The organism is Streptomyces sp. NPDC007945, from assembly GCF_042958885.1.
Lineage (GTDB): Bacteria > Actinomycetota > Actinomycetes > Streptomycetales > Streptomycetaceae > Streptomyces.
Genome location: NZ_JBIBJV010000013.1, coordinates 1 through 114,738, shown reverse-complemented (window position 1 = coordinate 114,738; position 114,738 = coordinate 1). Strand labels below are relative to the sequence as shown.

Here is a 114,738-nt window from a genome sequence, read left to right as displayed (position 1 = left end):
GCGAGCATGCTCGGCGCGCTGATCCGCGCCCGGCGTGCGAGCTCGCTGATGGACAGGCCGGGGGATGCGGAAAGGTGGCCCATCACCCCCAACAGCCGGACGGACAGCCCAGCCTCCTCCAGGCGGCTCTCGACCGTCTCCCGGACCATGCGCCCGATCCCCGCCAGCTGAAGCGACAGCGGCATTCCCGGGACTGGCCGCCCGGTCCCTGCGGGTACCGAATCGTCGCGGCTCCCATAGGCCTCCTCGGTCATCGCGCCCTCCCTCCTCTCGCAGTCTCGTCGACCGATGCTACTGTCCTCGCCGTAAGTTTTAGCCAACCTAAAACTAGGACCGTGTCGATGAGCAAGTTGTTCCTGACCCTCCATGTCCTGGTCGCCGTCTTGGCCGTGGGGCCCGTGACCGTCGCCGCCAGCCTCTTCCCGCGAAGCATGCGCAACAGCCTCAAGAACGGGTCGAACGAAGCATCCGAAGCCCGGCTGCTCCACAGGCTCACGCGGGTGTACGCCTCGGTCGGCGCGGCCGTGCCCCTTCTGGGAATCGCCACGGCCGCCGCGATGGGCGTCACGCGGGACCCCTGGGTCATCGCGTCCCTCACGTTGACCGCTATCGCGGCCGGACTGCTCATCACGCGCATCATCCCCGGGCAGCGGGAAGCCCTCGCCCTCCTGGACCGGCACGGCGGCCGCACGGCCGGCGCAGCGGATTCCGCCTCCGGACCCGGCACCGTTCAGAACTCCACCGCGCTCCTGAAGCAGCTGTCGATGACAACGGGAATCTTCTCGCTCCTCTGGGCCGTCGTCCTCGTCCTCATGGTCGTCCGGCCGGGCTCCTCGACAGGAGGCTGACCGATCCCCCCGTGAGGGCTCGCCGGGCGACTACCGAATTTCGTGCGATGGCGTAGGCGGTGCCCTTCGTCACCACCCTGGAGCAGCTCCAGCCGCACGGCCGCGATCGTCGTGTTTGGTCCGTGGGGTGGGGGTAGGCGGCGTCATGGAGCGACTGGATAACGCCCCTTGGCCGGTCGTACGCGGACATCCCCCGACGCGTACGGCCGGCTTTCTCGTGCGCTTGGTACTCGTCGTCCTCCTCGACCCGCTGGGGAAGGGGAAGCCCTCCAGGTCCCGCTCGCCGAGGCCCGGACTGGCCCCCTGCCCTGCCCGGCGATCACCGCCCGGTCTGTTCCCGTCCCGGGCCCGGGACGGGTGGCGAGCACGAGCCACGACGACCCCGCTGGGCGGGGGCCGCGTCCGGCACGATGTGCCCCTCGGTGTCGCCCTCTTCAGGTGCTACCCCCTCGCGGAGAGGTCCTCCTCCGGACGAAGACGAGTGCCGGGCGTGGAGTGGGCAACCGCGGCGCTCGGCCGCCCGGGTCGTCGCGCGTGCCCGGGCGGCCCGCGGTGGAGGTCAGACTCTCGCGGGTACCTTCGTGTCGCCGCCGGCTTTGCCCGCAGCGGATCCCGCGTCCGCTCCGGTCTTCGCGGACGCGGTGTACATCACGCTCCCCTGCTGCTTCGACCTCTCGGCGAGGCTCTTCGCCACGAGCGTCTCCAGGCTGTTGCGCACGGTCTGGATCGACGTCGCCCGGTCGGGATGGTCCTGTGCGAGCTGGTCATGGACTTCGCGCGCCACGCACGGCTGCCCGGGGGTCTTGAGGAGGATGGCCAGCGCGAGCCGCCACAGAGGCGGGCCCGACTTCTCCACGACCGTGACAGCGTCGGTCGCCGTCGAGGCGGCCGACGGTACCGGAGCCTTCTCGGGTCGCGGCTTCTTCGAGGCGGTCTTCTTCGCCGTCGCCTTTCTGGGCGCCTTCGCAGCGGCCGTCTTCCTGGCGGCCCGCTCGGGCCGCTCCGCCTTCACCGACCGCTCCTGCCGCGGCTGCGGAACGCTCTGCGGTGCTTCGGCCGCCGGCTCGACCGGCGCGAAGGTGTCGGCCTGCCCGGCCGTGGTCGCCGACGGCGCCTCGGCGCCCACGGCGGCCGGCTGGACCTCCGGTGCGCCGGGCAGACTGCCCTGCGCCCGGGTCAGCCAGCTCTCCTCGGCCTTGAGCTGCTCCAGACGCTCCTGGAGACCGGCGATCTGCGCGGTGACGTCGCCCTGTTCCTTGCGGTTGGCCGCGAGGTCGTCGGCGTACTGCTGCGCGTACCTGTGCTGGATAGGGGTCTGTGTGCGATCTTCGGCCATCAGCACTCCTTGTACCGGGTTGTTGCTGCCGGATGCTACTCACCGCGGGAGGAGTGCGGTTTCCCACCAGCCTTTCAGCGCCACCTGGACGGACCGGGCTCGCTTTCGGCCCGTGCCGGGATGGGGTGCGCGGCACAACCCCCGGTCCCCGTGACGGGACGCCGTACGGCCGGGGCCGCCCCCGTCTCCCACGATCCTTTTCGGGAACTGCGGCACGGCGTCAGCGGTCGGCTCGTGAGGGGTCCGGGGCTCGGGGCCGGCCACGGCTGACGGTTCGTCATACCACCCGGCCTGCTCGCGCACGGCCCCGTGTCCGCCACTGCGCCGGTGGACTACGGTCGTTGTCCACTCTCGCGCTTCAGGCCCGCCCGCAGTCCGTCACCGCCCCGGGGGACACCCTCGTTCCGTACAGGCCCGTGTGGTGCATGCAGGGAAGGCGTTGTCGGCCGGTGTCGTCACCATCCCCGGCTTCCTGACCTTCGAGCGCACCCACCGTGCCGCACGCACCGCTCGCACCCGCAGACCGGCGACCCGATCGACATCTAGGCCGGCTGCGGCGTGAAGGTCTCCGCGGGCTCGAGGCTCAAGGAAGCCGCCAAGGGCAAGTAACACCCCCACCCCTCACCGAGTCGAGTAGCACCCCACCCCTCGCCGCAGATGTCGCCCGCCCCGGCAGCGGAATGATCGATTAAGTGAGCGCGCGTGGGGTAGGACAGGTGCCGGACGCCTTCCCGCACGGGGAGGGGTCCCTTTTCCCACCCGGCCGGGCCTCCCCGGCTTGATCGAAGGACACGAGCATGGCCAGCGGTACCGTGAAGTGGTTCAACGCCGAAAAGGGCTTCGGCTTCATCCAGCAGGACGGCGGCGGTCCGGACGTCTTCGCGCACTACTCCAACATCTCCGGCAATGGATACCGCGAGCTTGTCGAGGGCGAGACGGTCACCTTCGACGTGACGCAGGGCCAGAAGGGTCCCCAGGCGGAGAACATCGTCCGCAACTGACATCCCCGGCTGACCCGCCGGACCACACGAAAGCGCTCGGCGTCCCGCGTCGGCCACCGCGTGCAGGTGGTGCAACCGACGCGGGACGAAGCAGCTCGGTGGTTCGCTGGGCTCATGACCCAGAGGCGGCAGGTTCGCATCCTGTCCCCGCTACGGCAGGAAGGGGCCCCGCAGGCGCCGGGCCCCTTCACGCTGCACAGCCGACCGGTTCAGGGATGACGTGGGTTCCGTGTCGTGGCCATGTCCGCTGATCTGCGCCAGTGTGAGGTTCCACCAGCTACCTCTTCGGACACGTCCGGATCAGACTCCGGGATCAGGCGCCGGGATCAGGGGGAAGGATGATCCGGGCCGCCACGGGGAGGTGGTCGCTGGCCGTCGCGGGGAGGGTCCACGTCGAAGCGGCCCGGACGCCGCCGAGGAGAATCTGGTCGATCCGGACGGCCGGCAGACGCGCCGGCCAGGTGAAGCCGAAACCCGCGCCCGCCTCGGCCTGCGCGGAGACGAGGCGGTCGGTGAGGGGCCGCAGCGCGCGGTCGTCGGTGGAGCCGTTGAGGTCACCCATGACGACGACGCGGCGCACCGGCTCGGCGCGCACCTCCGCCGTCAGCAGGCTCAGCGCCTCGTCGCGCGCCCGGGTGGTGAAGCCGGAGAGGCCCACGCGGACGGACGGCAGATGGGCGACGTATACGGCCAGCCGGCCGCCGGGCGCGTCCACCGTGGCCCGCATCGCCCGCGTCCACGGCATGATCGGCACGGCTCGCGCGTCCCGTAGCGGATGCACGCTCCACAGGCCCACCGTGCCCTGCTGGAAGTGGTACGGGTAGGCGTCCGCCAAGGCCCGCGCGTAGGCGGGCGCCGTGTCCGGGCTCAGCTCCTCCAGTGCCAGGACGTCCGCCCCGGCGGCCAGCAGGCTTCGCGCGGTCCCCACGGGGTCGGGGTTGGCCTGGTTGACGTTGTGGCTGACCACCGTGAGGTCACCGCCGGGGGCCGACTTGTCGACCAGGGCCCCGCCGAATACCGCAGCCCAGGCCGCCGTCGGCACCAGCAGGGCCACCGCCGCCGCCACCGCCGCCCGCCGCAGCAGGGCGGCGGCCACCAGGACGGGGACGGCCAGCGCGCTCCAGGGCAGCAGGGTCTCGGCCAGACTGGTCATCCGTCCGGGCAAACGGGGGAGCAGCCCGTGCCCCGCGATGCCCATCGCGAGGAGGACGGAGCAGCCAATGACCGCCGTCCCGCGCCGTCGCCACCACCGCCGACGCGCAGCGGCGTCCACCGCTCCGGGGCGCGGGTCCGGCTGCACCCCAGCCGGGCCCCCGGTCCCGGGTGCGCGGTCCTGGCGGACCGTCGTGCTGCCCGCCCCGGCGGTGGGAGGCGGCTGTGCCGTCCTGCCGTCCGGTGCCCCGGCGCAGGAATTTGGGCGCTGCGTCGCCGTCATCGCCCCCGGCCCTCCGTCCCGGCGGCCAGCCCGTCGCGGACGGCGGTGAGCAGGCCGCGGCCGGCGTCGACGGCGGCCCGGAGGCCCTCGGCCGGCGTCGTGTTCGCCCGCTGGTGCAGGACGGCGCCGACGAGCAGCCGGGGCGTGCCGCCGACGCGCACCTCGCAGGCCCACAGCAGGTTCCCGCCTGCTGGGGTGCTGGAACCGGTCTTCACGCCGACGACGCCCGGGGTGCCCAGCAGGGGATTGGTGTTGGCGATCGTGCCGAGGCCGGGGACGGTGATCTCGCGAGTGGCCACGATCGCCCGGAAGACCGGGTCTTTCATCGCGGCCCGCACCAGCCGGACCTGGTCGGCCGCGGTGCTCGTGGTCGTCGGCTCGATGCCGCTCGCCCCCGTGTAGACCGTGTCCCGCATGCCGAGCCGCTCGGCGGCGCGCCGCATCTTCGCCACGAACGCCTCCTGGCTGCCGGAGTCCCACCGGGCCAGCAGCCGGGCGATGTTGTTCCCGGAGGGGATCAGCAGGAGCTCCAGGAGCCGGCGCTGAGAGTGGCGCTCGCCCGCCCGCACGGGGACGGTCGACTCACCGCCGACCCCCACCTCGTGCGCGGCCCGTTGGTCCGCTTCGATCAGGGGGCCCTCCTCGTCCGGCCGCAACGGGTGCCCGTTGAGCACGACGTAGGCGGTCATCACCTTCGCCAGGCTGGCGATCGGCACGGGCCGCCGCCCGCCCCTCTCGCCCAGTGAACCGCTCCCCTCCAGCTCGACGGCGCTCTGGCCGTCCTGAGGCCACGGGAGGGGGCCGATGGCGGAGATCGGCCGCCCGCCGTCCGGCGGTGCGGGCGATCCGGAGGGGGAGACGACGGCGATGCCCAGGGCCGTCAGCAGAGCCAGGGCAAGCGCACCGCCGACGAGGCGGTGACGGTGTGGGCGGGGAAGGGCCACGGGCTGCCTCCAGGGGCTGCGGTACGGATGCGGTACGGCAGCCAGACTCCTGGCCAGAGGTCTCCGGTCCGCGGACACCGGAACGCGGCCCGTGCTCGGGAACCCATCGGTCGTGTATCAGCGGGGCGGCGAGTGGGACACGCGCCGGAGGGACGACCGGGGTCCAGCGGACGAGGAAGGGGTCACCCGTCGGGGGGGCCGGCCGGGGCCCGGCGGAGGAAGAGGGCTCACTTGTCGGCGGGTGCAGGGTCCGGGGGCAGGCTCAGGGTGGCCACCGCGCCGCCGTCCGCGGCGTTGGTGAAGGCCAGGGCCGCTCCGATCACCTTTGCCTGGCCGGACGCGATCGTCAGGCCCAGGCCGTGCCCGCGCCCGCGTTCGGCCGTGCCCGTGCGGAACCGCTGGGGACCGTGGGCCAGCAGGTCGGCCGGGAAGCCGGGGCCGTGGTCCCGTACGGTCACCGTCCGGCGGGCGACGGCGACCTCCACCGGGCCGGCGCCGTGCCGGTGGGCGTTGACGACGAGGTTGGAGACGATCCGGTCGAGGCGCCGGGGGTCCGTCTCGACCACCGCCGCGTCCTGCTCGGACACCCGCGCGGCGAGGCCCGTACGCTTGACCGCGTCCCGTACGAGGTCGGCCAGGTCGACCGGTCCAGGCCGGGACCGTTCGGCGCCCGCATCGAGCCGGGAGATCTCCAGGAGGTCCTCCACGAGATCGCGCAGCACCCGCACCCGGCCCTGGACCAGCTCGGTCACCTCGCCCTCGGGCAGCAGCTCCGCCGAGGTGACCAGGCCCATCAAGGGTGTGCGCAGCTCGTGCGCGACATCGGCGGTGAAGCGCTGCTCGGTGTCGATCCGCCGCTGGAGGCTGTCGGCCATCGAGTCGACCACGGCCGAGATCTCGGCGACCTCGTCACCCCCGCGCACCGGCCCGGTCCGGGCGTCGAGGTCACCCGCCGTGATGCGGCGGGCCGTGCGGGCCACCCGGCGCAGCCGCCGGGCGGGGAGCTCGCTCGCCAGAGCCATGGCCGGGACGACGACGCCCAGGGTGAGCAGCGAGTACTTCCACATGTGCCGGTCCAGGGCCTGCCGAGTCAGCAGATCGGCGGTCATGTCGACCTCGACCGCGTACAGTTTCCCGCCCTCCCGCCGGGCCGCCCAGAAGACGGGGGCGGGTGGCCCCTCCTCGTAGAACGTGGCCTCGCCGCCGTGCTCGACCTGCCGCAGCAGAGGGTCGGGCAGTTCCCCGGGAGAGACCAGCGGCCCCTCCTCGCCGGTGGCCGCGGCATCCCCCAGTGCCTTCTCCAGGGACGCGCCGGCCCTGATCGCGCCCTCGTTCAGGGACCGCCGCAGCACCGAGTCGTGCACCAGGACACCGACCGTCAGCGCCATCGAGGCACAGGCCAGAGCCACCAGGAAAACGATCTTCCAGCGCAGCGAGCGGGGGTGCGGCACCAGGCCGGAGACCGCTCCCCGGCGCCGGCCGCTCACCTCTTCCACTTGTAGCCGAAGCCCCGGACCGTCTCGACGCGCTCGGCGCCGATCTTCTTGCGCAGCCGCTGTACGCACAGGTCGACGACCCGGGTGTCGCCGTCCCAGCCGTAGTCCCAGACCTCGCGCAGCAGGGTCTGACGATCCAGCACGATCCCGGGATGGGCGACGAATTCGAGCAGCAGTCGCAGCTCGGTGGGGGCGAGGGCGATCCGCTCGCCGTCCCTGCGGACCTCCAGGGCGGCGGGATCGAGGGAGAGGTCGCCGAAGACCAGCGGGCCGTCCGCCTCCGGTGCGACGGCCGGTCCGCCCGCCGGTGGCGCGAAGGCGGCCCGGCGCAGCAGCGACCGGATCCGCGCCACCAGTACGGCGGTGTCGACGGGCTTCACCACGTAGTCGTCGGCTCCCGCCTCCAGGCCGGACACCACGTCGAGGGAGTCGCCGCGCGCGGACATCATCAGGATCGGATCGGTGGACGTCTCACGGACGCGCCGGCACAACCCGATGCCGTCCAGGCCCGGCAGCATCACGTCGAGCAGCAACAGGTCGTGCCGCCCCTCCCGGAAGAGTTCGAGCCCGGTCAGCCCGTCGGCCGCGACGACCACACGGTAGCCGTACCGTTCCAGGGCCATCGCGACGGACCGCCGGATCACCTCGTCGTCCTCGACGAGCAGGACCGTCACGGGCGCCGACACGGGAGCCGGCAGGGAATCAGACATGTGCGTTCCTCGGGCACGGGACCGGGCAGGTCCTCCATCATGCCTCACCCCCGCCGATCCTCCGGAGGCCCGGAGCACCACCGACACGCCCCCGACCTGGGACGATACGCGCCTGATACATCATCGCGCGGCGGCCGACACACGCCCGAGCCGGTACGGACAAACGATCAGGGCGCCGCGGCGTCGCGCACGGTGCAAGTCACGGAACGGTACAGAACGACGGGTGCGGAGGGGCGACCCCTTCGGCTCGCCCCCCACCCGGCGGCCAGCAGCGGGCGGTGGATCGTGTATGTGGCGTGGCCCCTCGCCGCAGCGGTCGTCGCCGCGGGCGCCGTCCGCCGGCACGGTCTGTGAGTTTCCAGGGCCTGGCCGCCACAGATGCACACCGGGCCGTCGCACCCCCGTCCCGCGACCCATCGGGTGTCACCAAGGGGCGGGCCGCCGCCCAGTACGGGGATGCGTGCCGGACAACAAGGGCCTCAGGCTTCGCGGGCGCCCACGTACATGGCCTCGACCAGATCGGCGTAGGCGCGCTCGACGACGGGACGCTTGACCTTCAGACTCGGGGTCAGCTCGCCGTGCTCGACGTCGAGGTCCCGGGGCAGGACGGCGAACTTCTTGATCGTCTGCCAGCGCTGAAGATCGGCGTTGAGGCGCTGGACGAAGCCGTCGATCAGGGTGTGGACCTCGGGTGAGGTGACGACCTCGGCGTAGCCGCGGCCGGCCAGACCGTTCGCGGCGGCCCAGGGCATGATCACGCTCTCGTCGAGCGCGACGAGAGCGGTGCAGTAGTTGCGGTCGTTGCCGATGACCAGGATGTTGCTGGCGAAGGGGCAGACGGCCTTGAACCGGCCTTCGATTTCGGTGGGCGCCACGTACTTGCCGCCCGACGTCTTGAACAGGTCCTTCTTGCGGTCGGTGATCCGGACGTAGCCGTCCTTGTCGACCTCGCCGATGTCTCCGGTGCGGAACCAGCCGTCGGGCTCCAGGACTTCGGCGGTCTTGTCGGGGAGGTTGTGGTAGCCGCGCATGATGCCGGGGCCGCGCAGGAGGATCTCCCCGTCCTCGGCGATACGGACCTCGGTGCCGGGCAGGGGCGTGCCGACGGTGCCGACCCGGCTGTCGTCGGTCGGGTTGACGGTGCAGGCGGCGCTGGTCTCCGTGAGGCCGTAGCCCTCCAGCACGGGGACGCCGGCTCCGGCGAAGAAGTAGCCGATGTCGGGGGCGAGCGCGGCGCTGCCCGAGGCGCTGCCGCGCAGCCGGCCGCCGAAGGCCGCGCGGATCTTGCCGTAGACGAGCTTGTCGGCGATGGCGTGCCGGACGGTCAGGGACAGGGGGACGGTGCGGCGGCCGGTGGCGACCATCTGCTCCTGGCCGGTCCTGGCGTAGTCGCGTGCGACCTTCGCCGCCCACTGGAAGATCTTGTACTTGGCGCCGCCCTCGGCGCGTGCCTTGGCGGCGATGCCGTTGTAGACCTTCTCGAAGACCCGGGGCGCGGACGCCATGATGGTGGGCCGGACGGTCGGCAGGTTCGTGATGATGCGGTCGATCCGGCCGTCCACGGCCATGACGTGCCCGGACTGCACCTGGCCCGCGATCAGGGCCTTGCCGAAGACGTGTGACAGGGGCAGCCACAGGAACTGCACGTCGTCGGGGAGCACGAGACCCGTCGACTCCTGGGCGAACCCCTGGTACGACCAGCAGTCGTGCACCAGGCGTACCCCCTTCGGGCGGCCTGTCGTGCCGGAGGTGTAGATCAGCGTGGCGAGCTGCTCCGGGCCGATGCCCTGGACCGTCGTCTCGACCGCGTCGGGGTGCTCGGCGAGGTGCTCCGTCCCACGCCGTTCCAGCTCGGCGAGGGTGAGAACCCGCAGTCCCTCGGCCCCGATCGCGTCCGCAGCCGGATCGAACAGGACCACGTACTCCAGGTCCGGCAGCTCGCTCTTGCGGGCGGCGACCTTGCTCAGCTGCTCGGCGTTCTCCACGAAGATCGCGCGACTGCCGGAGTCGGCCAGGATGTACGCCGTCTCCTCGCCGTTGGTGCTCGGGTAGACGGCCGTCGCCGCCGCGCCCGCACACATCACGCCCATGTCGGCGAGGATCCACTCGATCCGCGTCGACGAGGAGATCGCCACCCGCTCCTCGCTCCGCACCCCCAAGGTGAGCAGGCCGGCGGCGATCGCCTTCACCCGCTGCGCCGTCTGAGCCCAAGTCAGCGAACGCCACTCCTCCCCGCCGTCCAGCTCGGCCGGATACCGGTACGCCTCCCGGTCGGGGGTGGCCTCGACCCGTGACAGGAACAGGTGCGCCACGGAATGCGGGCGGTTCTCGAGAAGGTGCTGCGCGGAACTCATGTCGGCCTCCATGCCCGAGGGCGCCCCTCACACATCGGTTGACTGGCGAGTAACTTGGGGAGGATGCCGAGGCTAGGGCTTGAGCGCCGGGCTGTGTAGAGGGCTGGGACCGCGAATTCACTTTCCGGGCGTGCGGTACCGCAGGCACACCAGGTGTGGAATAGCCGGTGCGCAGACGCCGTTCAGCCCGGGCCGCATCTCCCGACCATGTCGCCGGGCTGTGCGGAAACCGGCGGCGCGCCTCATGGGGAGAACACACCGGCGAAGGCCGGTGGCCCGTAGCACCGCCATGGCACTCGGACCCACCGTGCCACGGCAGCCGCGGCAGCCGCGTTCGTCCTCCTCAACGCAGCCGGGACGGCGCTCCCTGCCCTGGGCTCCGTCGAACCTCTGCCGATCGCCGTGCTCACCGTCCTCCTCCTGGTCTCCTTCCGCGCCCGTCTGCGCGCGACCCGTTCGACCGACCGCACGGCGCCACTGCCCGCCTGAGCGAGCCCGACGCCGACACCCGAAGCAATGCGTGCTGCCGGCAGACCCGCACAAGGTCCCAGGCCTGGAACGATCCTCGGATGCCCCGGCCCGGCGGCCTGAAGCGGTCCAACGGCGCGGCCCGCGCTCGGACCGAGAAGTGGACCGCCTTCGTCACCCGGGCCGGCCTCTACGCCCCTGTGCCGGACGAGCAGTTCGCCCTGCTTGCGAGCCGCACTGCCGACGCCCTCGAAGCCGCCGCGGCAGGCGGCTCAGACGATCGGCGGCCGTCCGCGCGGGTGAGGTGGGTGACGGTGTGCCGGCTCAGGCGAGGTTGAAGGGCGAGCGGCGGTTCACGGAGGATGCGGCGGGCGACGGCGTCGGTGTCGGGCAGGACCGCGGCGTTGCCGAGAGGGAACAGCAGCTCGCCGCCGACCGCCTGGGCGCCGATGCTGCGGCCCTCGGGGATGCCGACGTTCTCCGCCGGCGCGATCGTCCTCCCGCCGGCCGGGATCTGGGTCGGGGTGCGGCCCTTGCCCACCACGACCACGAGCACGGCCAGCTCCACGCCCTCTGCGCGAGGGGGGTTCACGGCCTTGGGGAACTCGTCGGGCGGTCGTTCATCGTCGGAACGGCCGCCCGACGCGGGGCATGCACGTGCTCAAGGCCCGGTGCTTCTCCCGCTCCGGTCCGATCAGGTGGCCGGCTGCAGTCGGACGCAGCAACGTCCGGGGCCGGGGGCCAGGCGTGCCTCCAGCTCTGTCTCGTCGAGGCCGCTGAGGACGCCGCGCAGCAGGTGGAGGTTCATGCCGCACACCGTCTGGGTGTGCTCGCGGGCCAGCACGTGGAAGGGGCAGTTGGCCAGAACGATGGAGTTGTCCTCGTGTCGTGGTTCGAAGCCGTAGCGTTCCAGCAGGTCGAAGACGTCGGTCCGGTTCTGCTCGCCCAGCTGAGCTCCGAGTTCCTCGGCCTTGCGATGCAGCACCTGCCGCACCGGCTCGCCGCTGACGTCGGATTCCTCCACGGCCTGGGCGAGGAGCCTTCCGGCCAGCTCGTAGCGGCGGTCCGGCAGGCTGACGGCGACCTGCTTCGTCGAACGGCGGTAGAGCTTGGCCGGCCTTCCCGCGCCCGGCCCGGAGCGCCCGCTGCGACGCTCGTAGACGACGTCCAGCAGCGATTCCTCGGCCAGCCGGTCGAGGTGGAACGCCGCGGTCTTCCGGGCCAGGCCGAAGGCGGCGGCCGCCTCGTCCCGGCTGACCGGGCTCGACTGGCGCACCACGTGGTCGTACAGCCTCCTGCGGGTCGGCTCGTCGAGAGCGGCGATGGCGGAGACGTCGGGGTCGCGTACTTCCTTCGAGGTGTCCACGAACACCAGTGTAAAACCCACAGTCATTGACTAAAGAGTGAGACAGATCTTCTATAGGAAGTGAGACTTGCCGATAGAAGGAGAGGGCCATGACCTCCGTGAACACAAGCACCACCCCTGCCCCGCAGCGGACGATGCTCAGCGACCCCGGCTACCAGGCGTTCCTGATCCTGCGCATCGGCTTCACCGCGGCGCCGATCCTCTTCGGGCTGGACAAGTTCACCAACCTCCTCGTGGACTGGCCCACCTACCTCGCGCCGTGGATCGACGACATCGTTCCCGGCAGCGCCCAGGCCGCCATGTACGCGGTGGGCGCGATCGAGATCGTGGCCGGTGTCGCCGTGGCGCTGGCGCCGCGCTTCGGAGGTTGGCTGGTGGCCGGATGGCTGGCCGGCATCATCGTCAACCTGCTGACCATCCCCGGCCACTACGACGTCGCTCTGCGGGACTTCGGGCTCCTCCTCGGAGCCGTAGCCCTCGCCCGACTCGCCCAGCGCTACCCCGCGAAGCAGCAGCGGCCGTGAAGGAACGCCGAGCGCACTGAACCCCTCCGGCGGGTGGAGCCCGACGGCACCACCCGCCCTTGCGGCCGCGGCGTCCCACGTCTCGGCTGGCTTTGTACTGACGGTCGGGTCCCGGCTCGGCAAGGACGACAACGTCGTGGTCACCGACGCCGCCCGCCTCGATGTGGACCACGTCGTCCCACTCGCCGAGGCGTACGTCTCGGAGCAGGCTCCGATGACCGCCCTCGGCCTGACCGCACCTCCTCGGCCTGGCCACTCTGGGCCCGACCACTCCCGAACCCGCCCCGTCGCCCGCCCCAGGAACGGCGAAGGGAAAGCTGTCTGCGGTCTTCCCGCGGGGCGTCGAGAGGCGTCGAGACGCTCGCCCAGTTCACCGCCCACGAGGGCGCCAGCGCGGCCCCCCTGCGCGCCCACATCAAGCGCCTTCTCTGCAATGGGCAGGAGCCCGCGCACAAGCTCGGCATCTGCTACGCCGACGCCCGCCGGCGCCGCGCCGACCTCGACCCCGCCCAGCGCGCCGTCCTCCCGCCCCCGGCGACCCCTGGGCCGTACCCGCCCGTCCCTGCCCGACTCCGCACCCGAGGCCCTGGGGCAACCAACCGGTGCTCCGCCGCGCCCGCTCCCCGGCTCCTTCCCCTGGTCACCTCGGGTATGACACCGGCACGGCGGGGTAACGGACGCCCATGGCATCCGACGAATCCTCCGCCGCGAGCGGCTCCGTACGACCCGAGATCGACGCCGAGGCCCTGACGCGCCTCCTGGACGGGGAACACGCCCGGGTCCGCGACCTCGTCCGGACCAATCTGGTGGCCCATTCCTCCGTCCTGGACGACGCGGAGCGGCTCGACCGGGAGGCGTTCCGCGAGCGGGTGCGGGACGTCGCGGTCGCGATGGCCGGGACCGGGCAGACCGGGATGGGCTTTCCGGCTGCGTACGGCGGCGGGGACGACATCGGCGCCTCCGTCGCGGCCTTCGAGACCCTCGCCTTCGGCGATCTGTCGGTACTGGTCAAGGTCGGGGTGCAGTTCGGCCTGTTCGGCGGGGCGATCCTGCAGTTGGGCACCGCCCGCCACCATGACGCCTACCTCGCGGACCTGGTGGCCGGCCGGCTGCTGGGCTGCTTCGCGATGACCGAGTCCGGACACGGCTCCAACGTGCAGGCGCTCGGCACGGTCGCCCGTTACGACGCCGCCGCCGGGGAGTTCGTGATCACCACCGAGGGCGAGGCGGCCCGCAAGGACTACATCGGCAACGCCGCCCGCCACGCGGAGCTCGCGGTCGTCTTCGCCCAGTTGGAGGTGGGCGGCGAGGCCCGGGGCGTGCACGCGTTGGTCGTGCCGCTGCGGTCCGATGGCGAGGTCCTGGAGGGCGTCGAGATCGAGGACGACGGACTCAAGATGGGCCTCAACGGCGTCGACAACGGCCGCATCCGCTTCCACGGCGTCCGTGTCCCGCGCGAGGCGCTCCTCAACCGCTTCGCGGACGTCACGCCCGAGGGCGCGTACGTCAGTCCCATCGACAATCCCGACCGCCGTTTCTTCACCATGCTGGGCACGCTCGTCCAGGGCCGTGTCTGCGTCGGCGGCGCCGGGGTGAGCGTGGCGAAGGTCGCGCTCACCCTCGCCGTCAAGTACGCCGTGCGCAGGCGCCAGTTCGAGGCGTCCCCGGGCACCGGGGAGCAGCTGCTGCTGGACTACGGGCTGCACCAGCGGCGGTTGCTGCCGCTGCTCGCCCGCACCTACGCCCTGCACTTCGCCCAGGACGCCGTGCGCGGGCAGCTCCACGCCGTCTTCTCCGGCGACGACGACTCCCCGCAGGCGCGCCGGCGCCTGGAGTCGCGGGCCGCGGGCATGAAGGCGCTCGCTACCTGGCACGCCACGCGCACCGTGCAGGAGTGCCGTGAGGCGTGCGGCGGCGCCGGATACCTGGCGGTGAACCGCTTCGCCGCCCTCAAGGCGGACAGCGACGTCTTCACCACATTCGAGGGCGACAACCACGTCCTTCTCCAACTGGTGGCGAAGGGGCTGCTCACCGACCACGCCGGCGAGTTCGAGGACCTGGACCAGCTGGGGATGGTCCGTTACGTCACCGGCCTCGCGGTCGACACCGTCATCGAGAGGACCTCCGCCCACAAGCTCCTGGAACGGGTCCGCGACCTGCTGCCCGGGGGCGACGAGTGGGACCGGGAGGCCGGGCTGCTCGACTCGCGGTACCAGCTGGCCATGCTCCGCTTCCGCGAGGAACACATGCTCGGCGGCCTGGCCCGCCGCCTGAAGGCCGGCGTCGACGGGGGGCGCGATCCCGGAGCGGTGTTCTCCTCGGTGCAGGACCATGTGATCGCGCTCGCCCACGCGCACGTGGAACGGCTGGTGCTCGAATCGTTCGTCCACGCGGTGGAGGCCCTGCCCGAGAGCGGGAACAAGGTTGCCCTGAAGCTGCTGTGCGACCTCCACGCCCTGTCGACGATCGAGGCGGACCGGGCCTGGTTCATGGAGCACGGACGCCTCACCGTCCAGCGGTCCAAGGCCATCAGTCGCGAGGTGAACGACCTGTGCCGCAAGGTCCGCCCCCTGGCCGTCGATCTGGTCGACGCCTGGCGAGTGCCGCCGCAGCTGCTGCGCGCGCCCGACCTGCTGGGCTGACGAGGTCCGGCCTGCCGTCCTGGAGCGAGGCAGGGGAGCCGGGCCCTCCGCGCTACCGGTGCCTGCGGGAACGTGCCCTTGGCTTGCTTTCCTAGGATCCCTAGCTAATATCTAGGGGCACTAGGAAATGCTGAGGAGGGCGCATGGCGCGGGCCGGGGTGACGACGGAGCGGGTGACGATCGCAGGCGCCGAGCTGGCTGACGAGGTCGGGCTCGACCAGGTGACCATGGCGCAGGTGGCGCGGCGGCTGGGCGTGAAGGACGCGAGCCTCTACGCGCACGTCCGCAACCTGGAGGATCTGCGCGGACGGATCGCGCTGTTGGCGGCGGACGAGAAGACCATCCGCATCGCGGAGGCGACCGCCGGGCGGGCGGGCAAGGACGCGCTGGTCGCGTTCGCGAACGCCTGGCGGGAGTACGCCCACCAGCATCCGGGCCGCTACACGGCAACGCAGGCCCCGATCCGGATCGACCCTGAGCTTGCCGCGAAAGCGCCCGGACCACGGCGCGCGGTCGAACTGACCTACGGCATGCTGCGCGGCTACGGACTGGCCGAACCAGACCTGACCGACGCGGTCCGGCTGCTGCGCAGCACCTTCCACGGGTTCGTCGCCCTCGAGGCCGCGGGCGGCTTCGCGCGCGAGCGTTCGCCCGAACAGTCCTGGTTGCGCGCCCTCGAGGCCCTGCACGCCCTTCTGGAGCACTGGCCCTCTTCCCGAGAAGGAGACCCCGCATGACCGCCCCGACCACTGGCAGCCTGCGCGTGACCGAAGCGACCCTGCACTACGAAGTGCGAGGCCAGGGCCCGCTCCTGCTGCTGATTCCCGGAGGGGCGGGCGACGCGGCGTCCTTCGACGGCATAGCCGACGACCTGGCCGCCGAGCACACCGTCGCGACCTACGACCCGCGTGGCATGTCCCGCAGCCCGCTGGACGCCCCCGAGGCCGACCAGCGCGTGGCCGAGCACGCCGACGACGCGCTTCGGATGCTGGACCTGCTGTCGCCCGGCAAGCCCGCCAGGGTGTTCGGCGCCAGTTCGGGCGCGATCGCTGCCCTGCATCTGCTCGCCGCCCATCCCGAACGCCTCGAACGCGTCGTGGCGCACGAGCCGCCGGTGGTGGAGGTCCTGCCGGACGCGGCCGAACACCGCGCGCTCATCGCACGAGTACAGGAGGTGTTCCACACCCAGGGGCTGATGCCGGCGATGACCGAATTCGCCGCGGGCCTGAAGAAGGACGGCGACACCGTCGAACCGAAGGTCGAGATCACACTTCCGCCAGGGGCGGCGGCGCGAGCCGAACGGACGATGGCCAACCTGCCGTACTTCCTCGGGAGCATCGTGCCCCGCTTCATGGCCTACGCCCCCGATGTCCACCGACTGCAGGAGCTGTCGGACCGGCTCGTGCTGGTCGGCGGCCAGGACTCACAGGGCGAGCTGCCCTATCGCTCGGCCGCATTCCTGGCCGAGCGTCTCGGCACGGAACTCCGGCACTTCCCCGGCGGGCACACCGGCCTGACCACGCACCCCGCAGAGTTCAGCGAACTCCTTCGGAAGGCCTTCCGCGCCCCCATCTGAATCCCGCTCACCCCGGTCCGCTCCACCGTCCGCTCCACCGCAGGCGGTCAGCCGGGCAGCATGGCGGCGTGGCCGACCTGCTGTGGGATGACGTGAAGTGCTTCTTCGATCCGGACGTGATGGGGGCGCTGCCGGACGTGCGTGTCCCGGATGCCTCCGTGGCGGACTGGCAGACGGTGCTCGATCTTGTCGCGGGGAAGGGCTGGAAGTGCCAGTACTCCGAGGGAGAGACGGTACTTCCAATCCCCCGGGCGGAGGCCGTGCTGTCCCGTGCGGCGGATGCCGAGTGCCCGGGCCTTCGGGTCTGGCCGACTGCGGAGGTTTTGGCGATCTTCCGCTTCCATGCTGCCGATGAAGTCGACTTCGACGTCGACCTGCGGGAGGTGCAGGGCCAGGAGCGACTGGATGTGTTCTGCGACTTCCTCCGGGAGATCGGCCGGCGGCTGGGCAAGCCCGTGCTGATGGACCCGGAGGGTGATGGTGGCCATCCGGTTCTCGGCTTCGACGTCAAGGCCGATCGAGTAGTCCTCCTCGCAGACCCGCAGGTCAGGTGAGTGCGGCCGACGGCTGGGGTTCGTAGAAGGTTCCGCCGCGGAGCACGGCGACATGTCGTCAGGGCAGAAGGACCTGGCAGCCCTACACCTCCCGATCCAGGGTGGACGCCAGCCGCGCGGCCGCATGCTCGGACCGCTGAGTTGCCGGCCCGGACGGGCGCCTCGTCACCGTTGGGTTCCTCGGGCCACACTGCGGATCGGCCTTTCCAGTCACTTGGCGGGGGTGCGCCCGTCGATCGCCGGATGGCCGGTGGCTCGTCCGGGCCCCAGGTTGGGGGCATGGCCCGTCGTGCTCGGCGGGTCGATGCCGCCCCGCCGTTGATCCTGTGCGGGGCGGACCGCGGAGGAAAGGAATCTTGTGAACACCGCATCCGCCCCGGAGGCGACGGGTGCCCCGTCCCTGCGCGTCCGCGAGACGCTCAAGGCGCTGTACGGATATGTCCGCCCGCACCGGTGGACCGTCGTGCTGGGTCTGCTGCTGGCGCTGGTGGGCGCCGCCGGCGGGTTGCTGCAGCCGCTGGCCACGAAGGCGCTCGTCGACCGGCTCTCGTCCGGCGGCACGCTCGCCACCGTCCTGCTGGCGCTGACCGCGCTGGTGCTGCTGAGCACGGTGGCCGAGGCGTTCGGCGCCTACGTCCTGGAGCGGACGGCCGAGTCGGTCGTGCTGGCCGCTCGCCGCAGTCTGATCGGTCGGATGCTGCGGCTGCGGCTCTCGGCCGTGGACCGGATGCAGCCGGGCGATCTGATGTCGCGCGTCACCTCCGACACCACGCTGCTGCGGGCCGTCAGCACCCAGGCGGTGGTCAACGCCGCGACCGGGGCCCTCACGCTGATCGCGGCGGTCGTGGTGATGGCCTTCCTGGATGCCTTGCTGCTGGGTGTCACGCTCGGTGTGGTCGCGGTCGTCGGGGCGGGCGCCGCCCTGGTGATGCCGAGGATCGGGCAGGCCGCCGAGCGTGCCCAGGCCGCTGTCGGGGAGATGTCCACCGGCCTGGAGCGGGTCTTCGGCGCGTTCCGCACCGTGAAGGCGTCCGGCGCCGAGGAGCGGGAGACCGCCCGCGTCGAGGCGTCGGCCCGGCGGGCGTGGCGCCACGGCGTGCGCGGCGCGAAGTGGGAGGCCCTGCTCGGGACGGCGGACAACCTCGCCGTCGAGCTGGCGTTCCTCGCGGTGCTCGCCGTCGGCGGGGCGCGGGTGGCGTCCGGGAACATCCCCGTCTCCACGCTCATTGCCTTCCTGCTGTACCTGTTCTACCTGATGGAGCCGGTGTACAAGCTGGTCGAGGCCGCCTCCGCATACCAGGAGGGCGCCGCCGCGATCTCCCGGATCAAGGAAGTGGACCGCCTGACGGCGGAGCCACCGGCCCAGTACAAGCCGGTGCGGACCGAGGTGCGTCCGGCGTCGGTCCGCTTCGAGGACGTGCGCTTCCGCTACGGACCCGGGCTGCCCGACATCCACCGCCGGGTGGACTTCGAGGTGCCGGGCGCCGGGATGACCGCGTTCGTCGGGCCCTCGGGCGCGGGCAAGTCGACGGTCTTCTCGCTCATCGAGCGGTTCTACGAGACGACCGGCGGCAGGATCCTGATCGACGGCACGGACATCCGCCAGTGGCCGCTGTCCGAGCTGCGGTCCGTCATCGGGTACGTCGAGCAGGACGCTCCGGTCCTTGCCGGCACGCTCCGGGAGAACCTGGTCTTCAGCGCACCTGGCACGACGGACGACGACATCCGCGCCGTCCTCGCCCGGACCAGGCTCGACTCCCTCGTCGAGCGTCTCCCGCACGGCCTGGACACCCTGGTCGGGCACCGCGGCTCGAAGCTGTCCGGCGGCGAGCGCCAGCGCGTCGCGATCGCCCGCGCCCTGCTGCGCGGGCCCAGGCTGCTGCTCCTGGACGAGGCGACCTCGCAGCTCGACGCCGTCAACGAGCTGGCGCTGCGGGACGTCATCGCCGAGACGGCACGCGACACCACCGTCCTGGTCGTCGCGCACCGCCTGTCGACGGTGACGGACGCGGACCGCATCGTCGTCATGGACGCCGGCACGGTCCGCGCGATCGGCACTCACGAGGAGCTGGTGGCCGAGGACGAGCTGTACGCGCAACTGGCGGCCACCCAACTCCTACTTCCGGCCGAGCGACCCGCCGGGTGAGCTGAGCGACCCGAGCGCTGCCCCCGCCACACGGCGGAGGCAGCGCTGCTGGATGGCGGAGCGGCGCCGGACACTGCCCATCGGACGGCCGGTGAGGCTGAGGACGGCGCCGCACGTCACCCGGCGGTTCAGCTGCTGCATGCTCTGACCCGCCACCTCACCTGGAGCCCCCATGTCCACCCTCATGGCCAAGGGCCAGAAGATTCCCCTTCACACAGCCGAACACGATCGAGGCGGTGCCGCGTGGGCCGAGAGCTCCGATCATGCGCCGTTCACGTCGGGTGAAGTCCGAGCCGAGGAAGGCGGACAGGACCGGTGATCACGATCAGCACGAAGGACATGTGGTTTCCGGTTCCGGGGCGATGACACGTACGAAGCAGGAGGGGCCGGGCCCTGCCGCCCGAGGAGCGGGCTCCACAGGTCTTCGTGAACCCGGCCGGAGCGCCTCCGTGTCCGAGCCTAGGATCCACCGCCCGTGCACGGCGGCATCGAGGTGCCCGTCCGAGTCGCTCGGGTGTGTTTCAGCCGCTCGGCCGGGTGCCCAGGTGTAGGGGTGTCGGACCGCACGGTCGATGTGAGCGGGCCGCGAGGACCGCCGGGAGCCGGGCCGGGACCATCAAAGACCGCCCCGCCCCGGCTCGGCGCGGCGTCATCGGACGTACTTCGCCGGCTTGGTGGCGGCGTTGAGCAGCGCCTCCAGCGGGCCGCGGCGGAAGAAGCGGGACCAGACCGTGGCGAACACAGTCGCGCCGAGGAGGAACGCGAGCACGGGGATCCAGGACGACTGGCTGCTCTCACCGGCCGATCCGCCAAGGACGGACTGGGCGAGGAAATGCCCGACGTACGCCGTGAGGGACATGGTGCCCACGGCGATGACGGGCTTCGCCAGACGGCGCAGGCGCGGCAGGCGGTCCATGAGCACCGTCGCCCCCACGATCACGAGGATGGCGACGCCGACACTGCCGATGATGTCGAAGGTGGTGCCGCTGTGCGGGCCGGCGGACAGCAGTTCCGAGGCCGCCTGCCGGGGAGCCTCGACGGACCCGCTGCCGAAGGACGACGCCTTCTCGAACGCGTCGGAAGACTTCCCGTCCTCCGCCATGCTGCGCAGCGCGTTCGGGCCCGCCAGAAACAGCGACAGGCCGTACGCACCCACGGTCAGGGCGGCGCCGGACGCGGCCAGGCGCCGCTGGACGGAAACGGCCGACAGGTCGAGGCGGGCCAGCGCCATGCCGGCGACGACGAACGACATCCAGGTGATCGTCGGATAGAAGCCGGTGAGCAGCAGGTCGAGCACGCCGACCTCGCTGATCTTCTTGAGCGGGTCGTAGGTGTTGATGGTCTGCCGCGCGGACTCGCCGAGCCGCGAGTCGAGGATGAACGCCAGTTGCGGTGTGACGAGCGCGAGCCCGGCGGCGGTGATCGCCAGTGCCTTGGCGGACAGCCGCAGCAGGGGCAGGGCGAGGAGGAAGTAGACGCCGTAGAAGCCGAGGATGATCACGCCCCCGTACTCCATCGCCAGCACCGTTCCCAACGCCAGCAGGATCACGGCCCGGATCGCGATGCGGACCTTCGCTTGACGGCCCGCCAGGCCGGTTTTCGGCTCACGGCGGCCGGCGATCAGCGTCAGCGAGAACCCGGCGAGGGTGGCGAACAGGACCGACGAGTGCCCGTCGGCCAGGTACCGGACCCAGGTGCCGACGCCGTGCGTGGACGAAAGGGGCGGTCCGATGTGGACGATGTACATGCCGAACACCGCCAGCGCGCGGGCCAGGTCCACCCCGACCAGGCGCCCCGTCGAGGGCCCGCCCGAGGGTTTCCCGGCGGAGTCGGACGAGACCGCGGGCACGGGAGAGGCGTTCTCCCGTGGAGCCGACGCCGCCTGTGGGGGCTGTATCTGTGTCATACGAGGAATCTCCCGACGCGGCACGGACGCGGACCATCCGGCAGGCTTCGGTGGCACCCCCGCCGGCCGACCGGGACCACCCCTCCGACCGGCGGGTCGGGCGGACGGGTCAGAGGGCGGCGGTCGATGGCGGGCAGGAGGTCCTGGAAGGTGGCCCCGGAGGCGGGCTCGCCGATGGCGGTCAGCCCCGCACGCCCGCAGGCACGCGAAGGGGAGATCCATCCGAGGGCGGGCGGCCGTACTGGTGTCCTGGGGGCCAGAGGCTGACGCCGAGGCCTGGGCGATGCCGGCCAGCCCGGAGACCCCGTCCTGGGCCGACGAGCGGTGAACTGCCGCGGATCGCGCCGGCAGAAGGCCGCGTGGAGGGCCTCGTCACGACACCGGGCCTGGCCGCCCTTTTCGGACGGCGATCGCCCGCCGCCTGACGTGCGGCCCCCGCTCACGGTCCACCCTCACATCACCTCGTCTCACCTCGTCCCCGCGAGGATCCACCCGAGCGAGCCGCCCGGCCAGGCGGCACAGGCAACGGACGGACCGACGCAAATAGGAGCCCGGCAGGGCGGGACGGTCCTCGAGACGGAACGGACATGGCTGCGGCCATCGGACTCGGCGCAAGCCCACGGACTCATCCCACGATACGAGCGCGGCGGGTGCCATCCGCCGAGCCTCACCCGCCGCCCCACCGACCGGCCGGAGCGCACCCACCGAACGGCTGGAGCCGACCCGCCAGGTGTCCACAGCCGGTGGGTGGTCATGCCGGCGCGTACCTGCCCGGCGTACGGTCGACGTCAGGCGAACCCGTACGAGCACGCGAAGCCCCAGGCGTACGGGTCGCCGAGTAGCGGGACAGCGCAGACGAGAGTGTGAGGCGGAACGCCGGTGATCCGGGTAGTGGTGGTGGACGACGAAGCCCTCGTGCGGTCCGGTTTCCAGATGATTCTGAACGCGTCGGACGGCATCGAGGTCGTGGCGACCGCCGAGGGCGGCCAGGCGGCCGACGTGATCCGACGCGAGCGGCCGGACGTCGTCCTCCTCGACATCCGCATGCCGGACGTGGACGGCCTGACCGTCCTGCGGCAGCTCCAGGAACTGCCCGAACCACCGCACGTGGCCATGCTGACCACCTTCGACACCGACGAGTACATCCTGACCGCACTGCGTTCGGGAGCCGCCGGCTTCCTCCTCAAGGACACCGAGCCCGAACAGCTCGCCCAGCTGGTCCGCACCCTGGCGGCGGGCGGCGTCGTCATGTCGCCCAAGGCATCACGCGCGCTCCTGCGCAGCCACCCGGGGGCCGGAGCGCGCCAGGACGCGGACGTCGCGCGCGTCAGCCTGCTCAGCGACCGAGAGCGGGACGTCCTCGTCCTGGTCGCCGAAGGGCTCTCCAACGCCGACATCGGCACCCGCATCCATCTGAGCGCGGGCACCGTCAAGGACCACGTCAGCTCGATCCTGACCAAGCTGCGGGTCACCAGCCGCGTCCAGGCAGCACTCCTCGCCGAACGCGCCGGACTACTCACCCACGACGACGCCGACACGGAACGGGACAGCGGACGATGAGCACGGGCGGGTCACCGTGGCGACGGCTGCCGCCCTGGACCGTCGACACGGGGCTCGTGGCGCTGGCCGCGCTCGACGCTGCGATCAACCTCGCGGGCGAGGGCACCCCGTTGATGTGGGCCTGCGCCGCCGTGGGCTCCGTCGGCCTGTTCCTGCGCAGGCGCTTTCCGCTGTCCGCCTTCCTGCTGACCCTGCCCATGACCCTGTTCATGGATGTGGCGGTCGCCCCGATCGCCGCCCTGTACACCCTCGCCGCGTCCACCCGTAACCGCCGGCTGCTCGCCGGCTGCGCCCTGCTGAACGCGGCGGCGGGCACGCTCGCCTGGCCGCTGTCCGACGGGTTCACCGGCGAGGACCGGACCTGGACCCTCGTCCAGTTCGTCTACACGCTGGCCACGGCCTTCGCCCCCGTCCTGTGCGGCCAGCTCGTGCAGGCCCGGCGCGACGTGGCCCGCCAGCTCGTCGAGGTCGAGGAGGCCCGGGAACACGAACGCGCCCTCTACGCCCAGACCGTCCTCGCCCGCGAACGCGCCCAGCTGGCCCGAGAGATGCACGATGTCGTCTCCCACCAGGTCAGCCTCATCGCCGTCCAGGCCGGCGCCCTGCAGATGGCGGCCAAGGACCCCGACGTCCGCGAGGCGGCCCGCACCATCCGCACCCTCAGCGCCGGCACCCTCGACGAACTCCGCCACATGGTCACCCTGCTCCGTGCCTCAGGCGGCAAGGCCACCGAGCTCACCCCCAGCCCACCCTCGCCGACCTCCAGCAGCTCGTCGCCAACAGCGGCATCGAGACCACCCTGACCGGCGAGCTTCCCCCCGGCATCAGCACCACCGCCCAGCGCACCGTCTACCGCACGGTCCAGGAAGCCCTCACCAACGTGCGCAAACACGCACCCGGAGCCCGCGCCGACGTCCACCTGTGGCACGACGCGCACCACTTCGGCGTCACCGTCACCAACACCGCCCCCACCCGCCCGACCGTCGCCCTCCCCAGCGCCCGCCACGGCCTCATCGGCCTGAGAGAACGCGCCGACCTCCTCGACGGCACCCTCACCGCCGAACCCACCCCGCAAGGCGGCTACACCATCGAACTACGCGCCCCCGCGCGGTCCGACTGAAACATCACCCGGCGCGAGTTCTGGCAACGGGCCTCAAGACCGGGCACTTCGGCCGAGGCGCGGCCCATGATGCGAGAGCCTGCGGAACGGGTCCGCCCCGCAGCCGGGCCAGACCTTCACCACCCTGTCCGCCAGACGAAGAGCCGTACTCGGCTCGCCGAACCCGAGACACACCGCCTGGCAACTGTTCACCGACCACGTCCGCGCGGCCGACGAACCCTGCTGCCCCACCGGAGCCCTGCGCGCAGAACCCACCCTGCTCACCACCCTCGGCCACAGCCCCGACCGCATCGCCACCCTCACCGGCCTGCCCATAGGCCGAATCCGCTCCGCCACCCGCAGACGAATACCCCCAACAAGAGAGAGTTCACCCCCCCTGGGAGCCGACCGGCTTCACGGCGGGGCCGGCCCCTCGGAGGGGCGGAGAGGGACCGACGCCAACCAGCAAGGACGGCAGTCCCGTACGCCACCCCACCGCCACGGCAAGAACCCCTCCCGCACGGCGTAGTTCCTGATGCGCCGCCAGGACTACGCCCCCTTCCCCACGCGACAGCCGTGGGGAAGGGGCCTTGTCCGTCAGGGGCCGGCCGCGGAGCTCAGGCCGGCTGCTTCCGGAGTCCGGCGAGGGGAGGCGTGAGCGCCGGCCCCTGCCGACCATGCGCAGCTGCGCCCAGTCGACCTCGGGGTGGGCCCCGGGCAGGTCGTCGACGTGCCCGGCGGCGACATCGACCGGACCAGAAACGCCTCAACAGCTCCAGGCCCTCGTCCAGCCGCTCAGCCAGGAGGCGTGGCTCGGCGGTGTCGCCGAAACTGCGGTACTCGTCCTCGATCGGCCCGCCCAGACCAGCAGCGAAGATCACCGTGCCACCGCTGAGGTGGTCCAAGGTGGCCACTTGTCGGACGAGTTGCTGCGGACGGTAACGGGGGATTGGTGTCAGCAGGGTCCCCAGTCGGATCCGGGAGGTCGCCAGCGCGGCCGCTGTCAGCAGCATCCAGGGGCCTTCGAAGGGACGCCCTTGGTGTTAGCGGTGCAGTACATGGTCCCAGACGAAGAGCCCGTCCCAGCTGGCCTGTTCGGCGGCGGCTGCCACGGTTGCGACGTTACGGGGATCGGCGAAGTCACCGAGGTTGGGGACGTTGATGGAGAAGCGCATCCCAGCAGGATGTGCAGCCGGCCGCGAAGGGGCAATCACATTCCAGCCATGCGGCTTCACAGCAGGTTGCGACTGTCGGCGTCGGACGCCGCGAGGAGAGGCAGAGCTGATCGTGGATGACGAGGTCGGGGATCTTGGAGACTGCGAGGGGCGTGTAGGTTGACCTGCTAAAACTCGGAACCGTGAGGTGGGGCAAATGGTGGGATGGGCGAAGACGGACAGAGGAAGCGCTGGTTTCCTGGCGCGTGCCGGGGTCGTTGCCGCGGTTGCGGTGGGTACTGTGGCCTGCTCCGCCGGCACTCCGCCGGAGGAGTCACCCGCGTACCGGGACGGCCAGGAAACGGGCGTCGCGCTGTACGAGGAAGGCGCCTGGCCGGACGTCAGCCGGTCCAAGGCAGAGGACCTTTGCCGTTTCCCCGCCCAGCTCGAAGGCCTCCAGGACGCGGAAGCGAGCGACTTCATCGCCGGTTGCGTGGCCGGGCTCCGTGCACACTGACCTGGCGCCAGGTCTCGTGCGTCTCATCTACGTTGCCGAAGTCGCTCTGGTCTTCAGCGCCGCCTGCTGACCGTCCCCGCGCTGAAATCCCCCGGACCCTCGTGCAGGGGGTCGGCCGTCTCCGGGTCTGCCTCAGTTACTCTCCGCGGGGCGCCGTCCCGCCGGTCTCGCCACCGGCTGCGTCGCCGTCCTCCGCGCCCGCCCCGCTCCTACGGCCGAGGCCCGGAGAGCAGGTGGACGGTTAGCGGGGCCCGCCCGTCCGCCTGCGCGAAGCCGGCAGACCAGCCGAACAGCTCCTGCGCGCGAGTACGGGCCGCTCGTCGGCCCAGACCCGCGAGTGTGCGATCCCGTGAGTTGCTCTAAGGGTGCTGGCGGAGTTCGTGCTGGCACCGACCGAGCCGACCCGGAGGCTCAATACGCCCAATTGGGGAGCGTCACGGGCAGCTCGGAGTCAGCCGCCACCCGAGCCGGCTGAGGCTGAACCTCCAGAGTTCCACCTGGAGTTGGGCTGCGGCCGATCGCGTGTGCTGCGCTCGGCACGCAGCTCCACCACGACCCCAGCCGGGCCGAGCAGGGCCTTCAGCGCGTCGGCGAGCCGCTGCGGGTTGCCGTCGAACGGGAGCGTGAGCCGCTCCCGGACGCCCCGCAGGACGAGTTCCAGCACGAGCGTGGAGACGGCCGGCCTGTAGTCCCCCTGGTACGGCTCCACCACCTTGTGCGTCAGCCGCACCGCGCGCAGGTTCTTGATGGGCAGCCAGTCGTCCGGCCCGGCGGCCCGGACCAACCGCAGGGACTCGGGCACCCCGGCTGGCGCGAACTCCACCCGCAGGATGTCCCGGGCCCGGGAAAGGGCCAGCACCAGCCAGCCGATCAGGTATTCCAGCCCGGCGATCACCCCCACCACCACGAACACGGTCGACGCCCGCGCCCCGGCCAACACCATCCAGAAGGCGGCGAGCAGGGTTGGCGCGGCCAGAGCGAGCGGAGTGAACAGCGCCGGCCCCGCCGAAGTCAGCACGTTCCACGTCGGCCCGGCCGGGCCGACGCGCAGGACCAGATCCGTCGAGTCGGGACCTTGTCTCAGCAAGGGATCGGTGGCCATGCCTCCAGCGTAGGACCGGTCCGCAAGAGTGCCTCGACCATCTCCGGCCGATGGGGCACGGCTCCCGCCGGCCGTAACCCACAGCCGACGTCGCGGCGGTGCCCCAGGGCTCGAACCACGGATCGGGCCACTGCTCGGCGGCCGGTCGACCTCTGCCGCTCCGCGTACGGCCGCTGACCCGGGCTGCTGCGACATCCACGACGGCGTACAGACGTCCGGTGTGCCGCCCGGAGCGGGGAATCACCAAGCGACCCGTAACAACCGCCGACGGCCGGGGGCTGGCAGGCCATACGCACCATGGTCTTCACGGCGGCCGCGGCCGCCGCGCTCCTCGCCGGCACCGCGGCGGCCGCGACCGCCGCGTTACGGAGTCGGTCCGCGCTGGTGAACGTCACCTCCGCGATCTTGCGGGCCGAGCGGGCCCTGGAGTCCGCCGCCGCGGGCTTGCCCTGCGCGGACAGCAGCACCATCTGGGCCCGCCGCCAGGTCACCACCGACCCGCTGCCCCGGCGGATGATCCGCAGCAGGCGCTGCCCCTCGTCGTCGTCGATCTCGCGGACGCGTAACCGTTCTGCCACCCGCACCGCCTGGTGGCAACGCACCGCCTACGCCGGCACCGGGGCGGCGCCGTCGGCACGGTTCGTGCTGTTGTGACGTGGCGCGCCCGTGCCGTCCACCTACTCATCCGCGCCGGCTCGCAGTGGTCCAGGTCATCGTCCGACGTATTCAAAGACTCCGCCGTCCGGATGCCGCAGGACGGCCCGTCGTCCGTTCGGGGTCTCCGCAGGCGGGGCTATGACCTCGGCTCCCGCGGCCGCGCAGTCCGCCACCGCAGCGTCCAGGTCCGGGACGGACAAGGTGGCCGCCACTCCAGCGAATCGTCCTGCGATCTCGCTCGGGCCGCTGAACAGGAGAAACGGCCCGACACTAGCCAGCTCCAAGCCGGCGAACTGAAACCGCGTTCCGGGCTCTCCGGTCAACCGCTCGTAGAAGAGCACAGCCGAGTCGAGGTCGTCCACACGCCGCCGGAGAACCACAGAGGTGATCGCCATGGCTCCATCCTCGCAGCGAACGAATCACCGCGGCAAACCCCCGACAGCAGCTTCAGCAAGGGCAAGCAATCAAATGTGACGAGACAAACCTTGCCGGTCTCGGCACTAGTCTTCGCTGAGCTAAGGGGGTCGAATGTCGCGCTGCACAGCCGAAGCAGAGGCCAGGCTGAAGGGGATCACGTTCCCGGCCTGGCAGGGGAAGCACTACGTGACGCTGGCCGAGCTGCTGGTTCGCCTCGGCAGCTTCGGCCTCGACCTGACCTGGCGCGTTGAACTCGACGAGATCGGCGATCCTCGCTGCGTCGAGATCGAGAGGGGGTCCGCCGACTCCGGCATGGACACGTTGACACTTCTGTCGCTGACGACCCCCTTCCTCCAGTTGATCGACGCCGAGGCATGTGATTCGCAGGTGACGACCTGGTGGTGGTCCTGACCGAGTGCGACAGTTCCTCGTGGGACATCAGGGCTGTCGACGAGCGCGTACTCAGCGCACTTCGCCACCACTACCCGGGGGTTACGGACCTCTGAGCGAGGCGCTTCACTCCAGGTGAGGCCAGGGACGGACCGCCGCACCGATCACCCCCCGGCGATCCCGGCCTATGCGCTGGTCGAGAGGGGCACCTGCCGCCGGCGGCGGGGGAGCCTCGGAGTGTCAGGCGGTGGAGTCGCGTTCACCGGGGTACGGACGATGTCGCGGCGGTCGGCGCGGCAGCCGGGTGTACCAGCCGCCGACGCTGCGTCAGGTGCGGATCGGTCCGTGGCTCGAACCCCGCCCCGCCGTGGGCCGCCACCGCCGCCCGGGCACGCCCCCCCGGCGCGTGCTGCGGGGACCGTGGCGCCCACGCCCGGTCCTCTGTCCCTCCGCGCTCCGCGGCGGGCCTCGTCGTCGAGCCGTCACTGACGGGGCGAGAGTCGGAACGGCGAAACGGCGATCACCTGGTCCGGTCGAGTACGTGCGTGAACAGCATGTCCAAGTGCTGTACGGCGCTGGGTGTGAGGGACGCGTCGCGCAGCGCGCGGCGGGCGGTGTCCAGGTGCCGGCGCGCTTCGTCGCGGGTCGCGGTCCGCCCGCCCAGCTCCTCCACGAGTGCCGCTACCTGCGCGGCGGCCTCGTGGTCGAGCAGCCGGGGAGGGTCGAGCATCGCCGCCAGCTCGTGCGCGGCCCTGCCTCCACCGGCCAGTGCGGCGAGCACCGGGTAGGTCTTCTTGCCCCTGCGCAGGTCGGCGTAGACGGGTTTGCCGGTCACCGCGGGGTCGCCCCATATGCCGAGCATGTCGTCCACCGCCTGGAAGGCGAGGCCGAGATGGCGGCCCGCCCGTTCGAGCGCGTTCATGGTCCGGTCGGGGGCACCGCCGAGGACCGCGCCGAGCGCAAGGGCGCAGCCCAGCAGGGCGCCGGTCTTGTGTTCGGCCATGGACCGGTACTGGTCCAGTCCGACCGCGCCGGGCCCGCACCACGAATGGTGTTCAAAACGCAGGTCCTGCGCCTGGCCGGACACCAGTATGTTCAGGGTCCGGCCGAGGCAGCGGACCGCGGACGCCGCGTGCCGGCCCGGGGCTTCTGCCAGGGTGGTCACGGCCCGGGCGAGAAGCGCGTCCCCGGCGAGAACGGCCGGACCGGTCCCGTATGCCTTCCATACTGCAGGTCGCTGCCGACGCAGGGCGTCCCCGTCCATGATGTCGTCGTGGAGGAGCGAGAAGGTGTGCACGAGTTCGACGGCCACGGCACCGGGAACGGCCTCCGCGCCATCGGCCCCGACCGCCTCGGCCCCGAGCACGGCGAACGCCTGGCGCACCCCCTTGCCCTCGGATCCGCCGGGATCCGGCGTACCGGCCATGTCGGACCAGCCCAGCGCGTACGCCGCCATCTCACCGGTCCACGGATGGAGGCTGCCCACCGCCTCTACCAGCGCGGGTCGGACGAGTTGACGACAACGCTCCAGGACACGGGCCGACGCCGCGTCATGATCGACGTCGTGACGCACCTCGTCATCCGTCTCGCGATCAATGTCGTGATCACGAGACGAACGCACCGTGGCCACGGCTGCGGCGCCCCGTGAGGACGGTGTGGGGAGGGCGCTCACCGTAGGCCCTCCACATCGGCGGCCTGAAGCGCCTCGGCCCCGACCGGCGGCAGCATGGGACGCGCGGCGCCCCGCCCGTGGCCGCCGGGGTCCGGCAGCGGCGCGACCCCCAGTTCGGCCGCTGCCTTGTCCACCATGTCCCGGGCGTGCCGCAGCCCGATACGGTCCAGCGTCGAGCGCAGTTCGGCCAGGTCCACAGCCGTGTGCGCGGCGTCGCGCCCCAGACGGGCGGAGGCCTTGACCAGCCCCAGTCGCGACAGCGCCGTCCCACGCGGTTCGTCCATGTCCCGGAACTCCCCAAGGGCCAGCGCGTACATCTCACGGGCCTGCTCGTAGCGGCCCGCCCGGTACAGCACGTTGCCGCGCATCTTGTGGTTGTAGGCGAGCGCGCTGGAAAGCCGCATCTCCCGGCAGGCCTCCTCCGCCTGGGACAGCAGCGACAGGGCGCGTTCCACGTCGGCGTCGCGTACGGACACCACGTCCGCGATGCCACGCAGCGCCCATGCCCACCCGCGCCGGTCCTCGGCCCGGAATGCCGTGTCGGCCGCCTCCTCGAACAGGGCCAGGGCCTCGTCGTATTCGCCGGTGTTGCGGTGCATCTGCGCGATGCCCTCCAACGCCCACACCGTGTGACGGGCCTCGCCTCGGCGACGGGCCTCGGCGAGCAGCTGCTCGTGCAGCCTCCGCACCGCCGCGTAATCGCCCTGGATGCGCCCGGTCTCGGCGAGCCCCGCCAGTGAGTAGCCGCGCACGACGACGTCCCCGCCCCGCTCGCCCGTCTCGGCGGCCAAACGCAGCAACCGGTACGCCAGCCTGAACTCACCCCGCTGCCGAGCCAGCGTGCCGCCGCTCCACAGGGCCCACGCCATGGCCCCTTCGTGACCAGCCGCACGCGCCGCTCGGTAGCTCGCCTTCCACGCCCGGTCGGCCTCCTCGACGCGCCCGAGCCTGCGGCAGGCCTCCGCCACGGCCAGCCCGCAGCGCGCCTCCTCCCGCCGGTCCCCCGCTCGCTCGGCCGTCCGCAGCTCCTCCATGCCCCGGGCCAGCACCTCGGGCAGTGAGGCGTTCACCGACAACGATTCGAGAGCCCCCTGGTACTCCGGCGCCGACGCCTTCGCCGGCCTCGTCCTCCGCACCTGACCTGCCATCACACCCTCCTCGTGTGTCGACTCGACGATCAACTCGACACGAGAACCAAGACGGCGATCACCGTCCGAGGTTCCCTCTGGGTGGGGAAGTCCGCCTCCCTATGGACGCGGGATCGTCCTCAAGTGCTACGCGGTTGCCGACGACTCGTCAGCGGGATGTACGCCCAGCAGTGAGCCTTTCCCCCTCACGCCGAGGCGTGATGAAGGACGAGGAACGCCCGCACGATCGCGGTGACGCGCGTGGTGCCGCAGCGGAACCTCCGCACGAGGCGCCGGCCGTTCGACGTGGCCACGGTTCGTTCGCCGACGCAGCGGACCTCGGCACGTGTGCCGTGGTGCCGGTGCTGCCACCATGCGAGGCCCGGCATGCCGTAGCCGACGGCCTTGTGGCCGAGGGAGGGGGCCGCGGTCTGCTTGGCGAGGCGGCGGCCGGGCACCTGCGGCCGCGCTGCCGGTACTGCTTCCTGGAGATCGACAGCCGCCCCGAGGGCGCGCACGACCTGGTCGTCAAACCGCGCCGGTACGGGGAGCGGGGCCGAATGCTGCCGAAAGACGCGGACAAGCGCCCTGTGGACCTCGTCCGCTCCCGACCGGAACCGACCGAGCAGGTCGCGACCACGAGCAGCGGCTGTGGCGCCGGAGTCCACCACCGACCGGCCGCGAGGGCCTGGTCCCGGTGGCGTTCGTGTGCGCCGACACCATCGATGCCAAGGTCGCCCGCTGCTGCGCTACCGCGTCGCAGCGGCAGAACGGGCCGAGCCCCCGAGGCCCTTGGGCAGGCCCGAGGTCTCGTGTGCTCGGGGAGAGGTCCGTACCGCTCGGCGCCCCAGCTGCTGCAGTTCCCGCCGTCGTCCAGCTCCCGTCACACTTCACACTCCTTGTGGTGCTCCCAGAGGGCCCGCTGCCGGCTCGGTTGCTGGGCGCGCCACGAGTCGTGCGGGAACCGCCCGCACGGCGCGGATAGGGAAGTCGGGGTGGGAAGGGCATGATCGATGGCCCTCGAAAGGCCGGGCGGGACGAGACGATCCGATCGGTGGTGGAGCTCGCGCAGGATCTCGTGCGCCGGCCGAGCCGCGGCGGGATCGACGACTACGGCCCGGTCCTGGGTTTCTTGGAGGAGTGGCTGTCCGCCCGTGCGGTGCCGCACCGGCGGCTGCATGACGGTGAGGGGGCCCTGGTCGGGCTGCTGGCCGAGGTGGCCGGCGGCCGGCCGGGTCCGTGGTGGACGCTGGACGCGTGCGTCGACACGGCGCCGTACGGCGACCTCGCCCGCTGGTCCTTCCCTCCGGCCTCCGGCGAGGTCCGGGACGGTTGGCTGCTGGGCCGGGGTGCGGCCGACTCCAAACTCGCCGCGGCGATGTACTGCCACCTCGCCGCCGGTCTCGCGGCCGGCCCGCGGGACTTCGCCGGTGGCCTCGCCGTGCTCCTGGACGTCGACGAGCACACGGGCGGCTTCGGTGGCGCCCGCGCCTATCTCGCCGACCCTCATGCCGTCCGCCCGGCCGGGGTGATCATCGGCTACCCCGGCATGGACGAGGTCGTCGTCGGCGGGCGCGGCCTGTGGCGCGCCACCCTCACGGTGCACGCCCCGTCCGGACACTCCGGGTCCAGTCGCACGGTCACCAGCGCCATCACCCGCGCGGCGCGCCTGGTCGGCCTGCTCGACGCCGCCGACCTGCCCGGCGCGGACGGCGCCTCCGGGTTCCCGCTCGGGCCGAAGCTGACCGTCACTGCCTTTCACGGCGGCCGGGGGTTCTCCGTCACTCCCGATCGCGTCGACATCAACGTCGACACCCGCAATACCCCCCATTTCGATGCGCACGCCGCCGAGACCCTGGTCCGCAGGGCTGCCACCGAGGTCGACGCCGAGCTGCCGGGCCCCGTGCCCACTTCGCTGTCTAAGGTCGCTTCCTGGCCGCCTTTCCGGCTGGAGGCGGACGAGCAGCCGGCCGCCGCGCTGCTGTCCGCGGCCCGGCAGGCGGGGCTCGACGTGCGCGCGAAGACCGCGGGCCCGTCGAACATCGGCAACCTCCTTGCCGGCCAGGGCATCCCCGCCACGGCCGGCTTCGGTGTCCCCTACGAGGGCCTGCACGGCATCGATGAGCGCGCGTCGCTGGCCGAGCTCGCGGACGTCTACGCCATCCACCAGCAGGCCGTGGACGAGCTCCTGGGCAGGCCCTTCGAAAGCCCGTGAGCAACCCCAAAAAAGACCACACCCTGACTGGGGCTGCCGCACTGCGGACAGCCCCCGGGCTCGTCAGGGGTCGCCAGCTGTCCCGAAGCTGCTGCTCGTCGTCTTCGTCGAACGGGCGGGGGGGCTTGGCCACGCGCGTCACCTCCGGGCATGCGTAGGCCCGTCCACGGAACCATGCGGACGGGCCGGTCGATACGGGGAGTTCAGGTCAGAAGTCGGGGCAGAGGTGCTTGTGCGAGGCGGCCAGGATCTTCTTCGCGGTGGCGAGGCCGTGGCCGTCCGGGTGGGTGGGGCTGGACCAGCGCTTGTTGGTCTGGTCGACCTGCTTGGCCTCGTCGCCCGGGTACCGCTTGTAGGTGGAGCAGGTGTCTGCCCCGCGGCTGAGCGCCTTCTCTTCCTTGCCATGGACGATGTCCTTGTCGATGGCGTCGAGGGCGGCGATGAATGCGGCGGCCGTGGCGGCGTCGGGCTTGGGCGGGAGGCCGGCGGCGGCGCGGGCGGACGCCAGGGCGTCGGGGGAGAGGGCGGTGGGGGAGAGGGCGGTGGGCTTCGCCGTGGAGGCTTCGGCGCCCTGCTTGTCCGAAGGGGTGGCTGGAGGGTTGTCGGCGGCGCCGCATGCGGTGAGGGCGAGCGTGAGTATGGCGGTGGCGGTGAGGCTGATGGTCTTGGTACGCATCGGGCCAGCCTGCCGGAAGTGCGTGCGGCGGGAAGGGTGTTCACCGTGTCGTGATGTCCGCTCCGCTGTTCCCGGGCCGCCGGAAGTGCCTTCAGGGTGAGGCACGACCGCCCGTCTTACAACTGAAGCGTGTTACAGAAGGTCGCGTTTGGACAGGGCAGGACCGGTTTCGAGGCTGTACTGCCTACGCTGCCATGACGAGGTCGTGCAGGTGGGCGACGGCCTGGACTGCGTGGTGGAGGCCGTTACGGCGCCGGCGGCAGTCGCGGAGGATCTTGCAGGGCGATGATGATCCGCATGTTCGCCGAGAACCGGTAGTCGCGTGAGGACGCGCCGGTCTTACGGTCGCGGATCGGGATGAGCGTGCCGTCCACGATCTACAGCCGCCCGACCGCGTCGTCCGGACTAGCGGCCCAGGTCGCAACCCCATCCGGTATCGCCCAATTCCCTTCTCTGGTGCACGGCGCCTGGTGCCGCGCCGATGGGGCGAGTCCAGCCGGGCCCCCGTTCGGAGGGCAGGAGTCGGCACTCATCACGTTGCTTCCCGTACTCACCACTGGACTCACCATCGCAGGTCAGTGCAGTGTGGGAAGAGTCCGCAGGGCAGACTGTCGTTCATGACAGAAGCCGGGCTTGACGCTGCCGCTCGCTCCCTGCGGGCATGGCTCAATCGACAGCAGTTCAGTGACCTGTCCACCTCTGAGGTGACCGCCTTCTTCACCGACTCGGTGGCCGACTGGGCGACCGGCCAGGGTTATGAAGTCCAGCGGGAGGTGGAGCTGCCCACCGCGATGCGGCAGAACCGGACCGGGCGTCTCGACCTGCAACTGCGGCACCGTTCGGGCAGGGGACGGCTGATCAGCGTCGAGGTGGATCGGGGCACGAAGGAGTGGTCCCTCGAAAAGCTCGTCCAGGCCGCCGAGCTTGGCCACCTGGCGCTGTGGCTTCGGTGGAGCCGCACCCCCGTCACCCTGCCGATCCCGCCCACGGTCCGGCTCATCCGGGCCCAGGTGATCAGGCGCACCACGCTCACGCGAGCGAAGCTGCACTCGCTGCGGCCGGACAACTGCGGGTAGCAGGCCGGCTCGCTCCCGGCGGCGCCATGGGTGCGGGGGAGGACCGGCTGCGGGCTTCACCGGCCCCGCGTCAGGTCGCGGTCCCTCCGGCAGGCCTCGGTGCTGTCGGAAACCCGTGAACATCCCGGGCGGCCCACGACCGCTCACCACCTCCCGAACCGCTGCCTGTTTCCGGTGAGCAAAGCCATCCCCGCCGCTGCGGGTGTCGCATCCGCTGGAGGCCGGCTCCGGGGTGCGGGAACGGGGTGTCGGGGTGGGGGTGGGCTCCGGTGCCTGGAGCGCGCGTTCGGCGAGCGCGCCGGGTACTGCTTCCGGTGGTGTGCGACAGCCGGGCCTCCGACGCCATGGTGAGTGGCACTCACCACGGTGAGCCGGCTTTGGAACCTGATAGGTCGACCCCCTGTTTTCCCAGGTGAATGGGCCTGCTGATAGGCGAACCTGATGGGAGCCGGGAGGTACTCACCACGGGGTGAGAACAGGAGCGGCTGGCCTTGTGCGTGCCGCGGTTCAGGGCAGACCGGGCCCCGTCCGGCCGGATGCGGGCAGCGAGACGCCGACGACCCAGGTCCCGTTCTGGACCCCGGTGACCGTGGACGGCCGCATCGGCAAGGTGTGCCACTCCTGGGGCGCCTACCAGACCGTCGGCGAATCGCGCATGCAGCGGGTACGGGTGCACTCGGTCGAGTTCCTCGACGGCACCGAAGGCGCCCACACCGCGAGCGAGATGCCTCCCCTACGCGGCCCCCGCCGGGGCGAAAGACCGCCGAGCCGACCGTCACCTCCGAGGAGATGGAGGCGGCGGGGGAGGAGCGGTGCATGCCGGTCGACGGCGGCAGGGTCCACACCCTCACCCCGGGCGCGCCCGCCGAGGACCCCTTCCCTCAGCGCCGGACCGGCGGCAGTTCGAGCCGGGGGATCCGCTACCGCATCGTCACGGCGCCGCTTACCTGCCGCACCTGCCTCGCCCACGAGGCGCGCAGGAAGGCCCACCGGTGAGCGCCTGGTCACCCGCCTCCGGGAAGAGCTCCCCGAGCTCGGCATCCCGGAGGGAGCGACGCTGCACCGCACCTACGCCGAGGCCACTGCGGACGAGGCGTGCCTGCCCTGGTCCGCTCTCGGCCCGGATGGCGCCGACCTCAGGTTCGGCGGCCGGATCCCGGTGGGGCGCCTCCTGCGCGGGCCGGTCATCGTCGCCGGCCGCGAGCCCTGCAGCTCCGATTTCGACCCGCACGTCAAGGTCGGCATCCCCGCCGACCTCGGCCCCGGTTATCCGGTGCCCGCGCGCTCCGAGTGGCCCCGCTCGCGGCTCGCGCGCCCCCCTCGGTCTCGAACGAATTTAGCCTTTGAGCTTTCTGGGCTGGTCGTCTTCCTTCAATTCGACAAATTCAAGGTTAAGTTCGATATGGTTGTCGTGGAGGTGTGCCATGTCCGTGGACCCGAAGAGGGATCCGAGGGAAGTGGCCCTGTTCAGGGCCGTGCAGGAGCTGCTGGAAGGCGGCCCCGAGCTGCCGGCGCCTGCTGAGCGCTCCCGACTGCGTGAGGCGGCCGGCATCACCCAGGCCGCGCTCGCGCGTGCTCTGGAGACGTCGACGCAGACGGTGAAGAACTGGGAGGCGGGCCGCAGCGACCCGCGCCCGCCGCGCCGTGACCCCTACCTGGCGCTGCTGCAGGGCTGGGCGAAGAAGTACCCCGCCCCCGCCCCGGCGCCCGCCCCGGTGTCGCGTACGCAGTCGTCGGCGGCCGCCGACAGTCCCACTCCGGCGCCTGTCCCCGCTCCGGCGCCGGAGCCGGCGTCTGCGCCGTCCGTGGCCCGCCCCCGTCCGTCCAGGACGCGGCCGCCATCCGCGCCCAAGCGTCCGGCCGCCCGGAAGACCGCGGCCGCGGCGCGGGACGCGCGGTTCGTCAACGGACCGCTCGCCGTCATCGACGCCGACACCGACGGCGGCGGGCTACTGGCGTACTGTGTCGGCGGCCTCATCCTCGACGTCCCGGCCCGGACACTGCCTGGCCTGGTGGAGTGGACCCTGACCGAGGCCCGTCTCGGCGCGCCGCGGCTGGACCCCTGGGGCCGCGACGCCGACCCGCTCCTCGCCCTCACCCCGGCCGCGCTGGAGCTCTTCGGGCTGCCGGTGGAGCTGGACGAAGACGAGCAGGCCGCGGGCCGGCTGTCGGGTGACCACCCGGTACTGGAGGAACTGGCCGAGGCGCAGTGGCAACTGACCCGCCGTGGGTTCGGTCCGTGGGCGAGGATCTACCGTCCCGCCCAGGGCGGCCGGCGTGCGTGCGTGCAGCTGTGCATCCCGTCCTGGCGCGCCCTGGACACCCGCTCCTGGGGGAACGCCGCCGATCTGCCGCCGGCCGAACTCGCCCGGACGCTGGGCCTGTACGCGCAGCGGGTGATGACCCCCCGCGGGTCCACTGCCGTCACCGGCCTGGAACTGATGACCGCTCTGCACCCGCCGACCCGCGCCTCGGAGCCGGACACCGACGGCCGCCGGCACAGCGCCCACAACCCCGGCTCCCTCGGCAAGGATCTCATCGACCCGGCGCCGTGCGAGGCGATCGACGGCCACCCCGTCCTCGCCGACCTGCCCCGCTTCCACGTCCGCGGCCCCGCCGAGCGCCTCTTCGAAGAGGCCTACGACTGGGCACGCGAGCTCACCGACGAGGAATGCCTCAAGCCGCATCTGGTCGGCATCGACGTCAACATGGCCTTCGCCGCCGCCGCGAACGGTCTGCCGGTCGGCCTGGCCTCCGCACCCGTCCACATCCTCGACCCGGTCTTCGACCCGGCGGTGCCGGGTTCGTGGCTGGTCGACCTTTCCCACGTCGACCTCTCCCGCGTCCGTGTCGGCAAGCAGTGGTTGGACCTGCGAGGCGAGCTCCTCCCGAGCCCGTTCACCCCCACCGGCGAGGCTCCTACCGGCCCCGCCTGGTACGCCACCCCGACCGTCGCCTACGCAGTCGAACTCGGCTACGACGTCGCGCCGGTGGAGGCGTGGCTGCGGCCGGAGGCGGGCCGGTACCTGGACGGCTGGTACCAGCGGCTGCGGAACGCATACATCGCGACCATGGACGACCTCGGCGTCCCCGACAAACTGCCCCCCGACCAGTTCCTCACCGCGATGGACGACTACAAGGCCCGCGACCCGGAGGCGGCGATCGTGCTCGGCGCGATCAAGAACACCGTCAAGGGCGGCATCGGCAAGCTCCAGGAGAAGGCCCGCGGCGGCGGCTGGCGCCCGGGCCAGTCGTGGCCCGCGCTCGCCCGCCCGACCTGGCGCCCCGACATCCGCGCCGCGGTCATCTCCCGCGCCCGTACCGGCATGCACCGTAAGATGGTCGCCCTCGCCGCCGCCACCGGCGCCTACCCGATCGCGGTCCTGTCCGACTGCGCCGTCTACGCCGCCGACGGCCCCTCCCCCCTCGACGTCCTCCCCTACGGCCCCGACGGCAAGACGATCCCCGGTTCCTTCCGGATCGGGGTGTCCCCGGGGATGGTCAAGCACGAGGGCACCCAGACCCCGCTGTGGGCGGAGCAGCTGCGCGAGGACGCCCAGGCCCCGCTGCTGAACCTGGCCCGCTACATCAAGGCCGGCACCACCGCCGGCCCGGACACGGGGGAGTAGACCCATGGTCGTGAGATCGGTCGGTGACGCCCTCGACGGGCTGATGGAGAAGGCGTTCACCCGCAAGCCACCCAAGTCCGCGGGCGCCCAGATGCGGTTCCTCGTCAAGCAGCTCAAGGGCACCAAAGCCGTCGCCCAGGCCCTGGGCATCTCCCAGCGCACGGTCGAGCGGTACGTGAAGGATCAGATCAAGAAGCCCCGCCCGGACCTCGCGGGCCGGATGTCCGGCGAGGTCCGCAAACGGTGGCAGCCCAAGGTGCGCGAGCGGGCGAAGGAGGCGGCCGTGACCAGCCAGGGCGTGATGATCGACGTCCGCGCCCAGCTCGGCTACGCCGCCCCGGCCGGCACGACGGACGAGGCCCGCGAGCGCCACCTCACCCTCGCCCTGCCCCCGCACCTCGCCGGCCGTCTCTTCGACGCCCAGGAACGCGGCGGTGAGCGGCAGATGCGCCAGGCCGTCGCCGACGCGCTGAAGGAGGTGTACTTCCAGCAGCGCGGCACCCGGGCGGCGAGTCTGGAGGAAGTCCGGATGCTGAACGTCGAGCACATCGAGTTCGACCTGTGACCGGCGCACAGGGCGGCGGCGCCGGGTACCACTGGAAGGTTCGGTTGGCCTGTGGCCTGCAAGGCCGGTGTGGGTTGAGCCGGTGGCGTGAGTGGACTGCCCGGGTGCCCCGGAAACGGGGGTGCTTGCACCTGACCTGCGCAGGCAGGATCTCCTCATGTCGACCGATGTCAGCGGGATGATCGAATGCCGGCCCGGGGCCCGCTTGTGGGGCCCTGACGACGAGGACTCCGTGTGGGAGGCTGGCATCGATCTCTTCCTCCTCAACCGGAGCAACGCCTACGACGGTCTGGCCTGCCTCTTCGGGATCCGAAACACCTTCGGCTTCCGCCCCCTGGCCCCAGACCGCGGCTTCCCGGACGACGCGTCGGCCGGGCTGCGACGCGTGTTCACCGGCTATGGCGACCCCGACGATATGTACGGGACCACCTGGCTGTCCTGGGCTGAGCTGGAGACCGCGGACTGGGAGGAGAGCAACGCCTCCGGTACGCGAACCCGCGCGTCAGCCGCCGGGTTCGACACGGAATGGGGCCGGGTCTGGAACGTCATGCGCATCCTCAGCGAGGTCCACGGAGCCGAGAATGTACGCCTGGTCGTCTGGTTCTACTGACTCGTTCCTGGCCGGCCAGGAACTCAGCCACACCAACCACCACCCCGGAAGGAAGCAGGGGCTGTGAGCACGGTTCAGCTGCGTGAGCATCAGGTGGCCGGTCTGGCGGCGATCCGGTCCTGGCTCGGCTGGCCGCACACCAGGACCCCCGGGCCGGCGGGGGAGCGGGCGACGTACGTGTCGGCGACCGGGTCGGGCAAGACCTACACCGCGGCCGCCGCGGCCCGGGAGTTCTTCCCGCGCGGCCGGGTCCTGGTCATGGTGCCGACCCTCGACCTCCTCGCCCAGACCGCGCAGGCCTGGCGCCGCATCGGCCACACCGCCCCCATGCTCGCGGTCTGCTCCCTGTACGGCGACGAGGTCCTCGACGCCCTGGGCGTGCGGGTCACGACGAACCCGATCCAGCTGGCCCTGTGGGCCGGCTCCGGCTCGGTGGTGGTGTTCGCGACGTACGCCTCCCTTGTCGACCGCGACGACCCCCAGGACCCCCTCGGCACCGCGAAGGTCCGGGGTCCGCTGGAGACGGCGCTGGCGGGCGGGGAGCGGATGTACGGGCAGCGCCTGGACGGCTTCGACCTGGCGGTCGTCGACGAGGCCCACGGCACCGTCGGCGACGCCGCCCGCCCCTGGGCGGCGATCCACGACAACACCCGCATCCCGGCCGACTTCCGCCTCTACATGACTGCCACCCCCCGGATCCTGGCCGCACCCCGCCCCGGCGCCGGCGACGACGAGCCGCCGATCGTTTCGATGGCCAGCGACCCGGATTCCGTCTGCGGCGAGTGGATCCACGAGCTGGGCCTGTCGGAGGCGATCACCCGGGAGATCCTGGCCGGCTTCGAGATCGATGTCCTTGGGATCCGCGACCCCGACCCGGTGCTCGTCCTCTCCGAGGAGGCGCTGCGCGGTCGCCGGCTTGCCCTGTTGCAGACCGCGCTGCTGGAGCACGCCGCCCGTCACAACCTCAAGACCGTCATGACCTTCCACCACCGGGTCGAGGAGGCCGAGGCGTTCGCCGCCCGGCTGCCGGGGACCGCGGCCGAGCTGTACGCGGCCGAGCCGACCCTGGAGGCCCTGAAGAAGGCGGAGGAGGCACTGCGGGAGTCGTCTATCGAAGCCCGCTTCTACGACCTCGACCCGGGCCGTCATGTCCCGCCGGGGCGGGTGTGGTCGGCGTGGCTGTGCGGCGACCACAAGGTCACCGAGCGCCGACAGGTCATCGAGCAGTTCGCGAACGGCATCGATGCCACCGGCCACCGCGTCCACCGCGCGTTCCTCGCCTCCGTCCGCGTCCTGGGCGAAGGCGTCGACATCACCGGGGAGCGCGGCGTCGAGGCCGTGTGCTTCGCTGACACCCGCGGCTCCCAGGTCGAGATCGTCCAGAACATCGGCCGCGCCCTGCGCCCCAACCCCGACGGCACGGCGAAGACCGCCCGGATCATCGTCCCCGTCTTCCTCCAGCCCGGCGAGGACCCCGAGGACATGGTCGCCTCCGCCTCCTACGAACCCCTCGTCGCCGTCCTGAGCGGCCTCCGCGCCCACTCCGAACACCTCGTCTCCGACATCGCCTCCCCGGCACGCACCCACGGCACCCGCACACCCCACGTCCACCGCGACGAGGACGGCAACGTCGTCCCCGCCACCGGCGTCGGCCAAGACCAGGACGCCGACGAGGAGACCGCGGCCCACGCCGTAGAGTCCGCCCTGCTGCGCTTCGCCGGCCCCCGCGACCCGGCCACCATCGCCGCGTTCCTGCGCACCCGCGTCTACCGGCCCGAGTCCCTGGTTTGGCTGGAGGGCTACCAGGCCCTGCGTCGCTGGCGCGCCGAGAACGGCATCGAGGGCCTGTACGCCGTTCCCTACGACACCGTGACCACCCTTGCCGCCGGGACGAAGGAGTTCCCGCTGGGCCGGTGGGTGCACCAGCAGCGCAAGAGCCTGCGCGCCGGAACCCTGGAGCCCCACCGCAAGGACCGGCTCGACGCCGAGGGCATGGTCTGGGAACCCGGCGATGAAGCGTGGGAGACGAAGCTGGCCGCCCTGCGCTCCTACCACCTCGCCCACGGCCACCTCGCCCCCCGTCAGGACGCGGTGTGGGGCGAGACCGAGCAGGACACGATCGCGATCGGCCAGCTGATCGCCAACCTCCGCCGCCCCGGCGCCCTCGGCAAAGATCCCGACCGCGCCGCGACCCGCGCCGCGCAGCTGGCGGCGATCGACGAGGAGTGGAACTGCCCCTGGCCGCTGGACTGGCAGCGCCACCACCGCGCCCTCGTCCGCCTCGCCGCCGACGAGCCGGACGGAAAGCTGCCCGACATCGCGCCCGGTGTCGTCCTCGACGGCGACGACCTCGGCCGCTGGATCACCCGCCAGCGCCGCGCCTGGCCCGACCTCTCCGACGAGCAGCGCACCCGTCTGACCGCCCTCGGCATCATCCCGCCCGCCGAACCGGCACCCGCCACCCGGGAAGCGGCGGGGAAGGGGAAGATGCCGGCCGCCTTCCGCCGCGGCCTGGCCGCACTCGCCCAGTTCACCGCCCGCGAAGGCACCGGCACCGCCCCCTCCCGCGGCCACATCGAGCGCCTTCTCGACGACGGCGAGGAGCACGAGCACAAGCTCGGCATCTGGTACGCCAACACCCGCCAGCGCCGGGACAAGCTCAACCCGGCCCAGCGCGCCGCGCTCGCCGACCTCGGCGTCACCTGGGCCTGAACAGCCCCAGCCGGCCCGCCCCGCACACGAACGACCCGCACACGAACGACTGGCCACGACTGAGGGGCCCGCCACCCGGTCCTCCGCCTCTCCCGGCGGGGGACCGGCCTCGTTCCCGCTCCGACACTCCGGCCGCTTCGTCAGCCGGCCGCGCCAGCACGTGGAAGGTCCCCCACCTGCCTGTAGTGGGGGGACCTTCCACGTGCTGAGAGGCGTCCGCCGCCCCTCTCATGGGTGAACCTTCTTCTCGCGTACGGGCTGGTCACCACCCGTAGGCCACTCGATCCCGGCGCCGACATCTCTTTTGGAGACCAGGAGAGGCCACCCTCCCCCTCTCGCGGGGCCGGAGGCGGGGGCGAGCCGGCCCGTGCCGATACGCGGTGGGCGAGGGCGAGGCCCAGCGCCCCGGAGGACATCCAGGGAAGGCGTACCGTCGGGCCGCCCAAGCGCCTAGACAGCCCCTGGCCCGACCGCGTGAGGCGAGTGCCCGCAAAGCGCACGGACGCTCAGTGCCGTCTACCTTCTACCTCCCCCGCCAGGGTTGCCTTGCGAGACCGGCCGCCAGCAGACCCCTGAGCGACGGCACGACATCACGAGTTGGACCTCAGTAGGCGCGAGCGCCTGCCGAAATGCAGTCTTGCGAGTTGCGTCGCCTACTTTGCGGCGGGAGGCTTTGAGCATGAGCCAAATGATTCCGAAAGTGAATGCGAACGTGCAACGTCCAGATGTTGGTGGAACGTTCACCAAAGCTGCAGAGGAGCAGCTGGTTCGCCTTGTCGGGGAGCCTTGGGTGGTTGAAGCGGAGACGAATGAGCGGATTTTTGCGGCCGAGCGTCAGGCGAACGCTCCCTTGGTCCAGCTCCTAGAAGAGGATGCCGATGCCGTGGCTGCCTCGCAGGGGATTGGGAGGTTGCGGAGGAAGGCGCGCATCCAAAGCGATTCTGTGGGAGCTGCGGCTACTCACACCTTTGATGATCTGATGAGAGACGCCCTCAAGGGAGTCAAGAAAGGGTTGAATGTTTTTGTGCCGCCCTATGACTGGGTGATCGACGTAGAGCACAAGGCCGGTGAAGCTAACGGGGACAAAGCTGCCGGGACCTTCTCGTCCGTCATAGAGGGGTATTACGGTAGCGGTGCGAGCTGGGCAACTGCAGGGGTGGGCGTGGCGCTCAAGGCCACCGTGGACGGAGTGGCCAATATCCGGCCGCCCATGAGTGACAGTTGGAGGTGGTTCATCGACGCGACGCTCTTCTCGGCGAACACCTCTGGGTCGTGCCGCGTCGTAGTTCAGGATCCAGTTTCGGGAGCCGTGCTGGGTCCCGATGGGGACCGATCGGTTGGGCTTTGGAACCACACTTCGCAAACGGGAGCCAGTGGTTATGGATCCGGCTCGTTCTTCGCCTCCGATATTGCGCCTACCGCCACACTGTCGGCGGGTCAGGTATTTAACGTGAATTTCTTGGCGAATGTTTTTACTGACCAGTCTGGATCCCTTGTCTTCGGGCACTCCTATGCCGACGGTAGGCTGGAAGTCAGCCTTCCATTCTTTGTGGTGCAAATGTGATCTGTGGCGAGCGGGACGGCGCCTTCACCCCGTTGTCCCACGGCGCGTCACCCTCGCCTTGCCCACCACAGAGGGGTGCCTCACCGTACGACGGCGGTGGGCGCCGTTCCGCCGTCGTCCCGCACATTCCCGGCCCCAAGCCTCTGGCCCCAGGAAGCAGGGGTCAGACAATGCGGACTGGCACACGGCGCCCACCCAGCAGGTTCGCCAGGGCCTCGGTCTCTTCCTGTTCAGAGCGCATCGCGGTGGTGGTCATGGCTGTCGCGCGGTGACCAAGCAGCGGTCGTCAGATGTCCATCACAGGAGAGTCTGGCTGTCATGGGCTTGCCAGCTCACAGTGGTTGAGGCGCGCCTACGGGTATTTCCGCGGTTCAGCACCGTTGGTGTTCCGCATCGACGTCCTCCTGTCCGCTCGTGGATCCGACGTGGGCGGCAGGGGCCGCCCGCGCGCCGCGAGCCCGGCAAGGTCCGGAAGGCGGGCCCTAGGATCCCCTCGTGACCCCGTACTCCCTGGCCTTCTATCTGGACGCCGTCATGACCGGCACGGTTCTCGGCCTGCGCCCCGGCGACCGGCCCGACCGGGTGGCGGAGGTGCTGGGGACGGAGTACGGGGAGAACGGCGGCCGTGACACCTTGTGGCGCGACTACGGCCTGATCGAGTTCCACTGGCACCGGCCCGGCCCTGACGTCCCGTGGGCGGGCCATCACGTCAGTCTCCAGGTGCACCGTCTCGCACACCGTGACCGCGCCCTCGTCGGCGGCGCGCTGCGCGCGCGGTACGGCCGGTTTACGCCCCGGCTCCGCTTCGACAAGCTGCACCGCCTGCTGGAGCGCCGCGGCGCCGCCCTCGTGCCCGTCGCCGGGGCCCCGTCGAACGCGCCGTACTTCCGCACGTACGAGCACCCCGCCTCCCGGGCGACGGTCACGGTCGTCGCCATGTACGGCGAGCACAGCACCCCTCCGCAGCTGCGGCCCGGCGACGTGTACGCCATCCAGCTCCCGGCCGGCGCCGGGAACGCCAGCCGCGGGGGCGCCCCCCAATGGGGCGTCCCGTAAACGATCTCCGCTCAGGGGTGTCTGGGATGGTCAGGTGTCCCCGACCAGCTGCCGTCCGACCGGGTGGGCCCGTACGGCCGCCGGCCTCGCCGCTGGGGAGTGGACCGCCGCTCCCGACCGTCCCGCGTCCCCGGCGCTCGGGAGGTCATCGAGGGGGCAGTATCGCCGGGCCGCCCAAGCCCCCCCCGACGGCCCCTTGACCCGGCCCGTGAGGCGAGGGCCCGGGAAGCACCCGGATCGCCGCTCAGCGCCGTTCTCCTCCCTCACCCCGCCATCATGGTGTTCTCGCTGGTCAGAGCCCTCGCCGAGCCCGTCATGGGACCGTCACCAGGTCGTCATCCGGGGTGACGAGATGACGACCTCGCCGTCCCAATGGCACCCCCTGACGGCCCTGTGACGACCAATGACGACCGCCCGGCGTCCTCGCACTGCCTTCTGTGGGCGGCTCCCCGTGCACCGCAGCCCCTGCTGCGTCTCTCGGCGTCATAGGCCCTTGGGAGGCTCCGGGACGGCGTGGGACACGGATTTGACTCCGTGTCATGGGCGGTAAGCTGAGCTCACAGGATGCGGCGCCGTGGACGGCAGCCGCCCACACGGGTCGAGGGCCCTTCAAAAAAGCCCTTTACTTGCCCCTGGGTGGAGATGAGCCGTGGTACGTAGCTCGTTCGACTTCCCCCTGTGCTGGGTCTGGGCTTCCTCCCCGTTTGCGAAGCGGTAGCTCCCCGGCCCCTGTGAGTTGTGCGGTGACCTTCCAGATCGACGTGCTGAACGTCTGCGTCCTGGCCTTCGTGCTGCTCGTGGCGTGGGTGGTGTACCGGCGGACGAACTGCATCGAGTCCGCCGCGGTGTCCGGCGCCGCGGTCGTCGTCATCGTGCTCATGCTGTTCACCCCGATCGGCAACGGTACGACGACCGAGACCACCACGCCGGCCCCGACGTCCGGCGCCTCGGCCCCGCTCCCGACACCGGCTTCCCCGGCGCCGAAGGGCTGAGGGGCCGGAGCCTGCCCGGGCGCCTGGCTGCGTCCTGGAGTCCGGTTACCGGTTACAGGCCGCCCAGGACACCGGTTCTGGCTGCTCACGGCGGTGTCCGGGCGGCTGCGGGCCTGTAACCGGTAACCCGTAACCCCCCTCGCCCTGGACCTGGCCTCCTCGCCGGCCGGAGGTACGCCTTCTCGTCCGCCGCAGACCAGGATCTCGCCGTCGGCGGGCCTGCCGTGCCGTGGGGGGGAGGGAGTTCTTACGGGGCGTAGTCCGGACGTCGGCCGAGCACGGTCGGGCCCGCCGGGAGGCGGTGGATGAAGCTGCCGGTCGCGACGCTGGCGGCGGCCTCGGCCCCTACACCGCGCCTGACGAAGTGCCGCGCCAGGGCTTTGTACATGTACAGCAGTTGCGTTTGTCTGCCGGTTTGGGCGTTCAGTTGGTGATCACTGGACCTTGGAATGTTCACGAGAGATAGCGTCAGCGCACGGACCAGCGTGGCCGGGACCGCTGACCGAGTGCCACGGGGGACATGTTGGTGCCCCGGAAGGACGTTCGCCGCCTGCCGTCTAACCTCTCTCTCGAGGGGTGGGAGTATGGAAAAGACAATCTTGGTTGAGTCCATCAGGTACTCCGCCGTGTGCCAGGAATGCGGCGCCGAGGCGGAGTGGTGCGGTGTTCAGGCGCTGGTGGGCGAGGCACTGAGGTGGGATGTTGAGACGACGTGCCCGGCCTGCGGGTTTGCCCTGGCTGTCTGTGGCGGTGACCTGCCGGAGGAACTGCGCGGCCGCCTGCTCTCCGAGCACGGGCGGGCAAGGTTGCGGGTAGCCCCGCCGGCGAAGAACGCCGTCATCATGCGGGTTCTGCGGGCGGAACTTGGCATCGGCCTGGACGGCGTCCGGGCCGTTCTGGGGCAGGTCTTGACCGGGCAGTACTCAGGGACCCTGCCTGAAATGGAGCTCCTGGCGCGGAAGCTCCGGGCATCAGGCATCGAAGCCGCCGTTTCACGAACGGCGGATTGAGCGAACCCGCTGGGCGAATTCGATGCGCCTGGCCGGCCCGGCGGTCGCCTCGCCGCGCGCGAGTGGCCGATACCTGATCGGTATGCCGATGCGGCTGTGGGTCACCCCATCGCCCAGCTCGTTCGAGCCGGTGTCGGCGTCCGCGTCCGCCGGGGCCGTCACCCCCACCACCCGCGTCACCTCGGTCCGCTGGACGACGGGCGACGGGCCCACCGTCACCTGCAAGGGGCCCTGGCACCCCGTACGCGGCCCGGTACGGCGCGAAGGACTCCCCCAACCTGCGGCCACCGCTACACCCAGCCCGCCGAGTACGAGGGCGCCGCCACCTCGACTAGGACGAGCGGCCGAGGTCGACGCCAGGCTGCCCCGGAGCCGGGGGAACCGGCCACGACGGCGACTGCGGAATCGCCGGCCGCACCGGGGCGGGCATCAGTGCCTGCAGCGCCCGCTGAAGGTCACCGATGTGCTCCGCCCGGGCATCGAGCTGCGCCCGCAGATGGACCGCCTCGCTCTCGCAAGCGCCTGGCCGTGCCGGGCCTCGGCGAGCTCCAGGGCATGCTGATGCCGCAGCCGTTCGAGTTCTGCCCGCAACTCGGCGACCGTCCCAGCCGCCACCACTCCGGCATCGGCACCAGCCGGGGAGGTGGCGGCGTCAGGAGAAGAAGGAGCGTTCAGGGTGAACCCGGCGGCGAGGAGCGCCTCGACCGGGATCAGCCAGCCCCGCTCCGGGTCCTCCACCGATCCGGGCAGCAGACCAGCCTCACGGCGCCGGCGGATAGTGGAACGGCTGACCCCGCACGCGGCGGCGGCCTCACGCTGATTCAGCATCGGACGAGACGTGCTCATCCCCCATCATCGCCGTAACCCTGCATGCCCTGGACCCCGCCCCTCGCAGGCCGCAGATTCCCGCAACTCCCGGCGACCGACCGGACCCCCACCTTTGCCCCCTACGGAATCGCCCGATCGGGGGGTTCTTCGCTTTCGCAGGTCTGGAGCTGGCGCCGCACCGCAGGTTCACGGCAGAATCACGGGCGGCCCTCACCGGTGGGCCAGCATCCGTAGGGCGCTCTCCGACCAGACGCCCCGCCCCGCGCGTTGGCGGATGCCGAAGGAGCCAGGCCCCGACCGGCAGACACGCACCACACCACAAGACGTGCTCACACCTGTCTGTGCGCACCGGGGTCGGACGGTACGCAGATCAGGAACTCTGATGAGCCACGGAGACACCCTCACGCAGAGGGCCCGCTACCACTCCCGCTGCACCGGCATCGGGCACAAGGCCAGCCTCCAGCACCTCGAAACCGTTCACGGTCAAGACCCGGTGCCCGCCGCGAACCGGGACCAGGCCCGCCTGGAGGCCGCCGTGTTCGAGCGCCTGGGCGGCACCATCGACTACTGCGCCCACCCCGCCGGCATCGCCCACGTCCGGCCGACCGCAGACCACTTGATCGTGGAGGTAGACCGCAAACTCGGTCCCGAGCACTCGCTGCCCAGGCACTGCCTCGAGGCTCTTCTGCCCACCCAGTACACCGGGCCCGACGAGGACGAAGGGCTGACGCCCGGAGGGATCGCCGGTGTCCGGCTCCTCGAGGTCGACTCCAGCGGTCTCCATCTCGGCCTCGCCGGTACCGATGCCTGCGTCACCCTCACCGGACCTCCCCCTGAGTGGTGGCAGGCCACCCTTGCCCGCCACCGGTCCTTCTGCCGTGATCACAGCCTCGTCCCTCTGTGGGACGCGCCCGCGCTGACCCCCTTCGAAGCCACCTACCTCGCCGCAGACTCCACCTGGTGGGAGGAACAAGCAGACAGGGCCTGGATCGCCAGCGGACTGCTCCGCCGGATCGCCCTCTTCCACACGGTGACCAAGCCGTTCTGCATCAGGTACTGGCGTCACGGGCTGGGCTGGAAGTTCGAGCTGCGCTACGAACTCGGTGTCCCAGTGGACCACGACCGGCTCATCAAGCACCTGACCGATCCGAGGTACGGGCTGGCGATTCAAACCACCCGCGACCACTGCGAGTGCAAGAGATGCGACTGCGACGGCGGAGCAGAACGAACCTGCTGGTTCACCCTCGACACAGGTGGAGGCCGACGCGACCAGATCGTGCTCCACTTCAGGCGCACCCGCGCCGGCTACGACGTCACGCACGAGTACGGACGGCTGGTCGCAGCAGGCGCTGCGCCCGACTGGCTTGCACAGGCCCTGCCAGCTCATCACCGCGGCCCGGCCACCTAGTAGTGCTTCGTTACGTTGGGTGATCTTGGCTGGTGGTGGGCATCTTTCGGCTATGAGGCTGGGGGAGGTGGAACGGCTCCGGGGTGAGTTATCGGAGTTCGTTGCCGATGTGTTCGCCTCGTTGCCGCGCCGGGATCAGCGGCGGTGGGGCGGGTGTTATCTGCGGGGTCTGATGCTGGACGGGCGGCGGAAGTCGGTCCAGCCGATGGCTGAGCGGCTGCCGGACGGGAACATGCAGGCCCTGCAGCAGTTCGTGAACCAGTCGCCGTGGGATCCGCTGCCGGTGCGGCGGCGGATCGCCGAGCGGCTGAGCGAGGTGATCCGCCCGGAGGTGTGGGTGATCGACGATGTGTCGTTCCCCAAGTGCGGCACCGCTTCGGTCGGGGTGGCCCGGCAGTACTGCGGAGCGCTCGGGAAACGGTCGAACTGCCAGGTCGCGGTCAGTGTCCACGCTGCCACCGACACCGCGTCCTGCCCTCTGGACTGGCAGCTGTATCTGCCGCGGGAATGGACGGACGAGCCGGACCGCTGCCACCGGGCCGGAGTGCCGGACGAAGCCGTTTCCCACCAGGAGAAGTGGCGCCTGGCGCTCGGCATGCTCGACACGCTCGCCGGCTGGGAGGTGGAGGCGCCGGTGGTGGTCGCCGACGCGGGCTACAGCGTCAGCACCCCCTTCCGGACCGGCCTGGAAGAACGCGGACTGTCCTATGTCCTCGCACTGACCGGCAAGGAAGTCGCCCATGCCGAACAGGCCCGGCCGCACCGGCCCGCCTATGGCGGGCTCGGGCCGCCGACCCTGCCCCGCTACCGCACCCCGCCCCGAGCCGTCAGTGCCCTCGCGGAGGAAACCGGCCCGGGACAGTTCGCCGAGGTCACCTGGCGGCAGGGCAGCAAAGGCCCAATGGCCTCACGGTTCACGGTCCTGACCGTCCTGCCCGCCCGGCCCCTCCTGGTCGAATGGCCCCACGGTCAGGACGCCCCGACGGGCTACTGGATATCGAACCTGCCCGCCACCACCCCGATCACCGACCTGGTCCGCTGGGCGAAGATGCGCTGGCGCATCGAACACGACTACCGCGAACTCAAGCACGGCCTGGGACTGGACCACTTCGAAGGCCGCACCTGGCGCGGCTGGCACCACCACGTCACCCTCGTCACCGCCGCCCACGCCTTCCTCACCCTGCGGCGGCTCGACCCAAAAGCCCACACGCCGGCCTGACCCTCTACCAGGTCCTCGACACCCTCCAGGACCTGCTGCAGTGCTGGACCGGCACCTGCACCACCTGCAGCCAATCCCTGCCCCGCAACAGAACCAGACGAAAAACCTAACGAAGCACTACTAGCCCGACAAGAGGTGGCCCAGCCGTGATACGTGGCAGGGGCTGTTCTCCGGATTGGGGGAGGCGGTGCAGGGTGCCACCCCTTGGGCCTGTCGGGTGTCAGGCCTGCTTTCCCATCAGTCGCATCGCTTCCTCGTAGAACTCCGGAGTCACGAGACAGATGCGCCGCCGGCCGCGGACAGTGAGCGCGGTGACTACGTCGTTCTCCCGAGCATCCTCGATCAACTGCGTGAGCTGAGCGCGAGCGTAGGTGAGCGGGAGTTCCTGTACCCCGTCCTCGGCGAGTGCGGGCTTCTGGATGTCGGACATGACCAGAGTGTAAGCGCTCACCCATCTGACCGATTTGGCAATACTTGCAAATCTTTAAAGTTTCCGGGATGGTGAAGCTCATGAGGTCAAGCGCAAAGCGCTCGACCAGGTCCCCATGAACATGCCCCAGAGAGGCAGGGCTCGTGAGCCACCAGGCAGTGACGTGGGCGATGGACAACGCGCCCATGCTGCTCACGGAAAAGGGCAAGCCGGACACCACAGCCCGCACCATTCTTCAGGTGCTGGCCGAGTACGCGCACGCCGACGGCACGAACGCACGCCCGTCCGTAATGCGCATCCAGTACCGCACCGGATTCGACCGGCGGACCGTTCAGCGGGCGCTGCGGCGTCTGCAGGCAGCCGGTCTGATCGTGAAGGCCGGAACGGTCGGCGACTGCGTGAATTGGACGTTGCGTCTCAAATTACGGCGCCCGGCTTCCGACTGGGACGATCTGAAGGCGGCCGAAGAGGCGGAGCGAGCGGCAGCGGCCGAGCGCCAGCGGAAGTCCCGCGCGAGGCGCGTCACGGAGACTGCGTCGGTGACAGGCGAGAGTGTCACGAACTCAGCCTCCGCACGTCACGCGGTTGAAGAGCGTGACGTCACGCACTCCGCGTCTGCACGTCACGCACGCAACGCCGCCCGAACCTTCAGTGACCCGCCCGTTGAGTCCCCCGAGAACCTTGGTGACGGCCGTAGGCCCGGTTCAGGTGGTAAAGGCTCACCCGCCGGCAGATGCGCCGTGCCGGAAGGAGGCGGCCCCACCGAGGACGAGGTGACGGCAGCGGCGATCGGCTGCGTGATTGCGATGATGCCCCACCACCTCCGGGACCGACTGCCCTCCCCAGTGCCGTCCGCCCTCACTGACGAGATCCGCGCTGAGCTTTCCCGTGGCCTGACCATGCAGCAGCTCATCCACCGGATCGGCCGCCGTTGGGTCCAGCACGGCTACGAATCTGACGCCAGGTCCTCCGAGGGCCCCGGCATTCTGCGGCCCGTCGGCGTCGCCGTCGCCCTGATCAGGGCGGGCGACTGCCCGGCGCCCCGGTGTGACGACGGCCTCGACCTCGACTCCGGGGACCTGTGCCGTACCTGCGACCGCGAGTGGGAAGCCCGAGCCCTTGCCGCTAAGGAGAAGGCCCGGCAATTCGTACATGGCGCCCTCCTTGCCGTTGTGCCCGACGCGGAGCCGGCCAGCAAACCCACGTACACTCCGCCGCCCTACCGCGACCGCATCGCTCAGATCCGAGCCGCCGTTGATGCCGACCACGCGAAAGAACGGGCCGGAGGCATCACTTCGCCCACCCGCATGTTCGTCGAGAATCGATAGTTGCGTGAAAGCTCCGGCCGCGCGGTTGCGGAACGCAATGAGGGTGCCGTCCACGATCCGCAAGCGGCCCAACGGGTCGGCCGGACGTAACGCCGGTCGGGATGGCGCGCAGGGTGAAGGCGGCAAGGTTGACCGGGATCAGGGGGCGGCGGCCGTCCGGCCGCTGGGTCGCGGAGGTGGTGACGGCGAGGTTCGTCATGCCGGTTCCGCGAACCAGTAGGGTGCCGTGGGTGAATGCAGCATCCGCCGACGCTTTCCGCCTCATCGTCACTGGGGGAGGTACGGGGGGCCACACCTACCCCGCGCTCACCGCAGTCCACACCCTGCGGGACCGTCTTGTGACGGAGGGCAGAGCGCTGGACGTGCTGTGGATCGGGACCGCCGACGGCCTGGAGGCGCGAGTCGCCCCCGCCGAGGGCATCCGGTTCGCCACCGTGGCGACGGGGAAGATCCGCCGGTCGAGCAATCCGCTGAGGATGCTATCGGCGGCGAACATGAAGGACATGGCCCGAGTCCCGCTGGGCGTAGCGCAAGCGAGGAAGATCGTCGCCGATTTCCGCCCGGACGTGGTCCTCGCCACCGGCGGATACGTCGCGGTTCCCGCAGGTCTGGCGGCCCGGATGAACCGGCGCCCGCTCGTGCTGCATGAGCAGACGGTGCGCCTGGGCCTGGCCAACCGCCGACTGGCCGGCTCCGCTTCACGGATCGCGGTGTCCTCGGAATCCTCCGTGCCGCTGCTGCCGGAGACGGTCCGCCCTCTGGCGGTCGTGACCGGCAACCCGGTACGCCGCCAGGTGCTCGCCGGGCATGCGGACAAGGCGGTCGAAGTGCTCGGGTTGCACGGCTTCGACCGGCGGCTGCCCACCGTGTACGTGACCGGCGGCGCGCAGGGGGCTCAGCAGATCAACGGTGTCGTACGCGACGCGTTGGGATGGCTGCTGGAGCGGGCGAACGTGATCCACCAGTGCGGCCCGGACAACGTCGAGGACCTGCGGCGTTACGCCGCAGGCCTGTCCGGACCGCTGGCCGCGCGCTACTACCTGACCGGGTTCGTCGGTCCGGAGCTTCCCGACGTCCTGGCGCTCGCGGACGTCGTCGTATCCCGCGCCGGGGCGGGGACGCTCGCAGAGCTGACCGCGCTGGGCAAGCCGGCCGTGTTCGTCCCGCTCGCCACGTCCGCGGGCAACGAGCAGGCCCATAACGCCCGCCATCTGGAAGAGGCCGGCGCCGCCGTCGCGCTTCTTGGCGCGGTGAGCCCCGACCGGCTCAAGGACGCGGTCGGTCCGCTCCTGACGGATCCGGCGAGGCGCGAGGCGATGGCACGCCGGGCCCGGGAGCACGGCAGGCCGGACGCGGCGGACAGGCTCGTCGATGTGCTCCTGTCCGCCGCATCCGGCTGACCCAAGGGGCCCGCGCTCTACCGACGCGAACCGGTGTGCAGGATGGTCCCGGCCTCGATGAGGACGGCGTCGTCGTAGAACACCTGCCCGTCCTGTCCGATCGGGTCGGGGACGTCGCGGTCGCCGAGGTAGAGGGCGAGCTTGTGGGCGTTCGTCTCGCCGCAGACGGCCCGGGGGGTGTCGAGCACGGCGGTGTCCATGGCCAGGATGCTGTCCGCTGCCGCCGAGGCGGCCGGATTTCGGGGGCCGTTCCACCAGGAAGCCCGCTTGAACGGGTACGACCACATCGCCTTGCTCGGCCGGTACGCTCCGCTGGACAACAGGGAGCGGTCCGTCCAGAACCTGCTCGACCACTCCCTGACGGCGTGGATGAGGGATTCCGATCCCGTCGCGGGCGGAACGTGGACCGCGTTCGCGGAGGGCATCCGCGCCGCGCTCGTCGAGCTGTCCGCCGTGCTCGGCCGTGGACGCGACGCCGTCGTGTTCACCTCGGCCGTCTGCTCGCCGCGGTGTGCGGCGCGCTGCTGGGCCTGCCGCCCGAGGGGGTGGCCGCGCTCAACCGGGTGGTCGTCAATGCGTCCGTCAACCTCCTGGTGGTGGGCGGACCCGGAACCACGCTCCTGACCTTCAATGAGCACACCCACTTCACTGGCGATCGACGCCGGATGCTCACCTACCGGTGAGGCCGTCCTCCGGTGTCGACACCGGGATCCCCGGCCCTGCCCGTCAGCCTGCCGCCATGACCGCCTGGACGGCGGGCGAGGCGGTGAACAGGGCGAGGACGGAGGCGCGGACCTGCCGGTCGACGGCCTCGGGGGTCGAGCTGTCGAGCTTGCCGTCGAGGTGGAGGAAGGCCAGTCCGTGGACGAGCGCCCACACCGTGGTCGCCAGGGTCTCGGTGTCGTCGGTGCCGGGGAACGCGTCCCGGACGATGCCCCGGACGTACTCCGAGATGGCCGCCGTGGCGGCGACGCGCTCCTCGCTGGACGGGTCGCAGGGTTCGGCGAACATGGCACGGAACAGCGCGGGGTGTTCGAGGGCGAACCGGACGTAGGCGACGGCGACGGCCGCCAGGTCGGCCGGCGCCGCCGGGGCGGGATGGGCCGCGGACAGGTCCTCGGCGAGCTCCCGGTACCCCTCGGCCGCGACGGCGGAGACGAGCGCCTCGCGGTCCGCGTAGTGCCGGTAGGGAGCGGTGGCCGAGACGCCCGCACGACGTGCCACCGCACGCAGCGACAGGGCTGCGCTGCCGTCCTCCTCCAGCAGTTCCCGTGCCGCCCGCAGGCAGGCGGCACGCAGATCACCGTGATGGTATGTGCTGTTCTGCGACATGGGTCACTCTCACTCTCCCGATGCGTCGACTGCTTATGTCGCCATTCCTATGTGAACGGTGCATACATCCTAATCGATCGAAAGGGAAGAGGAAACCGGATCACCAGTGAGATGTTCTCGCTGCTGCTGCTGCTGCTGCTGTGCTGGGGCAGGTGCTGGAGAACCGGATCGCGAAGGCGGCGGTGGAGGGGGACATGGCCGGCGCCGGCCAACTCCCCGGTGAACAGATGCTCACTCTGTACCGCCGCTGGGCGGCCGGCAGGACCGGTCTGCTGATCACCGGCAACGTGATGGTCCGTGCCCAGGCGCTGACCGCCCCAGTCGGCCTCCTTCTCGACGACCGATCGCCCCTCAAGCTCTTCGCCGACTGGGTGAAGGCCGCGAAGTCCGGTGGCGGGGCGGTCTGGATGCAGATCAACCACCCCGGCCCGCCAGGTCGTCTCCGACATGCCGGGTGTCGTGCAGGTGATCGAGCTGCTCGGGCCCCTCGGCGTCGACCTGGGCGAGCTCTCCGGCGACAGCTACATGGTGCCGGTGATCTGGTCCGACAAGGCTCTCGCCTCCGCCGCCGGCATGGCCCGGGTCCGCCACCAGACGCGCCGCCTCGCCCGCGGGCGCGACACCAGGTTCACCATCAGCCCGGCGTTCGCCCTCCTGCCCGAACGGCACAAGCAGTCGCCGTGCCCCGCGTGGCTATCGCGCCTGGCTGAAGACGACGCGGCGGACGGAGCGCAGATGAGTCATGCGTCGGGCCGCCCGAGGCCTCGGACCTCACGCGAGGTTCCCGGTGAGGGCGGTCTGCGGAACGCGGCTTCGACCGGTCCGTCCGTGGCGGGTGCGGCGACGGCGTACCGGTCGAAGCTTGTGTGCCCGTGCGGCGGGCACGGACGGGGCGATCACGTTCAGCGCATGCCGACCATCTTCATGACCTTGAGCGCACCGGTCAGGAGGCCGGCCCAGGTCTCGGGGGTGATGCCCTTGGGCGGGTAGAAGCCCTGGAGACGCTGGTGGGCCACGGTCTGCGGCTCGGTGTACTTGAGGATGCCCTCGGCACCGTGGCGCCGGCCGAGTCCGGAGTCGCCCATGCCTCCCATGGGGGCGTCGACGCTGCCCCAGGCCGCGGCGAAGGCCTCGTTGACGTTGACGGTGCCGGCGTGCACGCGGGCGGCGACGGCCCTGCCGCGGGCGCCGTTGCGCGACCAGACGCTGGCGTTCAGGCCGTAGGCCGTGGTGTTGGCGCGCGCGACGGCCTCGTCGACGTCGCGGAAGGAGTAGACGGAGACGACGGGACCGAAGGTCTCGTGGTCGTACACCGTCATGTCGGGCGTGACGTCGGTGAGGACGGTCGGCTCGTGGAACAGAGGCCCGAGTTCGGGGCGTGCCTTGCCGCCGGCGAGGACGGTGGCGCCCTTGGCCACGGCATCGGCGACGTGCTCGGTGACGGTCTTCAGCTGCGACGGGGTGGTGAGGCTGCCGACGTCGACGCTGTAGTCGTAGGTGGCGCCGATCTTGAGCTTCTTGGTCCGCGCGACGAACGCGGCGACGAACTTGTCGCGGATGGACTCGGCCACGTAGAGGCGCTCGATGGACACGCACAACTGCCCGGCGGAGGGGAAGCAGGCGTTGACGGCGCCCTCGGCGGCCTTCTCGATGTCGGCGTCGTCCAGGACGATCATGGCGTTCTTGCCGCCGAGTTCGAGGGAGGCGCCGATGAGGCGCCGGCCGGCGTCGGCGGCGATCTGCCGTCCGGTGACGGTGGATCCGGTGAACATCATGTAGTCGGCGTTGTCCATCAGCGCGTCGCCGATGGAGCTGCCCCGGCCGATCACCATCTGCCACACGTCGGCCGGCAGTCCCGCCTCGTACATGAGGTTCATGGACCACAGGGCGGTGAGGGCGGTCTGGGTGTCGGGCTTCTGCACGACGGCGTTGCCGGCCATCAGCGCCGCGATGGTGTCGCTGGCGGCCATGCTCAGCGGGTAGTTCCACGGCGAGACGACGGTGACGACGCCCTTGGGGTGGCGCAGCTCTGTGGTGTGGGTGAGCAGCGGGATCGCGCCGCGGCGCCGCTTGGGACCGAGGTACTTGCCGGCGTTGCGGGCGTAGTAGCGCGAGACGATGCCGATGTCGACGACCTCCAGGAAGGCGTCGCGGCGGGTCTTGCCGTTCTCGGCCTGCATCAGGTCCAGCGCCTCGTCCTGCCGCGCCAGCACGAGGTCGTGGTAACGCAGCAGGATCCGCTTGCGCTCCGCGATCGGCGTGGCGGCCCAGGACTTCTGCGCGATGCGGGCCCGTCCGAAGGCGGCCTCGACGTCCTCGGGCGTGGAGACGGGGAAGTCGGCCAGGGGAACGCCGGTGTAGGGGGCGTTGGTGGTGACCCGTGCCGCGTCCGGCGCGGCGGAGACCCGCGCGGTCAGCTGCTTCAGCAGGGCCGGGGTGAGGGACGCGGGCAGACCCAGGCTGCGGGCGGCCGCAGGGCGGCTGGCGTGGTCGGTGACCATGACGGGGCTCCTTGCTGCTCGCTGTTACTTGTTCCGGCTCGGGACCGAGGTGGGGACCGGCATGTGGAGGGCGGCCTGGCCCTCGGTCATGACGTCGAACTGGAGGGTCCGCTTCGGCTTGAGCGAGCGCAGGTCGTCGGACATGCGGCCCTCGCCGAGCTGGAGGGTGACGCCGCTGGTGCTGCGCGTCGTGCCGGCGTTCAGCACGTTGGTCTGGTTCAGCGTGGAGTGCCAGGCGCCGCCGATCGTCGTGTACGAGGTGAGCGAACTGACGCGCTCCCCGCTCGGATAGGCCCGCTGGGTCGGGGTGTTCGCCCGGAGCGCCAGGTCGACTCCGCCGGCGTCGTTGGCCACGCGGGCGCTCGTCCGGAGGTCGTTGATGTCGACGTCGAGCTCGGTGGTCCACTTGGGGAAGCCGTAGCCATCGTGCCCCCGGACCTGTGCGATGTCCGAGTTCACGGGAAGGGACAGCACGTAGGAGTCGAGGTGCTCGTTCTTCAGGCCGGAGACGAGGTCGAAGAAGCCGAGCTTGCCGTGCCGCGCGGGCTTCACGGCGATGCCGACGGCCGCTTCGGTGTAGAAGTCGATGTCGCACACGTCGTAGCGGAAGAACATCACCGAGACCAGGCCGAGGCCGGGCACGATCTCCAGCGGCGCGAGCTCCTCGGGGAGCCGGGCGCGGATCGCCTTGGACGGCGCGACCATCGTGAGCCGGGCGGTGGAGATGGCGTAGTAGAAGTTCGGGGTGAGCGTCGGCCCGATCGGCGAGTCGACCTTGATCTTGGGCAGTCGGCGGAAGAAGTCAACGCTGCTCACGCGCGGGTCGCGGGCGATCTCGTCCAGGTCGGGGTTCATCCGGTAGCGGTCGTATAGGCCGCCCTTTGGGACCGTGACCTCGCGGCTGCCCAGGGTGACCTTGACGGTGTCCTTCTGCGTCGAAGACATGGAGGGGTTCCTTACTAGTGATGTGAGCGATGTATACATAACCGTAGGGGACGATGTAAGCACCGTCAACAATTGGAGGGGGAATCTCCCGGAAGGGCCCCGGAGGGGGCGTCGAAGCGCTGTGCGCTCTAACGTGTCCGACGCCCACCGCGGGGGCTGCCGGGCCGCGGCGCCATGGCGGCCTGGCTTTCGAGCTGTTCGGCGGTCGGCCGAGAACGGTGAAGGCCAGGCCCCTCCGGCAGTCGTCGGAAGAACCTGGCCTTCGAGGGGTGCTCTTGGATCTCAGGGGCGGCGGTCCGATCTCGCGCGGCCGTGGCCGCCAGGTCTCGCGCGAGCCGCCCGGATCGCCGCCCCCGCCGCGGTGGACCGGTTGCGCCGAGGTGGTCACGCGGGACGGTGAAGCCGGACGGGCGGGTCGTCCCCATTGCGCGTCGGGCGGTGATGGACCGGTGAACTCCCCCTGTACTTCCGGTGGTTCACGGTCATCGGTCGCGTCCCCGTGACCCCTCCGGCGCCGACCGGTCTTGCCTGAGCCGGTGGTACGCGGTGGACAGGATGCTGAACCAGACGGTCGTCACGGCACCCGGCTGCCGCTCCGTCTCCGGAACGGCGGGCGAGCATTCTTCCGGGGCACGGGAATCCTGTGCGGCCTCGCCCTCCGGCCAGTGCTCCGCCGCGCCTCGGCGGAGGCTGAAGGCCGGCGTCCGGGGCGTCGATCGCGAGGCGCGGGGGTCTGCGGAAGGTCGGTACGGCTGTCCTCGCCTCGTCCGGCGTCGCCCGGGCGCGGCCCACGGGCCTCTCTGGCATCGTCGCGTTCTCGTCTCCGGTTCGGTGGACGTCGAGTTTCACGGTCAGGCCCTGGGGGCGGACCTCTCGTAGCCCGGACTGCGCACCCTGGTGTGGGGGCTTCAGGGGGCGCCCTGGGCGCCGAACCGCGTCTCGTACGAGCGCGGGAGCGTCTTCTGCGGGGGCGCGGGAAGCGCCATGGCGTGGTGATCGCCGCGGTTCGGGAAGGGCTCGGCAGGGAAGCCGCCGACGCCGCCGCAGGGCGACAGGCGCGTCTCGCGGCGGCATCGGCGACCGTGTCAGGGCCTGGTGCCCCGGGGCTTGGCGAGCCAGGCGCGGTAGGAGCGCAGGGCGCGCTGCTGCTTGCGACGTTCGGAGAGGAGGGCGATCGCCGGGTGGGTTCCGGGCCTGGTCTTGCGTCCGCGGGCGAGGCGGCGCATCTGGTGGCGGACCTGGGCCATGCCGGCGGCGGAGGCGAGGGCCTTGTCGGACCAGGTCACCGGGCGCATGGTCCGGTCGGCCTCGCGGTCCTGGCGCCAGCGTTCGGGGAGGTCGGGGGTGACAGCGAGCGCCGTGCCCATGCCGACGACGGCGACGCCGCTGTCGAGGACGCGTTCGGCGGTGACGCGGCGGGTGATGCCGCCGGTGAGCATCAGGGGGAGGGGGCTGGTCTTGACGAGGTCCTTGGCGAGGTCGAGGAAGTAGGCCTCGCGGGCCTGGGTGCGGTCGTCGGCGGGGCGGCCGGTCATGGCGGGGCTCTCGTAGCTGCCGCCGGAGAGTTCGACCAGGTCGACGCCGAGGGGGGCGAGCATCTCGATCACCTGGCGGGCGTCGTCGGCGTCGAAGCCGCCGCGCTGGAAGTCGGCGGAGTTGAGCTTGACCGCGACCGCGAAGGCGGGGGAGACGGCATCGCGGACGGCGCGCACGATGTCGAGCAGCATGCGGGCGCGGTTCTCCAGGGAGCCGCCCCACTGGTCGGTGCGCTTGTTGACCAGGGGCGAGAGGAACTGCGACAGGAGATAGCCGTGCGCGGCGTGGATCTCGACCCCGTCGAAACCGGCTTCCTCGGCGCGTCGCGCGGTCGTCGCGTACCGCTCCACGGTCTCGTGGATCTGCTGGGCGGTCATGGCCGTCGGACGGCCGAAGCGGGCGCTGTGCTTGCCCAGGCTGACGCCGATGTCGGTGGGGCCCCACACGACGCCGGGCATGTCGGAGGCGACCTGGCGGCCGGGGTGGTTGATCTGCATCCAGAGCGCCCCACCACCGGACTTGGCGACCTTCGCCCATGCGGTGAACGGCTCCAGCGGGGCGTGCTCGTCGAGCACGACTCCGGCGGGCCCGGTCAGCGCCTCGGCGTGGACCATCACGTTGCCGGTGATCAGCAGACCGGTCCCGCCCGCGGCCCAGCGGCGGTAGAGCGACAGCAGCTGCCGGTCGGGGAGCTGGCCGGAGCCGGCCATGTTCTCCTCCATGGCCGCCTTGGCGATCCGGTTCTTCAGTACCTGCCCGGAGCGCAGGGTCAGCGGCGAGAACAGCTCGCTGGTCATCCCGTTTCCTCTTCTCGTGGTCACCTACGATGTACGCACCACTCACATTAGGGCATCAATGTAAGCATCGCAAACATCAAGGGGTGTGGAGTAGGTCGCCTGGGGTGCGAGGTGCTCCGGCACGGCCCGGAGGGCGGAAGGGCTGGACAGGGAGAAGGGTCCGCCCGCGCCGTGACGGCGCGGGCGGACCCTTCCGCGTTCGCGCGGCGGTGTGTGTCAGGTGTCGTGGAGTGCGGTGTGGAGGAAGTCGACGGCGAGTTTGCGGGCGACGTTGGCGGCGCGGGTGTCGCGGAGGCTGTCGAGCAGGAGGAAGTCGTGGACCATGCCGGCGACGCGGACGGAGGTGACGTCGACGCCGGCTTCGCGGAGCTTGTTGGCGTACTGCTCGCCCTCGTCGCGCAGGACGTCGGCCTCGTCGGTGATGACCAGGGTGGTGGGCAGGCCCTTGAGCTGGTCGAGGGTGGCCTGCAGGGGGGAGGCGTGGTGTTCGGCGCGCTGGGCGGGGTTGGTGGTGTAGGCGTCCCAGAACCACTTCATCCCGTCGCGGGTGAGGTAGTAGCCCTCGGCGAACTGCAGGTAGGAGGGGGTGTCGAAGTCGGCGTTGGCCACCGGGTAGAGCAGGCACTGGGCCTTGAGGTCGATGCCGCCACGTTCCTTGTTCATCAGCGCGAAGACCGCGGACATGCAGCCGCCGACCGATTCGCCGGTGACGGCGATGCGGGAGGTGTCCAGGCCGTGCTCGGCGCCGTGCTGCATGACCCACTGGCCCACGGCGTAGTTCTGCTCGACCTGGGTGGGGTACTTGGCTTCCGGAGCGCGGTCGTAGACGGGGAAGACGCCGGCGGCTTCCGCTCCGACGGTGAGTTCGCGGAAGAGGCGGTCATGGGTCTTGTCGTCGCCGAAGACCCAGCCGGCGCCGTGGATGTAGAACACCACGGGCAACGGGCTGGTCGCCCCTTTGGGGCGGATGACGCGGGTGCGGACGGTGCCCCACTCGCCCGCGTCCACCTCCACCCACTCCTCGTCGACCTCAGGCCGCGGCACGCTCTCGTCGCTCTGCAGGCCGAGGAGGATGTCGCGGCCCTTCTCCGGCGGGACCTCGTAGATCCGCGGGTGCGGATCGGTCGCCTCGCACAGCTCCTTCGCGGCCGGCTCCAGATATGGCGTGATCGGAGGAGGAAGCTCGGTCATGTCCACTCCAAGTCGCGAGCACGCGAGTGCCCTGTTCCTGCGGCCCTGCCGACCGCGGCTGATGATCCCCCGCCCGGGCTTTCGCGCCCGCTCTCATCGTTCGTGCCCTGTCCGCGCTCCGCAACCGGGTCGCGAGCCTTCCGGCGCGACGTTCTGGAGCGACGCCCGCAGTCGTCCGGCGGGCCCCGCCCACCGAACCCCGTGGACGCCGGGACCGGCATCCGTTCGGGTGTCCTTATCCTGCGCGCGCTCGTGTGCCCGGACCGTCGGGTCCACGAAGGAGAGCACCTCGTCCGAGGTGAAGGACGCGGTAACCCGACGGGCCGCGGTGCTGGTCATCGGGGTGATCGCCTTGCAACTGCTGTCGTCGCGTCTTTCGTGGGCGCGCTGCACGAGCCCCGTCTCGAAGACGTACCTTTCGGCGTCGCGGCGTCGCGGCGTCGCGGCGTCGCGGCGTCGCCGCAGCCCTGGCCGAGCGGACGGCGAACCGCTTGGTCGAGCTGCCCGGATCACCACTGGCCCCCCACGTGCTGCCCGATGAGGAGACGGCTCGCGAGCAGATCATGAACCGGGACATCGACGGAGCGCTCCTGGCGATCAGTGCCGGTGCGCGGCCCGCCAACCCGACGCGTGCGGCGACCCGCCTGGGCGCGATGACACTGGTCTGGCTCGTCGGCGGTCTGGGCGGTGCGCTCATCGTCGGGCCGATCCTGCCTGGGCGCTGTGCCGGGCGGTGTGTGGGCGCTGTGGGGACTCGGTGCGCTGACCGTCTTCGCGGTCGGCGCCACCACGCTCGCTCTTCAGGAGCTCTTCGGCATCATCGGCGTCGGTCTGGCGATCCTGCTGATCGTCATCGCGGGTAACCCGAGTGCCGGAGGCGCCCTGCCCCTGCCCATGCTGCCGCCGTTCTGGCAGGCTCGGCTCTGCCCTCCTGCCGGGGGCGGGCACCTGGGCGGCCCGGCCGATCTCCTACTTCGATGGCAACGACATGACGTCCTCGCTGCCGGTGCTGCCGGTGCTGTCGGCCTGGGCGGTCGTCGGCGTCCTCGTCACCCTGCTCGCGGCGATGCGGCGGCACCGCCGCGCCGCGGAACCGGACCCTGCCGCCGGGGGCTCGGGCGGCGCTGCCGGCCGAGCCGGATCCGGGCGCAGGGCCCCGGCGGGAGGATCCGGGTCCGTGTCAGGCGTCAGGGAAGCGGACGAATCCGAACACGTCGTCGACGAGTGTGGCGAGAGAGGGGCCCGGGTCGCCGTCGGACCAGCGCATCAGGGCGACGTCGAAGCAGCCCAGTGCGGTGTTGATCATCGTCTGGGTCATGAGCCGCGCCTCGGGGGCGTCCTGGCCGAGCCGGGACGCGATCGCGGGTACGAGGGCGTCGGTCCAGGCCAGGTGCTTCTCCAGGTAGCGCGCGCGGAGCCCGGGAGTGTGGCAGATGACCCGGGTGGCCCGCTTCCAGTGCCCCATGTCGTCGTCCATCTGGACGGCTGCCGCCCGGAAGGTGCGGCGCAGCGCCTCCCACGGGGGGTTCCCGTCGAGATGGCGGAGCAGTTCGTCGCGCACCTCCTCCGCTGAGGGGATGCGATCGCCGAAGACCACGTCCTCCTTGTTGCTGAAGTAGCGGAAGAAGCTGCGCTGGGAGATGCCCGCGGCGGCGACGATGTCGGCCACCGTGACCTGGTCGAAGCCGCTGGTGTCGAAGAGTTCGAGCGCCGTGTCGGTCAGGGCTCGGGTCACGGCTTGGCGGGTCTTCATGCGCAGGCCGGGTGCGCTGGTTTCCCTCATGCGAGAAGGCTATCAGTGCCAAATCTGGCAGTCTGTGTCAGTTATGGCATACGCTGTCATTGCGTGAGTGTGCTGCCCTCGGCCAAGGGCCGGTCGCCCGGTCCCCGCGCGGGGCAGATGATGATTCAGGGACGCTTGCGCCGTATTTAGCCGGATATGACAGTCGCCCTTCCCGTGAGCGGAAGGCGTCGTCCGGGCAGGAGGAGGTCGTTGTGACGAAGGTGTTGTTCGTGGTGTCCGCGGCGGACCGCTGGACCTTGCGGGGCGGAGAAGTGCATCCGTCGGGGTACTGGGGCGAGGAACTGGCGATGCCCCACAAGATCTTCTCGGCGGCGGGATGGGACATCACCATCGCGACGCCGGGCGGGAAGACCCCCACCCTGGACCGGCTGAGCATGGGAAGGACGGCCGGGTGGCCGTCGAAACTGCGCGAGGTGGCGGCGTATCTGAAGTCCATCCAGGGAGAGCTGAACAACCCCCGGGTCCTGGCGGACGTCGATCCGGACGACTTCGACGTGGTGTTCTACCCGGGCGGCCACGGACCGATGGAGGACCTGTCGGTGGACCCCGTCTCGGGCGCCCTGATCACACGGGTGCTGCGCTCGGGGAAGCCCCTCGCGTTGCTGTGCCATGCGCCGGCCGCGGCGTTCGCGGCGCAGAACGAGGACGGCTCGTGGCCTTTCACGGGATACCGGATGACAGGATTGTCGAACCTGGAGGAGAAGTTCAACAGCTTCGGCCGCAAGGCCGTGTGGCTGCTGGAGGACCGCCTGCGGGAGAGCGGGGCCGAGTACTCCAAGGCGCGACTGCCGCTGCGGGCGTACGTGGTGGTCGACCGCAACGTGTACACGGGGCAGAACCCGCCCTCCTCCGAGCACCTCGCCAACCGTCTCGTAGCCGACGTGAACGTTGCGGCGACGGCCCGCTGACCCGAGCCCGGCGTCCCATTACGCCCCGCCACCCCCTGGAAGGCACACGCCCATGACCGGCACCGCCGCCCCCGTCGCACAGCAGGACCAGGACATCCAGGAGTCCGTCCGGCGCCTTCGGGCCGCTTTCGGCACGGGCCTCACCCGTCCCGCCGCTTGGCGTCGGCGCCAGCTGCACGCCTTGCGACGCCTCCTCAGGGACAACACCACGGCCATCGAGGAGGCCCTCTACGACGACCTGCGCAAAGGCCGTACGGAGTCGCACCTCACCGAGATCGGCGGGGTCCTCGCCGAGGTCGAACACGCCCTGCGCCACCTCGACCGCTGGATGAAGCCCCGCAGGGTCGCCGTCCCCCTGAACATGAAACCGGCGACGGCCCGGATCCACCCCGAACCCCTCGGCGTCTGCCTGATCATCGCGCCCTGGAACTATCCGCTGACGCTCACGCTGAACCCGCTGGTCGGAGCGCTGGCCGCCGGCAACGCCGCCGTCGTGAAGCCGAGTGAACTCGCCCCCGCCACCAGCAGGCTCCTCGCCGCTCTCCTGCCCCGTTACCTGGAGGCCGTGGCCGTCGTCGAAGGAGCTGTCGAGGAGACCACGGCGCTGCTCGCGCAGCGCTTCGACCACATCTTCTACACCGGCAACGGCACGGTCGGCCGCATCGTGGCCGCCGCCGCGGCGAAGAACCTGACCCCCGTCACCCTCGAACTCGGCGGCAAGTCACCCGTCTTCATCGACGAGACCGCCGACATGGCCGTCACCGCGCGCCGACTGGCGTGGGGCAAGTTCACCAACGCCGGCCAGACCTGCGTCGCGCCCGACTACGTCCTCGTCACCCACGCCGCCCGCGCGCCCCTGCTGGCAGCGCTGCCGGAAGCCATCCACCGGATGTTCGGCGCCGACCCACGCACCAGCGCCGACTACGGCCGCATCGTCAACGACCGCCACTTCCAGCGCCTGACCGCACTCACCGCGGAGGGAGACCTCCTCACCGGCGGCATCTCCGACGCCGCCGAACGCTACATCGCCCCCACCGTGCTGACCGACGTGGCACCCGGCGCATCCGTCATGACCGAGGAGATCTTCGGCCCCATCCTCCCGATCCTGACGGTACGCGGCGTCGACGACGCCATCGACTTCATCAACGCCCGTGACAAGCCCCTCTCCCTGTACGCCTTCACCCGTGACAAGGCAGCCCGCCAGGCCCTCCTGGAGAAGACCTCCTCCGGCGGACTCGTCTACAACGCGCCGATGATCCACCTGGGCGTCCCCGACCTGCCGTTCGGAGGCGTCGGAGAATCCGGCATGGGCGCCTACCACGGCAAGGCGTCCTTCGACACCTTCAGCCACCGCAAGCCGGTCCTGACCAAGCCCACCCGGCCCGACACCCTGCGGCTGATCTACGCACCGCACAGCTCCCGGTCCTTTGCTTTCATCGCCAAGGCCGTCGCCCGCACCCACCCGCTCTGGGGAAGGAAGCGATGAACAGCCGCGTCATCCTGCTCGGCGCCACCGGCTACACCGGAGACCTCGTCCTCGAAGCCCTGATACGCAGAGGAGTCAGGCCCACCGTCGCCGGACGCAACCCCACCGCGCTGAAGGCTCTGGCCGAACGCTCCGGAGGCCTCGACCACCTGGTCGTCGACGCCGCGACCCCCGACGGCCTGAGGAAGCACCTGCAACGCGGCGACGTCCTGATCACCACCGTCGGCCCCTTCGAACGCTTCGGATTCCCCGTCGCACAGGCCGCCGCGGACGCGGGCGCCCACTACCTCGACTCCAGCGGAGAAGTCGGCTTCGTCCGAACCCTGCACGCCCGACACCATCACCGCGCCCGTGAGACCGGGGCGGTGATGCTGCCCGCCTTCGGCTACGACTACGTGCCGGGCATCCTTGCGGCGGCTCTGGCCCTCCGGACGGCAGGCACCGCCGCACGCGCCGTCGACATCGGCTACTTCGCCACCGGGCCCATCTGGCGCGGCATCAGCCAGGGCACCCGCACCACCATGCGCGACGGAATCACCCTGCCCTCGGCGCGCCGGCGACGGCACGTGCTCGTGGAGGAACGCACCGCCTCCCGTGTCCGCCGCTTCACCGTGCGAGGCCGCCCCAAGTCGGCGTTCCTCGTCTCCGGCACCGAAGTGCTCTTCCTACCGGACGAGTTCCCCTCACTCGACGACGTCACCGTCTACAACGGCTGGTTCCCCGGACTCAGCCGCTTCCTCTCCCTCTACTCGGCCCTCGCCCACGCCACCACACGCCTGCCGGCAGGCGACAGGATCACGGACGTCCTGACCCGCCCCCTGCTCATCGGCCCACCGGGCGGCCCCGACGCCGCCCTGCGCGCGAAGATCCCCTCGCACGTCGTCGCCGTCGCCTCGACGGGCACCGAGAACCAGCGTCCGCTCGCCGAGGTCCACCTCGAAGGCCCCAACCCGTACAGCCTCACCGGCGAACTCATCGCGTGGGCGGCCCACCACCTCGCCACCCGCTCCGACGTCACACCCGGCGTCGTCGGACCCGTCACGGCCTTCGGGCTCGACACGCTCCGACAAGGGTGTGCCGAGCTCGGACTCGTCACCGTCTGAGCCCGCCCACCGGCACGGCGGACGCCGGTGAGGGCCTCCAGGACCGCCTTCTCGCGATCGGACCCAGGAACACACCGGCCAGACTGCCTCTGCTGACCGCTCTCATCGGCGTCGCCATCGGCCTGCTCGGCACCATGTTCGTCTCCGGGTTCGTGAAGATGACGGGCACCGCGACGGTGCTGGCCCTGATGACGGCCTCGCCCTCGGCATCGACTACGCGCTGTTCGTCATCTCCCGCCACCGCGAGCAGCTCGCCGCCCCCGACGCCGACTGGGAGGAGTCGATCGCGCGCGCCACCGCCACGGCCGGCAGCGCCGTCGTCTTCGCCGGTGCCACGGTCGTCATCGCCCTCGCCGCCCTGGCCGTCACCGGTATCCCGTTCCTCACCGTCATGGGCCTGGCCGGAGCGGGGACCGTTCTGATAGCCGTCCTGGTCGCCATCAGTCTCCTCCCGGCCGTGCTCGGCGTCTTCGGTGAGCGGATGCGCCCGCGCTCCGCCAAGCGGAGGAGCGAGCACGCCGGCCGGGCCCCCGGTTCCTGGGGCCTGGCCTGGGCCCGGGGCGTCACCCGTACGCCCGCCGTCGTCCTGGTCGCCGGCGTCCTGGGCCTGCTGGCTCTCGCGCTGCCCGCCAAGGACCTGCGCCTGGGTCTGCCCAGCTATGCCGCCCAGCCCGAGTCGAGTACCCAGCACAAGAGCTACGACCTGCAGAGCGAGGGCTTCGGCCCCGGCTTCAACGCCACCCTCATCACCGTCGTCGACACCGGGAAGATCCCGCAGGACCAGCGGCAGGGCGCGGTGACCCGGCTGCGCGGCACGCTGGTCGCCGACAAGAACGTGGCCGCCGTGTCACCGCCCGTGCCCAGCCGCTTCGGCGACGTCGTGCTCATGGCCGTGATGCCGAAGTCGAGCCCCGACGCGGAGGCCACCACCGACCTGGTCCACCGCATGCGGGATCAGGCACCGAAGGTCGCCGAGGAGGGCGGAGCGCTCTACGTCACCGGGCAGACGGCCATGGCGATCGACGTCGCCGACAAGTGTTCCTCGTCAGCCGGATGCGCGAGCACTACGAGCACAGCAAGGACGCGGCCGAGGCCATCGCCCAGGGCGTCTCCAGCAGTGCGAGGGTCGTCGTGGCCGCAGCACTGATCATGGTCGCCGTATTCGGCGGCTTCATCTTCAATGGGGACCCCATCGTCAAGGCCATCGGATTCTCGCTCGCCTTCGGCGTGTTCATCGACGCCTTCGTCGTCCGCATGACGCTCGTCCCCACCGCCATGGCCCTGCTCGGACGCCGAGCCTGGAGCATGCCCCGCCGGCTCGACCGTCTCCTTCCGGACGTCGACATCGAAGGCGCGCGGCTGCCCGCCGCGGTTCCGGCCGCGACTCCGCACGTCGAGAAGAAGACTCTGCGCCGGAAGACGGCCGCCCGGGTATGAGCACACCCCTCTTGAACTCCGGGGCTGCCCACGGTCGTGGGGGTCGTGACGGCCCCGGATCCCGCCCTGCACCTCCTCCGGGACAAGAGTGCAGGGTTTCTTCGCGTTTCACGAGCCGCGCGACCGGCTGTCGAAGCCTCTCGCGCCGCCGACCGCCTGGAGCGCGGCGCCGACGTCCGCCGTCGCCCGCGGATCGGAGAGCAGTCGGCCCGTCAGCTCCTCGACGCGGCGTAGCCGGTAGCGCACGGTGTTGGGATGGACGAACAGGCTTGCCGCCGCGGTGTCGGCCGACCCGCCGGACGCGAACCACTGCTCCAGGGTCCGCAGGAGACGGGACCGCTCCGCGGTAGGCAGGTCGAGCACCGGCCGGAGGGTCATCTCCACCAGATGGGCGGCCTCGGCGGGAGCAGCGGCGACGACCATCGCCAGGGGGTTGTCGTCGAACCGTGCCACCCCGGGCCCTGCACCCGGCAGCCCGGACAGGGCGAGGCGCGCGAAGCGCAGCGCCTGCGGAGCGTCCCGCAGCGAGTTGAAACGCGGACTGAACCCCACGCGGGCACGACTGCGGCGCAGGATGCGCAGGCAGGCGTTCTCCGACTGTCCTGAGGGCAACGCGACCAGGGCGAGCTGCTGATCCGGCAGCAGCCTCCAGGCGGAGGGGACGTCCGCACTCCGCAGCGACGCCTCCACGCCCGCGAGCGGCTCCTCGCCCGGAGCCGTGGCCTCCGCGACGGCGACCGCGAACGGTCCCTGTTCCGGCAGGCCCAGCTCGCGAGCGGCCTCCCACAGCGTGCCCTCGGCGATGATGCCGGTGAACAGCGCCTCCACCAGGGCGGACCGTCTGGCCAGGCCCCGCGAGGTCAGTTCGGCCGCCGTCTCCCGGTAGGTCACGGCCACCGCCTCCGCGTACCGGCCGAACAACGCCCAGAACCTCGCGGACTCGGAGACCAGCAGATCGTCGGAGACGTCGGGGCGCGTCCGTGCCTCCGCGAGGATCTCGGTCCACAGCAGCTCCGATCCGATGTGGTACGCCCGCAGGGTGTCGGCCAGGGGGACGCCCTGCTCCGCCCGGGCCCGCCCTGTCTCCCGTGCCGCCTCGGCCTCGGGAGAGGCTTCCTGGTCGAGGTGCTTCAGTACGAGATCCGCGTTGGCGGCGCAGGATTCCCGCAGCGACTCCAGGGAGATCAGCGCCTCGTCCTGGTACGCCTCGACCTCCGAGCGAATGCGCGAGGCCATCTTCCCGGCCAGCTCGGGGAGCCTCATGTGAAGCGCCGCGGCCACCCCTGAAATGCTCATGGCCGCAGCGTATCCCCATGGTTTTGACCCCACGGACAATCCGCGGACCCGAGGGCTGTCCCGCCGGCCATAGGGTGAACCCCCTGAAGGACGGCAAGATGTCCGCGTTGTAAACATTCGGTGATTCCGTGTAACGGAGGCGGGTCGTGGCCAATCTGGCAGGGTTCCTCGTGGAGACGGCCGGGCGGCAGCCCGAGCATCCCGCGCTGCGGCTGGGGGAGCGGGTGATCACCTACGCGGAACTGGACGAGTCCAGCGCCCGAGCCGCCGCCCTCCTCAGGTCCGAGGGCGTGGAGCCGGGCGACCGGGTCGCCCTGATGCTGCCCAACGTGCCCGAGTTCGTCGTCCTGTACTACGCGGTCCTGCGGGCCGGAGCGGTCGTCGTCCCGATGAACCCGCTCCTGAAGACCCGGGAGACCGAGTTCCACCTCGCCGACTCCGGCGCCGTGCGGCTCTTCGAGTGGCACCAGGCGCCGGGCGAGGGCGCGCAGGGTGCGGCGGCCGCCGGGGTGCGGCACACGGCCGTCGAGCCCGGGCGGTTCGCCGCCGAACTGGCCGGACACGAGCCCCTCCCCGACGTCACCGAGGTGGACGGCGAGGACATGGCGGTCCTGCTGTACACCTCCGGAACCACTGGTCGTCCCAAGGGCGCCGTCCTCACCCACGCCGGCCTCCGTCACAACACCGAGGTGAACGGCATCCAGATCCAGCGGATGACGCCGGACGATGTCGTGGTGGGCTGCCTTCCCCTGTTCCACATCTTCGGGCAGATCTGCACGATGAGCGTGACCGTCCGCAGCGGCGCCTCGCTCGTCATGATCCCCCGGTTCGTCCCGGGAGATGTCCTGGACGCGATCGCCCGCGAGCGGGCCACCGTCTTCGAAGGCGTGCCGACCATGTACGCGGCACTGTTGCAGCACCCGTCGGAGGCGGACGTCTCGACCTTGCGGATGTGTATCTCCGGCGGTGCCTCGCTGCCGGTCGAGGTCCTCCACGGCTTCGAACGGCGCTTCGGCTGTAAGGTCCTGGAGGGCTTCGGCATGTCCGAGACCAGCCCGGTCGTCACCTTCAACCACCCTGACCGGCCCCGCAAGGCCGGCTCCATCGGCACCCCCATCCAGGACGTCGAAGTGCGCCTGCTCGACGACAAGGGGCACGACGTGACCCCCGGCGCGATCGGCGAACTGGCCGTGCGCGGCCCGAACGTGATGAAGGGTTACTGGAACCGGCCCGAGGACACCGCGGCCGCCATCCCGGACGGCTGGCTGCGCACCGGGGACCTGGCTCGCGCCGACGAGGACGGCTACCTCTACATCGTCGACCGCAAGAAGGACATGATCATCCGCGGCGGTTACAACGTCTACCCGCGCGAGATCGAGGAGGTCCTCCACGAGCACCCGGGCGTCGCCCTGGCCGCCGTGGTCGGCGTCCCGCACGCCGAGCTCGGCGAGGAGGTCGCGGCGGCGGTTGTTCTGCGCCCCTCCGCGCGGGCCACGCCCGAGGAGTTGCGGGAGTACGTGAAGGAGCGGGTGGCGGCGTACAAGTACCCCCGTCACGTGTGGCTCGTGGACCAGTTGCCGCTGGGCCCGAGCGGCAAGATCCTCAAGCGGGAGATCACCGTGCCGACGCCGTAGCGGCCGCCCCCGCCCCAAGCCGCCGCCCCCGGGCGCGCCGCCGCTCCCGCACGTCCGCCACCGCCCCGACCTGTGCGCGGGAAGCGGTCGGCGGGCACCCCGGGGCGGCCGCCATTTCCCGCGCCCCGCGCACGGCTCGGAGGCGAATCCGCCCGTGGCGATGGGGGCGGAGACGGAGATGCCCCTTGACGACCCGGCGGCCGACGCGTCCGTCCGCTCCCGGCGCAACCGTCAGGCGCGGGGCGAGCGCCGGATCCCCCGGATCGTGGGCGCGGCGGAGGACCTCATCGCGGAGGCGGCGAGCCGGTCGGTCGGCATGAACGCCGCGGCGCGCCGCGGCGGCATCCCCCCGGGAAGTACGCCGTCTCCGAGGAGGTGGCCCGGCGCCCCGTGACCTGCCTCCGGAGCGCGGTGGAGGAGATGACACTCTCTGGTTCCCGGTCCCGCCCGGCCCGCGCCCGAGACCACCGTCGACCGGCTCCTCGACGCGGCGGTGGCCGTCATGCGGGAGCGCCCGGCCCTTCCCGCCCTGCTCGCGGAGGCGGACCAGGCCGGATCGGGCACCCTGATCCAGACTGTCGGACAGAGCCCGCCCGGACTCGGGGTGACGTGCGACGAGGACGTGACCCGCGACCTGACCGCGCGCATCTTCCGCACGGGCCTCGGCCCGGCCGTCCGGCAAGCCGATTCCGCCGTACCGCTCCGACGCGCCCGCCGAACCGTGCTCGGCGCACGGGGTCCGACCAGGGGGCTGGCGCCCCTGGCCTGTCCTCGCCTGCGTACCGGGAACGCGACGGACACCCCGGCCGCGGTGGGCCCGCAGGCCCGCAGGGCCCGGATCTCGGCCGGGGCCGAACGGACGGGCACCGCCGCACCACATCCGAATGTTTGCGCTGCTTACTTCTCTCGGTTAATGTGAGTGGTGTACACATTGGGCTCCCGGTGATCCGGCTCCGAACGGACCACCGCTCCACGCTCCGGAGGCCGTACTTCAGGCCGGGACGGGGCGCCGCACCTTTCTCCGAGGCGGGACCGCCGTACCTTCCTCGAGGGTGGGAGCCCCCTCTTTTGGTTGTGGGAATGGAGTCGTCGTGAAGGCTGTGTCGATCACTGAGCATGGTGGTCCTGAGGTTCTGCGGTGGATCGAGGTCAAGGACCCGACGCCCACCGCGGGCGAGGTGGTGGTCGATGTGGTGGCCAGCGCCCTGAACCGCGCGGACGTCATGCAGCGATGGGGGCTGTACCCGCTGCAGCCGGGCTGGTCGCCGTACCCGGGGCTGGAGGTCTCCGGCCGTATCAGCGCCGTCGGTGAGGGCGTGACCGGCTGGCAGGTGGGCGACGAGGTCTGCGCCCTGCTGACGGGCGGCGGCTACGCGCAGAAGGTCGCCGTACCGGCGGGGCAGCTGCTCACGATCCCGAAGGGCATCGGCCTGACGGAGGCGGCGGGCCTGCCGGAGGTGACGGCTACGGTCTGGTCGAACCTCGTCATGACCGCCGGCCTCAAGGCGGGGGAGACCCTCCTGGTGCACGGTGGCGCCGGCGGGGTGGGGACGATGGCGATCCAGATCGCCAAGGCACTGGGCGCCCGCGTGGTGACGACGGTCGGCGGGCCGGAGAAGGCGGCCCGGGCGCGGGAGTTGGGCGCGGACGTGGCGATCGACTACCGGACCGAGGACTTCACCGAGTATGGCCCCTACGACGTGATCCTCGACGTCGTGGGCGGGGACTACCTGGAGCGCAACGTCCGCTCCCTGGCGGCCGACGGCCGGCTGGTGGTGATCGGCCTGCAGAAGGGCCTGGAGGCGCAGCTCAACCTGGCGGAGATCGTCTTCAAGCGGGCCTCGGTGCATGGCACGACGCTCCGGACGCGCTCGAAGGAGTACAAGGCCGAGGTCGTGGCCGAGGTGCAGAAGAACGTGTGGCCGATGATCGAGAACGGAATGGTGGAGCTGGTCATCGACCAGACCGTACCGATGGCGGACGCCGCGGAAGGACACCGTCTGATGGAGGCCGGCGGCCACCTCGGCAAGATCCTCCTCGTCAACAACACGTAACCCAAGGCCCCCGCAAGGCTCCGTCCGGTACGCGCGGCGACCAGCAGACGGACGATGCCACGCTCGACGTCACACCGACGGCAGCGGCTGGGCCGACTTCCCTCGGGGGCGGCTCGAGCGGACGGGTTGCGGGGGCGGCAGCGGCTGGACGACCGCAGGGTCCTGAACGGGATCGTGTGGAAGTTCCGCACTGATGTTGTTTGGCGGGATGTGCCCGAGCGCTATGGTCCGTGGGCCACGCTCCACACGCGTTTCCGCGGGTGGGCAATGGACGGAACGTTCGACCGGATGCTGCGGGCCGCCCAGGCGAAAGCGGACGCGGCGGGCGACATCGAGTGGCTGGTGGCTTTTCCTCGCGCCGGCCGCCTCCCCGCGGTCCGGTAGGGTCGGGGCCAGCCGTGCCGATATGGCGTGCGCGGGCCAGGCCCGGCGCCCAGGGGCTCACCCTCAGGGGGGCAGTACCGCCGGGCCGCCCCCTACGCCGTTCTGACGGCTCTTCCGCCGCGCCCGGGTGTTCCTGGGGCGGGGCGGAGCCCGTTCGGGCGCCCGGCGGCTGCTTACGGGTTACCGTTTACAGCCACGGCGGGGAGCGCCGGTTCACGCCCCTCAGAGCGACGTTCCGGAAGTTCCGGACCTGTAACCGGTAACCCGTAACCCCTCGCCCTGGCCTCCTCGTCGGCCTGGTTGTTTTAGACGGTGTGTTTTGGCCCCACTGGAACGGTTTCCACTGGCCCCACTTTGGGCCGTGCGGCTGATGAGTCAGGGCGGTGCCGGAGAGGAACGGTTTGGAGTGGCCCCACTCCTCGATCGGGTGACGTTTCGCCGGCGTCCTGGGGCGGAGGCGATCAGGTCCAGGTGCTCAGATTGCTTCCAGCGCTGTGCGCTCGGCTTGGCGCAGCCAGCCGAGGTACCACTGCGCGAAGGTCACCGGCTTTCCGTCGTGGCCAAGGAGCGGTGCGAGGTCGACGTCGTCAACCCGGCAGTCTGACCAGATCGTGCCGCGGTGGCTGCCGCTGATGATCAGCCACTCTCGCTGGGCGCACCCCAGGTGGGAGATCACGACCGCGCCGACGGTGCGATCGGGGGCGAACATGACGGCGTCCCATCGTTCGTCCCATGCCTCGATGGCGTCGTCGAAGTCCTCGATCTCGTCGAAGTCCTCTTCCTCGGGGCGTTCGGCGAGGAGCGCGTCGACGATCTCGGGGTTCGGGCCCTGCTCGGGAAACGGCTCGGCGAGCCGGGACAGGTCTGCCATGTCCGCGCCGTCGCCCTCCCACCGCCAGCGGCCCTGCACTCGCCTCACCGGAAACATGCCATGGGCGGGACCGGCACCACCCGCGCCGACAAGAAGGAGGAATGCCCGGAACTCCTCCGGCAGCGTCACCTTCACCTGCGCCTCGAGCTCTGCGAGCTCGGCATGGCTGAGCGGCTGCTCCAGAACCCATCGGTGCCCCCAAGCCCCGAACACGTCGTTGCTCGCGGGGGATGCCTTCAGAGCCTCGACCCGTTGACGGATACCTGCCCACTGCTGATCAGTCATGAGCAAAAGGTAGGTGCCGCCACCGACATTGAGCCCTTTTCAACCTGCTGGCAAGCCGTCAGGCGAGGCCTCCCGACGGTGCCAAATGATGAGGCCCCTGACGGTGCGATGTCGGCGCGTGCGCCGGCCCGTTACAGGTCTCGGAGCTCGGGTGTCTTGAGCAGGTCCTCCAGCCCGGCCCACTCGAAGAGGCAGGCGGCCAGCACGGCGTGATCCGTACTCCGTGTTCGGCCGCTGTGACCAGGAGCGCAGCACGTCGCGTCCACCAAGAACGGCCCAACACGGGGTGGCGTACACCGAAGTGCCGACGGCCCCAGACGGCGGTCGACCCCGAAAGCCCGGGAAGGTCCTTCGGGCCGTCGTGTCGGCCGGTCAGCGTGCCGTTTCCTTCGTGGCGGTGGCGACCTCTCGCGTGGCCGCCCAGGAAGCGAGCAGGCGCAGGCCCTCCTCGGACGGGGAGCCGGGCTCCGCGGTGTAGATGGTGAGGTTGAGGCCGGGTTCGGCGGCCATCTCCAGGCCCTCGTAGGCGAGGGTGAGCTCGCCGACGGCCTGGTGGTGGAAGCGCTTGGTGCCCGTGCCGTGGTGGCGGACGTCGTGGGCGCCCCAGCGGGTGCGGAAGGCGTCGCTGCGGGTGGACAGCTCACCGACGAGGTCGTGCAGGTCCTTGTCGTGCGGGTTGCGGCCGGCCTCGGTGCGCAGGATGGCCACGGCGATGTCCGCGGCCAGGCCCCAGTCCGGGTAGAAGCGGCGCGAGGCGGGGTCGAGGAACTGGAAGCGGGCGAGGTTTTCCTGGTTGTGCGGGTCGGCGTAGACGTCCACGTAGAAGGCGCGGGCGAGCTGGTTGGCGGCGAGAAGGTCCATGCGGCCGTTGCGGACGAAGGCGGGGCCGGTGGTGACGGCGTCCAGGGTCCACTGCAGGCTGCGGTGCGGTTTCCACTGCCGGGTGGCGCGGCGCCGGGGCCGGGCGAGGGCGTCGGAGCCGTCGGCGGCCTGGGCCAGATGGAGTAGGTGCGCACGCTCGGCGTCGTCGAGCTGCAGGGCGCGGGCGACGGCTTCCAGGACGGCCGGAGAGACGCCGGCGAGGTTGCCGCGCTCCAGCTTGGCGTAGTACTCGACGCTGACGTCGGCGAGGGCCGCCACCTCGCTCCTGCGCAGTCCGGGGACGCGTCGGCGGGTGCCCGTGGGCAGTCCTGCCCGCTCGGGGGTGATCTTGGCTCGCCGCGAGGTGAGGAACTCGCGGACCTCTTCACGGTTGTCCACACCTCGACGGTACGGCCTGGTGGGCGGCGGAGGGATGTACTGCCGGTACACCCCTTGGCAGTGACTCGCAGCGCCCGCGAAAGGCCGGTTACCTGGATGACGTGGCGTTTCCCCGGGCCGTTCCCGCGGCCAGGCGCGAGCGTCACGGACCCATGGTGTTCCCGTTTCCGGGAACGCCGGCACGCGGGCCGTCCCAGGCGGTCCGGCCCCTCGTTACGCGAAGGAACCCCTGATGCGCGGAGCAATGATCTACGCCCCCGGTGATGTGCGCTTCGAGACCGTGGACGACGCGAAGATCCTCAAGCCGACCGACGCGGTCATCCGGACGGCCGTCACCTGTGTCTGCGGCTCGGATCTGTGGCCCTACCGCGGTGCGGAGCCGATCGGCGACCCGCACCCGATGGGGCACGAGTACGTCGGCTTCGTGGAGGAGGCCGGCAGCGAGGTCACCGGCCTCACGCCGGGGCAGTTCGTCGTCGGCTCCTTCGCCACCTCCGACAACACCTGCGCCAACTGCAAGAACGGCTTCCAGGCGAACTGCCTGCACCGCGAGTTCATGTCCACCTGCCAGGCCGAGTACGTCCGCATCCCCAACGCCCAGGGCACCCTCGTGGCCCTCGACGAGACCCCGGACGAGTCGCTCTGGCCGGGCCTGCTGGCGCTGTCCGATGTCATGGGCACCGGATGGTGGGCCGCCGACGCCGCAGAAGTACGGCCCGGCTCAACGGCTGTGGTCGTCGGCGACGGCGCCGTCGGTCTGTCCGGCGTGATCGCGGCCAAGGAGATGGGCGCCGAACGGATCATCGCCATGTCCCGCCACGAGTCCCGGCAGAAGCTCGCGCTCGAGTTCGGCGCCACCGACATCGTCACCGAGCGTGGCGAGGAGGGCATCGCCCGGATCAAGGAGATGACCGGCGGCATCGGCGCCGACAGCGTGCTGGAATGCGTCGGCACCGCCCAGGCGATGCAGCAGGCGCTGCACTCCGCCCGGCCCGGCGGCAACGTCGGCTTCGTCGGCGTCCCCCACGACGTGTCCGTCGACGGCCAGGAGCTCTTCTTCTCCCACGTCGGCCTGCGCGGCGGCCCCGCCCCCGTACGCCGCTACCTGCCCGACCTCATCGACCGCGTCCTGACCGGCCGCATCGACCCGGGCAAGGTCTTCGACCTCACCCTGCCCCTGGAACAGGTCGCCGAGGGCTACAAGGCCATGGACGAGCGCCTCGCCATCAAGACCCTCCTCACCCCCTGACTCCCTCCACCGGACAAGGAGCAAACCGTGCAGATCACCCGCAGTTCCATCGACACCGTCAAGGGCCCGGCCGACTGGTTCACCGGAGACGTCTACATCGACCCCGTCGCCGCCGCACCGGCTCCCTCCCGGGTCACCGCGTCCCTGGTGCACTTCATGCCCGGCGCCCGCACCCACTGGCACCGCCACCCGCTGGGCCAGACCGTTTTCGTCACCGAGGGCATCGGCCTGTGCCAGCGCCGCGGCGGACCGGTCGAGGTCATCCGCCCCGGCGACCGCGTCCTGTTCGAAGCGGACGAGGAGCACTGGCACGGCGCCGCGCCGAACCGGCTCATGGTCCACCTGGCCATCAACGAGGGCGACGCCGACCACGACGTCGTGCACTGGCTGAACCCGGTGACCGAGGAGGAGTACACCACCACCCCGGCCACCTCCTGAACGGGAGAGGTCTTCCACCTCGTCTCGTCGCCGGCCCAGGTCGCCGGGACTGCAAGGCCATGGACGAGCGCCGCGCCTTCAAGCCCCACCCCCTTGAACCACCCCGCTCGCTTCCTTCCTCGGGCAGGGCCCGGAAACGGGCCCGCCCCCGTCGTCCGCGAGGAGAACCACCGTGACCACCTTCGCTCTCGTCGGCGCCGGCCCCGGCCTGGGCGTCGCGGCCGCCCGCCGCTTCGGCGCCGCCGGCCACCGGATCGCCCTCCTTTCGCGCAGCATCCAGCACCAGGACAACCTGGTGGCCGAACTGGCCCGGGAGGACATCCACGCCCGGGGCTTCACCGCCGACGTGCTCGACCCCGCCTCCCTCACCTCCGCCCTGCACGAAGCTGCCGACGAACTGGGGCCCATCGAGGTCCTCCAGTTCAGCCCAGTGCCCCGCGGCGACTTCATGAAGCCGGCCCTCGACACCACCGCCACCGACCTGGACGACCCACTGGCCTTCTCCGTCGAGGCCCCGGTCACCTGTGTGAACGCCGTCCTGCCCGGGATGCGGGAGCTGGGCCGGGGCACGTGCTCTTCGTCAACGGCTCCAGCGCCGTACGCCCCAACCCCGCCGTGGCCGGCACCTCGATCGCGTTTGCCGCCGAGAGCGCCTACGCCGCGATGCTCCACAACGCCTTCGCCGACGAGAACATCCACGCCGCCCAACTGATCATTCCCGGCGCGATCCGCCCGGACGCCGAGCACTCCAGCCGGCGGCGCTGGCCGAGCGCCTCTACGCCATCCACACCGAGCGCGACGGCTTCCGGCACTACGCCGAACCCATGCCCGCATGACGACGGGGGCCTCCCTCATGAACCCCGCAATCCATCGCGGCCTGATCCGCCTCGCTCCGGCAGCCGCCCTGCTGCTGGCCGTGACCGCCTGCTCCAGCAGCTCGCAGGAAGCCACCCCGGCCACCACGCCCTCCGCCCCCGCCTTTCCGGGGCAGCAGGAGACGACGGCCTCCACCCCGCCAGCCACCTCTCCATCCGCCTCCGAGAGGAGCACTCCCATGGACATCCGGGTCACCCTCGACGACCGTCCCGTCGACGCCACCCTGAACGACAGCCCCCCGGCCCGAGACTTCGCCGACCTGCTCCCGCTCACCCTGGATCTGGAGGACTTCCACGGCACGGAGCGGATCGCCGACCTGCCACGCAAGCTGGACACCTCCGGCGCTCCCGAACCAGCCGCCGCCAAGGTCGGCGACATCGCCTACTACGCACCCTGGGGCAACTTGGCCCTCTTCTACCAGGACGGGCCTTCCGCCTCCGCCGACCTGCTCGTCCTCGGCCACCTCGACGTCAGCGCCGAGCAGCTCGGCGGGGCCGGCCGCATCACCATCGAGGCCGCCTCCTGACCTCGCCCACCCCTTCGTTACGGGAAGAAGTCTCCGCATGCCCTCCGCCACCGGGCCCGCCCCCGAGAAGCTGCCCTTCGTCGTCTGGGTGCTCGCCGCCGGCGCGTTTCTGATGGGCACCACCGAGTTCGTCATCGCCGGACTGCTCCCGGAAATCGCCGGTGACCTCGGCGTCGGCGTCTCCCACGCCGGCCTGCTGATCACCGCCTTCGCCATCGGCATGATCGTCGGCGGGCCGACCATGGCCCTGGCCACCCTGCGCCTGCCCCAGCGCCTCACCCTCGTCCTGGCCCTGGCCGTCTTCGCCCTCGGGCATGTCGTCGGCGCGGTCAGCTCCTCCTTCACCGTCGTCCTGGCCGCCCGGGTGGTGACCGCGCTGGCCACCGGCGCGTTCTGGGCCGTCGGATTCGTCATCGCCACCGCCGCAGCGGGCCAGGGCCGGGCCACCCGGGCCGTCGGCGTCATGATGGGCGGCCTGACCCTGGCCAACGTCGTCGGCGTGCCGATCGGCTCCTTCGTCGGCCAGTACACCGGCTGGCGCGGCCCCTTCTGGGCCCTGGCCGTCCTCGCGGGACTCGCCGCCGTGTTCGTCGGCCGCTTCATCCCCGCCATGGAGCAGCGGGCCGAGATCTCGGTACGGGCCGAGATCCGTGCCCTGCGGCAGGGCCGGCTGTGGCTGGCGCTGGCCGCCGCCGTCCTGATCATGGGCGGTGTCCTGGCCACCTACACGTACATCACCCCGCTGCTGACCGACCGAGCCGGCATCCCGGCCCGGGCCGTCCCGCTGGTCCTGGTCGTCTTCGGCCTCGGCGCGCTCGGCGGTACGGCCATCGGCGGCCGGCTGGGTGACCGCCACCCCATGGCCGCCACCCTCACCGCCGCCGCGGTCACCGCCCTGGCCCTGCTCCTGCTGATCCCCCTGTCGACCGGCCCGGTCACGGCCGTCGCCCTGGTCTTCGTCATGGCGCTGGCCGGCTTCACCGTCAACCCCGTCGTCACCTCCCTCGCCGTCCGCTTCGCCGGTGACGCCCCCACCCTCACCTCAGCGCTGACCACCTCCGCCTACAACACCGGCATCGCCGCCGGCTCCGCCCTCGCAGGCCGAGCCCTGGACTCCTCCCTCGGCCTGACCGGACCCGCCCTCATCGGAGCCGTATCCGCCACCCTCACCCTGCTCCCGCTCATCGCCCTCGCACTCAACGGCACATCACAGCCGGCGCGGATCGTCGCCCAACGCACCCCGCCGATCCGTGCACGCGACAACACCCCAACACCGGCACAAACACGCCACTGACACCCGTCCGCACACGCACGCCTCGGCCATCGAAGGAGAACGCACATGAACCCCACCTACGACTTCACCGGCCAGGTCGCCTTCGTCATCGGCGCCTCCTCCGGCATAAGCCTGGCCGCAGCCCGAGCCTTCGCCGAAGCGGGCGCGGCCGTCGGCCTCGCCGACATCGACGAGAACGCCGTCAACAAGGCCGCGTAGGAACTCACCGACGCCGGCCACCGGGCCCTCGCTCTGGTCTGCGACGTCTCCGACGAGGAGCAGGTCGCCGCCGCCGTCGACCGCACCGCGGAGACCTTCGGCTGCCTCGACATGGCCTACAACAACGCCGAGATGCCGACGCGTGTCCCCGCCCGCCTCGCCCCGCAGCCCCGGCCTCCTGCGCGCGTACCCGCGGACAATGAAGAGATCTGGCTCGACGCGCTCGACCCCACCGGATCCTGCATCGGTGTCAACGAGCGCAGCCTGGACGAGCCTCGCTCATCCTTACCGCGCGACGCCGGCAGGGCTCCGACCGCGCACAGGAAGAGAGGAACGCATGCGGGAGTGCAGCGTCCCATGGGCGATCGAGGCCGTCGCCGACACCCCCGCCCTCGCCTCCCCCGGAGCGCTGGCGTCCAGCGCGACCGCGCGTCGTGGGCCACGGTTTTCACCGTCCATCTGGGCGACGGCGACGTGGTGGTGGACCTCGGTGCTCACCGGCCAGTCCCGCCGATCCCGGCACGGGGCCCCTGTCCGAGGGAGAGGCCCGGGGTCTTCAAACCGCCGCCGCGGAGCCCGCTCCCCGGCGGGGTGTTACCGGCTGCGGACGCTGCCAGCCCACCAACGGCGTGCTGGCAGAAGGTCGTCGTCGCTATTGCCGGCAGCTCACCATCAGGTAGGCGGCGAGCTGCCGGTGAGCCAGGGTCAAGGCGCCTCTTTCAGACGGGTGAGTGTGAAGACCAGGGACTCGACGTGCTCGGGTGAGCCCTCGCTTCCGTCCGAGAAGTCGTGAAACTCCAGGACCACGTCATCCTTGTCCCTGCGAGCCTTTACCTTCTCGCCGAGGTCGACGGCCCAGCCGCCCTGCATGGTGTACTCCCGGGACAGGGCCTCCTTGGTGGGCTCCGGAACCGACGGGATGTAGTACGGCTCCGCGCCCTCGCTATCGACGCCGTCCATACTGACCGTGAGGCGGGAGACGTCGTACTCCCAGCGGCCAGAGAGTCCCAACCGGGTCTCCGACCACTGTCCGTCGCCGGTGATCGTCAAGATCCCTTCGATACCCGTGTTGGTCGTGAACCTCCAGGAACCCTCGGCGAACGCAGTGACTGCCTTCTCCACCGGACTCCCGCACCCCGACACCGCGGAAGCGGCGATCCCGGCCAGTAGGTACCGCAGCGCTGCCCGACGGCCGACTAAGCCGACCAAATCACGCTTTCTCATGTGAATCTTCCCCCCTCCCGGACCCCGTTCGGCACCCCAGGGTCACCTGATACCCACAGGGGCAAGACTGCGCCGCTGCGCCAGCGCTGACAAGACCCGAACGTGCGGGCCGCCCCCCGGGTTGCCGCCCGAGGTGAAGGCCCGCCCTCAGCCGCTTCCTACCCTGAGCCCATCCGCCATGCAGGGAGACGTTTGCGGCGGGCGCCGCGCGCTACGGTCCTTTTTGAAAGCGCTGGTCACAGTCACTCGTTGATGGCTGCGACCAGCACGGACGCCTCGCAGCGGACCGCGAGCTTGTCGTATCGCGTGGCGACAGCGCGATGTCTTTTGAGTCGGTTGATCCCGCACTCGACCGCATGGCGCTCGCGGTAGTCGACCGGGTCGAAATGCGGCGGCCGGCCGCCGCGGGAGCCGAGCTCCGGCGGTTGCGTGCCTGGTCGGCCTTGTCCGGGATGGTGCAGCGGATCCCGCGTTGGCGCAGGTAGGCGGTTTCACCTCCTGCTCCAGTGGGGCTGCCGGACAAGACCTCCGACTCGCCCGTCGCACGGGGCGCGCCGGAATCCTCCGGACGAGTGCGGCAGAACTGAAGACATACTGAGGCGCGACTCGATATCTTCTTCACTTCAGCCCCAGCCAGCTCCAGTCTCCCGGAAGGGCTTCCATGAGCGACGCCTACACCCTGCATGTCACCGGCGCACCGCCCGACTGGTTCGACAAGATGCACGCCCTGCTCGCACAGCTCCCGGACGGCACCCTCACCACCGGCGACACCCTCACCGTCGAGGCCGCCTTCGACCTGTTCGCCCGCGTCACCCCGGACGCCAGGCACCTCATCCGGCTCGCCGTCGACGGCAACGGCCGCGCGCTCGGCGCCGACTTCCGCGCCCGCCATGGCGAGGGCCGCCTCAACGGCGCCACCACCAGCCTCACCCGCGCGGTCAAAGCCCTCACCGCGCAGGGACGTTGGCCCGCCTCCGTGCCAGGAGTACTCACCTCCACGAAGGCCGGCCCGGAGGGCTACCGCAAGACCCACGCCTTCACCATGGCTCCCGCCCTGGTGCCGGTGTTCCGCGCCGCCATCCACCGATACGACAAGGGGCCGGCCGGCGATCCCGAAGCGGTCGTCAATAACCTGGCCCTCCTCTACGAGGAGCTCGGCCGGGGCGACCAGGCACGGCACCTTGCCCTCCGGTTCCTCACCCGGCATGCCGACGACCTCGCCGCCTGGCTCGCCCACCGCCCCGACACGCAGCAGACCGAAGGAGAAGCGTGACGAACCGCAGGAAGACCGTCAGCCCCGGACAGGTCTACCGGGACCTCGCCCGCGACATGACCGAGCGGGACCGCCGCCTCCAGGTACTCGAGATCGGCGACGACGGCCGCGCCGAATGCCTCGTCGTCCACGACCACGGCAGTACCGAAGGACGCCGCACGAAGATCAAGGCGTCCGCCCTCGCCTCGGCCCAGTACGAACTCCTCCCCACATGGACGAGAACCTCGCCACCGAGCCGCTTTACACCGCGCTCCTCGACGCGCTCGCCGCCGTCCACGGCCCGAGCGCCTCCCTCGACGACTACGCGCGGGCGGCCTGGCAGGCCCTGCCCGAGGCCGTCCGGAGCGGGCAGTGAGCGCCCGTCCGGTATGACCCGCCCCGCAGGGCCCACGCACCGTTCCCCCCTCTGGCGGCATCCCTCAGAAACCCCGGACTGCGTCCGCCGGCCGGCCCCGCGCAGGCGGGAGCCGCCGTCGCCCACCCACGGTGGGATGACCACGAGGGTCCATCCCCGCGCGGGCGGGGAACACCGCAAAGGAGTGCGGCTCGCCTCTGGTTCTTCGGGGCCGTCCGGGAGGTGGGTCTCCGAAAAATGCTCCCCGCCCGCAGGGGTGTCTCCGACACCAACGTGAGCCCCGTGTCCCCGGACGCCCGTTCCTCGCCCTCCTGGGGGGACCTCGCCTGGACGAGTTGCCGCGGCCGGACTTGAGGGGGAACCAGGGTAGGGGCTGGGGGTTTTGTCTGATTCGGTGAAAGTTGCTTGAGAGCTGGCTGGCGTCGGGTAGAACTGCAGGTCAGGAAGACTGCTCCCCGCTCGCGCGGGGATGGCCCCGAGTACGGCAACGTGATCCTGCGGACGCGGAACTGCTCCCCGCTCGCTCGGCCGCCGACAGCTCTTCGGCGGTGAGGACGATCCTCCGGACTCGGGCGCGTTGCAGCGCCATCCCGTCCAGGATCCGGTAAGCCGTGCTGCGCAGGTCCTCGGTGCGGCCGGAGGCCGCGGGCAGGGCCCGGGTCCGTGCGACGCTGGCCCCGCCGGCGAAGCCGACGGTGAGGGTGACCTTGCGGGCGACCTGGTCGCGGCGTCTGATCCGCTCGCCGACGGTGACGACCAGGTCGAGGACGGCGGCCCGCACGCCGGCAGCGTCGGTCTCGTCCCGGCCGAAGACGGCGTGGGCGCTGGTCGACATGATCCGTTCCCCCTGGCGATCGACAATGAGCGGTGGTGACGGGGAGTATCGCAGTCGGCAGTCGGCCCCTGCGGGGTCTCTCCCAGGGTCTCGTCCGGGTGATGGGGGAGTACCGGAGGGCGGCGATGGGCATGTCCGGGCCGACCGGCCCGCGAGGGGTCGGCGTCGAGCGGGGGAGTCGTGGATGAAGCTGGTGGTGGAGCGTCCGGCGATCGTGTGCCGCCTGTGCCCGAGCGCGAAGACCGACGTGATCGCCGAAGAGGGCCGGCAGGTGCTGCGGTGCCGCAGGTGCAGGAGGACCTGGCAGCCCTACGACACCTGAGAACACTGTGGGGCGCCCGGAGAATCCGGTCGACTTCACCGTGCCGGCCCGCGGGAGGCTCGCCCGCCTCCTGCGCGAGGTCCGGTCCGAGGCCGGTCTCACCTGCGACGAGCTCGCCGCCCGGACCGGCCGCTCGCCCGCGACCCTGAAGCGGGCCTGCAGCGGCAAGAAGGTCCCGGAGGAGAAGGTCGTCCTCGACATCATCCAGGCGTGCGTCGGCACGAAGCGGATCACCGAGGGCCGCCGGGCCTGGAAGCGGGCCCGGATGGCCGACCGCGGCCGCTACGACCGGGACATCGGCCACGCCCGGCCCGACCTGCGCTGCTCCAACCGCCGGGAGCTGACCATCGGACTGGCCAACCTGTACGAGTACGCCGGGGCGTCGTCTCTGGACGCCCTGGTGGAACGGGCCGGCGGCAGGTGGGAGCTGCCGCGCAGCAGCGCCGCCGCGATCATCAACGGCACCATGCTGCCGGTCTCCCTCCAGCAGCTCGTCGCCTACCTCAAGGGGTGCGGCGTCCCCAGCCGGGTCCACAACCAGTGGATCTACGCCTGGGTCCTGCACGGCGGGCGGGGGCACCAGAGGTCGACGAAGGCAGGGAAGTCGTCCGTCGCCCAGAACCTGACGGCGGACCTCGCCGACATCATCCAGACCGGCACGGTCGACTCCGAGCAGTTCAACTCGATCCTCCGTAACCTGGCTGTCCTGGCGACCGCCCCCCCTCCGCCTCGACCCGGTCCCTCTGGGGTATGGGCCGGGCCGCCGACCACGAAGTACTGAACGTCACCGCCCAGATGGGCGTCGGAGTGGACCCCAAGGAGCTCCGCGCGCGCCCCCGTCCTTGCGCAGGAACTTCTTCGCCGCCCCCTGACCCCGATAGATCAGATGGGACGGCGCTCGTCCCGATACTCGGGGCGAGCGCCGTCCCTCGCTCCGGTCCCGACCGGCGGCGAGCCGCTGCCTCACGTACATATCCACGCTGTCGTGGATGCGGAACCGGGCACCCGTGATGTGGCCCGGCCTCGTCGTCCGGGGCGATCAGGTCCGTGAACGCGACGGGCTCGTAGTAGAGACGGCTGTAGCGAGCGGAGGCCGCGACGTCGTCCTCCGCAGTCCCCTCAGGCTGGGCCCTCAAGAGCCGGGGAGTTGTGGCGGGAGAGAATGGCCTCCTGCGCCCTTTCCGGTTCTGCCCGCTCCTCGCGCGCGGGCCCCGAGCTCCGGTCCCGAGCGGGTTTTCGGTCCTCTGCGCCCCGCCTGTGCGGGGATGGCCCCGTCGCCACGTCCATCAGCCGCGGCGACCGCGTCTACTCCCCGCGCGGGGATATCCGAAGGCGTACGCCGGGCGGACGGCTCCCTCGTCGGCTCCCCGCACCCGTGGGGGTGGGTCCCATGGCACGTGCCTTCACGCGCTCTGCTGCGAGTGCCCCCGCACCCGCAGCAGGGATTGCGGGCTGGTGGAGACCTCAGGGCAGGTTGGGGGGTTTTGTCTGATTCGATGGAAGTTGCTTGGGAGGCGGTTGGTCTCGGGTATAACTGCAGGTCAGGAAGACTGCTCCCCGCCCGCGCGGGGATGGCCCCGGGAGCCGGAACAGCGCCTGGCGGACCTGGCCCTGCTCCCCGCCGCGCGGGGATGGCCCCACTCACCAGACAGCCGGTGAGGGACCCACACAACGGCTGCTCCCCGCCCGCGCGAGGATGACCCCGACGAGTAGTCGCAGTACGACGGCTGGGCCAGCTGCTCCCCGCCTGCGCGGGGATGGTCCGACCGACTCCAGCGTGCCGCGGATCGGCTCGCTCTGCTTCCCGCCTGCGCGGGGATGCCCTCCACGGTGACGTCGTCGAGGTCGACGCTCACCTGCTCCCCGCCCGCGCGGGGATGGCCCCAGAGTTTTCCGAGGACGACGCTCCCCGGCCCACTGCTCCCCGCCCGCGCGGGGATGGCCCCAGCAGCGCGGGAGCGTCGCGGGCGGCGACCAGCTGCTCCCCGCTCGCGTGGGGATGGCCCCCTGCCGCCCGAGCTGGAGCCCGGGGAAGTCGGCTGCTCCCCGCTCGCGCGGGGATGGCCCCGTCTTCCGGTCTGGGCGGCCGTCGCCGATCCGCTGCTCCCCGCTCGCGCGGGGATGGCCCCATTCGGTCCTCAGGACACGCGGCCGGAGAGATCTGCTCCCCGCTCGCGCGGGGATGGCCCCGCCTTGAAGTGGAGGAAGTTCTCCCTCCTTACCTGCTCCCCGCCCGCGTGGGGATGGCCCCGGCGAACAGGTGCAGCGGGTGTTTCAGGAGGGCTGCCCCTACCGGCGCGGGGATGGCCCTTCGGCGAGGGACCGCTCCACCACGGTCTCGCCCTGCACCCCGCCCGCGCGGGGTCTGTGAGGGCCAGAGTTGGGGGTTTTGTCTGATTCGGTGAAAGTTGCTTGGAAGCGGGCCGGCGTCGGGTAGAACTGCAGCTCAGGAAGTCTGCTCCCCGCCTGCGCGGGGATGGTCCCCCCGCCAGCCCAAGGAGGGTCTTCTCCGGCTTCTGCTCCCCGCCTGCGCGGGGATGGTCCCTTTACGGAACAGACAAGCTGTCCTCAGCCATCCTGCTCCCCGCCCGCGCGGGGATGGTCCCGAGCTGGCCAGTGGAAAGGCCGTCGTCGTCGACTGCTCCCCGGCCGCGCGGGGATGGCCCCACCGAGCTCCTGCGCACCCTGGGCGTGCAAGCCTGCTCCCCGCTTGCGCGGCGATGGACCCTCCGGGCGCTCCTCGATGGCGGACGCCTCCCACTGCTCCCCGTGCTCGCGGGGATGAACCCACCATGCGGGCCTGGGCCCGATCGTTGGCAGCCTGCTCCCTGCTCGCGCGGGGATGGCCCCACGTCGATCAGGTCGTCCTCCGCGCCGCCCTGCTGCTCCCCGCCCGCGCGGGGATGGCCCCTTCAAGGCCGTCTTCGGCGCCGGCACGATCTCCTGAAGCAGTAGCGCGGCATCGCCACTCGCCACGCCGAAGCGTTGTCCCGTAAATGATCTACGGCATGCTGGTTGATCGGCGTCGTTCCCCAGTCACCCGTCGAGGGTGAGGTTGTGGAGGCGAGCAATGCCGAGCATGGCGTGGTGGACGCCGTCACCTTTGAGACGGCAGTCGCGGAGGATCTTCCAGGTCTTCATGCGGGCGAAGGCGTGCTCGATGCGGGCGCGGACCTTCCGGTGTGAGCGGTTGTGCTCCTCTTTCCAAGCCGGAAGGCCAGCCTGGCCGGGTGCGCGGCGGTGTGGGATGACCAGGCCGGTGCCCCGGTAGCCGCCGTCGGCGATCACCGTGGTGCGGCCGACGGCGGCCTTGACGCCGGACAGCTCCCACGCTTTGCAGTCGTGGCGGTTGCCGGGCAGCGGCCTGCCGACGGCGACGACGAGCCGAGTGTCGGCGTCGATGACGACCTGGTGGTTGGTGGAGTACCGGTAGTTCTAGACCGCTCGGCGATGCTGTGGTCGCGGGTGGGGACCAGGGTGCCGTCCACGATCAGGACGGTGTCCGTGCGCAACCGCTTGCGTCGCTGGGGTGCGAGCGCGGGTCCGAGGTGGTCGATGATGCGGTCGGCCGCGGACTTGGACACCCCGAACAGCGGTGCCAGTTGGCGCAGGGTGAGGTTGGTGCGCCAGTAGGCGGCGACCAGCAGCACCCGGTCCTCCAGCGGCAGGCTCCACGGCCGGCCCCTGCGAACCGGGTCGGCGCCCTCGCGCCGGAGCACGGTGATCAGCTTGCCGAATTGCCTCGGGCTCAGCCCGCTGAACGGAAGTATCCACGCGGGATCCGAAGCCGTGATGACGCCAGCCATTTCAAGATCATCGCAAGTGGCTGGGTCGCCTCTCCCTGTTCAGTACGTTTCAAGGGCTGGAGGAAGGTTCGCGGCCGTGTGCGCTTCCGCAATGTTGAACACACTTGCGCAAGCCGGACACTCTGCACGACCAAAGACGTATCTGAGCCCCTCGGCGAGCCGCTGCTGCCCGTCCCGGCCGGCTGTGGCGTGCATCCATCGGCCCGGGTCGCGAAGCTCCTCGGCCGGGGCGGGCCGCAACGACCGCCGCTCGATGTCGCCCTGGTCCCAGTCTCGAATGGCCGCGTAGCAGCCGTAGTCGCCGACGGCGATGGTCACCTCCGCTTCGCAGCCGGGGCAGGACACGGCATAGAAGTCGTCGGCGAAGTCCCCCATAGAGGCGCTCCAGTGGTATTGCCCTGCAAGGGCAAGCAGATCACCGAAGAGCCGGTGGTAGTCGGCCGGACGATTCTGAAGCCTCTGATCCACGAGTTCCCGCAGCCGGGCGACCTCGTTCGGACAGTCCGCGAGCCGAGCTTCACCGTCGGGGTGCCGCAACGTGCCACGCACGATGGCACTGGCCAGTTCGAGTGCCTGGGCATACGTGGGAGCTAGAGCTGCCAGGCGTGGGAGAGCTGCGAAGCTCGCCGCGGAGACCGTCTCACCGTGGAGGCAGAGACGGTCCCACAGCTCTTCCCATGCCTCCGGAACTTCCTCCCGCTCTACCTGATCCAAGAGCAGCGGCACCCGCCCAACCGCCCCGTGAGCATCAACCACCTGCGTCCAGTCCGTCACGAAGGCATTCAACTGTTCCCACAGCCACGCTGCCAATCTGCAGGATGACAGGGCCACGAGGCTCACTTGCCATTGCGGGACAGCCCTTAGACCGCCCAGTCCTACGAAGCAGCCGTCACCCTTGCGTCACTCCTGATGGGGGCCTGCCATTTGACGGGAACCTACGGCGGCTCGGAATTTTCGGAATTCGGCATCCGGCGTGGTCCGGGCTGCTAGCGTCCTGTTCCGTTCGGGCCGTAACCGTTAAGAGCAAGGGGGGCGGTGGCTCGTGAGTGGGGTTGTGGGCTTAGCCGGTGGGGGTGTTCGGCCCCGGTGGGATCCTCGGGAGTCCCCGTGCATCAGGGTGTCGATGCTCGATGATCGGCTCGTCGAGCTGAACCTGATGGAGGTGCTCCACGATGCCGACGGCGTGCGGGCTGTGGAAGGCGGCACGCCGGGCGAACAGGTCGCGGTCATCGAGTTCCTGCTGGCGATCTGCTACGCCTCCGGCACCTGTCCGGAGTCGCCGGCCGAGTGGCCGGCCTGGGTGGACCGGAAGGACGCGCTGCGGCCGGCGGCCGAGTGGCTGGCGAAGCGGCCGGAGGACGAGGTCTGGGACCTGTTCCATCCGGAGGAGCCCCTGGGGCAGAACGCGCTGCTCGCGCCGTTCCTCGACCAGCACGGTGCCGGCCCCGCGCAGCTGGTGATCGAACGGGTCGGGGACTACAACCAGTTCTTCGACCACCACCATCTGGAGCACCCCAGTCCGCTGCCCGTAGCCGAGGCGTTCCGGGCCATGCTCACCCAGCACGTGTACGGGCCGGCCGGCCGCGCCCGGATCTCCGGCAAGAAGACCCTGGGCGCCACGATCACCAACCTCGCCGCCACTCGCCTCGGGACCCGCATCCGGGTGATCGCGCTCGGTGACACCCTCGGTGAGACGCTGCGGCTCAACCTCGCCCCGGTCGACGGGCCCGCCGGGACGCTGAACCGCACCTGGACCGTAGGCAAGGAGCGCCGGGGCTTCACGGTGAAGGCGACCCCGCGGGCCGTCGAAGGCCCGGCGGATCTGCACAGTTACCTCGGCCGGTCGGTCCTGCTGCGCCCCACGCGGACCGGGGAGTACGTCGACCGGGTACTGCTCGGCGCGGGCGAGGTGCTGGAGCTGGGGGACGAGCACCTGCAGGACGCCGTGTACCTCGGTAAGAAGGGCGACGGCACCAGGAAGCCGCTGTGGGCGTCGGCGACCCGGGCCGTCTGGCGCGAGGCCCACGCTCTCTACGCGGCGGTGGACGAGGCTCGCCGCTCCGGCGGGGGACGCAACGACGGGAGCACCCTCTACCGGCGGCTCGCGCTCTTCCCCCCTGAGGGCGTCGCGCCCGAGCCCGGCCAGCGGCCCGCCCGCCGCGTCGAACTGTGGACGGTCGGGCTCGTGGCCAAGCAGACCACGGCCATCGCCTGGGTCGACGGGACGTTTCCCTTCGCCCCCGGCCTGGAGGCCGAGCTGTACGAGGCGTCCTACCGCGGTTCGGTGCTCGCCGAGTTCCTGGCGGGCGCTCTGTACAAGGCGGCGTACGCGGCCTGGAGGGTGGCGTACCCGAATCCCAAGCCGACCGACAAGGCCCTTCAGATCGCACGATTCGACGCCCGCGAACGGCACTGGGAGGCGACGCGGGAGCCGTTCGAGCTGCTGATCGAGGAGACCGCCCTCGGCGAGGACGTCGGGGCGTCCCTCCGGGAGTACGCGGCCACCATCGCCACCGCGGCCCGCCGGTTCCTCGCCGAATGCCTTGATTCCCTGCCCAGGAACGCGCAGGGCGCGAAGGCCCGGGCCGCGGCGCTGCGGCGCTTCGACGACGAGCTGGGCCAGCAGAAGGCCCCGGCCGAATTCCCAAGGGGGACCACCTTATGACCACCGCCAGAGCCGTGGACGGCACCCGTGCAGCCGACCCCAGCGATGCCACGGTGAGTGAGGGCGGGGCCGCGCTCACCGCGTGGCTCGCCAGCCTCGTCCACAACCACGACTACGCGAGCCTGGCCGAGCTCCGCCGGCCCCGCGTCCAGCGGGAGCCGCACTTCCGGGCGCTCTGGTACAGCCCCACCGAAGCGCAGCGCGAGGTGTACGGGCAGGTCGCCTTCCTGTTCGCGGTCTACCACCAGGGACGGACGAAGCCCGCCTTCGGCTACGGCAGCCTCGGCGGGGCCGCCCGCCGGATCGGCGGCGGTGCGGGGCGCGGCCCCGACGACCCGGGCGCAGCGCGTCTCGTCGACCGGATCGTGTCCAGCCGCCGCATCCCCTGGCGCCACCTCCAGCACGCCATCGCGCGGCTGCGCTCCTGCGATCAGCAGCCGCCGTCCTGGGCCGGGCTCGTCGACGACCTGAACCGGTGGCACGACCGCAGGGCCCGTGTCCCGTACGAGTGGGGCGTGGCCTTCCACCTGCCGCCCGCGCGAGCCGCCGCAGACCGCGCGGGCGCGCTCTCCCTCCCGACCTCAGCCGTCTCTCTCCCGAAGGACCCGACCACGTGACCAGCAGCGTCCCCTCCTCCGGCAGCCAGTTCCTCTCCCTGCACCTCCTGGAGACCCTGGTGGCCGTCCTCCCCGTGCGTGACGAGAACGGGGCGCCGAAGTCGATCGTCTACGGCGGTGCCGAACGCCACATGATCACCAGTCAGGCGCGGCGCAGGGCCGAGCGCGTCCACACCCGGAACCGGGCCAACGCCGGGGTCGGCGCGCTGGCCGGACGCGGCACCGGCACCCGTACCCGCGAGTGGGCGCTCATCACCGCTCGCGAGCTGACCTCCGAACACGGCTGGGAGCCGGAGGAGGCCGTCCGCACCGCGCGGGCCGTGATCGAGGCCACCGGCCTGAAATTCGGGGACCCGGGCAAGAAGACCGTCGCGAACCTCACGAAGGTGCTGCTGTTCGCCCCGTCCGACGCGGGCGCGCGCATCGCCGCCCACATCGAGGAGCAGGCCGGGACGGTACGGGCCTGGGCCGACGAGTACACAGCGGCGCAGGCGGCCGCGGCAGCGGCGGCCTCGGCCAAGAAGAAGACGGCCCGCAAGGGCGCCGCCGCAGCTCAGGAGGAGCCGCCCGGCGCGGACGGCACCGAGGGGGACACGGAGTCGGGGGCGGCCGCCGAGGCCTCCGCAGCGGATGCGAAACTGCCCGCCCTGCCGGCCGCGACCCGGGCCGCCGTGCTCACCGCACTCGCTCCGCGCGACGCCATCGACATCGCCCTCTACGGGCGCTTCCTCGCCGAGATCGCGGACTCCCCGAACGTGGACGGCGCCGTCCAGAGCAGCCACGCCTTCACCGTGCACGAGGCGGAACAGGTCGACGACTTCTACGCCGCGGCCGACGACGCGAAGCTGGACCGCAAGCGGAACCCGAAGCCCGCGGAGAAGACGAACGCCCTGGACTTCCTCGACGCGGCGGACGACGCCGGCGCGGGCATGACCGGCTACCAGTCGCTGATCACCGGCACCTTCTACCGGCACGCCGTCCTTGACCGGCTGAAGCTGCGGCGCAACCTCCGGGCCGCCGGGATGACCGAGGAGGAGGCCGAGGAGGCGTCCGTGGCGGCCGAGGCGGAGTTCGTCACCGCGTTCGTCGACGCCTTCCCCGAGGCGAAGAAGAACTCGACCGCGTCCACGGGCTCGCTGCCCGCCCTCGTGCTCGCCTTCGAGGGAGAACGCCCGTACAACTACGCGGCCGCCTTCCAGAACCCCATCGACGAGAACCCCGTCGGCGGGGGCGGCGAGGGCCCCGCCGGCCCGGCCGCGGTCAGGCGGCTCCTGAAGCACCACGCCTTCGTCAGCGGCCGCCGGCCCGACATCAAGGCCGGCCGCGTCCTCACCTACGACCCGCAGATCGACGAACTCCTCGGCACCCTGAAGGACACCGGGGCGCTCACGGTGACCTCCGCCGAGGAGCTGACCGCGTGACCTCGCACGTCCTGCTCGTCCGGCTGGCCGCGCCCCTCCAGTCCTGGGGCGTGGCCTCCCGGTTCGCCCGCCGCGACAGTCACGTCAGGCCCACCAAATCAGCGGTCGTCGGCCTGGTCGCGGCGGCACTCGGCCGGGACCGCACCGACCCGGTGGACGACCTCGCCGCGCTCGTCTTCGGGGTCCGTGCCGACCATCCGGGCACCCCGGTGCGCGACTACCACACAGTCGGCTCCGGCCGGTACCCGCTGCGCCCGCGCGACATCATCACCGACCACCGGCGCGCCGCGGCAGTCGCCGCGAGCATGGCGGCGGCCGACGGGCCGGCCTTCGGCCACCACGAACTGGCCGGGTGGTACGGGGCACCGAAGAAGATCACCGCCGACCCGGTGTCGGGGGTACTGGTCTCCGCCGAGCTGTCGCGCTCGGCGATGGTCACCGAACGTTGGTACCTGTCGGACGCCGCCTTCGTTGTCGGACTCCAGCACCCGGACCGGGTGTTCCTCGACGACATCGCGTACGCGCTGGAACACCCGAAGCAGTTGCTGTGGCTCGGCCGGAAGTCCTGCCCGCCGTCCGGCACCTTGGCCGCGGAGATCGTGCCCGGCACGATCGCCTCGGCGTTCGCCAGCAAACTCCTGCTCCCCGGCCCGGACGGACCCGATACCTCCGGCCGCCGGCCCTGGGCCTGGATCCAGGCCGCGCCGGGCACGCGCGGCGCCTCGCAGGTGAACGACCAGCCGGTCAGCTTCGACCCCGCGAACCGGGTCCACGCCAGGCGCTGGGAGACCCGTACGCGCATCACCATCGCTCCGACCGCAACCGGATGGGACATCATCCCGTGACCACCAGCGCACGGGCCTCGACGGCCCGCTTCGTCGCCACCCACGCCGTCCTCACCCTCGACGCCCGCCACCCGCTGGTCGCCAAGTCCCTCGTCGACGCGCAGGAGATGCACCGGACCGTCATGAGCGGCTTCCGCGGCTGGGTCGAGGACGGCGCCCCGCAGGCGCGTGCCCAGATGGGCGTCCTGTCGACGTGGTCGGTGGACCTGAAGGCGGCGGCCCTCGTGCTCGTGGTGCAGTCGCGGGTCCCCGGGGACTGGACCCGGATCCCGCGCGAGGCCTTCACGACGGCGCCGCGGCTCATCACCGTGGACCGCACGTTCAAGGCGGGCGAGGTCATCGGCTTCCGAACGGTCGTGAACCCGACCCGCAGCAAGCCGTCGGGCCGCCCCGCCTCGGAGAAGGTACGCGGCACCCGCACCGCCCACACCACCCCGGAGCACGTGAAGCGCTGGTTCGTCCGGCGCCTCCAGGCCGACGGGGAGCCGGCGAACACCGAGGACGGCGTGGCCCGCATCGGCGCCACCGCCGACCCCGAAGCGCTGGGCATCCGCATGCTGCCGACGGTCTCCAGCGCCCACCGCGCGAAACCGATCCGCGTCGGCCGCGCCGAGATCCGCGGCGACCTCACCGTCACCGACCCAAACACCTTCGTCAACGTCCTGTCGAACGGCGTCGGCCACGCACGGGCCTACAGCTGCGGGCTGCTCCTGACGCGCTGACACTGGAGCCCGGCGGGGCATCCCCGCACACGCGGGAGGGAAGAAGGGCCTGCTCCTAACGGGAGCCATCCCCGCACGGGCGGAAACCCCCGTCCGTGGCCGAGACTAAGCCCTGCGGCTCCGCCGGGACCAGACCCTCCGGGCGGCGCCCGGACCTACCGCTTCCCGCCACGGCGCATCAGGATCGCGAGCGTGGCCCGCGCGTCCCGCCGGCGCTGCGGGGTGCGAAAGACGACGGACGACACGGCCACGGTCACCACGACGCCGGTGTAGGCGAGGCCGGTGGCGGCGGAGAGCGTGGCGGCTTCCTGGAAAACGGTCTCCAGGGTGGTGAGCACGACGGACATGGGGATCCCCCTCGGGGTCGGTCGCCCGGCGGTCCGTTCCGCCGGGCTCGGTGCCTCAGGTATCCACCGTGTGGGCGGCGTCCAACGAAGTCGCCGCCCGCCGTAGAGCCATGTAAGCCCTGGTCAGAGGGGGAATGAAGATGTGTCCAACGAAGTCTTCGGCGGACGGCGGACAGGCCGGCGACGGACCGCCGAAGATGTTCGCCAGGGACCTGAAGGCGCTCTACGAGGCCGCGGGCGGCAAGGCGTTGGGGTACCCCCGCCTGATAGCCGAGGGCACGAAGCACGGCTTCACGGTGGGCAAGTCGAACCTGAGCGGCTGGTTTCTCGACTCACCACCGCAGTCGCCACGGCACGTCGATTACGTTCTGACCGTGTTGATCCCCTTCCTGGAGGATCGCGCGGCGCTCCACTCCCCGGGCCATCACCGGGTCCCCGACGGCGTGTGGGGCCGTCGGCTGAGCGCCGCACAGGCCGTCAGCAGGAGTGGGCAGGGCGGCCGCGGCTCCCGTGTCCACGCAGCGTCCGCCGGGCGTCTCCTGGGCGGGGCCTCCCCGACCCTCCAGGACGTCCTCCCCCGCGACTTCGTCGGGCGGGAGCCGGAATGCGCCGATCTGGCGGCTTTCATGACCGCTCCCGACGGGCCTCCGTCGTACCTCTGGTACCAGGCAGGGCCCTGGGCGGGGAAGACTGCGCTGCTGGCGTGGTTCCTCGCCCGAGAGCTGCCCGCCGGAGTCGACGTCGCCCACTACTTCGTCTCCGGACGTCACGGGACCGATCGTCGTCTCGGCTTCGCGCGGACGGTCGCCGCTCAGCTGGCCGTGGCCGCGGGCAGCAGGCGCCGGCCGCCGTTGGACCCGAAGCATGCGGACCTCGATCCGTGGTACGAGGTCGCGGCGCAGGAGTGCGAGAAGCGGGGCCGCCGTCTGGTACTGGTCGTCGACGGGCTCGACGAGGACGCCGAGGCGAGTCTCGAATGCCGGGGCATCGCCGGGTTGCTGCCGAAGAAGCCGCCGCACGGCATGCGGGTCATCGTCTCCGGGCGGCCGAACCCGCGGGTTCCGGCGGGGCTCGCCGCGGATCACCCGTTGCGGGAACGCGGCATCGTCCGGCGGCTGTCCGACTCGCCCGAGGCGCGGATCATCCGCGATGCCGCGACCACGGAACTGCACACCTTGCTCGAGGACCCTGAGTTCGGCCAGCGTCTTCTCGGGCTGCTCGTCGCCGCTCGCGGGGCCCTCAGCTGGAAAGATCTGGGCGAGCTCCTGGGGCTCACCAAGCATGCCGTGAAGGCGAAGCTCCGCACGGTAGTGGGCCGTTCGCTGGCACCCTCCCGTGTCGATCTGCTTCCTCTGGATGCTCAGTCCGAGGCGGAAGCGGAGAAAGAGCGACAGACCTTCGTGATCGCCCATGCCGAACTGCATGAGACAGCATGCGAAGACCTCGGGTGGCCCATCCTGGACAACTGCCTCGATGACCTTCATCGCTGGGCCCGGCACTACCAGGAGAAGAAGCACTGGCCCGACCACACCCCGAACTACCTCCTCACCGGCTACACCCGTCTCGTACGCGAGGAGGCTCCCGATCGGCTTGCCGGGCTCGTACTCGATCCTCGGCGGCAGCTTCGGCTCGTGCTGCGGTCGGGGGCGGACGTCGCGCTCCGTGACGTTGAGTCGGTGGCGCCGTCCGACGGGGAGGGGGTCGCTCCGGCGCTGGCGGCGGCGGTCGCCGTGTCGCGGGACCTGCTGCGGGGACGCGTGGAGGAGTTGCCCGAGTCCGTGGCCCGGACGGTCGCCCGGCTCGGTGACGCGGGGCGGGCGCGGGCGCTGGTGGGGGCGTCGGGGAGGGCCGTCGACAAGGCCGTACAGCTGGCCGATCTCGCACGGGCCCTGCACGCGAGGGGCGACGAGGAGGCCGCGGCCACCGCACGTGCGGCAGTCAGGTGGGCGGACACCGCACGGCGGGAGGCGGGCCGGTTCGCCTCCGCCGTCGACGAGGCGGAGGCCGCGGCGGCGCGGGCGGCCGTCGCACTGCTGGAGGCGGCCCTCGCGCCGGACCGGGGCGACGACCTCCGGGAGGCGCTCGCGCTGTTGAGTGCCACGCGGGGGACGGGTTCGGCGCGGTACGAGGCCTGGGCGCTGGCGGCCCGTCTGCTGGCGCCGGAGCATCCGGACGAGGCCGCGACGCTGCTGGACGGGCTGGAGGAGGAAGCCGAAGAGCTGGAAGCGCGAGGGGATTCGGCCGGGGCCGTTCAGGTGTGGGAGGCCGTCGTGGCCTCGGATCCCGCTCGTGCCGTACGCCTTCACGATCGGGTGCTGGCCCATGTGACGGAGGTGTGGGAGGACGGCCCGACGCTGGAGAAGGTCGGTGTGGTCGCGGTCGCCGCCTCCCTCGTGGCACGGTCGCGGCCGGAGCCGGCCGCACGGCTCGTGGACGCGGCACGGCAGTACCTGGAGGGCGTGCTGGGTGGGGACGGCGGGGCGCTTTCGGCCGCGGACGCGTTCCATGTCGAGTTCGGTTTCCGGGACACCCTGGAGGCGTTCTGCCGGGCCCTCGACGAGGTCGGGGCGCCGCCGGAGGCGGTCAATCGGGTGCGGGAGCTCGGGCTTCGTGTTGTTCCGGTGGAGGCCCAGGAAGAGGTGCTCGATCCCGATCCGTTCGAGGATCGCGCGTTCGTCGAGGCCGGACGGGTCGCGGACCAGGCCCTCGCCCTGGCCGACCGTGGGTCCGAGGACGAGGTCGAGCAGCGGTTGGAGCAGGCGCTGGCGCTGCTTCCGGCGGGCGGGACCGGTGAGGGGCTCAGTCCGGTGTGGGTGGCGGAGCTGGCGGGGGCGCTCGTCCGTACGGATGCTCTCGAGGCTGCCGGAGAGATGCTCAGGACCGTGCGGCGGCCTGCCGATCGGGTGCGGGTGAACGCCGCACTGGCGTTGGCCTGTGCGGATGGCGGTCAGCCCGACGCCGCACGTGGCTACGCGCGGGAGGCGGAGCGGGGGGCCGGCGGAGCCGATACGGACTGGGCCCATGCCGCGCAGGCGTTGGCCGGTGTCGGGGACGTGGAGGGCGCGGTGGACCTGCTGACGCGGCTTGGGCAGCAGCCGGACCGGGCCGGGACGCGGGCCACCTGGCGGAAGACCGACCAAGCGGTGCGCATCGCCGTCGCGGCCGAACTCGCGGCGTTTTCCCCCGAGGCCGCGGGAGAGGTGCTCCTGCCCGTCCTGAAGCGCCTGGACGCCGCGCGGAAGGCCGTCCCGAGCCAGGCGCTGTTGACCTCTGTCGTGGAACTCGTCCCGGCCGCCACCCGGCTGTCGTCGCCCGCGCGGGAGCTCTTCGACGACCTCATGGAAGCGGCGCGGACACAGGCCGCGCGGAGCGGTCCGCAGTCCTGGCGGTCCGAGGACGTGCTTGTCGTCGCCTTCCTGCGGCTGGGGGCCGGGGACTTGCCCGGCCGTCAGGTGGACTGGCTGAGGCAGGAGCTGCGCAACCGTGGGGCCGAGCACTTCCCGACCGCCGCGCTGGCCGTGCTGCACGCGGCGCTCGGCGACATCGCGGCGGCCGAGGCCATCGCGGGGCTGCCAGCCGTCCCGCACCACCGGGCGGCGGCGCTGACCGCGGTGGCCTCGCACCTCGCCCGCGTACCGGTCCGTCCGTTCCCCGTCCCCGGTGCGGGCGGTACGGACTCCTTCACGCGTGCCGTCCAGCACTTGGCCCTGACGGCGACGCCGCTCACGGTCCCCGCTCCCGAGGCCGCCCTCGGGGCCCTGGGGCGGGTATTGACCACCGCCGGCTGGTACCACGCCCTTCCGGTTCTGGCCCGGGTTGCTCCGGAGGCGGTGCAGGCCGTCCACGAGATCGCCGCGGTCCACCTCAGCGTCACCGCCCGTCCCTAGCAGTGCAGTGGTGTTTGCCGTGATTGCGCCTTTTCACTGCTCCCCGCTCGCCCGGGGATGGACCCCGGACGACGGACGACGGAGGCGCGGTCGTCGGGCTCACGCTGCTTTCCCGCCCGCGCGGAGATGGTTCCGCATCGCGGCCGTGATGGCGGCGGCGAGAGGCCTGCTCCCTGCCAGCGCGGGGATGGCCCCGACGCTGGCGTCCCCGGCCGGCTGTCGTTCGACCGGTGGGCCTGCACGGCCACGCCCAGACCCGCGCCCGCGCCGCTTACCGTCCGCCGTCCGCTCGGAGGCGGCCCCGCTGACCCCGGGCACCCCGCCCCGCGGAAGTAAAGCCCGGCTTTTCTCTCGTGCCGGCCGCCGTCCCGCGCCTCGGTAGGGGCGGGTCCAGCCCGTGTCGGGGTGCGGGCCAGGCCTGGTGCCCAGCGCGCTCTGCGGGCAGTATCACAGGGCCGCCCCTGCACGCCGTCTGACGGCTCCTCCGCCCCGCCTGTGTGTTGCTCCCTGCCCGTGCGGGGATGGTCCCTCGAACTGCGCACCCGCCACGCGGTGTTCGTCCTGCCCCCCCGCTCGCGCGGGGATGGATCCACGGAGTGGGTACAGACCGTGCCCGACCACGTGCTGCTCCCCGCCTGGGTGGGCATGGTCCCGCCTTCAGCACGGCCTTGTGCATCGGGATGCCCTGCTCCCCGCCTGCGCGGGGATGGTCCCGTCGGCCTCACCGGCGAGCAGGCCGGCACGATCTGCTCCCGCCCGTGCGGGGATGGCCCCAAGCTGTCGATGGACGACCGCTGGTCGTACTCCTGCTCCCCGCTCGCGCGGGGATGGACCCCGGCTGTACATGCCGAACGGCAAGGTCACTGCCTGCCCCCGCGCCCGCAGGGATGGACCCGTGATCGTGAGGAGAATCTGATGCCGGCCACTCTGCTCCCCGCGCCCGCGGGGATGGACCCCCGCCGCCGCCGAGCGGCGGACGGACCCTGCCCTGCTCCCCGCGCCCGCGCCCGCGCCCGCGGGGATGGTCCCTGCCGGTCGGAGACGAGCCGCCGCGCTCGACCTGCTCCCCGCGCCCGCAGGCCTGGCCGTGGCGAGGGGAGTGGACCACCGCCCACGACCGGCCCGGCCTCCGCCTCTGCTCCCCGCCTGCGTGGGGATGGTCCCCACCTGCACCTGCACGTGGTGCCGCGCACCGCCTGCTCCCCGCCTGCGCGGGGATGGCCCCCACCCCCTTGTGATCCAGTGGGAGAGGACGCCCCGCTCTCCGCCTGCGCGGGGATGGTCCCGCGACGACTCCGGCCGCGACGCCGCCGAGGGCGCTGCTCCCCGCCTGCGCGGGGATGGACCCCGGCCCGGTGTGCAGTCCGCGGACCTTTCCCACTGCTCCCTGCGCCCGCGGGGATAGTCCCATCGTCAACAAGTGGGATCCCAACTGGATCGCCTGCTCCCCGCGTCCGCGGGGATGGACCTTCCAGGCCGCACGCGTCCGGGGTGCCCTGTGGCTGCTCCCCGCGCCTGCAGGGATGGCCCCATCATGCGAGCCTGGGCCCGATCGTTGGCAGCCGGCTCCACCCTCGCGCGGGGAGGGACCTGGAAAGAATTGTTTCTAGTGCATGGTCGTCCCTGCTCCCTGCTCCCTGCTCGCGCGGGGATGGTCCCGCGTCAAGGTCGACCAAGGCGAGCGCCTCCGCCTGCTCCCCGCGCTGGCGGGGATGGACCCCCGGTGACTGCGCCACGCACGGCGGCTCCGGCTGCTCTCCGTCCGCGCGGGGATGGACCCTGGACGGCGCCGGTGAAGCACTCCGGGCAGCCCTGCTCCCCGCCCGTGCGGGGATGGACCTGCGGCGGCCGGCAACCAAATCCTCGCCCAGGCCTGCTCCCCGCGCCCGGGGGGAAGGCCCCGCTCTGCGGCAGGGCAGCGGGGTCCGCCTCGACTGTTCCCTCCCCCGCGCCTGCGGGGATGGTCCCGGGATCGCGGCCCCCTCCGTCCATACAGCGATCTGCTCCCCACGTTCGCGGGTCTGGCGGTGGCGGGGGAGTGGACCGCCGCCCACGATCGGCCCCGCGCCCGCGCCGCGCCCCCGCTTTGCTCCCCGCGCGGGGATGGCCCCATCCGGCGCGTAGCCGACGGCGGCATCGTCACCTGCTTCCCGCTCGCGCGGGGATGGCCCCAACACGTTCGGGCAGCTCATCAGAAAGGGTGACTGCTCCCCGCTCGCGTGGGGATGGCCCCGCCCATGCCCGTAGCGCGTCGGAAGGGCTCGACTGCTCCCCGCCTGCGCGGGGATGGTCCCTGGCCGATCAGCTCGCCGGTGTCCGGGTCGTACTGCTCCCCGCACGCGTGGGGGTGTCCCCAACCCCGGCGCCGGCGTTTCCGACCGGCTGCCGTCCGACCGGTGGGCCCGCACGGCCGCCGGTCTCGCCGCTGCCGGGGAGTGGGCCGCCGCTCCCGACTGTCCCGTGCCCGCGCCGCGCATCGGTCGCCGTCCGTTCGGAGGCGGTTCCGCCGGCCCTGGTTACCCCGGTCCGCGGAAGTAGAGCCCGGCTTTTCTTTCCGCCGGCCGCCGTCCCGGGCCCCGGTGGGGTCGGGTTCAGCCTGTGTTGATTGGGCGTGCGCGGGCCAGGCCCGGTGCCCAGCGCGCTCTGTGGGCAAGTACTACTGGGCCGCCCCTGTACGCTGTCTGACGGTTCCTCCGCCACGCCTGGGTGCTGCTCCCCGCCTGTGAGGGGATGATCCCCAGACAATCTTCGATCTCCTGGTTGCCCAGACTGCTCCCCGCCCGCGCGGGGATGGCCCCAACCCCTTCCTCATGGGCTCCGCCGTGGGCCTCTGCTCCCCGCCCGCGCGGGGATGGACCCCGGGCGGGCGCCAGAGCGGCGTAGCAATCGGCCTGCCCCCCGCGCCTGCGGGGACGGATCCTTCTTCGGCCAGGACCGCCACCCGGTCAAGAGCTGCTCCCCGCGCCTGCGGGGATGGCCCCGGACGCGGCGTCTGCCGCGCCTGCTCCATCAGCTGCTCCCCGCGCCTGGGGGGATGGCCCCCGACGACGTCGAGTCCTGGCGGGCCATGGGCCCTGCTCCCCGCGTCTGCGGGGATGGCCCCTGGGTGTTGGAGCCGGCCGGGAGGTCGGTGGGCTGCTCCCCGCGCCTGCGGGGATGGACCCTCACCTGGACCGATGAGGACCAGGCCCCCGAGCTGCTCCCCGCGCCTGCGGGGATGACCCCTGCGAGAGGGTGATCTGATTCCTGCTTTGCTCCTGCTCCCCGCCCACGCGGGGATGGTCTCGTGGCTGCGTGTCTCGACGGGCTCTGTCGTGGCTGCTTCCTGTTTGTTTGCGGTGGGTGGTGTTTGCCGGGGGCAGATGGTTGTCGGTGGTGTTTATGGCGGGTGGGTGTTTGTCGTGGTGGTGGGGGCGAGGGTTGGGGTGGTTGTGGGGTGTCTGGGAGTACGGCGGAGTCGGCTGGAGGGGCGGTTTCGATGGGTACGCCGGGTGGGTCGGCGCTCAGGCGGGCGCGGCGGGAGAAGAACTTGACGTTGGAGGAGGCGGTTGCGGCGCTGAATCGGATCACGGGTGGGACGAGTGATACGAGCCAGCTCAGTGCGTGGGAGTCGGGGCGGCGTACGGGGCTGCGGAACCGGCGGGGGCTGGTCGCGCTGTACGGGAAGCCGTCCGAGATGTTGTTCGCTCACCAGGACGGGCAGGACGGTGTGGCGCGTGTCCTGCATCAGGCGCCGGGGACGCTTGTGACGCGGTGGGCCGAGCTGGTGGAGGCGATGATCTCGGTGGTGGCCGGGGCGCGTGAGCACTTGGTGGTGACGGGCAGCCGGAGCCGGGAGAAGGCGTATCTCGAAGCGATCGAGACGGCCGTGGCGCGGTATCCGGGGCTGGTGCATACCCGTGTGCTGTACGGTCCGCCGAGCCATCCGGAGCTGGCTGGGCATCTGGTGCGGCTCATGGAGCTGAGGGACCCGGGCGAGCGGCGCAATGGCGTTCGGACCTTGAACATCGGCTATGCCGACCGGGGGGAGGCGCTGGAGCGGTTCTTCGTGGCGTCGGAGACGAAGGCTGTGGTGCCTTTGCCGTCCTTGCATAGCGCGGACGGCTTCGACTGCGGCATCGTCCTCGACGGTGAGGCGGCGGCCGGCCTGGTCCATCACGGACGTGAGGCGTGCGCGGCGGCGCGGCTGCTGGGCACGATACGAGAGGTGCGGGAACTGCCCGTGCGGCGCGGATAGGGAAGTCGGGGTGGGAAGGGCATGTTCGATGGCCTTCGGGAGGCCGGGCGGGACGAGACGATCCGGTCGGTGGTGGAGCTCGCGCAGGATCTCGTGCGCCGGCCGAGCCGCGGCGGGATCGACGACTACGGCCCGGTCCTGGGTTTCTTGGAGGAGTGGCTGTCCGCCCGTGCGGTGCCGCACCGGCGGCTGTATGACGGTGAGGGGGCCCTGGTCGGGCTGCTGGCCGAGGTGGCCGGCGGCCGGCCGGGTCCGTGGTGGACGCTGGACGCGTGCGTGGACACGGCGCCGTACGGCGACCTGGCCCGCTGGTCCTTTCCTCCGGCCTGCGGCGAGGTCCGGGACGGTTGGCTGCTGGGCCGGGGTGCGGCCGACTCCAAACTCGCCGCGGCGATGTACTGCCACCTCGCCGCCGGTCTCGCGGCCGGCCCGCGGGACTTCGCCGGTGGCCTCGCCGTGCTCCTGGACGTCGACGAGCACACGGGCGGCTTCGGTGGCGCACGCGCCTATCTCGCCGACCCTCATGCCGTCCGCCCGGCCGGGGTGATCATCGGCTACCCCGGCATGGACGAGGTCGTCGTCGGCGGGCGCGGCCTGTGGCGGGCCACCCTCACGGTGTACGCCCCGTCCGGACACTCCGGTTCCAGTCGCACGGTCACCAGCGCCATCATCCGCGCGGCGCGCCTGGTCGGCCTGCTCGACGCCGCCGACCTGCCCGGCGCGGACGGCGCCTCCGGGTTCCCGCTCGGGCCGAAGCTGACTGTCACTGCCTTTCACGGCGGCCGGGGGTTTTCCGTCACTCCCGATCGCGTCGACATCAACGTCGACACCCGCAATACCCCCCATTTCGATGCGCACGCCGCCGAGACCCTGGTCCGTAAGGCTGCTGCCGAGGTCGACGCCGAGCTGCCGGGCCCCGTGCCCACTTCGCTGTCTAAGGTCGCTTCCTGGCCGCCTTTCCGGCTGGAGGCGGACGAGCAGCCGGCCGCCGCGCTGCTGTCCGCGGCCCGGCAGGCGGGGCTCGACGTGCGCGCGAAGACCGCGGGCCCGTCGAACATCGGCAACCTCCTTGCCGGCCAGGGCATCCCCGCCACGGCCGGCTTCGGTGTCCCCTACGAGGGCCTGCACGGCATCGATGAGCGCGCGTCGCTGGCCGAGCTCGCGGACGTCTACGCCATCCACCAGCAGGCCGTGGACGAGCTCCTGGGCAGGCCCTTCGAAAGCCCGTGACCGTCCCTGCGTCACACCCTGCCGGGGGCTGCCGCACTGCGGCGGCCCCCGGGCTCGTTCGGGGCCGCCATCGGTTCGCCGCAGCCCCTACATTTCCCCCATCAATTCACCAACTCCCGCTCTAAAAATGGGAGTTCGGATCCGGTGTCATGGATGTGCACCACCCAGGAAGGTGCCACCGACACCAAGGAGACCGGCCATGGCCGAGCAGATCCAGACCACCGTTACCGCCGTCGACTTCACCGCGGAGATCAACACCTACGAGGTCGACGAGCTCACCCTCGGACGCCAGGCCTTCAACGACAGCGACAAGGACAACTACTTCGAGGGCTGATCAGCCCCGGCGTCACAGGCACCCGGGGGTCGTCGCACTGCGGCGGCCCCCGGGCGCGTTTCCGGAAACGACCAGGAGGCACAGAGGCATGGGAGAACAGTGGCTCGCCGGTGCACCGGCGGCCGTAGACACCGAAGGCAGCATCATCGCCCTCGACGACGTCCGTACCGGGCTTGGGGCGAAGGTGCGCAGCGTGACCGCAGAGGGTGCGGCGCTCGGGGTCGCCGGCGACTCCCCGGTGACCGAGGAGGATCTGGCCGGCGCGCTCGATGCTGTGCGTGCTGGCCGGTGGGAGGAGCTGACGGGCTGGCCGGGTTCGTACTGGGTGATCGCCGACAACGGGCGCGAGCGGGTCGTCTGCGGGGACCTGGCCGGTCTCCGGCCGGTCTACTACATCCCCGACGGCACGTGGGCGACGGACCTGCGTCGCCTGGGAAAGCCGCTGGTCCCCGATCTCGGCCTGGCGGCCGCGCGGATCGTCGCTGGGAGCGACCACTGGCCTGGGCGCAGTCCGTATGAAGGGATCGGCCTGGTGCCGGGCGGCTTCGCACTGCTGCTTCCGGCAGGCCGGGGGCCTCGGCTCGTCGACGTCACCGCGATCACGCTGGTCGAGGACCTTTCCGTGGGCGCCGCGCAGTTCGGGACCGCGCTTACCCGCGCGGTGCACCACCGGGTGAACGTCGCCGGTGCGCCGGTGGGGGCGGATTTGTCGGGAGGGCTGGACTCCTCTGCGGCCGTTGTGCTCGCCGCCCGGGCCGGCCAGGTGCGCGCGGTCACCTACACCGACGGGTACACCAGCGCCGAGGATGCGTCCTTCGCCGCCCAGGTCGCCGAGCACGCCGGCGTCACGCACACGATCGCGCACGGCAGCGACGGGACGCTGCCCTTCTCTTTCCCCGCCGGCCAGCCGACCGGTCTGGAGCCGGCGATGGGCGCAGCCCTGTACGAGATGGACCGGGCCTATCTGGCCCCGGTGGCCGGCCTGCCGCTTCACCTGACCGGGCATGGCGGCGATGTCGTGCTGGATGCGACCTCCTCGGTGTGGGTCCGGCTGCTCCAGGACGGCCGGCATCGGGCCGCGCGACGGCAGGCCGTCGCCTACGCCCGGATGCGGAACATGGCGCCGGGCCCGTTCTGGAGCGGCCTGAAGCAGACTGCGGCGCTCGGCCGGGCTGGGGCCCTGGAGCGGGCGGCGAAGGAGCTGGAGCACAACCGCCGACAGCCCGCGCAAGGGGTGCCGGGATGGTCTTGGTGCCGTCTGGGCGCGGCCGCGTCGTGGCTGACGGCCGACGGGCGCGCTCAGGTGGCCGCGCTGCTGCGGCAGGCCGCCGCCGACACCTCCCAGCCGGAGCAGGCCGACGAGAGCGACCAGTGGAGCGCGCTGCGGTTCACCGGCGCCACGGCACGGTCCTGGGCCCCCTACGCCGACGCGTTCGACATCAGCCCCGTCCACCCGTACCTCGACAACGTCGTGGTCCGCGCGGCCTTCGCCGTGCCGGCGGTGGCCCGCCGCGGTCACCACACCTTCAAGCCGCTCCTCGCAGCAGCCCTGCCCGATCTGCCGCCCTGGCTGCTCGGGCGCCGCTCCAAGGGCTCCTTCACCCCCCAAAGGGTCATGGCCTACCGGCAGCATCGCGCCCGGCTGGGCGGCCTTCTCGCCATCAGCCCCCTGGTCACGCACGGCCTGGTCGACCACGCGGCCGTCACGGCTTTCCTCGACCACCTCGGCCGGGGGCGCACCCCGATCGGGTCCGCAGACATGCACCAGATGCTGACGGTCTCCTGGTGGCTCGCCGGCGCCACCTCCTCCACGGGGGCATCATGCTGATGCCGGCAGCCCACATCCACCACACCGCCGACGAGCACGGGACCGTGATCCTCGACGCCCGAACCGGGAAATGGTCGCTGCTCGGCCCGGATGCTTCCCGTATCTGGCAGGCGATCGCCGCCAACGGAACCACCGACGGCCTCGCCGACCAGCTCGCGATCCCCACCGGCCGCGACCCGCACGCCGTACGCCAGGGCATCGACCATCTCGTCCAGCAGTGGAAACAGGACGGGCTCCTCACCGACCCCACCCACGCCCCGCGCCGACGGTGGTGGCGGCAATGACCGAGATGAAACCCGCCCCGCTCGCCACTCCCACCCTCCCCGAGCGAGCCGTCGCCGCCGCAGCGCTCGCGCTCTCCCTCGCAGCCGGCCGCCTGCCGCTACGCCACCGCATCGGTCTCGTCCGGGCCTTGCACCGCCTCCCAGTTGCCGGCCGCAGACGAGTCGTTCGACTCGACACAGCCGTACGCCACATCACCCCCACGTGGTGGCCGGGCCGGATCGCCTGCATGGAGATCAGCCTCGCCACCGTCCTCGCCACCGCCCTCACCGGCCGCCGCGCCTCCTGGGCTCTCGGCGCCCGCCGACTGCCCGATGCCGCGCACGCGTGGGTCGACACTCCCGAAGGCCCCGTCGGCCACGATGCCGGCGACGGCGGCGACCGTCCCTACACCCGCGTCCTGTCCGTTCCCTGAGAGCCTCCTCCGCCCAGCCGGCCGTGGCCCGGGGACACGCCTCCACCCCCGGGCCACAACCTCACGATCAGGTGAATTCCTGAACGTGAAGTTGACGAATCGATTGTCTGACCGGCACTGATGCGCACATGCCTGCGACAATCCCATTGTCGCGTGAGGCCGCGGCGCGCGTTCCTGGGCCCGTGAATTCTACCGCCACCATCACGCCGCAGGCCTCCACCGTCAGCCAGCCTCCCGTCATGCGCCTGGCCTCCGACCGGTACCAGGACGCCACCGCAACCATGTCGACGTGGTCGATCGCCCGCCGTCTGCCGAAGACCCTCGGCGAAGCGATCCGGCTGGGCTGGGCCACCGACCACCGCGCCGTCCTGTCCCTGACCGCCTGCCAGATCGCCGCCGCCCTGCTCACCGCCATCGCGCTCGCCGCGACCACCCGCGTGCTGGCCGGCCTGTTCACGGGCAGCGACATCGTCACCGGACTCCAGGACCATGCCGGGGCCGTAGCCGTACTGGGCATCGCCCTGTGCGGCCGCTACGTCTTCGACGCCGCCGCCCGAGGCGCCGCCGCCCGCCTGGCCCCCAAGGTCGTCCGGGAAGCCGACCTCCGCGTCATCACCGCCTCCACCGAGGCCGAGCTCGCCGCCTACGACGACCCCGAGTTCGAAAACGCCCGCCAAGCCGCCGCCGACGGCGCCGACAAAACCCGCGACCTCATCCTCGACGCCCAGCTCCTCACCTCCGCCACCGCCCAGATCGTCGCCGCCGCGACCGTCGTCGCCGTCCTGCACCCCGCCGTCCTCGGCCTCCTCCTGCTCGCCGCCGCCCCGTGCGCCTGGGGTGCCGTCCGTGCGGCGCGCATCGAGCACGCCGCCCACCACCGCAGCCTCGGCGACTCCCGCCTCCGCCAGGTCTTCCGCTCCTACACCGCCGAACACGCCACCGCCGACGAGGTCCGCGCCGGCACCATGGCCGACTTCCTCACCACCCAGTACCGGATCATCTCCAGCCGCCTGGAGACCGAACAGCTCACCGCCACCCGCAAGGCCCCCTGACCGTGCGCGGCATCGGCGACGCCCTCACCGCTCTCGCCACGGCCACCGCGTGGACCGCCCTCGTCCTGCTCGTCTCCGCCGGACACATCAAGCTCGCCGCAGCCGGCGCCGCCGCGCTCGCCCTGCGCACGGCCTCCGCCGCACTCGCCACCAGCGTCCGCGCCGGCGCCGGACTCTTCCGCACCTCGCTCGCCGTCGGAGACTGGCACCGCTTCCTTGCCGTCGCCGGCCCCTGGCGAGCCCACCGAGGCACGGCCCGCATTCCGCAGACCGGCCCCGAGGTCATCAGCGTCACCGGCGCCGCCTTCACCTACCCTGGCGCCGACCGGCCGGCGCTCACCGGCATCGACATCGACCTGAAGCGCGGCGAGGTCGTCGCGCTCGTCGGCGAGAACGGCTCCGGCAAGACCACACTGTCCAAGCTCCTCACCGGCTTGTACCTACCCACCAGCGGAACTGTCCGCTGGGACGGCATCGACCTCGCCGACGCCGACCCGGCCACCGTCTACCCGCACATCGGACTGGTCCCACAGGACTACACCCGTTGGCCGCTCGACGCCCGCGCCAACGTGCACCTCGGCCAGCCCCGCCCTGAGGGCGACGCCGCCATCCACACCGCGGCCGAGGCCTCCGGCGCTGACACCGTCATCGCCCAGCTCCCCCAAGGCCTCGACACCTCCCTCGCCCGCTCCTGGTGGGGCGGACACGACCTCTCCGGCGGCCAATGGCAACGCCTCGCCATCGCCCGCGCGTTCCACCGCGACGCACCCGTCCTCGTCATGGACGAACCGACCGCCGCCCTCGACGCCCGCGCCGAACACCGCATCGTCACCCGCCTCAAAGCCCTCGCCGCCGGCCGGGCCACACTCTTCATCACCCACCGCCTCGCCACCGCCCGTCTCGCCGACCGCATCGTCGTCCTCGAAAACGGCCGCATCATCGAATCGGGCACATACGACGAACTCACACAGCAAGGATCCGGCTCCACCTTCTCCGAGATGCTCCAGCTCCAAGAGGGCGCCGACTGACGCAGCCAGGGCCGATCGCGGAACCTCAGGCCGGAACCCGCCGCACTCCCGCGACAAAGCCGCGAACCACTTCGACAACAACGCCACCACCCACGCGCTGCAGACAGCCGGGCACACCGCGCACATCACCGTCCGCAACCACATCGCCCGCCGCTTTGGCGAGGCCGAGGCCGAACGCGAGGGAGAAGGGACTCGTCACCTGGGCGCTGCCCTGCGACCCGCCCGCGCAGAGTGGACCTGCGGCGAGACTTCGGTGCCGGCCCAGGACCGCCTGCCCCCCACCCCTGCGGGATGCCGCCGCCGTCGCCTACGGAGGCTGCTTCCCGTGCCTGTGGAGATGAGCCGAGGTGCAGGGAGCTGTCCCACAGGTGGCCGGTCTCCTCTTTGCTTGCAGAGGAGGTGGTGGGTGGTTTGTCTGTTTCGGTCAAAGTTGCTTGGGGAGGGGCCTGCGTAGAGTAGAACTGCAGGTCAGGAAGACTGCTCCCCGCACTCGCGGGGATGGACCCCCCAAGCTGGTCGATGGGGGTCCAGTCCATGACTGCTCCCCGCACTCGCGGGGATGGACCCAGCGACGTCATGCCGCCCTGGATGCCCTCCGGCTGCTCCCCGCACTCGCGGGGATGGACCCACAGCCCCCACACGCAGCCACCGAGCCCGGCACTGCTCCCCGCACTCGCGGGGATGGACCCCTGTCCGCCCTCGCGTCGGTGAACTTCTTCACCTGCTCCCCGCACCCGCCAGGGATGGACCCGTCGACTACGGCCTGGTGGAGATGCGCCGGGACTGCTCCCCGTATCCGCGGGGATGGACCCTCCCGGTCCACGCCGTCCATGCACTGGAGCGCCTGCTCCCCGCGCCTGCGGGGATGGACCCCTGACGGTCAACTCGGGCGGTGACTGGGGCTGCTCTTCGCGCCCGTAGGGATGGTCCCCATCTCATGGAGATTGCCGCCTGGTTCGTGTTCTGCTCCCCGCGCTCGCGGGGCTTGTGGGCTTGCGGGTGCCCGGGTTGGGGGCTGGGGGCTGGGGGTTGGGGGCTGGGGGCTGGGGGTTTTGTCTGATTCGGTGAAAGTTGCTTGGGAGCGGGTTGGTCTCGGGTAGAACTGCAGGTCAGGAAGTCTGCTCCCCGCCCGCGCGGGGATGGCCCCGTGATCGACACGATCCGCGAGGGCGGCCCCTACTGCTCCCCGCCCGCGCGGGGATGGCCCCCGCCGGGGACGGGTCGAACGGTGGGGACGGCGCTGCTCCCCGCCCGCGCGGGGATGGCCCCGCCCTCGGAGGCGCGCTCGCCGACGGAGTCACCTGCTCCCCGCCCGCGCGGGGATGGCCCCCACAGGACGAAGCGGAGCTGTTCTGGAGTGAACTGCTCCCCGCCCGCGCGGGGATGGCCCCCGCATGACGTTCGACGGCTACGTCCTGGCCGCCTGCTCCCCGCCCGCGCGGGGATGGACCCCGGCCGAAGGGGTGAGGCGTGTATCCCGTCAGCTGCTCCCTGCTCGTGCGGGGATGGGCCCAGGCGCAGGGCGCCGTCCCGCAGTTGGTCGGTCCTCTGTCCGCTCGCGGGATGTTGGGTGGTTTGTCTGTTTCGGTGAAAGTTGCTCGGGGAGGGGTTTGGGTGGGGTAGAACTGCAGGTCAGGCAGACTGCTCCCCGCGCCTGCGGGGATGGACCCGGCCAACCGAGGTTCCTTGGGCTTCGCCCATCCTGCTCCCCGCGCCTGCGGGGATGGACCCCACCCACTGACTCCTGCCCCCGTACAGGGGCGCTGCTCCCCGCGCCTGCGGGGATGGACCCCAGCTCAGGACGGCCTTGCCTGCGCCGACGGTCTGCTCCCCGCGCCTGCGGGGATGGACCCGGCAAGAGGTACGCGCCGGGGGAGACCTCCTCCCTGCTCCCCGCGCCTGCGGGGATGGACCGTAGACGACCAGGAGGTAGACGGCGAGGACGAGCTGCTCCCCGGGCCTGCGGGGATGGACCCAAGGCGTTGGGTTCTTTGCCCGTACGGGGTGCCTGCTCCCCGCGCCTGCGGGGATGGACCCGTCGGGCACGGCAGCTCGGTGCAGTTCTTCGGCTGCTCCCCGCGCCTGCGGGGATGGACCCCCGCCGGTGGAGAGCATGTCCAGCGGGATGGTCTGCTCCCCGCGCCTGCGGGGATGGACCCCTGCCGCCACCGCCCAGTGAGCGGACTTTTTCCTGCTCCCCGCGCCTGCGGGGATGGACCCGCGGTCCTCGATGCGGATGGCGCGCAGAACGGCTGCTCCCCGCGCCTGCGGGGATGGACCCTGGACGTGCGCTCGGGGGACATGGGGTATCCGCTGCTCCCCGCGCCTGCGGGGATGGACCCTCGCGGAGGCCCAGGCCGCGCTCTTCGCACGTCTGCTCCCCGCGCCTGCGGGGATGGACCCAGAACTGGTGGGCAGCCGAGGACGAGACCGATCTGCTCCCCGCGCCCGCGGGGGTGGACCCCACGCTCAGCGTCGACGTCGCCCACGCCGCGCCTGCTCCCCGCGCCTGCGGGGATGGACCCCCTTCTTCAGGTTGCAGGTCGGGCAAAGGGCTCTGCTCCCCGCGCCTGCGGGGATGGACCCAGGGCTGAAGACATGGTCAGGGCCGTCACGTACTGCTCCCCGCGCCTGCGGGGATGGACCTCTGCCCCGTTGGCGCGGGGCAGATCTCGGGAGCTGCTCCCCGCGCCTGCGGGGATGGACCCTGGTGAGACCGTCCTACGCGCGCGCGGGCCGGCTGCTCCCCGCGCCTGCGGGGATGGACCCTCGGGCGGACAGGCGCCAGGTCGGACAGCGAACTGCTCCCCGCGCCTGCGGGGATGGACCCGGAGCGACGAATGCGTGAGACGTACGACGAGCCTGCTCCCCGCGCCTGCGGGGATGGACCCCCGCCCCACTTCACGAAGCTCGCCAGCTCCCACTGCTCCCCGCGCCTGCGGGGATGGACCCGCCGCCATCCTCGCGGTCGTGCCGTCGCCTACCTGCTCCCCGCTCGTGCGGGGATGGCCCCTGTGTCGATTTCGGCGCCGATGCCTCTCCTATAGCGTCAGGAGAGGCATGGTGGTCTCCCTCTCGCGAGGGTCGGGCGGCGGGCCGTCGGCCCCTGTGGTTGCCGGAAATTTCTGGCGCTCCGTCACCGGGCGGGGGACTGGGTCGGTGAGCACCGCGCCGCACCGCACCGTCGTCCGCTGGGTCCCGGCCCCGACGTCCTTCCGTCCGACTGGTGGGCCCGTACGGCCGCGGGCTTGGCCGCCGCCGGCGAATGCACTGCCGCTCCCGACACCACCCCGGCGCCCGCGCCGTGCGCTGACCGGTGCTCCCTTGGCGACGGTCCCGCCGACCCTGGCCGACCCCGGCCCCGAGGGGCTGACCGCCCGCCCGTGCCTCGCCTGGTTGGCATCCTCGGTTTGGTTGGCGGTGTGGGGGTAGGTGGTGTGGTGGAGCGACTGGAACCCCTCCTTGGGCCGGCCGTGCGCGTACGTCCCCCGGCGCGTGCGGCCGGCCTTCGCGGTTGTCCCTCACCGGGTGTCTGGGAGGCCGGGTCCTTCTCGCCCGTGCGGCGGCTCCTCGGTCTTCTCGTCGGTCTCGACGCCGAGCTGGTCTTCATCCGCTGGTTCTTCTTCGTCGAGTTGGTCGAGCTGCTCCTCGTCGATCGGTCTCGACGTCGAGCTGGGCTTCGCCCGCTGGTTCTTCTTCGCCGGGTTGGTCCTGGTGCTCCTCGTCCGCCGGCCTCGACGCCCGCCCGGCGCCTGGCCCTCCTCCTCGTCCGCCTGGTCCGCTTGGTCCGTCTTGTCGTCCGTCTCGTCCTCGTTGAGGTCGTGGTGTTGCTCGTCCGGGGCTCGGTCCCGCCCCTGTGTGCCGCCTGTGGCGGTCTTTCGTCTGGTCCGGGTCTTCGGGGTGCGAGGTGGGTTCAACGGGGCCGGGAGGTGGGCGTATGGCGCTTCGTGCTCGGCGGCGGGGCGGGAAGGTGGGGGAGGGGCCCGGGGCGTGTTCGTCCTCTCCGATGCCTGCGTGCTGGCGGGCTCGTTCTCCCGGCCGCGCGTTCGTTGTGGGTGTCGGTGGGTGGTGGCTGTTGGTTGGTGCGGGTTTTCGGGTGGGGCGGGTTGGTTTTCGGGGCGGCTCCGGGTTGGTTTTCGCGGTGGCCTTGGTGGTGGTTTTCGGGTGGCGTGCGGGCGGGGTGCCGGCCGGGTGCGGGGCCGTGGTGGTCGGGCGTGCCGGGCGCGGCCGGGCGGGGGTTCGGCGGGTTCACCGGCCGGGTGGCGGAGGTCCCGCACGAGTTCAAATCGGAGGTTAAATCCACGCTTGTGGTGGGTGTGGCTCACCACGGAGCTGGCGGGGGTCGACCTGATAGGCCGACCCCCTGTTTTTCCTGGTGAACGGCCGTGCTGATAGGTCTTCCTGATAGGGGTGTGGTGAGTTCCCTGGGGAGTGCCCGGCAGGCCTCCCCGGCCCCCGGCGGGCCCCTGGATTTATCCCCACCAGGTGCTGCTCCCGGGTTCTTCCCCGGCCCCTTCCGGCAACCCGTCCCGGCCAGGCCCCCGGGCCTCTCGGACAGGATGGCCGGCCCCCTCTCCACCCCACTCCCAAGGCCCGTCCCGCACCCGGTTTCCCTGCTCTCCAACGTCCTGGGCGTATGGCTCGGTTCTGCCATTTCTACATGCTGCATCACTCTGATGCAGCCCCGGTCAGCCTCCCTCCGTAGCCAGCCGCCCGCGCAGCGGGCTCGGGTCCGGGAGCGCAGCGGACGGGCCCACCCGCCGTGCGCAGCACGGGGGGTGACGGGGCGCCAGCCCCGGCGGTCGGAGCGCAGCGGAGACCGCGTCCTGGAGCGCAGCGGAAGGACTCCCGAGGGGCGGAGCCCCTCGGGCTCGAACCCCCGGGCTGCG

General features: G+C 71.5%; 92 protein-coding genes, 1 tRNA gene, 11 pseudogenes and 3 CRISPR repeat arrays (1 of these 107 only partly in view). Of the genes and pseudogenes, 65 read left to right on the top strand and 39 right to left on the bottom strand.

Features of this window, described 5'->3' with window-relative positions:
- Window positions 1-254: the 5' portion of a MarR family transcriptional regulator gene (locus ACFZCF_RS29975; RefSeq protein WP_391290133.1), read on the bottom strand. The gene continues 265 nt to the left of window position 1, outside the view; only the first 254 of its 519 coding nucleotides appear in the window; the start codon lies at window positions 252-254; its stop codon lies off the left edge, out of view.
- An 87-nt stretch (window positions 255-341) separates the two neighbouring features.
- On the opposite strand from ACFZCF_RS29975, the gene ACFZCF_RS29970 reads away from it, so the two are divergent.
- Window positions 342-848: a hypothetical protein gene (locus ACFZCF_RS29970; RefSeq protein WP_391290131.1), complete on the top strand. Its 507-nt coding sequence runs from the start codon at window positions 342-344 to the stop codon at window positions 846-848.
- 559 nt (window positions 849-1,407) lie between these two features.
- Here the strand turns inward: ACFZCF_RS29970 and ACFZCF_RS29965 are convergent.
- Window positions 1,408-2,184, bottom strand: coding sequence for a hypothetical protein (locus tag ACFZCF_RS29965; RefSeq protein WP_391290130.1), 777 nt, complete (start codon window positions 2,182-2,184; stop codon window positions 1,408-1,410).
- 454 nt (window positions 2,185-2,638) lie between these two features.
- Between ACFZCF_RS29965 and ACFZCF_RS29960 the strand changes: the two are divergent.
- The 3 genes and pseudogenes from ACFZCF_RS29960 to ACFZCF_RS29950 form a co-directional block, all read left to right on the top strand.
- Window positions 2,639-2,793, top strand: a pseudogene (locus ACFZCF_RS29960) (HU family DNA-binding protein); the annotation flags it as partial.
- Between the two features lie 188 nt (window positions 2,794-2,981).
- Entirely contained in the window at window positions 2,982-3,185 is a 204-nt protein-coding gene (locus tag ACFZCF_RS29955) for a cold-shock protein (protein WP_382811002.1), read from the top strand.
- Between the two features lie 79 nt (window positions 3,186-3,264).
- Window positions 3,265-3,338 (top strand) — tRNA-Met (locus ACFZCF_RS29950).
- 160 nt (window positions 3,339-3,498) lie between these two features.
- Here the strand turns inward: ACFZCF_RS29950 and ACFZCF_RS29945 are convergent.
- The 7 genes from ACFZCF_RS29945 to ACFZCF_RS29915 all read right to left on the bottom strand — a co-directional run bounded on the left by ACFZCF_RS29945 (window position 3,499) and on the right by ACFZCF_RS29915 (window position 11,964).
- On the bottom strand, window positions 3,499-4,458 hold the full coding sequence (locus tag ACFZCF_RS29945; RefSeq protein WP_391290127.1) for an endonuclease/exonuclease/phosphatase family protein: 960 nt from the start codon (window positions 4,456-4,458) through the stop codon (window positions 3,499-3,501).
- Between the two features lie 158 nt (window positions 4,459-4,616).
- Window positions 4,617-5,564: a D-alanyl-D-alanine carboxypeptidase family protein gene (locus ACFZCF_RS29940; RefSeq protein WP_391290125.1), complete on the bottom strand. Its 948-nt coding sequence runs from the start codon at window positions 5,562-5,564 to the stop codon at window positions 4,617-4,619.
- A gap of 227 nt (window positions 5,565-5,791) precedes the next feature.
- Window positions 5,792-7,051 carry an ATP-binding protein gene (locus ACFZCF_RS29935; RefSeq protein WP_391290124.1) on the bottom strand — a complete coding sequence of 420 codons (1,260 nt, stop codon included), beginning with the start codon at window positions 7,049-7,051 and terminating at the stop codon, window positions 5,792-5,794.
- The gene (cseB, locus tag ACFZCF_RS29930; RefSeq protein ID WP_391290122.1) at window positions 7,048-7,770 is read right to left on the bottom strand and encodes a two-component system response regulator CseB; all 723 of its coding nucleotides are present in this window, start codon (window positions 7,768-7,770) and stop codon (window positions 7,048-7,050) included. Before cseB ends, ACFZCF_RS29935 begins: the two co-directional genes overlap by 4 nt.
- Before the next feature lie 479 nt (window positions 7,771-8,249).
- A complete protein-coding gene (locus ACFZCF_RS29925) occupies window positions 8,250-10,124 on the bottom strand; it encodes an AMP-binding protein (RefSeq protein WP_391290121.1) in 1,875 nt (624 codons plus the stop codon).
- Between the two features lie 658 nt (window positions 10,125-10,782).
- Entirely contained in the window at window positions 10,783-11,184 is a 402-nt protein-coding gene (locus ACFZCF_RS29920; RefSeq protein WP_391290119.1) for a hypothetical protein, read from the bottom strand.
- Between the two features lie 102 nt (window positions 11,185-11,286).
- Window positions 11,287-11,964: a helix-turn-helix domain-containing protein gene (locus ACFZCF_RS29915; protein ID WP_391290165.1), complete on the bottom strand. Its 678-nt coding sequence runs from the start codon at window positions 11,962-11,964 to the stop codon at window positions 11,287-11,289.
- An 83-nt stretch (window positions 11,965-12,047) separates the two neighbouring features.
- Here ACFZCF_RS29915 and ACFZCF_RS29910 point away from each other — a divergent pair, with 83 nt between their 5' ends.
- The 6 genes from ACFZCF_RS29910 (at window position 12,048) to ACFZCF_RS29885 (ending at window position 19,400) form a co-directional block, all read left to right on the top strand.
- Window positions 12,048-12,482: a hypothetical protein gene (locus ACFZCF_RS29910; protein WP_391290117.1), complete on the top strand. Its 435-nt coding sequence runs from the start codon at window positions 12,048-12,050 to the stop codon at window positions 12,480-12,482.
- A 683-nt stretch (window positions 12,483-13,165) separates the two neighbouring features.
- Window positions 13,166-15,124, top strand: coding sequence for an acyl-CoA dehydrogenase (locus ACFZCF_RS29905; protein ID WP_391290115.1), 1,959 nt, complete (start codon window positions 13,166-13,168; stop codon window positions 15,122-15,124).
- 143 nt (window positions 15,125-15,267) lie between these two features.
- Window positions 15,268-15,861 carry a WHG domain-containing protein gene (locus ACFZCF_RS29900; RefSeq protein WP_391290113.1) on the top strand — a complete coding sequence of 198 codons (594 nt, stop codon included), beginning with the start codon at window positions 15,268-15,270 and terminating at the stop codon, window positions 15,859-15,861.
- Window positions 15,858-16,700, top strand: coding sequence for an alpha/beta fold hydrolase (locus ACFZCF_RS29895; RefSeq protein ID WP_391290111.1), 843 nt, complete (start codon window positions 15,858-15,860; stop codon window positions 16,698-16,700). Before ACFZCF_RS29900 ends, ACFZCF_RS29895 begins: the two co-directional genes overlap by 4 nt.
- Window positions 16,701-16,768: 68 nt before the next feature.
- The gene (locus ACFZCF_RS29890; protein ID WP_391290109.1) at window positions 16,769-17,254 is read left to right on the top strand and encodes a hypothetical protein; all 486 of its coding nucleotides are present in this window, start codon (window positions 16,769-16,771) and stop codon (window positions 17,252-17,254) included.
- Between the two features lie 358 nt (window positions 17,255-17,612).
- Window positions 17,613-19,400, top strand: a complete 1,788-nt coding sequence (locus tag ACFZCF_RS29885) for an ABC transporter transmembrane domain-containing protein (protein WP_391290107.1) — start codon at window positions 17,613-17,615, stop codon at window positions 19,398-19,400.
- Between the two features lie 649 nt (window positions 19,401-20,049).
- On the opposite strand, the gene ACFZCF_RS29880 is transcribed toward ACFZCF_RS29885, so the two are convergent.
- Window positions 20,050-21,306 carry a DUF418 domain-containing protein gene (locus ACFZCF_RS29880; protein ID WP_391290105.1) on the bottom strand — a complete coding sequence of 419 codons (1,257 nt, stop codon included), beginning with the start codon at window positions 21,304-21,306 and terminating at the stop codon, window positions 20,050-20,052.
- 933 nt (window positions 21,307-22,239) lie between these two features.
- On the opposite strand from ACFZCF_RS29880, the gene ACFZCF_RS29875 reads away from it, so the two are divergent.
- Together ACFZCF_RS29875 and ACFZCF_RS29870 are read left to right on the top strand one after the other, a co-directional pair.
- Window positions 22,240-22,866: a response regulator gene (locus ACFZCF_RS29875; protein ID WP_391290163.1), complete on the top strand. Its 627-nt coding sequence runs from the start codon at window positions 22,240-22,242 to the stop codon at window positions 22,864-22,866.
- Window positions 22,863-23,986, top strand: a pseudogene (locus ACFZCF_RS29870) (sensor histidine kinase). Before ACFZCF_RS29875 ends, ACFZCF_RS29870 begins: the two are co-directional and overlap by 4 nt.
- A gap of 728 nt (window positions 23,987-24,714) precedes the next feature.
- Here ACFZCF_RS29870 and ACFZCF_RS29865 read toward each other — a convergent pair.
- A pseudogene (locus tag ACFZCF_RS29865) lies at window positions 24,715-25,140 on the bottom strand (LLM class flavin-dependent oxidoreductase); the annotation flags it as partial.
- Window positions 25,141-25,420: 280 nt separating this feature from the next.
- On the opposite strand from ACFZCF_RS29865, the gene ACFZCF_RS29860 reads away from it, so the two are divergent.
- Window positions 25,421-25,636 (top strand): hypothetical protein, encoded by a 216-nt coding sequence (locus ACFZCF_RS29860; protein ID WP_391290103.1) that lies wholly within the window; start codon window positions 25,421-25,423, stop codon window positions 25,634-25,636.
- A 451-nt stretch (window positions 25,637-26,087) separates the two neighbouring features.
- Here the strand turns inward: ACFZCF_RS29860 and ACFZCF_RS29855 are convergent, their stop codons facing one another.
- The 3 genes and pseudogenes from ACFZCF_RS29855 to ACFZCF_RS29845 all read right to left on the bottom strand — a co-directional run bounded on the left by ACFZCF_RS29855 (window position 26,088) and on the right by ACFZCF_RS29845 (window position 27,790).
- Window positions 26,088-26,738 carry a hypothetical protein gene (locus tag ACFZCF_RS29855; protein WP_391290101.1) on the bottom strand — a complete coding sequence of 217 codons (651 nt, stop codon included), beginning with the start codon at window positions 26,736-26,738 and terminating at the stop codon, window positions 26,088-26,090.
- Between the two features lie 362 nt (window positions 26,739-27,100).
- A pseudogene (locus ACFZCF_RS29850) lies at window positions 27,101-27,316 on the bottom strand (hypothetical protein); the annotation flags it as partial.
- A gap of 132 nt (window positions 27,317-27,448) precedes the next feature.
- Window positions 27,449-27,790: a VOC family protein gene (locus ACFZCF_RS29845; protein ID WP_391290099.1), complete on the bottom strand. Its 342-nt coding sequence runs from the start codon at window positions 27,788-27,790 to the stop codon at window positions 27,449-27,451.
- A 133-nt stretch (window positions 27,791-27,923) separates the two neighbouring features.
- Here ACFZCF_RS29845 and ACFZCF_RS29840 point away from each other — a divergent pair, with 133 nt between their 5' ends.
- Complete coding sequence (locus ACFZCF_RS29840; protein ID WP_391290098.1) at window positions 27,924-28,223, top strand: hypothetical protein; 300 nt, start codon at window positions 27,924-27,926, stop codon at window positions 28,221-28,223.
- Between the two features lie 499 nt (window positions 28,224-28,722).
- On the opposite strand, the gene ACFZCF_RS29835 is transcribed toward ACFZCF_RS29840, so the two are convergent.
- From ACFZCF_RS29835 to ACFZCF_RS29825, 3 genes are all read right to left on the bottom strand, one after another.
- Entirely contained in the window at window positions 28,723-29,775 is a 1,053-nt protein-coding gene (locus tag ACFZCF_RS29835; RefSeq protein ID WP_391290160.1) for a polyprenyl synthetase family protein, read from the bottom strand.
- A gap of 95 nt (window positions 29,776-29,870) precedes the next feature.
- Complete coding sequence (locus ACFZCF_RS29830) at window positions 29,871-31,022, bottom strand: tetratricopeptide repeat protein (RefSeq protein ID WP_391290096.1); 1,152 nt, start codon at window positions 31,020-31,022, stop codon at window positions 29,871-29,873.
- 185 nt (window positions 31,023-31,207) lie between these two features.
- The gene (locus ACFZCF_RS29825) at window positions 31,208-31,459 is read right to left on the bottom strand and encodes a hypothetical protein (RefSeq protein ID WP_391290169.1); all 252 of its coding nucleotides are present in this window, start codon (window positions 31,457-31,459) and stop codon (window positions 31,208-31,210) included.
- 548 nt (window positions 31,460-32,007) lie between these two features.
- Here ACFZCF_RS29825 and ACFZCF_RS29820 point away from each other — a divergent pair.
- Complete coding sequence (locus ACFZCF_RS29820) at window positions 32,008-33,216, top strand: M20/M25/M40 family metallo-hydrolase (RefSeq protein WP_391290094.1); 1,209 nt, start codon at window positions 32,008-32,010, stop codon at window positions 33,214-33,216.
- Between the two features lie 208 nt (window positions 33,217-33,424).
- On the opposite strand, the gene ACFZCF_RS29815 is transcribed toward ACFZCF_RS29820, so the two are convergent.
- The 3 genes and pseudogenes from ACFZCF_RS29815 to ACFZCF_RS29805 all read right to left on the bottom strand — a co-directional run.
- Window positions 33,425-33,892: a hypothetical protein gene (locus tag ACFZCF_RS29815; RefSeq protein WP_391290092.1), complete on the bottom strand. Its 468-nt coding sequence runs from the start codon at window positions 33,890-33,892 to the stop codon at window positions 33,425-33,427.
- 184 nt (window positions 33,893-34,076) lie between these two features.
- A pseudogene (locus ACFZCF_RS29810) lies at window positions 34,077-34,169 on the bottom strand (IS5/IS1182 family transposase); the annotation flags it as partial.
- A 19-nt stretch (window positions 34,170-34,188) separates the two neighbouring features.
- Window positions 34,189-34,269 (bottom strand): annotated as a pseudogene (locus ACFZCF_RS29805) (IS5/IS1182 family transposase); the annotation flags it as partial.
- Window positions 34,270-34,509: 240 nt separating this feature from the next.
- On the opposite strand from ACFZCF_RS29805, the gene ACFZCF_RS29800 reads away from it, so the two are divergent.
- The 10 genes from ACFZCF_RS29800 (at window position 34,510) to ACFZCF_RS29755 (ending at window position 47,106) form a co-directional block, all read left to right on the top strand.
- Complete coding sequence (locus tag ACFZCF_RS29800; RefSeq protein ID WP_391290091.1) at window positions 34,510-34,968, top strand: hypothetical protein; 459 nt, start codon at window positions 34,510-34,512, stop codon at window positions 34,966-34,968.
- An 816-nt stretch (window positions 34,969-35,784) separates the two neighbouring features.
- Window positions 35,785-35,964, top strand: coding sequence for a hypothetical protein (locus ACFZCF_RS29795; RefSeq protein ID WP_391290089.1), 180 nt, complete (start codon window positions 35,785-35,787; stop codon window positions 35,962-35,964).
- Window positions 35,965-36,392: 428 nt separating this feature from the next.
- Complete coding sequence (tap, locus tag ACFZCF_RS29790; protein ID WP_391290087.1) at window positions 36,393-38,597, top strand: telomere-associated protein Tap; 2,205 nt, start codon at window positions 36,393-36,395, stop codon at window positions 38,595-38,597.
- Between the two features lie 10 nt (window positions 38,598-38,607).
- Window positions 38,608-39,162 (top strand): telomere-protecting terminal protein Tpg, encoded by a 555-nt coding sequence (gene tpg, locus ACFZCF_RS29785; RefSeq protein ID WP_388449613.1) that lies wholly within the window; start codon window positions 38,608-38,610, stop codon window positions 39,160-39,162.
- Window positions 39,163-39,319: 157 nt separating this feature from the next.
- Entirely contained in the window at window positions 39,320-39,772 is a 453-nt protein-coding gene (locus tag ACFZCF_RS29780; RefSeq protein WP_391290085.1) for a hypothetical protein, read from the top strand.
- 63 nt (window positions 39,773-39,835) lie between these two features.
- Window positions 39,836-42,484 carry a Helicase associated domain protein gene (locus ACFZCF_RS29775; protein WP_391290084.1) on the top strand — a complete coding sequence of 883 codons (2,649 nt, stop codon included), beginning with the start codon at window positions 39,836-39,838 and terminating at the stop codon, window positions 42,482-42,484.
- Window positions 42,485-43,163: 679 nt separating this feature from the next.
- A complete protein-coding gene (locus tag ACFZCF_RS29770) occupies window positions 43,164-44,048 on the top strand; it encodes a hypothetical protein (protein WP_391290082.1) in 885 nt (294 codons plus the stop codon).
- A 495-nt stretch (window positions 44,049-44,543) separates the two neighbouring features.
- Window positions 44,544-45,104 (top strand): hypothetical protein, encoded by a 561-nt coding sequence (locus ACFZCF_RS29765; protein ID WP_391290080.1) that lies wholly within the window; start codon window positions 44,544-44,546, stop codon window positions 45,102-45,104.
- Window positions 45,105-45,847: 743 nt separating this feature from the next.
- Complete coding sequence (locus ACFZCF_RS29760) at window positions 45,848-46,096, top strand: hypothetical protein (RefSeq protein ID WP_391290079.1); 249 nt, start codon at window positions 45,848-45,850, stop codon at window positions 46,094-46,096.
- A gap of 584 nt (window positions 46,097-46,680) precedes the next feature.
- On the top strand, window positions 46,681-47,106 hold the full coding sequence (locus ACFZCF_RS29755) for a hypothetical protein (protein ID WP_391290077.1): 426 nt from the start codon (window positions 46,681-46,683) through the stop codon (window positions 47,104-47,106).
- A gap of 429 nt (window positions 47,107-47,535) precedes the next feature.
- On the opposite strand, the gene ACFZCF_RS29750 is transcribed toward ACFZCF_RS29755, so the two are convergent.
- Window positions 47,536-47,952 carry a helix-turn-helix domain-containing protein gene (locus ACFZCF_RS29750; protein WP_391290076.1) on the bottom strand — a complete coding sequence of 139 codons (417 nt, stop codon included), beginning with the start codon at window positions 47,950-47,952 and terminating at the stop codon, window positions 47,536-47,538.
- Window positions 47,953-48,316: 364 nt separating this feature from the next.
- On the opposite strand from ACFZCF_RS29750, the gene ACFZCF_RS29745 reads away from it, so the two are divergent.
- Both ACFZCF_RS29745 and ACFZCF_RS29740 read left to right on the top strand, forming a co-directional pair.
- Window positions 48,317-49,342: a hypothetical protein gene (locus ACFZCF_RS29745; protein ID WP_391290074.1), complete on the top strand. Its 1,026-nt coding sequence runs from the start codon at window positions 48,317-48,319 to the stop codon at window positions 49,340-49,342.
- A gap of 52 nt (window positions 49,343-49,394) precedes the next feature.
- Complete coding sequence (locus ACFZCF_RS29740) at window positions 49,395-50,561, top strand: IS701 family transposase (protein ID WP_391290073.1); 1,167 nt, start codon at window positions 49,395-49,397, stop codon at window positions 50,559-50,561.
- 220 nt (window positions 50,562-50,781) lie between these two features.
- Here ACFZCF_RS29740 and ACFZCF_RS29735 read toward each other — a convergent pair whose 3' ends face one another.
- Window positions 50,782-50,991: a hypothetical protein gene (locus tag ACFZCF_RS29735; protein WP_388449555.1), complete on the bottom strand. Its 210-nt coding sequence runs from the start codon at window positions 50,989-50,991 to the stop codon at window positions 50,782-50,784.
- A gap of 143 nt (window positions 50,992-51,134) precedes the next feature.
- Between ACFZCF_RS29735 and ACFZCF_RS29730 the strand changes: the two genes are divergently transcribed.
- The gene (locus ACFZCF_RS29730; protein ID WP_391290072.1) at window positions 51,135-52,319 is read left to right on the top strand and encodes a helix-turn-helix domain-containing protein; all 1,185 of its coding nucleotides are present in this window, start codon (window positions 51,135-51,137) and stop codon (window positions 52,317-52,319) included.
- A 197-nt stretch (window positions 52,320-52,516) separates the two neighbouring features.
- A complete protein-coding gene (locus ACFZCF_RS29725; RefSeq protein ID WP_391290158.1) occupies window positions 52,517-53,719 on the top strand; it encodes a glycosyltransferase in 1,203 nt (400 codons plus the stop codon).
- A 17-nt stretch (window positions 53,720-53,736) separates the two neighbouring features.
- Here the strand turns inward: ACFZCF_RS29725 and ACFZCF_RS29720 are convergent, their stop codons facing one another.
- Window positions 53,737-53,919 (bottom strand): hypothetical protein, encoded by a 183-nt coding sequence (locus ACFZCF_RS29720; protein WP_391290071.1) that lies wholly within the window; start codon window positions 53,917-53,919, stop codon window positions 53,737-53,739.
- A 309-nt stretch (window positions 53,920-54,228) separates the two neighbouring features.
- Between ACFZCF_RS29720 and ACFZCF_RS29715 the strand changes: the two genes are divergently transcribed.
- Window positions 54,229-54,402: a hypothetical protein gene (locus ACFZCF_RS29715; RefSeq protein ID WP_391290069.1), complete on the top strand. Its 174-nt coding sequence runs from the start codon at window positions 54,229-54,231 to the stop codon at window positions 54,400-54,402.
- A gap of 43 nt (window positions 54,403-54,445) precedes the next feature.
- Here the strand turns inward: ACFZCF_RS29715 and ACFZCF_RS29710 are convergent, their stop codons facing one another.
- The 6 genes from ACFZCF_RS29710 to ACFZCF_RS29685 form a co-directional block, all read right to left on the bottom strand.
- On the bottom strand, window positions 54,446-55,051 hold the full coding sequence (locus ACFZCF_RS29710; RefSeq protein WP_391290067.1) for a WHG domain-containing protein: 606 nt from the start codon (window positions 55,049-55,051) through the stop codon (window positions 54,446-54,448).
- Window positions 55,052-55,098: 47 nt separating this feature from the next.
- Window positions 55,099-55,500: a hypothetical protein gene (locus ACFZCF_RS29705; protein WP_391290065.1), complete on the bottom strand. Its 402-nt coding sequence runs from the start codon at window positions 55,498-55,500 to the stop codon at window positions 55,099-55,101.
- A 453-nt stretch (window positions 55,501-55,953) separates the two neighbouring features.
- Window positions 55,954-57,552 carry a succinic semialdehyde dehydrogenase gene (locus ACFZCF_RS29700; protein WP_391290063.1) on the bottom strand — a complete coding sequence of 533 codons (1,599 nt, stop codon included), beginning with the start codon at window positions 57,550-57,552 and terminating at the stop codon, window positions 55,954-55,956.
- Window positions 57,553-57,576: 24 nt separating this feature from the next.
- Window positions 57,577-58,497, bottom strand: coding sequence for an acetoacetate decarboxylase family protein (locus ACFZCF_RS29695; protein ID WP_391290061.1), 921 nt, complete (start codon window positions 58,495-58,497; stop codon window positions 57,577-57,579).
- A gap of 1,085 nt (window positions 58,498-59,582) precedes the next feature.
- Entirely contained in the window at window positions 59,583-60,830 is a 1,248-nt protein-coding gene (locus ACFZCF_RS29690) for an NADH:flavin oxidoreductase/NADH oxidase family protein (RefSeq protein ID WP_391290059.1), read from the bottom strand.
- A 216-nt stretch (window positions 60,831-61,046) separates the two neighbouring features.
- Window positions 61,047-62,021 (bottom strand): alpha/beta hydrolase fold domain-containing protein, encoded by a 975-nt coding sequence (locus tag ACFZCF_RS29685; protein ID WP_391290057.1) that lies wholly within the window; start codon window positions 62,019-62,021, stop codon window positions 61,047-61,049.
- 229 nt (window positions 62,022-62,250) lie between these two features.
- On the opposite strand from ACFZCF_RS29685, the pseudogene ACFZCF_RS29680 reads away from it, so the two are divergent.
- Window positions 62,251-63,129: pseudogene (locus ACFZCF_RS29680) on the top strand (DUF3533 domain-containing protein); the annotation flags it as partial.
- A 72-nt stretch (window positions 63,130-63,201) separates the two neighbouring features.
- On the opposite strand, the gene ACFZCF_RS29675 reads toward ACFZCF_RS29680, so the two are convergent.
- A complete protein-coding gene (locus tag ACFZCF_RS29675) occupies window positions 63,202-63,804 on the bottom strand; it encodes a TetR family transcriptional regulator (RefSeq protein ID WP_391290055.1) in 603 nt (200 codons plus the stop codon).
- 212 nt (window positions 63,805-64,016) lie between these two features.
- On the opposite strand from ACFZCF_RS29675, the gene ACFZCF_RS29670 reads away from it, so the two are divergent.
- The 5 genes from ACFZCF_RS29670 (at window position 64,017) to ACFZCF_RS29650 (ending at window position 68,759) form a co-directional block, all read left to right on the top strand.
- A complete protein-coding gene (locus ACFZCF_RS29670) occupies window positions 64,017-64,733 on the top strand; it encodes a DJ-1/PfpI family protein (protein ID WP_391290053.1) in 717 nt (238 codons plus the stop codon).
- A 52-nt stretch (window positions 64,734-64,785) separates the two neighbouring features.
- Window positions 64,786-66,219, top strand: a complete 1,434-nt coding sequence (locus tag ACFZCF_RS29665) for an aldehyde dehydrogenase family protein (protein ID WP_391290051.1) — start codon at window positions 64,786-64,788, stop codon at window positions 66,217-66,219.
- Window positions 66,216-67,322, top strand: coding sequence for a saccharopine dehydrogenase NADP-binding domain-containing protein (locus ACFZCF_RS29660; RefSeq protein ID WP_391290049.1), 1,107 nt, complete (start codon window positions 66,216-66,218; stop codon window positions 67,320-67,322). Before ACFZCF_RS29665 ends, ACFZCF_RS29660 begins: the two co-directional genes overlap by 4 nt.
- A gap of 208 nt (window positions 67,323-67,530) precedes the next feature.
- The gene (locus ACFZCF_RS29655; RefSeq protein WP_391290156.1) at window positions 67,531-68,469 is read left to right on the top strand and encodes an MMPL family transporter; all 939 of its coding nucleotides are present in this window, start codon (window positions 67,531-67,533) and stop codon (window positions 68,467-68,469) included.
- Complete coding sequence (locus tag ACFZCF_RS29650) at window positions 68,376-68,759, top strand: MMPL family transporter (RefSeq protein WP_391290047.1); 384 nt, start codon at window positions 68,376-68,378, stop codon at window positions 68,757-68,759. The genes ACFZCF_RS29655 and ACFZCF_RS29650 overlap by 94 nt, the downstream gene beginning before the upstream one ends.
- Before the next feature lie 108 nt (window positions 68,760-68,867).
- On the opposite strand, the gene ACFZCF_RS29645 is transcribed toward ACFZCF_RS29650, so the two are convergent.
- Window positions 68,868-70,055 carry a helix-turn-helix domain-containing protein gene (locus ACFZCF_RS29645; RefSeq protein ID WP_391290045.1) on the bottom strand — a complete coding sequence of 396 codons (1,188 nt, stop codon included), beginning with the start codon at window positions 70,053-70,055 and terminating at the stop codon, window positions 68,868-68,870.
- A 146-nt stretch (window positions 70,056-70,201) separates the two neighbouring features.
- Here ACFZCF_RS29645 and ACFZCF_RS29640 point away from each other — a divergent pair, with 146 nt between their 5' ends.
- From ACFZCF_RS29640 to ACFZCF_RS29625, 4 genes are all read left to right on the top strand, one after another.
- The gene (locus ACFZCF_RS29640; RefSeq protein WP_391290043.1) at window positions 70,202-71,689 is read left to right on the top strand and encodes a long-chain-fatty-acid--CoA ligase; all 1,488 of its coding nucleotides are present in this window, start codon (window positions 70,202-70,204) and stop codon (window positions 71,687-71,689) included.
- Window positions 71,690-71,867: 178 nt separating this feature from the next.
- Window positions 71,868-72,083, top strand: a complete 216-nt coding sequence (locus ACFZCF_RS29635; protein WP_391290041.1) for a hypothetical protein — start codon at window positions 71,868-71,870, stop codon at window positions 72,081-72,083.
- 697 nt (window positions 72,084-72,780) lie between these two features.
- Window positions 72,781-73,743 carry a zinc-binding dehydrogenase gene (locus tag ACFZCF_RS29630; RefSeq protein ID WP_391290039.1) on the top strand — a complete coding sequence of 321 codons (963 nt, stop codon included), beginning with the start codon at window positions 72,781-72,783 and terminating at the stop codon, window positions 73,741-73,743.
- Between the two features lie 54 nt (window positions 73,744-73,797).
- Complete coding sequence (locus ACFZCF_RS29625) at window positions 73,798-74,127, top strand: transposase (RefSeq protein ID WP_391290037.1); 330 nt, start codon at window positions 73,798-73,800, stop codon at window positions 74,125-74,127.
- A 475-nt stretch (window positions 74,128-74,602) separates the two neighbouring features.
- Here the strand turns inward: ACFZCF_RS29625 and ACFZCF_RS29620 are convergent, their stop codons facing one another.
- Both ACFZCF_RS29620 and ACFZCF_RS29615 read right to left on the bottom strand, forming a co-directional pair.
- Window positions 74,603-75,283 (bottom strand): SMI1/KNR4 family protein, encoded by a 681-nt coding sequence (locus tag ACFZCF_RS29620; RefSeq protein ID WP_391290036.1) that lies wholly within the window; start codon window positions 75,281-75,283, stop codon window positions 74,603-74,605.
- A gap of 372 nt (window positions 75,284-75,655) precedes the next feature.
- Complete coding sequence (locus ACFZCF_RS29615; protein WP_391290035.1) at window positions 75,656-76,543, bottom strand: helix-turn-helix domain-containing protein; 888 nt, start codon at window positions 76,541-76,543, stop codon at window positions 75,656-75,658.
- A gap of 232 nt (window positions 76,544-76,775) precedes the next feature.
- Between ACFZCF_RS29615 and ACFZCF_RS29610 the strand changes: the two genes are divergently transcribed.
- The 6 genes and pseudogenes from ACFZCF_RS29610 to ACFZCF_RS29585 all read left to right on the top strand — a co-directional run.
- Window positions 76,776-77,792, top strand: coding sequence for a zinc-binding dehydrogenase (locus ACFZCF_RS29610; protein ID WP_391290033.1), 1,017 nt, complete (start codon window positions 76,776-76,778; stop codon window positions 77,790-77,792).
- A gap of 27 nt (window positions 77,793-77,819) precedes the next feature.
- Window positions 77,820-78,230 carry a cupin domain-containing protein gene (locus tag ACFZCF_RS29605; protein ID WP_391290031.1) on the top strand — a complete coding sequence of 137 codons (411 nt, stop codon included), beginning with the start codon at window positions 77,820-77,822 and terminating at the stop codon, window positions 78,228-78,230.
- A gap of 172 nt (window positions 78,231-78,402) precedes the next feature.
- Window positions 78,403-79,066, top strand: a pseudogene (locus tag ACFZCF_RS29600) (SDR family NAD(P)-dependent oxidoreductase).
- 17 nt (window positions 79,067-79,083) lie between these two features.
- A complete protein-coding gene (locus ACFZCF_RS29595) occupies window positions 79,084-79,632 on the top strand; it encodes a cyclophilin-like fold protein (RefSeq protein WP_391290030.1) in 549 nt (182 codons plus the stop codon).
- Between the two features lie 37 nt (window positions 79,633-79,669).
- Window positions 79,670-80,926: an MFS transporter gene (locus ACFZCF_RS29590; protein ID WP_391290028.1), complete on the top strand. Its 1,257-nt coding sequence runs from the start codon at window positions 79,670-79,672 to the stop codon at window positions 80,924-80,926.
- 45 nt (window positions 80,927-80,971) lie between these two features.
- A pseudogene (locus ACFZCF_RS29585) lies at window positions 80,972-81,253 on the top strand (SDR family NAD(P)-dependent oxidoreductase); the annotation flags it as partial.
- Between the two features lie 576 nt (window positions 81,254-81,829).
- On the opposite strand, the gene ACFZCF_RS29580 reads toward ACFZCF_RS29585, so the two are convergent.
- Window positions 81,830-82,348 carry a hypothetical protein gene (locus tag ACFZCF_RS29580; RefSeq protein ID WP_391290026.1) on the bottom strand — a complete coding sequence of 173 codons (519 nt, stop codon included), beginning with the start codon at window positions 82,346-82,348 and terminating at the stop codon, window positions 81,830-81,832.
- Between the two features lie 661 nt (window positions 82,349-83,009).
- Here ACFZCF_RS29580 and ACFZCF_RS29575 point away from each other — a divergent pair.
- The 3 genes and pseudogenes from ACFZCF_RS29575 to ACFZCF_RS29565 all read left to right on the top strand — a co-directional run bounded on the left by ACFZCF_RS29575 (window position 83,010) and on the right by ACFZCF_RS29565 (window position 83,976).
- Window positions 83,010-83,621 (top strand): hypothetical protein, encoded by a 612-nt coding sequence (locus tag ACFZCF_RS29575; RefSeq protein WP_391290024.1) that lies wholly within the window; start codon window positions 83,010-83,012, stop codon window positions 83,619-83,621.
- Window positions 83,618-83,818, top strand: a pseudogene (locus ACFZCF_RS29570) (DUF6354 family protein); the annotation flags it as partial. The gene ACFZCF_RS29575 and the pseudogene ACFZCF_RS29570, both read left to right, overlap by 4 nt.
- Window positions 83,819-83,832: 14 nt before the next feature.
- Entirely contained in the window at window positions 83,833-83,976 is a 144-nt protein-coding gene (locus tag ACFZCF_RS29565) for a DUF6354 family protein (RefSeq protein WP_391290023.1), read from the top strand.
- A gap of 439 nt (window positions 83,977-84,415) precedes the next feature.
- On the opposite strand, the gene ACFZCF_RS29560 is transcribed toward ACFZCF_RS29565, so the two are convergent.
- Window positions 84,416-84,811 (bottom strand): hypothetical protein, encoded by a 396-nt coding sequence (locus ACFZCF_RS29560; RefSeq protein ID WP_391290021.1) that lies wholly within the window; start codon window positions 84,809-84,811, stop codon window positions 84,416-84,418.
- A gap of 184 nt (window positions 84,812-84,995) precedes the next feature.
- Between ACFZCF_RS29560 and ACFZCF_RS29555 the strand changes: the two genes are divergently transcribed.
- A complete protein-coding gene (locus ACFZCF_RS29555; protein WP_391290020.1) occupies window positions 84,996-85,133 on the top strand; it encodes a hypothetical protein in 138 nt (45 codons plus the stop codon).
- Window positions 85,134-85,140: 7 nt separating this feature from the next.
- Complete coding sequence (locus ACFZCF_RS29550) at window positions 85,141-85,914, top strand: helix-turn-helix domain-containing protein (protein ID WP_391290018.1); 774 nt, start codon at window positions 85,141-85,143, stop codon at window positions 85,912-85,914.
- Between the two features lie 2,255 nt (window positions 85,915-88,169).
- On the opposite strand, the pseudogene ACFZCF_RS29545 reads toward ACFZCF_RS29550, so the two are convergent.
- Window positions 88,170-88,939, bottom strand: a pseudogene (locus ACFZCF_RS29545) (transposase).
- A gap of 39 nt (window positions 88,940-88,978) precedes the next feature.
- Window positions 88,979-89,713: a hypothetical protein gene (locus ACFZCF_RS29540; RefSeq protein WP_391290016.1), complete on the bottom strand. Its 735-nt coding sequence runs from the start codon at window positions 89,711-89,713 to the stop codon at window positions 88,979-88,981.
- A 349-nt stretch (window positions 89,714-90,062) separates the two neighbouring features.
- Between ACFZCF_RS29540 and ACFZCF_RS29535 the strand changes: the two genes are divergently transcribed.
- The 5 genes from ACFZCF_RS29535 to ACFZCF_RS29515 are packed head-to-tail and all read left to right on the top strand — an operon-like array spanning window position 90,063 to window position 95,209.
- Window positions 90,063-91,604 (top strand): type I-E CRISPR-associated protein Cse1/CasA, encoded by a 1,542-nt coding sequence (locus tag ACFZCF_RS29535; protein ID WP_391290015.1) that lies wholly within the window; start codon window positions 90,063-90,065, stop codon window positions 91,602-91,604.
- A complete protein-coding gene (gene casB / locus ACFZCF_RS29530; protein WP_391290013.1) occupies window positions 91,601-92,221 on the top strand; it encodes a type I-E CRISPR-associated protein Cse2/CasB in 621 nt (206 codons plus the stop codon). The genes ACFZCF_RS29535 and casB overlap by 4 nt, the downstream gene beginning before the upstream one ends.
- Window positions 92,218-93,642 carry a type I-E CRISPR-associated protein Cas7/Cse4/CasC gene (locus tag ACFZCF_RS29525; protein ID WP_391290011.1) on the top strand — a complete coding sequence of 475 codons (1,425 nt, stop codon included), beginning with the start codon at window positions 92,218-92,220 and terminating at the stop codon, window positions 93,640-93,642. Before casB ends, ACFZCF_RS29525 begins: the two co-directional genes overlap by 4 nt.
- On the top strand, window positions 93,639-94,487 hold the full coding sequence (gene cas5e, locus ACFZCF_RS29520; RefSeq protein ID WP_391290009.1) for a type I-E CRISPR-associated protein Cas5/CasD: 849 nt from the start codon (window positions 93,639-93,641) through the stop codon (window positions 94,485-94,487). The genes ACFZCF_RS29525 and cas5e overlap by 4 nt, the downstream gene beginning before the upstream one ends.
- Window positions 94,484-95,209, top strand: a complete 726-nt coding sequence (locus ACFZCF_RS29515; protein ID WP_391290008.1) for a type I-E CRISPR-associated protein Cas6/Cse3/CasE — start codon at window positions 94,484-94,486, stop codon at window positions 95,207-95,209. The genes cas5e and ACFZCF_RS29515 overlap by 4 nt, the downstream gene beginning before the upstream one ends.
- A 155-nt stretch (window positions 95,210-95,364) precedes the next feature.
- Here the strand turns inward: ACFZCF_RS29515 and ACFZCF_RS29510 are convergent, their stop codons facing one another.
- Entirely contained in the window at window positions 95,365-95,556 is a 192-nt protein-coding gene (locus ACFZCF_RS29510) for a hypothetical protein (RefSeq protein ID WP_382811319.1), read from the bottom strand.
- Window positions 95,557-95,753: 197 nt separating this feature from the next.
- Here ACFZCF_RS29510 and ACFZCF_RS29505 point away from each other — a divergent pair, with 197 nt between their 5' ends.
- From ACFZCF_RS29505 to ACFZCF_RS29465, 9 genes are all read left to right on the top strand, one after another.
- Window positions 95,754-99,443 (top strand): hypothetical protein, encoded by a 3,690-nt coding sequence (locus tag ACFZCF_RS29505; RefSeq protein ID WP_391290006.1) that lies wholly within the window; start codon window positions 95,754-95,756, stop codon window positions 99,441-99,443.
- 3,529 nt (window positions 99,444-102,972) lie between these two features.
- A complete protein-coding gene (locus tag ACFZCF_RS29500; protein WP_391290004.1) occupies window positions 102,973-103,680 on the top strand; it encodes an XRE family transcriptional regulator in 708 nt (235 codons plus the stop codon).
- A gap of 21 nt (window positions 103,681-103,701) precedes the next feature.
- Window positions 103,702-104,910 (top strand): M20/M25/M40 family metallo-hydrolase, encoded by a 1,209-nt coding sequence (locus ACFZCF_RS29495; RefSeq protein ID WP_391290002.1) that lies wholly within the window; start codon window positions 103,702-103,704, stop codon window positions 104,908-104,910.
- 199 nt (window positions 104,911-105,109) lie between these two features.
- The gene (locus ACFZCF_RS29490) at window positions 105,110-105,244 is read left to right on the top strand and encodes a hypothetical protein (protein WP_391290000.1); all 135 of its coding nucleotides are present in this window, start codon (window positions 105,110-105,112) and stop codon (window positions 105,242-105,244) included.
- Between the two features lie 88 nt (window positions 105,245-105,332).
- A complete protein-coding gene (locus ACFZCF_RS29485) occupies window positions 105,333-107,072 on the top strand; it encodes an asparagine synthase-related protein (RefSeq protein ID WP_391289998.1) in 1,740 nt (579 codons plus the stop codon).
- On the top strand, window positions 107,066-107,356 hold the full coding sequence (locus ACFZCF_RS29480; RefSeq protein ID WP_391289996.1) for a PqqD family peptide modification chaperone: 291 nt from the start codon (window positions 107,066-107,068) through the stop codon (window positions 107,354-107,356). The genes ACFZCF_RS29485 and ACFZCF_RS29480 overlap by 7 nt, the downstream gene beginning before the upstream one ends.
- On the top strand, window positions 107,353-107,769 hold the full coding sequence (locus tag ACFZCF_RS29475) for a lasso peptide biosynthesis B2 protein (RefSeq protein ID WP_391289994.1): 417 nt from the start codon (window positions 107,353-107,355) through the stop codon (window positions 107,767-107,769). The genes ACFZCF_RS29480 and ACFZCF_RS29475 overlap by 4 nt, the downstream gene beginning before the upstream one ends.
- A 182-nt stretch (window positions 107,770-107,951) precedes the next feature.
- Window positions 107,952-108,821, top strand: a complete 870-nt coding sequence (locus ACFZCF_RS29470) for a hypothetical protein (protein WP_391289993.1) — start codon at window positions 107,952-107,954, stop codon at window positions 108,819-108,821.
- A gap of 2 nt (window positions 108,822-108,823) precedes the next feature.
- A complete protein-coding gene (locus tag ACFZCF_RS29465) occupies window positions 108,824-109,849 on the top strand; it encodes an ATP-binding cassette domain-containing protein (RefSeq protein ID WP_391289990.1) in 1,026 nt (341 codons plus the stop codon).
- Between the two features lie 477 nt (window positions 109,850-110,326).
- Window positions 110,327-110,781: a CRISPR direct-repeat array (repeat unit 29 nt; unit sequence CTGCTCCCCGCACTCGCGGGGATGGACCC).
- Between the two features lie 186 nt (window positions 110,782-110,967).
- A CRISPR array of direct repeats spans window positions 110,968-111,358; the repeat unit is 25 nt; unit sequence CTGCTCCCCGCCCGCGCGGGGATGG.
- 132 nt (window positions 111,359-111,490) lie between these two features.
- Window positions 111,491-112,862: direct repeats of the CRISPR family, unit length 29 nt; unit sequence CTGCTCCCCGCGCCTGCGGGGATGGACCC.
- A gap of 508 nt (window positions 112,863-113,370) precedes the next feature.
- Here the strand turns inward: ACFZCF_RS29465 and ACFZCF_RS29460 are convergent.
- A complete protein-coding gene (locus tag ACFZCF_RS29460) occupies window positions 113,371-113,766 on the bottom strand; it encodes a hypothetical protein (protein ID WP_391289988.1) in 396 nt (131 codons plus the stop codon).
- Window positions 113,767-114,738 lie beyond the last annotated feature (972 nt).

Bases quoted from the DNA above. Each gene is read 5' to 3' on its own strand.
- ACFZCF_RS29970 (WP_391290131.1), top strand. From the start codon at position 342: ATGAGCAAGTTGTTCCTGACCCTCCATGTCCTGGTCGCCGTCTTGGCC.
- ACFZCF_RS29965 (WP_391290130.1), bottom strand. From the start codon at position 2,184: ATGGCCGAAGATCGCACACAGACCCCTATCCAGCACAGGTACGCGCAG.
- ACFZCF_RS29955 (WP_382811002.1), top strand. From the start codon at position 2,982: ATGGCCAGCGGTACCGTGAAGTGGTTCAACGCCGAAAAGGGCTTCGGC.
- cseB (WP_391290122.1), bottom strand. From the start codon at position 7,770: ATGTCTGATTCCCTGCCGGCTCCCGTGTCGGCGCCCGTGACGGTCCTG.
- ACFZCF_RS29925 (WP_391290121.1), bottom strand. From the start codon at position 10,124: ATGAGTTCCGCGCAGCACCTTCTCGAGAACCGCCCGCATTCCGTGGCG.
- ACFZCF_RS29910 (WP_391290117.1), top strand. From the start codon at position 12,048: ATGACCTCCGTGAACACAAGCACCACCCCTGCCCCGCAGCGGACGATG.
- ACFZCF_RS29905 (WP_391290115.1), top strand. From the start codon at position 13,166: ATGGCATCCGACGAATCCTCCGCCGCGAGCGGCTCCGTACGACCCGAG.
- ACFZCF_RS29900 (WP_391290113.1), top strand. From the start codon at position 15,268: ATGGCGCGGGCCGGGGTGACGACGGAGCGGGTGACGATCGCAGGCGCC.
- ACFZCF_RS29895 (WP_391290111.1), top strand. From the start codon at position 15,858: ATGACCGCCCCGACCACTGGCAGCCTGCGCGTGACCGAAGCGACCCTG.
- ACFZCF_RS29880 (WP_391290105.1), bottom strand. From the start codon at position 21,306: ATGACACAGATACAGCCCCCACAGGCGGCGTCGGCTCCACGGGAGAAC.
- ACFZCF_RS29875 (WP_391290163.1), top strand. From the start codon at position 22,240: ATGATTCTGAACGCGTCGGACGGCATCGAGGTCGTGGCGACCGCCGAG.
- ACFZCF_RS29855 (WP_391290101.1), bottom strand. From the start codon at position 26,738: ATGGCCACCGATCCCTTGCTGAGACAAGGTCCCGACTCGACGGATCTG.
- ACFZCF_RS29845 (WP_391290099.1), bottom strand. From the start codon at position 27,790: ATGGCGATCACCTCTGTGGTTCTCCGGCGGCGTGTGGACGACCTCGAC.
- ACFZCF_RS29840 (WP_391290098.1), top strand. From the start codon at position 27,924: ATGTCGCGCTGCACAGCCGAAGCAGAGGCCAGGCTGAAGGGGATCACG.
- ACFZCF_RS29830 (WP_391290096.1), bottom strand. From the start codon at position 31,022: ATGGCAGGTCAGGTGCGGAGGACGAGGCCGGCGAAGGCGTCGGCGCCG.
- ACFZCF_RS29820 (WP_391290094.1), top strand. From the start codon at position 32,008: ATGATCGATGGCCCTCGAAAGGCCGGGCGGGACGAGACGATCCGATCG.
- ACFZCF_RS29815 (WP_391290092.1), bottom strand. From the start codon at position 33,892: ATGCGTACCAAGACCATCAGCCTCACCGCCACCGCCATACTCACGCTC.
- ACFZCF_RS29800 (WP_391290091.1), top strand. From the start codon at position 34,510: ATGACAGAAGCCGGGCTTGACGCTGCCGCTCGCTCCCTGCGGGCATGG.
- ACFZCF_RS29795 (WP_391290089.1), top strand. From the start codon at position 35,785: ATGCCGGTCGACGGCGGCAGGGTCCACACCCTCACCCCGGGCGCGCCC.
- tap (WP_391290087.1), top strand. From the start codon at position 36,393: ATGTCCGTGGACCCGAAGAGGGATCCGAGGGAAGTGGCCCTGTTCAGG.
- ACFZCF_RS29780 (WP_391290085.1), top strand. From the start codon at position 39,320: ATGTCGACCGATGTCAGCGGGATGATCGAATGCCGGCCCGGGGCCCGC.
- ACFZCF_RS29770 (WP_391290082.1), top strand. From the start codon at position 43,164: ATGAGCCAAATGATTCCGAAAGTGAATGCGAACGTGCAACGTCCAGAT.
- ACFZCF_RS29755 (WP_391290077.1), top strand. From the start codon at position 46,681: ATGGAAAAGACAATCTTGGTTGAGTCCATCAGGTACTCCGCCGTGTGC.
- ACFZCF_RS29750 (WP_391290076.1), bottom strand. From the start codon at position 47,952: ATGAGCACGTCTCGTCCGATGCTGAATCAGCGTGAGGCCGCCGCCGCG.
- ACFZCF_RS29745 (WP_391290074.1), top strand. From the start codon at position 48,317: ATGAGCCACGGAGACACCCTCACGCAGAGGGCCCGCTACCACTCCCGC.
- ACFZCF_RS29740 (WP_391290073.1), top strand. From the start codon at position 49,395: ATGAGGCTGGGGGAGGTGGAACGGCTCCGGGGTGAGTTATCGGAGTTC.
- ACFZCF_RS29735 (WP_388449555.1), bottom strand. From the start codon at position 50,991: ATGTCCGACATCCAGAAGCCCGCACTCGCCGAGGACGGGGTACAGGAA.
- ACFZCF_RS29725 (WP_391290158.1), top strand. From the start codon at position 52,517: ATGCCGGTTCCGCGAACCAGTAGGGTGCCGTGGGTGAATGCAGCATCC.
- ACFZCF_RS29720 (WP_391290071.1), bottom strand. From the start codon at position 53,919: ATGGACACCGCCGTGCTCGACACCCCCCGGGCCGTCTGCGGCGAGACG.
- ACFZCF_RS29710 (WP_391290067.1), bottom strand. From the start codon at position 55,051: ATGTCGCAGAACAGCACATACCATCACGGTGATCTGCGTGCCGCCTGC.
- ACFZCF_RS29705 (WP_391290065.1), bottom strand. From the start codon at position 55,500: ATGTCGGAGACGACCTGGCGGGCCGGGGTGGTTGATCTGCATCCAGAC.
- ACFZCF_RS29700 (WP_391290063.1), bottom strand. From the start codon at position 57,552: ATGGTCACCGACCACGCCAGCCGCCCTGCGGCCGCCCGCAGCCTGGGT.
- ACFZCF_RS29695 (WP_391290061.1), bottom strand. From the start codon at position 58,497: ATGTCTTCGACGCAGAAGGACACCGTCAAGGTCACCCTGGGCAGCCGC.
- ACFZCF_RS29690 (WP_391290059.1), bottom strand. From the start codon at position 60,830: ATGACCAGCGAGCTGTTCTCGCCGCTGACCCTGCGCTCCGGGCAGGTA.
- ACFZCF_RS29685 (WP_391290057.1), bottom strand. From the start codon at position 62,021: ATGACCGAGCTTCCTCCTCCGATCACGCCATATCTGGAGCCGGCCGCG.
- ACFZCF_RS29675 (WP_391290055.1), bottom strand. From the start codon at position 63,804: ATGAGGGAAACCAGCGCACCCGGCCTGCGCATGAAGACCCGCCAAGCC.
- ACFZCF_RS29665 (WP_391290051.1), top strand. From the start codon at position 64,786: ATGACCGGCACCGCCGCCCCCGTCGCACAGCAGGACCAGGACATCCAG.
- ACFZCF_RS29660 (WP_391290049.1), top strand. From the start codon at position 66,216: ATGAACAGCCGCGTCATCCTGCTCGGCGCCACCGGCTACACCGGAGAC.
- ACFZCF_RS29650 (WP_391290047.1), top strand. From the start codon at position 68,376: ATGCGCGAGCACTACGAGCACAGCAAGGACGCGGCCGAGGCCATCGCC.
- ACFZCF_RS29645 (WP_391290045.1), bottom strand. From the start codon at position 70,055: ATGAGCATTTCAGGGGTGGCCGCGGCGCTTCACATGAGGCTCCCCGAG.
- ACFZCF_RS29635 (WP_391290041.1), top strand. From the start codon at position 71,868: ATGCCCCTTGACGACCCGGCGGCCGACGCGTCCGTCCGCTCCCGGCGC.
- ACFZCF_RS29625 (WP_391290037.1), top strand. From the start codon at position 73,798: ATGCCACGCTCGACGTCACACCGACGGCAGCGGCTGGGCCGACTTCCC.
- ACFZCF_RS29620 (WP_391290036.1), bottom strand. From the start codon at position 75,283: ATGACTGATCAGCAGTGGGCAGGTATCCGTCAACGGGTCGAGGCTCTG.
- ACFZCF_RS29610 (WP_391290033.1), top strand. From the start codon at position 76,776: ATGCGCGGAGCAATGATCTACGCCCCCGGTGATGTGCGCTTCGAGACC.
- ACFZCF_RS29595 (WP_391290030.1), top strand. From the start codon at position 79,084: ATGAACCCCGCAATCCATCGCGGCCTGATCCGCCTCGCTCCGGCAGCC.
- ACFZCF_RS29590 (WP_391290028.1), top strand. From the start codon at position 79,670: ATGCCCTCCGCCACCGGGCCCGCCCCCGAGAAGCTGCCCTTCGTCGTC.
- ACFZCF_RS29580 (WP_391290026.1), bottom strand. From the start codon at position 82,348: ATGAGAAAGCGTGATTTGGTCGGCTTAGTCGGCCGTCGGGCAGCGCTG.
- ACFZCF_RS29575 (WP_391290024.1), top strand. From the start codon at position 83,010: ATGAGCGACGCCTACACCCTGCATGTCACCGGCGCACCGCCCGACTGG.
- ACFZCF_RS29565 (WP_391290023.1), top strand. From the start codon at position 83,833: ATGGACGAGAACCTCGCCACCGAGCCGCTTTACACCGCGCTCCTCGAC.
- ACFZCF_RS29560 (WP_391290021.1), bottom strand. From the start codon at position 84,811: ATGTCGACCAGCGCCCACGCCGTCTTCGGCCGGGACGAGACCGACGCT.
- ACFZCF_RS29555 (WP_391290020.1), top strand. From the start codon at position 84,996: ATGAAGCTGGTGGTGGAGCGTCCGGCGATCGTGTGCCGCCTGTGCCCG.
- ACFZCF_RS29535 (WP_391290015.1), top strand. From the start codon at position 90,063: ATGCTCGATGATCGGCTCGTCGAGCTGAACCTGATGGAGGTGCTCCAC.
- casB (WP_391290013.1), top strand. From the start codon at position 91,601: ATGACCACCGCCAGAGCCGTGGACGGCACCCGTGCAGCCGACCCCAGC.
- ACFZCF_RS29510 (WP_382811319.1), bottom strand. From the start codon at position 95,556: ATGTCCGTCGTGCTCACCACCCTGGAGACCGTTTTCCAGGAAGCCGCC.
- ACFZCF_RS29505 (WP_391290006.1), top strand. From the start codon at position 95,754: ATGTTCGCCAGGGACCTGAAGGCGCTCTACGAGGCCGCGGGCGGCAAG.
- ACFZCF_RS29495 (WP_391290002.1), top strand. From the start codon at position 103,702: ATGTTCGATGGCCTTCGGGAGGCCGGGCGGGACGAGACGATCCGGTCG.
- ACFZCF_RS29490 (WP_391290000.1), top strand. From the start codon at position 105,110: ATGGCCGAGCAGATCCAGACCACCGTTACCGCCGTCGACTTCACCGCG.
- ACFZCF_RS29485 (WP_391289998.1), top strand. From the start codon at position 105,333: ATGGGAGAACAGTGGCTCGCCGGTGCACCGGCGGCCGTAGACACCGAA.
- ACFZCF_RS29480 (WP_391289996.1), top strand. From the start codon at position 107,066: ATGCTGATGCCGGCAGCCCACATCCACCACACCGCCGACGAGCACGGG.
- ACFZCF_RS29475 (WP_391289994.1), top strand. From the start codon at position 107,353: ATGACCGAGATGAAACCCGCCCCGCTCGCCACTCCCACCCTCCCCGAG.